The organism is Hafnia sp. (assembly GCF_036648275.1).
In the GTDB taxonomy this organism is placed as follows: domain Bacteria; phylum Pseudomonadota; class Gammaproteobacteria; order Enterobacterales; family Enterobacteriaceae; genus Hafnia; species Hafnia alvei.
Genome location: NZ_JAVXIQ010000006.1, coordinates 1 through 115,343, shown reverse-complemented (window position 1 = coordinate 115,343; position 115,343 = coordinate 1). Strand labels below are relative to the sequence as shown.

The window sequence follows — 115,343 nt, the reverse complement described above, 5'->3', positions numbered from 1 at the left end:
CAATATCGCGCAGGTTAAGAATTTTACCTTTCAAATGAGGAAAGGCCATTGCAAGGCTTAACGAGGATTTTCCTTCAAGCGTAATATCCTCAAGCTTCCCTTCAAGGACAACAATTGTCAGCGTGCCCTGCGACAAGTCCTGCTCGGTTAAAAAAGCACGACTGGTGATATACCCACGTTGAATGTAATCATCAGAGACATTTTTAATCAGCTGATTGATTTGCGATAAATGAAGGCACTTTGCCACAAAGTCAGCGGTTAACTGGCGCTGTCGATAACGAGAAAGATGGTCTGCCCCCTCAAACACGATAGTATTGAGGGTAAAGCAAGGGCCTTGATTGGCGACGCCTGCGGACGGTAATGACGGGCGAACTGTTTGGCTACGTTCTAACGCTTCACGTTGAAGCTGGTTTTGGCGCAGGATATCTTGCTGCTGCAGTTCAATGCTATTACGGTCTGAGGGGCTTAACGGTGCAGCCTGCACCCACGCCGTCAATAGCAGGCATAAAGAGAATAAGGCGCCCTTTGACCTCAAACCCAAGAAAAGGAAAGCGTGTGGAGGCTTTATGCTTTGACGTTGTCCTGATGTCACGGTTCTTCCCTGATATTTGGCTGAGATAGGTGCACATTGCTTAAGTTTTAACGCAGTATAATAATTGACAGAATAACAAGATGAAAAGGAAGGGTATTTCAACACATTAGCGCTGTTTAATAATTGTGAAAATAAATAAAAATCAGTGTGTTAGGGATTATATTATCTTGATTTGGACAGTAAAAGCTTTTTTCCTTACGTTATTGAGTAGCATTTCATCCTATATGGAAAGTAAATAAAATAATAAATATCGCCTTAAGTAAAAAAAATACCCTCAATCATCCATGGGATAATGACCAAAGAGAACGGCATATAGCTTAGTCTTCAATAAGATTTGATGGAGATGAATAAGAGCAATTGGAAGGTGTAGGAAAAAAAAGCCCTACGGAGAGGTAGGGCAAAATAAAATTTATATGAACAGCAAACAAGTTCCAGTTGATTATCTTCCCAACGAATGAATGAGGCAATAGTTCATTATCTCTTTTTATCACAGTATGAAATTTAATATGTATATATTTATCAAGTAATTAATTGCTTTCTTCGTTGGCATTCAATATCACATTATTACTTTTAGGATTAAACGTAGTGTGGTCGATATATTTACGCATTGCCCATGCAAGAGGGAATGAGCGCTACGTTTTTTAATCATGTATATTGCCGAGGTGCTCTTTGAGCTTTCGAATACAGGTACACTGGGCAAACGTTGCTGAGCGCAGAGGGCAACCGCCCAAGAAAGGTGTATTCTTTAATATTTATTCAGCTTAACAGTGATTTTATGCTGCTGATATTCTTAATGGGAAATGATGAAGCTACAGGGTATTCTTTTCGTATTGTTTGGTGCCATTAGCTATGGCTTACCGGCATCACTAGTAAAAATTGCGCGCGCTGAAGGGCTAACAGAAGGCAACATTCTCTTCTTTCAGTTTTTATTGGCATTTGTGTTTCTCGGGATAGTTTATGTCTGTTTGACACGAATAGGAGGGATTAAAGCCGCTCCTATTCGCACTTACGATAAACGACGACTTATTTTTGCTGGAAGTGCATTAGCGCTGACAAACTCGTTTTATTTCGCCTCATTAGCGTATATCCCCGTCGCGATAGCGGCGGTTATGCTGATGCAGTCTGTGTGGATCACATCGGTACTCGATTTCTTATTTAAAAAGGTGCTCCCGACTCGGGGCCAGGTGTTATGCATCATGGTGATCCTAGTGGGGACTGTGCTTGCGACCAATGTCATTGAACGTGTCGGTGATATTTCAGTTATCGGTCTCGCATACAGTTTTATGGCCGGATTTTGTTATGCCATTACTATTATGATGACAAACAGTTTAGCGCCTAACGCTTCCTCAATAGGTCGGGCTTTTTATCTTTCTCTTGGCGCGCTGATTGTTATCTGTGTTATCTGGGGACGGCACCTTAATATCGCTGAACTTTATTTGTCTTTAAAGTGGGGGAGCATCATCGCCGTTTTCTCTATCGTACTCCCGCTATGGTGTTTTACCCAAGGGATGCCTAAAATCACTGCCAGCATGGGGGGCGTATTATCGGCACTTGAGCTACCCGCTTCGATTATTTTTGCCATTATTTTACTCAACGAGAAAGTGAGTGTGCTGCAGATAGTCGGTGTGTTGCTGATTTTAGTCGCGATAGCGAGCGTGAATATCATCACGACAAAACGCTGATGAAAGTCTGTATGTGGCAGATATGCACAAGAAAATATGAGCTGAAAAGAAGATCGCATTTACTCGCCTAAGAGCCAGGCATGACAGAGTGCGTGTGGGCTGTTAGCCCAAAAGGTCGGTGCATGTGCGCTCACATGAACCGACCCGCTACCTCCGCCATTCAATTGCTGAACATCAGGGGGTATCTTCGGTTTAGCAGCCAGTACAAATCTATTTTAATCGTGTCGTCATTGTGTTCTTCCATATTTGGTTGATGTGCGGGTGCATATGGTTAGCCGAAAGTTAATCGTAAAATATTCTCTAGATATTTTGGAGCGTTATAGCGTTTCGAAAGCATTGTCTCTGAGATTCTACAGGAAAGAGGTTTATTAAGGTTCTGGATTCCTGGATTCTATCAAACACTGATGTCAATTCTGCGATCGTCTGCTTCCCGCTCTCAGCGGAAAATAGAATGTCTCTCATTCAGCGGTCTCATAGAAACTGAACGACGCTTTTTTGGTATTCTTTTGTCGCCTTCAACCCGGCCAGTGAGAAACGTTTAAAGTGGCCAGTCAGCGCCTAGGGCTGCATTGCTTCGATCACCCTGACAAGTCCAGGGGTTTTATTCCCTGTGACCATCAACGTCATGCAAGGTGCGACCACGCTTAACATAGCCACCAGCTCGGACGTTTTATTTTTTGCCATATCGTTGGCCAGAGCACTAACCAGCATCTGGGTGATTTGTTCCCCGGATTCACACGATCTTCCGGTGTTCACCAAATGGTGACTATCTCCACTGAAGCATAACCTACCGCCTCTTTTATTGTTTTGGTCCGACGGTATAAGCCACTCTGAATCCAATACTTATCCCACGGTAATCTGCCGGAAAGGGTCTTTGCCATGCTCTAAACTATGCAAGCAAGCCCCCTCATTTCGCAAACTTAGCCGGCGCGGTGAGGATATCCAGGTCTTTCATTTCCGTACTGTAGATATGCTGCCTGCATTCTGAGCAATACCTAAGGCCATAATATTCATGCTGGCAGAGCACACAGAAGTAATCCTTTTTTGAGGGACCTGTAGATGGTGTGTCATCACGTTCCATCAGTGCATTAACTGCCTGCTCAAAATCTGATACTGGTTTCTCTTGGGGAATGGCCTGATACTCGCAAAACTTTAACTTGAGTTCTTCAGCTTCTTCCAGGCTATGTTCAAAGTAACCGCCGCTGTCATGCGTCCAGCGTAGTCGCAAAGGATTGTTGCAGGAGCAGCAATACCAGCGTTCCCGTGAGCGAGGTGTTAAGTCTCTTGTATGAATGACTTTGCCCGCGTGGTTCAGGGCGGTACGCATGATGCGAAATTGCATGTTGTGAATCGTCATAATAATGGTCCTTTGCCGGACGACGCGCAGGCGTAATCCTTCCCGTGGAGGGCAGAGGTGCATGCGGTATCCGGAATTAAATGAAAATGAGTTCAGGGGTATGGGAATAAGACGTGGGTTAAATCAGGCAAATGGTATTAGCGAAATGCCGTAGCGGTGGGCAGGGCCATCCGGTAACAGAACGGACAGGGCGTCACACCGCAGAACTGGCTTCTGCATTTGTCACATATTCAGCGTGGAGGAATTGTCGTGGTGTGCATGGGTCAGCTCCTGGAGTCAGTGATACGTTGAAGGTGCCCAGCGCACACTACTGGCATGCGTTGTACCACAGACCTTTGAGCTGTTGTTTAGTCCGAATATCGTCACGTCAACTAAGATTTATATTCCACTAAAGTCGCAATGTTAACGGGTAGTTCTCCATATATAAATTCTATTATACAGATAGCATAAATAATAACTGCGTTGAGATTTAATATAAATTATTATGAATATTTATATTGTGACCAAACTCACTGACACAGTATGTAAAAGAGATTGTTCTACAGTGTGCTTGTTACCAGTAGTACACTGCAATATGAAAGAGCCTATTAGTAGTCTTTATATTCGGTGAGTTCAGGCATGAGGAAGAGACCTAACACCAAACAATGAGGAATACGTAATGACAGATGATAAAAGTTTAAATCCGAAAGTGGACCATGCTGAAGAAAACGCATATTTCCCCTCTGACTATTCTCTTAACCAGTTTACTAGCCCTGTATCTGATCTAAGCGGCTACAACTATTCTAGTCCTCACACTGGAGAGAGAAAAGTACTTGTTATCGCTGCAGATGAGCGTTACCTGATGACTGATAGTGGTGCTTTATTCTCAACGGGAAATCATCCTGTTGAAACACTTATTCCAATGTATCATATGCACGCTGCCGGTTTCGATTTTGAAATTGCGACAATATCAGGCTATATGGCCAAGTTCGAATACTGGGCGATGCCACATAAAGATGAAGTAATTATGCCATTTTTCAGTCAGTATAGAGGTAAGTTCCAAACCCCTAGGAGACTGTCTGATATTTTAAGTGGCCTTCACGAACACAGTGAATATGCAGCAGTGTTTATTCCTGGAGGTCACGGCGCTTTGATAGGACTACCAGAAAGCAGCGTAGTAGCTGATATTATTCGCTGGTTCATGAACAATGAACGCTTCGTGATATCTCTTTGCCATGGCCCAGCAGCATTCCTTTCACTGCGCAATGGCTATAACCCCCTCAAAGGTTATTCGATTTGTGCATTCCCTGATTCAGCTGATAAGCAAACACCTGACATAGGATATATGCCAGGTCACCTCACATGGTATTTTGGAGAGGCTCTCAAGCAAATGGGGGTAAATATTATTAATGAAGATGTTAAAGGACGCGTTTTTAAGGATCGTAAGGTACTTACAGGGGATAGCCCTTTTGCAGCCAATGCACTTGGCCAATTGGCGGCTAACGAACTTCTTTCTGTTTATGGTTCCTGAATGTTGTTAATGTCAATGCATAATGCGAAAAACATTAGATTTTTTAGATAGTAAAATGCAGTTGATCTGGCAGTGACAGTATTAAAGAAATATGTTTCTGCCAGATCGCATTTAAGGTACTCAGTCTTGTAGAATTTTAATATCCTTGTCCTTGTTTTATAATTAATATTTTTTTCATAATCGAAATGTTATCGAACTTAAATTAACTCCAGTCGATGTTTACTCCCACTATAAATTAGAAAGCTACTATTACTATAATCCATATTTAAGCAAGCCAGCTTTACTTTCTTGTAACATGTGGCCCTCTTAGGTTTTGAGTCATCAGCTTGTACTAAAGCAGAGTTAAGTTACTCAAGTATTGATGAATTCATTTATTGTTATATTACGTCAGTCAGCGTACAGTGAATTTCTTCATTGCCACTTTGATATTGCCGAACTGCTGACACCTCGTAAGAAGAGAGGGGGCGTACAAACTCCTGACCTACTAATTAATTAGTAATATTTCAAAGCATGATTACATATGATTCTTTCTGTTCACCTTTATGCTCAAAAGGACAACGTTTTATGCAAACATGGAAATAAGCTTCTAAAAGATTCTCTTGCAGAGCGTTTTTTGTATTACCAAAAAAGTAACCGTTTCTTCCCATTAGCAAACATTTATCTGCAATAAAATTTGCATGGTTAATGAAATGCGTATTTAGGATGATGGTAACGGTTTTCTCTTTTGATAATTCGTATAATAGATTAATAATGCGAGCTTGATTGTTAAAATCAAGATTAGACTCCGGCTCATCTAATACTACAATATCAGGTTCGCAAACTAATGCTTTGGCGATGTAGCACATCTGTAACTCACCGCCGCTGATATGATTGACATCTTTTTGGGCTAAGTAGGAAATTCCTAGATCCGAAAGTACTTGTTGAGCTTTTTCAATATCCTTAGCTTCCGGGGAAGCAAGCAACTTGCCACAGAGAGGACGACCGAATGAGACAAAATCAAGCACAGTATAAGAAAAATTAATACGTTTAGCCTGGGGGATATATGCAAGCCGAGCTCTTCTACCGTCAATTCCTTCTATATGACAATAACCATTAGTTGGCTGATAAAGGCCAAGAATAGTTTTAAGTAGTGTAGTTTTCCCCACACCATTCGGCCCTAATACACAGAGCACTTCACCTTTGCTTAAAGATAATGTAATGCCTTCAAAAGTATTAACCTTTCCTTTGAAAGCAAATGTCAGGTTATTCAGTTCGATCATATCGATTACTCATAATGAAAAGCACGGCAAACAGAGGGGCACCAATAAGAGCGGTTAAAATACCAATTGGAATTTCTGCGTAAGTCAGAGTCCTAGCGATATTGTCAATCACTAGTAAGAATAAAGCCCCACATAAAGCGGATGCAGGAATCAACTTTCCATGATTATAACCAACCAGCGTTCTTACCAAGTGTGGGATTACTAAGCCAACCCATCCCACGATACCTGCAATCGTTACTGACGCAGCAACCATTGTTGAAGCTGCGATCAATAAAATAGATTTCAGCCACAGAGGATTCATTCCAGCAATTCTAGCCTCGTCATCCCCAAGTGACAATACGTTTATTTTCCAACGTAATCTGTAGATTACGAGGTAGCAAATAGCATATAGGGGTATTAGTCCATAAACTTGACCTTTTACAACAGATGCAAAACTGCCCATCATCCAGAAGACAATCGCGGGTAGCTCGTCTTGCGGGTCTGCCACATATTTGATTATAGAGATAAAAGACATAAAAACTGAAGCTACAATAATACCTGATAAGATTGTTGTTAGCTCCCCATGACTCCTCTTAAGTTGGCAAAGCCCTAGTACGCAAAAAAGGCTAATAATACTAAATAAGAAGGAAGAAAAAGTGCTGAACTGCAATGGAAGACCAAGCAAAATACCTAAGGCTGCGCCAAATGCTGCAGCAGAAGAGGTACCTAGCACATCCGGACTAGCTAATGCATTGCGTAATACTGCTTGATAGGTGCTCCCCGCAACCGATAGACCTGCCCCAACCATCATCACCGCGATTACTCTTGGTAGTCTAAGATTATATATAATGGAAGATCCAGGGCTCAAATAATTAGGAATATTTTGATGTAACAACTGCCTTATCATTTCGACGAAAGACAATGAATAACGGCCGATAAAAAGTGATGCTATTGATATTGATAACAACAAAACAACCAATAAACCCATCACCAAAAGGTATCTTTCTTTTGTCTGCATGGTTACCTTACCAATAATTATTGATAGTTAACTTCAATGGCGGTATCTAATTATTTCTGACTAAGTTCTTCATCAAGAAGTGCATCAGGCACCGCATAGTTAAATAGCTTTTTATAGTATGATCGTGTTACCTCTTTCACTTTAGCATCACTGATATATATAGGATTAATCTTATTAATCATATATATTGGTAAAAGAGGCGTTTCTGCTGATAATCCTCCCCAATTATGTATACCTATGGGCGTAGAAAAAATCATTTTATTTTTAAAAGCTTTTATATTATGCCAATCTTGTCCAGGGCTTTTGTTATTTAAGATATCTTTAGCACTACCAAATACAACAAATATAACATCTGGGTCCCATTTGATAATTTGTTCCATTGATACGTTAATATACCTGCCAGCGTCTCCTTTCACTTTGAGATCACTTGCTACGTTTTTTAGTCCAACCATTTTTAGATATGTATCTCCATAAGTTTTTGGCCCACTAACTTTAAGCTGTTTCCCATCACTTTGCTCGAGGTACAAAGCGCGAATATTTTTCAACTTAATCTTGTCAACATATGGTTTCACCTCAAGAAACGTTGCTTTCCATGCATTAGAAAACTTGTGACTAGGTGGTAAACCAAGTGTTTGATTAAAAGTATCTTCCCAATAAATCTGAGTTTTCATAGGCTTGTATTTCGAGTCACCTCCAGCATCGAGATTAATCGTAGGTACACCTATACGTTCCAAACCATCATCTTGGCTCTTTCCGTAATAAAAAATTAAATCTGGATGTATATTAAGTAAAGATTCTATATTCACAACATAGTCTTTGTTAATAAATGCAGTGGTGATTCTTTTTATATCTGGCTTCATGTCCTGAAGTATTTTCATGTTGGAATGTAAAAATGCCCATGGTCCGACACCTATGACATGCTTGTATGCTTCATTATTAGCCATGATTACACTGAACGGGCAGTTGCCAGTAATAACTATCCGGTTGAATTTTAATGAAGTATTATTCACACTGTTTATTAAATCAGTAGCAGGCTGTTTTTTTTGGATATCATGTGCGTAACTAACCATCGGAATGGTAAGTACAGATGATAAAATAAATAATGAAATTATTTTATTATTAGGCATAGTTTTTCGCTCATTCACTTATACTAAGAATAGGGTTGTTTTTTTATAGGCTATACAAGATCTTTTATTACAATGTCAGAATGCATTATAGTTCGCGACATAGTTATGATAACTGGTGCAGAGAAAATGTAATATACCATTATGTTATCCACAAGGTGTGTAAGGTTTATTTCTATTAAAATCCTTTTGATTATGTACATGGGTACTAGTCATCGTAATTCATACGCTTTTTCAAAATAAGTTAATCTCACATAAATATTTAAGCTGTATTACATCTAAAATTACACTTGTTTGTACAATGGAAATAGTTTTGTAAAAACTAATTTAACGTTGATTTATTATAAAGCTTCCGTAGTTGTGCATTAGAAAACCAGAGTATATTGGGAAATAGTACTACGAGTATCCTATCTTTTAAGATGATTGATTTCATTAATATTTTCATGCGATTTTTTGTAAGATTATTTTTTTCTTATTGGATTTAAAACGGTAGTAACTTACGGTCAGTGATAGTAGCGAAAAAAATGCTCCAGTAAATAAACTAATAACTGTGCCGTAGTTTCCGTAGAAGTTGAAAAATATTGCTACTAAGGCGGAACCAATAATTTGTCCGATTAGTCGTGAGCTACCTAATAAGCCACTGGCTATACAGCTATGTTTGTCAGAAATAGATGTCAAAATAAGATAGTTATTTGGAGACTGAAATAACCCAAATCCGAAGCCACAAATAGCAACTCGCCAGATTATCTGGATATTAGATGGTTCATTCGATAATAATGCCATGAGCATTGTCCCTACTGAGAGCAAAAATAATCCAGATATTGCGACCAGATTGGGATTGATTTTTTTTATAACCTCCCCAGCTACGATAGATGTCAACATAGTTGCCAGAGGCCATGCTGTCAATAGCATGCCGATTTCGACAACACCACGATTTAAGACATTGTGGAAATAAAACGGCAGAGAGACAAATGCTAGTAGTTGTGTACTATATGATAACATTGACATCAATAGGGATAGTGAAAATGTTTTATTATGAAATATTGTCATAGGGATTAATGCGCTATCGCCTTTTATATTTTGATTTACATAAAAGGTTATTGCTAACACCGCAAGTAAAACCACGCCTAAATAAACCTCCGTACGATTATTATTAGTTACCCCCAGCATGAATAATGAGAATGAAATAAATGTCATAAAAACAAGTCCAGCCCCTGCGCTATCAAATCGATTTTCAGTATTTTTAGTTGATTTAAGAGATATCATACAAAGGAGTAAAGAGGTGCATGCAATAGGAACGTTAATGGTAAACAACCAATTCCAACTCGCTATAGAGAGAATTACTGATGCAATAGAGGGGCCTGCTGCAGCTGAAACAGACACCACCATGACATTAATACCTAAACCACGTCCTAGTAATTTGGATGGATAGATAGTTTTTATTAATGCCGCATTGACGCTCAGGATCGCGGCAGCGCCAATACCTTGAATAGCACGAAAGAATGTCAGTGTATTCAAGGTTTGTGAAAGAGCACATCCCAGAGACGAGAACGCAAAAAGAAACACACCAAGAGTGAAGATGCGTTTGTTTCCTACTTTTCTGCCAAGCGCAGCAAAAACCAATAATGAGGAAATTATTGCAAACTGGTAGGCATTAATGACCAGAATGGATGATGACTCGGAAATGCCAAAATCTTTTGCTATATCTGGCAAAGCAACATTAGCAATCGTACTGTCCAACACAGCAATGACTGTGCTCAGTGAAACCGCCAGTATGGCAAGAATGTTTAGCTTTTCATTTTTAATATTTTTGGTCGTCATATTTCCTTCCTAGATCTAATAAATGAACAACAGCATCGCCCTGACTTACAATTCAATTCACATGATGTATAACGTTATAACATAACAATTGAGTTGAGAGTTATTATCATTTGAAAATATCTGTATCAATATATGAGAATCTTATAATTATCTGTTTTATATCAATTTAATCACTGTTTTAGCTAAAGACACCACATAATTTCTAGTAACATTAAATTACATAAAATGCCTCGCCCTTGGCTATATCGATACGTTATAACATCACCAAACACAAGTGGTATGAGGCTTTTATATTGAATAGCAAAACTACTCGGAGAAGACTAATTCTTGCTGGTTGCGCGGCTATTGTATCGAATATTCTTGTTCCTAATTTGGCTCGTGCAAATCAACATAAGCGATTAGCTCGCCCGCGCTCTCAACATCATTCCCATACAAAATATAGGGTAATGCTAGATCCTGGACATGGTGGAATTGATTCCGGTGCAATTGGTCACAAAGGTTCGATGGAAAAACATGTTGTTTTGGATATAGCCATTAAAGTTCAGGCATTATTAAAGAGGCATGGAATTGATGCATTTATGACACGATCAGATGATACTTTTATCCCTCTCTATGATCGTGTCCAAATGGCACACTTTCATCAAGCCGATCTACTTATGTCCATTCATGCAGATGGATTTACAAGTCCCACTGCTCATGGAGCCTCAGTTTTTGCTCTTTCATCTCGTGGAGCTAGTAGTGCAATGGCGAAATACCTTTCCAAAAGTGAGAATGGCTCGGATGACATTGCCGGTAATAAAGTCATTTATAAAGATAAGTACCTTAACGAGACAATCTTCGATTTAGCACAGACTCAAACTATCAAAGAAAGTCTTATGCTAGGGGCGCATATTGTTCATCATATTTCACCCATTCACCACATGCATTCAAATCAGACAGAGCAAGCTGCATTTATCGTGCTAAAGTCCCCCTATATACCATCTATACTTGTTGAAACGTCTTTCATCACTAACCCCGCAGAAGAAAAGTTATTGGGCACGTCGGCCTTTCGTTACAAAATAGCTCTAGCAATTACAAATGGAGTTATTAGCTATTTTAAAAATAAAAATTCATTAATGTAAAAGAATTACTATCATTTAAATAAGTAGTGAGCATATTTCCCAATAAATCTCAAGCTGAAATTAATGTGGTTTCAGTTTTAATGGGCTCTTTAGTATGATTTCACGTTATAAATATCAATGTCTTTTAGCAATAACGCTACTTTTTTCTCAAAGTGCTTATTCGATTAATCTAGTGAACCAAGATGAAAAAAAACTTGATTTTTATGGAACTATAATTGCCAGAAGATTTATAAGTAACAATGTCAAGGACGATGGCGATCGCAGCTATTTATATTTTGGACTAATCGGAAAGAGAGATATTACAAAAGATTGGCAAGCTTATGCCAATTGGGAATATACGGTCAGCATATCGGATTCCACCAGAAATGCAACTCGTCTTGCATACTTAGGGGTTGATAATTTACACTGGGGAAGCCTAGATATTGGCCGAAACTGGGGGTTGCTGTATGATGTTACTTCACTGACTGATCGGTCTCCTTTGTTTCGGGAAATGTCATATAACTATATCGATAATTTCATGCGTGGACGCGCCCTTAATCTTATAACTTGGCGCAAGCGATTAACTGTTTTAAATCATCATCTTAAGATGGAGTTGCAGTATCAGTTTAAAAGTAATAATGAAGACCGTATTTTAAAACAACAGAATGGTAATGGCGTTTCTGCTTCCCTATCTTGGTCCTTTACACCAGAGTTAAGTGCTATATTTTCAGCATCGTCTTCAGCAACGACCTTTAACCAACAAAAAGAATCCAGCTATAAGAAAAAAATAAATACCTACGCGGAAGGAGTTAGTTACAACAGCAGAAGAACTTATCTTGCTGCTGTATTAACCCAGAGTAACAACGCTATTAGCCCGCAGTCTTGCTGCAACAACACAGCATCCTTTAGCTATGAGGTGCTGGCTAAATATATGCTAACTGAAACACTACAACCTAATATTGGATATACTCGTTTGTCTCAAACAGTTTCTGGCAATTCTACGAATCTTCTCGATTATGAGGAAGTTGGCTTTAGCTACCACTTTAATAGGAACTTGCAATTTTTTGCTGATTATAAAATAAATAACGCAAGGAATAATATCACTTGGATTGATCGTTCAAACAAATTAGATATCGGCATAAGCTATCACTGGTAGAAATAGCCTTACTGTGTGAGATGTAGCATGATTTAGCAGGTTAACACGGTTTTGCTAGCAACTCATTAAATGTGAACCGTAAGTTAAAGGCGATAAGCTGTATTCGTATTGTACGATGATCACTAATTCTGCTGTGCTGTGTATTCAAAATATTTAATATAATGCTATTTTAATTATTGCTGTATTATTAGAAAAGACTGCACCATTGATTTTAAGCCCTATACGTTTCATGCACTTAAAAAGCGTCAGCTTAAACTTAAGAAATTGTATATTTATGCTACCCCCAACGCCGCAATGCATCTGGCACGCCCCATCGAAGACATGGGGTGGCGTATTCTGAACTCTATAATTTGTTGTTATCTTGGGCTATCAACAACTGAATCCACTTTATAATATATATGAATAGACCTGAATAAAAAAATATCATAATATTTTGAATTTATTACTGAAAAACATAATGTTTAAGTTGAGATGCAATCGCATGATATGTGGGATTGATACCCACTGGTACTGTAAAGTAGTGATAGGGATTTCACGCTAACTCGCCTTTTCATTAAAATCAGAATAACTACCCATCGCATAAACATTGTTTTAAATATTCAAGATTTTAACTAGATATATTCAATAGTAAATTCTAAAAATTAGTTTAAATTGTTAAGTTTCAGTTAATGAAACATAACACTGAGTATTTTAAGGTAGTACAACTCTGTCTTTTAGTTCATGTATTATTTCCTAATATCGAAAGTTAAATCATTGCTATAGGTACTCACAAAAATAAATGTAATGATACTAAACCTCACCAAGTCTCGATCAAAAAATATATTTTGGTAAAGTTAAGTATAATCAAACAATATCTTACTAAATATGGCTTCATCTTGGGTTAAAAATGTCATAGCTTTATTTATCACGACGTTCAAGAATAGAGGTTTTTTATGACAACTAAATATAACATTTCCCGCAGAAATTTCTTGCTAGGTTCAGGTGCTATTACTGCAGCAACATTAGTTTCCACACCTGAAGCATTAGCACAAAAGATGGATGCAACCACTTTTGAAAGTAAAAATCAACAACTAGGAAACGTACCATCCCATAGATATAACTATCAGTTTAGTAGAAAGATGCCAGATAAAATTCCCGAAGGTTTTAATATCCTCCTCATTACTTCAGATCAGGAACATTACTTTGATCCTTATCCATTCCCCGTTCCAGGACGAGAACGCTTAATGGATTCTGGCACAACCTTCACCAATCATCATATTTGTAGTAGCGTTTGCACCCCCTCACGCTCGGTATTATATACCGGTTTGCATATGCCAGAGACCAAAATGTTCGATAATCCAGGTTTCCCGTGGATGCCTGATAGCCTTGATCCTGAATTAGGTACCATTGGTAATGTTATGAGTGAAGTCGGGTATTACCCAGCGTATAAAGGAAAATGGCATTTAAGTACGTTAATGGAAGATCCTGTAACTAAAAATGCTGATGGCAGTACTGACCTAGGTATGATCCCCAGAGTCAAACTTCATGAAATTATGGAGGGATATGGTTTTAACGATTATACCGGAGTTGGCGATATTATAGGGCATAGTCATGGTGGTTACTTATATGATGAACTCACGGCAGGAGAAGCAATAAACTGGTTGAGAGATAAAGGTAGTGAATTGCAACATAATAATAAACCTTGGTTTCTGGCGGTGAATTTTGTTAACCCTCACGATACCATGTACATAGATACAGATACTGACGTCGATAAAAACCAATGGAAAGGCGCTTTAATACTGAACAGTAATTCTTCAACTCCAAATAAAGCTCCAAAGAATACGATTTATATGGCCTCATGGCCCGAAGTTCCCCTAGCACCCACCAGACATCAGGCGTTTAGTCAGCGTGGCAGGCCCCCAGCGCATCTTGAGTATCAGCTGTGTAATGGCTTGCTAGTCGGAAACATTGCTGATCAGGATAATCGCTGGAGAATTCTCCAAGATTATTACTTTAATTGTATCCGTGATAATGATACTCAGTTGGTCAGGATTTTAGAGGAGTTAGATGCGCTAGATTTAACGAAAAATACTATCATCGTTTATACTGCCGACCATGGTGAGCTATGCGGTGCTCATCAAATGAATGGCAAAGGCACCTGTACATACAAAGAACAGGTCCATGTTCCATTGATAATCAGTCACCCCGCATTCCCTGGTGGTCGAAAGTGTGCTGCACTTACATCTCATTTAGATATTACCCCCACTTTGGCAGGCTTGACAGGAAGTCAAAATAAAGCAAAAAGTTCTACCTTAAAAAACCGCAAAGGATATGACTTTAGCTCATTACTGTTTAATCCGGAATCATCAACTATTGATTCTATAAGAACAGGTATTTTGTATTGCTACGATATGTTGTTGTTTTCTGATGCTACCTATGTTGGCAATATGTTTAAAATCATCAGAGATGAGACGTTAAGTAAAGAAGAAAAGCAAAAGCGTTTTTCTATATTGTCGCCGGACCTCAAGAAAAGAGGTGGCATCCGGATGATGTATGATGGACGTTATAAGTTTACGCGCTATTTTTCATTGCAACAACATCACACCCCCAAAACCCCAGATACACTTTTCAATCTTAATGATATTGAGCTTTATGATCTGAAGTTAGACCCCCTTGAAATGAACAATCTGGCAACTAATCAACAGAATGTCTCGTTAATTATGACCCTGAACGAAAAGCTTAATATTTTATTTTCAAAAGAAATAGCAGGAAAAGATGATGGAAGCTGGATCCCTCTCCTACATGGTATTCGGTGGGACCTCGACCCGGAGAGAGTGCATCGTTTAATTAGAGATTAACTATATAGAGGGTATACTATGTACCGGCAATGTCATGTTATGGCTAAACCCGGTGGTGCAAAATGCAACATTGATTGCAAATATTGCTTCTACCAAGAAAAGCAGTCGTTGTACCCACAGCGTAAGCAACACTGGAAAATGTCTGAGGAGACTCTGGAAGAGTATGTTAAACAGCATATTGCGGCACAGCACTCCCAACCAGTAACTTTCTCCTGGCAAGGAGGTGAGCCTTTGCTCTTAGGTCTTCCCTTTTTTCAACGTGTTATCCAGCTGTGCCAGCGTTATGGCCAAGGGGTAAAAATAACTCACACATTACAAACTAACGGGATTTTACTAAACGAAGAATGGGCAAAGTTTCTCTCGCAACATCGTTTTATGGTAGGGCTGTCGATTGATGGACCAGAACACTTACATGATCGGTATCGTGTCAGCTATTCAGGTAAAGGCAGCCACCAGTTTGTAATGAAAGCGCTGTTGCTGTTACGTCGCTTCCAAATAGATTTCAATACATTGACAGTAGTGGGACGACATAACGTCGCCCACGCCACTGAGGTCTATGACTTTCTGCGACTTAATGGCTCACACTACATGCAATTCATTCCGCTGGTTGAGCGAGTGAGTACAGAACCGGATCCAATGCTCAAGTTAGTGCTCCCTGAAATACAGAAAGCGAATCTTGCCCCCTGGACAGTCCCTTCTAAGCAGTACGGCGAGTTTCTTAGTCAGATATTTGACGTCTGGATTCGTCGTGATATTGGCCATATTTCTGTGCAAATGTTTGATGTTGTCATGGCGGCCTGGTCTAGGCAGCCAGCCATTTTATGCGTTCATGCCGAAACTTGTGGGCATGCTTTTGCTTTAGAGGCGAACGGTGACCTCTATAATTGTGATCACTATGTGTATCCTGAACATCTTCTGGGAAATATCCATCAACGTAGTATCGATGTCATCAATAACAGTGAAGCCGCAATCTCGTTTGGCCTGGCAAAAAAGTTAACCCTCTCCGACGACTGCAAGGCCTGCCATTTTTGCTTTGTCTGCCAAGGGGGATGTCCAAAGCACCGCTTTGCGCGTTCATCATCGGGAGCAGCGGACCATAACTACCTATGCGCGGGTTATCAATATTTTTTCAAGTATATACAGCCAGTAATGAATCTGTGGGCTTCATTACTGGCTCGTAATTGCCCGCCAGCGCCGCTGGTAAAGTATTTGCGTGAGCGGCACCTATTCTCACTTAGTCAAGTGCGGTAATGAACTGCAGTAATAGTTATGAGCGAGACTCTTAGCTGAGGAGGGCTACCATTGGAGTTGTGATGTCTTGCTATCCTGAACATAGAAATTAAACGGACGAGTAGTTTGGTTCAGTCTCGCTCAGTGATAATGATAAATTGAAAATTACTCATCATTTTGCACAATTGTCCTGACTAACAAAAGAGTGATGGGGTCTGTACATGGCTCATTTTTAATATCCTCCATTAACTTTTTATTGAGTTAGTCAAGTATACCATCGGCTTAGTATGACTTTTGTTTATAGGTTTCGCTATGTCAATGATGCGGCTTATCGGGATGCTTTTAATGTGATGCATGGGTATTCAGCACTGTAGTTATGTACACTATTTTTAGATTTAGGCACTGCATTACCGCAAAGTATCGAAAAGCATTACTGTGCTCTAAGGTGGTTTGCGGTAACTTTTTGCCCCATATATGCCTCATCCAAACCACATACACGGGTTGTAATCAAGCTAGCTCATCGACATGTCATTAACGATATATGTCGCTAACCCGAAAATTTCAAATCCTGTTTCTTCATCCGCTAACGTGACATCGTCGTAATTTTCCAGCTTTGCAAGACACAGCATCGGCAGTAATTGGATAGCCATAGTAAAGTTCCTAGCCCAGAAGATAGTGATGAGACGAGATAAGGCTGAGGAACTGATGAAGGCGTTCAAGATAGCGATAGATTATGTTGATGCTGGGATCGAGCATCAGAACTCGGGTTTCTTTGATGACGGCTTTTTGCTGATTAAATAAATACAACTGTATAAATAAACATACTAAACAACGCTTGCTAAATCGGTTAAGCTGTCAGTGCTTGATATTTAATCAAACAATAAAAATACTTATAAACTTTTGTGAAGGGATGACGAATGAAAGTAACTGATTTGTTGATGAGGACAGACCCAACTCGCCGTAAATATGGTGTTGCTGTTTTTGTTGGTGTCATCGCAGGTATCATGTCCGCGTTTGTAAAATGGGGCGCAGAAGTACCGTTACCCCCTAGAACATTTAGTGGCGGTCGTGATGAATTTAACCCGCCATTTCTCTTTCTTAGAGATTACTTAGGCATTGATCCAACAGCTACTGTCTATACCTTCTCTGAACACATTATTAATCCAGTAATGGTTACTCATATCATCTTCTCGTTGATATTCGCTATTGGCTATTGTGTTGTTGCCGAGATATTCCCAAAAGTTAAACTCTGGCAAGGAGCTTTAGCCGGTATTGTTGCTACAATCGCAGTGCACTGGATTAGCTTTCCATTACTTGGATTAACGCCTTCACTCTCGATGCTTCCTGCTGATGAATATATTTCTGAGCTTTTTGGTCATATCGTCTGGTTTTGGGCTATCGAAATGATTAGACGTGACCTCCGCAATAGAATTACGCACCAGCCAGATGCTGAAGTGCCTCTAGATAATCCATTCCGCTAACTGCAATTATGAAAATAACCTCTTAGCTAAAGATTAAATTTTATTCCGACTTAAGGAGAATACCAGTGAACATTGCTTCTGATAGAAAGAGAAATGCTTACGGGTAAGCACTAGTGTTATGGAAAATGGCACAGATAACTTCATGGTAATTAAGGCCATTAATGACGAAAATCTAACTAGAGAAAGTACGGACAGCAAAGTGCGTAATCTGTGTAGGTGATCCCAATGCTTACGCTCCTCAAGATCTCATTTTGCTGGGTCATTGACCATTCGTTAATACCCTTTACTTGAGTGCTCAATATATAGCCTGAGAAATCCATTCTCAGGCTTTTTAATTGATGAATAATTAGTTTCGTATAGTATCCGCGCGTGACAATATCCATCTGAATCACTTAAACGCATTAACGATCCACTAGTATTGTCACTGCGTCGGTCTCTAGCATACGGACCGTCGCAAATTTAAATCAAGAATATCCTACTGAAACTGCTAGATATTTATAGATAGTCTTGATACTGACCCCTAATACATCCACTGTTTGTTGCCGTGTGGCACCATTCGCCAAAATGCGCCTCGCTCGTTCAATCGTCTCGGGCGTCATTATCCGCCGCCGTCCTCTAATCCTGCCCTCCGCTCTTGCCGCTTCAATCCCTGCTATCACAATCAGCTCGCGTTCCATTTCAGCGAGCGCACTCATTATATGAAAGAAAAACCGGCCCATAGCGGTGCCGGTATCAATGCTATCTGTAAGGCTTAAAAACTGAACTTCTCTCTCGCAAAGTTCCGAAATCAACTCAACTAAATTTTTTACACTCCGCCCCAGCCGATACAGTTTCCAAACGACAAGACAATCGCCCGCTTTCAAATGTTTTAAACATTTTTTTAATCCGGGTCTAACTGCCTTTATTCCGCTCATTTCATCTACAAAAATATGCTCGCAATTTGCACTAACTAATGTATTTCGCTGTAATTCGACGTTTTGGTCATTTGTTGACACCCTCATATAGCCGATTTTACTCATTTTCGCCTCTGCGACTTTTTAAATGAGCCATTCTTTCTATGCGCCTTGCTCTATCAAACGTCGGTTTAAAAGAAACCGTTAATAAAGCGACTAGCGCGCTGCAAATTGGCTCATATGGAATAGGCGCTAGCGGTGTAGGAATGACCGATAACGATATTTTGTCGCCAACGAGTGCTGGTACTACATTTTTTGATCAAGATGGTGGTGCGTCGAATAACCATTTCGGTGGGTATCCCCAGACTACCAAGTAATACACCTAGCAAGTATTCACTGATCATCTGCTATGAGTAATCACGCTCGTAACCGGAGAATGACTATTCTGGTTATAGCTGACACGCTCTCCCCCTCTCGCTAGGGGCTTTTTTATACCCAAATTTCAGGCAAAAAAAATCCCGACTTGAGCGGGGGGTGGCATGTTCAAGTCGGGAAAGCTCATATGTCCATATATGACAAGTCTTCTAGGATAGGCGGCAATAATACCAACTAATCTCCCCACCGATTTTGTGCTTTAGTCGGATATTCATAAAGCGTTGATATACCGTATCTAAACGAACTAATTCATCGCAAAGCGTAGGCGTTTTGCAATGAAATCAACAATCAAACAGGAGTATTCACGATGGAATTAGCTATCGCGGGTGGCACCGTCATGGATGCTACCACAACAAATCATCGTCTTCGCATGCAGCATCACAAAGAAAACATTCTTACCTCTGCCAGCTTCCCCCACCAGATGCTGTGACCGAGCAGGAGAAATGCGAGTGATTGCTGAAAATGCCGCTCTCTTCGGTGAAACAGATACAAAAGAGATTATGACTCAACTCGATATGGCGGCCGTTTTCGAATACTTGAACGAACTCGGTTACAACGTTAGCGAAAAACAGGTGGCAGCATGAACCAAACAATAGACCCACTGGATTAGCAGCTAATCCAGTGGATGCGTTCCCCCGAGATGATTCCGGTGATGAGCGACCAGATTACTCAACTAGAAGCCGTGGCGGGTCACCGCACTGGCCAGCAGGAACAACGAATAATACGAGGTGACCATGAGCGCTGTTTATAAGGCAATCTCAGCCGTAGCAAAGAATATGTCAGAAGTCGGGATTTCAAAAGATAAGCGTAACCAGCAGCAAAGTTTTCAGTTCCGAGGAATTGATGATGTTTACAACACACTATTTCCTGCCCTTGCTAAACATGGTCTAGTAATCCTTCCAAGAATCATCGAGCGTACTGTAACCGAGCGCACTACAGCTAAAGGCGGCGTTCTCTTTTGTGTAGTAGTTAAAGCTGAATTCGACTTTGTAGCTATTGTGGATGACTCAACCACACGGTAACCACATATGGCGAAGCTATGGATAGCGGAGACAAAGCAACGAACAAGGCCATGTCTATCGCCTACAAATACGCTGCACTCCAAGCTTTCTGCATACCAACAGAGGAAACAGTTCAAGACCCTGACAGTCAGATTCATCATCCTTCTCCAATGACGTTAGAACAGATTCTAGCTGATTTCACTGCTCAGGCCTCCGACTGCCAGAGTGCGGCAGAGCTACAAGGGATATACAAAACCATATGGAATGCACTTTCATCATCAGCAGAGCATCAAACCAAATGTGTGGATGTTTTTAAACATCGTTTTACAGAGCTAAAAAAGGCGGCGTAGATGGACATAACCCCAGAACAAGCTGAGTTCTTTTGGTGCAAGGTTGATGTTCGTACTATGCGTGAGTGTTGGAACTGGTAAGGTGCAAAAAAACCAACGGGGTCAGGAAACTTAAGAGTTCCAGAGCGCTACTGCTTATCTCATAGGATCGCATGGGAATTGATGAATTGCCCAATACCTTCAGGTTACATGGTATGCCACGCATGTGACAACCCATCCTGCTGTAACCCATCTCGTCTTCAACTTGGAAATGCTAGAGCAAACTTTACCGACATGGTAACCAAGGGAAGGCAATAATTTGTAAAAAACAAAGCTATAGGTGTTCGCAACGTAAACGCAAAGCTTTCGTAGGATCAGGTATGCCGCATTAGGGAGCTTTATAGAAATGGTTCTCAAACTGTAAAGAACCTTGCACTAATCAATAACGTTACACCTGAAAACATTCGAAGCATCATCAACAACAAGACTAGGAAGGTAGCTTAAGGGTTGTGGCAAATCGTGTAATTTTAATTGGGAATTTAAGACAAGACCCTGCCGTTAGATACTTACCGAATGGTGGTGCAGTAGCTAACTTGTCGGTAGGCGTTTCAGAGCAATGGAAAGATAAATCAACTGGAGAAAGGAAGCAAAAGACAGAGTGGTGCCGTGTAGCGCTGTTTGGCAAGCTAGCCGAGGTTGCGGGTGAATATCTGCGTAAAGGCTCTCAGGTCTATATCGAAGGTAAGTTAACAACTCGCAAATGGACTGATCAGGCCGGAGTCGAGAAATACACAACAGAAATTCACGTCAACATCGGCGGCACTATGCAAATGCTCGGCGGTAAGCAGGATTCATCATCCAAGCCAGCACAGAACAGAGCGCCCCAGCAAAGCGGGCAGCAAGCACCGCAGCGCAACGACGAACCTCCAATGAACTTCGATGACGACATTCCTTTTGCTCCCATCGGTTTAATGCACCCTACTCACGCAATCTTCCGCATCTAACTCTCAGCAGGCTATCCCATGAATACACATAAGCGGGCTAATGGCCTGCCTGATAAAACTCGTCTTGAAGAAGAGAAAAAAGCAATCGTGGCTGGAGTTATGGCGCTATTACTAAAACTCCGAGAAGGAGAGCCAAACCCACAATTTAGCGGTAAATCAAGGTTTGAATGGTCTGTCGATTTCCGGGGAAACCGCGGTGCTTCATTCAACCCACCTTTGCCAGCCCACATGCTCCACGACTACTCGAAAGGTGATGAATCTCACGACGAGATGAATACATATCACTATACGGCCGCAGGTGTTTATCGAGGAGACTAATATATTTGTACTTGCATAACAGTTCCAAGTATCTGCAAAACCTAACTGTAGATAAAAAGCAGAACAACTCTAATTTTAAATATGCTAAATTGAGAAAGTTATACTGTTACTTATGGATTGAGGTTATGAATATAAGATTTCTCTTGTTTTTTCTTTTGGCAATTTTAATATCAGGTTGCGATTCAAATGAAGATGACCTGCTAGGGCGGTGGATTAACAAAGACAGTAACTGTGATGTTCTTTGTGGTTTTACAGTTATAGAAAGAGAGAATGCATTCTCTGACAAAATAGTCGAATTTGATCAGGGGCCTTTCTACAAAGGTTCAAATGGCCCATTAGTTTTAGTTGAACGTAACAAATACTTAGTGAAAGGTAACTTAGGCGATTTTCTAATCGTAAAAAAGGGAAAGTATATATATAGCACCAATGGAAATGTTTATGAAAAGGAGGGGAATCTTTTCGGAAAATGGAAAAACACTGATAAAAACTGTGTTGCTTTATGTTCATTTTCAGTATTAAAAGATGAGGGTGCTAATAATATTAGAGTTACCTTTTTAGATAACACCTATTACAATGGATATGACGGGTTATTATTTAAAGAGGGTGAAAATAAACTCATTGTTAAAGGAACGCTGGGAGATTTAACTCTAACTAAAGTCGACTCTGAACTACACTCACTGAGTGGAGCCATTTATAAAAAATCTCATTAATAATTAGTAATTAATTTACTAGTGAATGAACAACTGTGACTTTCATGCTTATTTACTTCTTAAGAATTATAACCTCGCTCCGGCGGGGTTTTTTATTGCCCAAATTTGGAAGGTTTATGAGACATATCATTAAAGGCCATCCTAAACGAACGGAAAGAGCAGCTATGAAAGCTATCCTCGATATCCAACAAGCCAAGTACGGCGACTATTGACCTAAAAGCAGGTACACTATCCGTCCGTCAAAATCTTGCAAAGATTGGGGGAGTTTACTCTTCCAAAAACTGCCGCAGGAGAAACAACCATTAATTTGATAAGGCCGGCGATAGAAATTCTGCGCGACCAGTCAGAGCTAACTAGACTGAGCAAGCAGCACGATATCTCAGTAATTCAGGGAGAGTATGGCAGGAAGATAACTCACAAACGCACGTTTGTATTCATACCGTCAGTATCAGCCACAAATGGCAGATTAGGAGACCATTATTCTGTAGGTTCGATCAGCCAAAGTTGGGGTACTGCGTTAAAGCGCGCCGGACTGAAACATAGTAAAGCGTATCAGTCCCGCCATACGTATGCATGTTGGTCTTTGTCTGCTGGAGCTAACCCAAACTTCATTGCATCAGAAATGGGTCACACTAACGCCCAAATGGTTTATCAAGTTTATGGAGCTTGGATGTAGGAAACGAATAGCGAGCAAGTAGCCATATTGTACCAGAAATTATCTGACTTTGCCCCACCCATGCCCCATAGCGAAGTTAGCAATAGGTAAACTCGTTATAAAACAATAGCATTACCACTCTAAACCTGCATATTCATAATTCAAGGATTATTAGCAGGCTGTATCGGTTTGGACCAAATGGGTATTCATCCGGAACTGAGGGCCACCTGGATTTACCGACACCGTCCTGATGTTAAGCGGTGTCTCATGAATGCGGCAAAGCTCAGCGATTAAAATTAATTCCCAGTGGTACGCTTCCAGGTAATACAGACCGGTATTTGCTGAAGGGAATTCAGCAAAAAAATATTGCGGACGTCGATATTAGATTGGGCAATAATGATGTGATAGGAATTGACTTCTATTACCTGCCAGATACAGAAAACCGTTACGAAGATATTGAATTAATGCTCGCTGCATGCAAAACGTAAAGGAAAACGGAATATTTATGAAATTAATCACACACTGCGCCCTACTAACAGCACTCTGCCTTTGCGCCACTCAGGCTATGGCTTTTCAGAGTACATCGCCAGAGCTGCCATTCTCTGCTAAAAAGCACGCGCGTTCCGAACAACAAATTCAACAATATAGCTACTCTGAGCAGCATAAACCTCTAAACAGAACACCGCTGGGGCGCTGTCACGCGAGCCCTGTACCAGGCTGTAATTATTCCCTGACACCCGAGAAGGAATAGTTACCACCGTTTTTTGGCATTGACTGGCGGTTGTAGCACATTAGCTATTTTACGGTCACTAAGTTGACCGAGGCTGTGCATCGTTTTCTCTCTGGTATATCGGCACCATTATGTTCCGCCAGTAAGTGACAAATTCCCGTATGCTTATCTTCGGTAAAGGCTAACAAAACGCAGCGCTGAACCCACCGCGGACAGCAGACAAATATCGAATGGTAGCCCCACCACAAACATTTTTCTGGTAAAGATCTGCTAGGAGAAGGTAATCGCCGAGCTTCGTTTATGAGTTTAATACCCTGCGTATTTGATGATATCACATTGAAGAAGCCAGGATATTAGCCATCATCTCCATGACTGCCTATAGATAATTCATTACGAATGCTGTCGTTGCCACAGTGCCTCTGGTGGCCTAACCCGCCTCATTTCGCAAACCTCACCGGCACTGTTAGGGTATCCCTAAGCCTCAGCTCCGTGCTGTAAATATGCTGTCCGCACTCCGGGCAACACCGAAGGCCATAATATTCACGCTGGCAGAGCACGCAGAAATAATCCGTTCTTAAGAGAACGGTAGATGGTGCATCATCACGTTCCAGCAGTGCATTCACTGCCTGGTCAAAAGCGGATACCGGTTTATCCTGAGAAATGACCCGATACGCACAATGCGTTAACCTAAGTTCTTCCGCGTCTTCAAGGTCATGCTCAAAGTACCCACCGTTGTCGTGTGTCCAGCACAGTCGAAGAGCACTACGACAGGAGCGGCAGAACCAGGTACCACGGGAGCGAGGTGACAGCTTGCTGGCATGAACAACATGACTCTGATGGTCAAAGGCAGTACGAATAGTTCGAAATTGCATAAAAATATTCCTAATGTGATACCTCGCCCGAGCGACGGCAGAGGTATGAAGTCACGTGACCAGTGGCTGGTGGTCAGCTCTGGTAGATTTCAGTACTGTGGTTACCAGTACTGCAATTCACGCAGTAGCGTTCACCGTGGTAATCGCTGTTGCATGCCGCACAGTGCGAGTCAGTCTTACGTACCAGCGGCTGAGCATCATGAACATAACGTCGTAGCAGACGAATACGTTTCGCTTCGGCACGCTCAAACTGCACGTAAGGGCAATGGTGGCGTCCGTTCTCCGTGAGTTCATCCCATGAGTGTTCAAACCATGGGCGGTTTGTGTCCTACTCTGGATGGAACAGCAGCGGGCTGCCGCAGAGATGGCAGGTATAATGGTCGTAAGGGTAAAGCAGTGCGGTGGTCGCGCCCGTAAGGCGTTGATTGCCATCGAGAGCTAAGAAGGATTTTGCGTACATAGTATTGGTCCTTTGCTGGATGACGCGCAGGCGTATGTCGTCCCGGGGAGGGCAGCAGTGCAGGTCATACGACGGGTTGATTTAAATCAGGTGGGAGATGTGATTGCGTTCGATAGATTATTGACGGGACCTTGCAATGCGTTGCTGCAGCCAGACTTCCACCTCGCTTTCAAGCCAGCGGGAGCTACGACCCAGCTTAATCGGCTTTGGGAATTCACCGAGCTGAATAAGCTTGTAGAACCATTTGTCGGTTAAACCGGTGAGTTGGGAAATAAACGCCATATCGACGAATTTATCATTGAGAAGACTGGTGGGTGTGGTCATCGTTTTTTCTCCTTGAGTATATGGGAGAAGAAGCCGGGTAAATGGATGGTGCAGACTTCTTCAAACGATGACGCACTGGCGTAATTTTTTAACGATGCTCATTTTCTTCTTTGGGTTCGGGGCCTTCCCCTTCTGCTCCGAATCGGTACATCACTTAAGTAGCTAACCGGGAGGTCAAACGCCTCTTTTTGCTCCTGTTTAGCCAGATAGCTCAGGATAAATGCCAGATCTCGATAGCCTTTGCGGTCAGAGTAGTGCAGGCACCTTGCACCATTAACCTGGTGGTAAACCTTCTTCTGGCAATTCTCAAATATCCCCTCACCATCCGTTATGCTTCGCCACTGCTCAGCAATGACCCGCGCAGAACGGTAACAGTTACGCTTACGTTGACCATCCAGATAAAATATCGCATGGAAGTGAAGGCCATGCTGATAAGTGAACTCCATCACCCACGCATAGCCAATAACTGTACCCATTCTCAGCATCCGTTCCGCTAGTCGATACATGTCCATATCCCAGTGATCCCGGTAACGGTCAGCATAACGTCTACTGGTCGTCTTATAAGCAAAGTCCATACGCAGGGGGATAACGTCAGAGTACCGTTCGCGTAGCCGTTCCATGTGTTCTGTCAGGTTAGTGAATAATTCATCATTGATGGTGTAATTCGAATTGGTTCGATACGTCATGTGGGCTCTCTCAAGTGGTTAACATTGGATGAGAGAGAATCTTCAGATTTGAATCACTCAGGTGATCTATAACGGTTCTTGATGGATGATAACCGGGTGATAGTTCATGATGTGAGGGGATGGATTATCTTATGGAACAGGAGAAGGTTGAGCTAACTTCTGCTCAGGTGGTTTAAGTCCACTTCTTTAAGTCATACATTGAAGTCATACACTTCTTTAAGTAACAATAATAATACCTAAATTCATTTCTCCTGCTAGATACGTCTGGATAAATTGTGCCCGTGATCATTCTCTGTGCTTGATATTAATCACATTAGCAACAGGGTCATTGGCATTCTGCTTCCTATTGCTTTTATACTGTCTATAACAAATTGCTAGTATCGAACTCTGCAAGTGAAGGTGAGCGTATTATTGCAGACTGACGTAAAGAATGATTTGTGGTTGGTCTGACATACATCAGCTTGCAGTGACTAGATTGGTAGATTGCTGATGGTGACTTCGCTGAATCAGGCAAAGTACGCATCCAGAAAGATGCCAATGAGCCCTCCAGTACGTATTCCCTTCCTCCATTTTAATTACCTAAAAAACCTATTAACTATCAACAATAAACCTAAGATTTTATCTTAAAAACCACACATTTTCCCTTTAAAAAATGCCAGCTCTAAGCGTAGAATAAATTAGGGCAGGACAATATTTAAGTACGACAATTGTGATAATAATTATCATTTTCTTGTGCGAGGGAAGAATGAAATGTCGGATATGATGAGCGATCTAAGAGCCTTTGAGCTGCGCAAGAAAGATACAGGCCGTAAAGTAAAATTGTTAACTTATGGTGAAATTAGCGATCGGTATACCTTCATTTGTTTTGACGATAATTTAATCCGCAATGACCACCCTCAAACCCTGCTGACACTAAAAGCAGAGAAGCTACGAGCGGATAAAGGGCTTGAAAGAAGCAATATGCCTTTTGATTTCCTGGACTACCTCTATTTGGAACAAAAAAAAGACTACGAAACCTATCATAGAGTTAATTTCCCGCGCAAAGACCGCTGCAGGATTAATATTAATTTAACGTTAAAGCAGGAAGAATGGCTGAAAAAATCAGTGGCTGATAAAGAGGATACGGCTAGCTATCTGTGTGAAAAATACAAAGCGCTGCTGGCTGAGCACAAAAAAATTACGCTGCTACCATTTGCATTCTATCTTCCTGATGACTGGATTAAGAAACATGAAGATCCACGTACCCAAATATTTTCTCATGATGCCCTGAAAACTTCGCTGGAAGAGCTTCAGCGGCGTTTTGATGAGATGACGAAAAAATTAAAACAACAGGCCAAATATGACCCGGCCTGTGCCTACACCCGACTCATTCTTATTGACGAAAATTTCAAACCTTTTTACCTGGTGAATTTTTTCTTCAATGTCGACGATCTAAACGCTCATTTTGCTGAGGATATCTGGTTCGAATGGCTGGCAACTCGTAGCTCCCCTGGCAAAGAAAAAGAAATGGCTGTATTTTATGCATTTGATGATGAGCATAAACCTCACAGAAGCGAGGTAAGAGGATTGATGTTTCATGCCCCGGAAGCCGGGATAACCAGTCTTTATAATGCCCTGGGGGATGACGTCTGGAAAATCCTCCTGACAGCTGATGAATACAACAGCCCTAAACCATTAAAAAATGACCGTAAGAGGCATGAGCAATTTTTCCGCCTTCAGGCTCAGAAATACAACACGATCCCTGGCTCAAGAGCTAAAGTATTCTCAGATAACTTTACTTACTCACCTTCAGGAAAACGTAAAAAAGCAGAAGGCTAAAAGTAAAAAAAACTTAGTTATATATCACTTTACTGAGTCTCTCCCGTTTCACTTCATCAGGCCGTCCACCCCGGATGGCCTTTTTGCTATCTGGAAACCATCATGAAATATCCCTCGGGCTATGCCCTTATTCGCCGCCATCTGCGGCGTTATCCTCATGCCCTACGTGCGTCACTAATTGCTGAGCTCACCCGACTGGTTACCTATGAACCGGTGATTGGCATTATGGGAAAAACCGGTGTTGGCAAATCGTCGCTCTGTAATGCCCTGTTCCGCAGCGAAGTCTGTGCCGTCAATGCCGTGGAAGCCTGCACCCGCCAGCAACAGCAGGTACGCTTTCGCTTCGGTTCTCACTATCTGACCCTTATCGACTTACCCGGTGTCGGCGAAAGTCAGCTGCGAGACGATGAATATCGTGAACTCTACCGGGAACTGATGCCCCAGCTCGATATGGTGCTGTGGGTACTCAAAGCCGATGACCGAGCTTATGCGGTTGAAGAGCAGTTTTATCAGGACGTATTCGCGCAGTTCAGCGGACCTATGCCGCCAGTGTTGTGGGTACTCAATCAGGTGGACAAAACCGAACCTGCAGAGCAATGGAACTGGCCGTGCGCTCAGCCATCGGCACTGCAGGCTGAACGTATTGCACAAAAGGTACAGGCGGTGGTCCGCCAACTCAGCATCCCCGAAACCGATATTCTGCCTGTCTCAGTCCGGGGGCGTTACCGGCTGGCTAAACTGGTGGAGGCGATGATAATGCACCTCCCAGAGCAGGCCCGCAGTCCGCTGGTGCCGCACCTGCAGACCGGGTATCGCACTGAAGCCGTCATCAGCACCGCCCGCAACAGCTTTGGCGATGCCGTGGTGGACGTTATCGATAAGATTATTGACCTGGCTCCGTTGCCGCAGGTGGCTCGCAGTGCACTGCAGGCTGTAACACACACTGTCGTCCGCGCGGCACGCTCCCTGTGGGGATTTTTCTTCAGTTAACCGCCTCTCTGCCGGACAACCAGAATGATTGTATCGATAAGTCATTTTGCTTAACGACGATCGATTTTGTCGATCGAACCGATCTGATTTATTCATTATCCCCTATTGAATGAAGGTTATAGAATCCCTCAGGGATTGCTGTATTTATTCATTTACTTATTTTAAATCAATGCGATGAGTCGCAGGCTTCGTCACATACATAGGGAGGCGTATGCCATTAATACTGCTGTGGGCCGGACTGGCCCTGCTGCTAGGTTTTATTGCCGCCGGTAACGGCCGTTCATTCTGGGGCTGGTTTATTCTCGGGCTGATTATCGACCCGATACTGGCGGGGCTGCTGTACTGGCTTGTTGCTAAGGACCGCTAATGAAAACCCTTCTGCGTCTGTTCGGTAAGTTCACCCGCTGGTACATCATCCTCATCATCTTTATAGCCTGCCCGCCATATCACCACTCTCGGTGATATGGCGGGCTTCTGACAGGAAAATACGATGAAAACAACGCTGTTAATTTCAACACTACTAGTATCAGGACTGATGCCAGCGGTCTCGCTGGCATTTGGCAACCACGACACCTGGGTCAGTGGCTATGCCCAGGGCACGGCGGAATACATCATCCTCGGTAAAGGTAAATCGCAGCTCTATCTTGCCTGCGACAGCAACGGCGACGCCCCGGAGAAGCTTATTTTCACCGACCCCAGCGGGCGGCAGGTCAGCACGGACAATAATCAACGCATCATAGTGAAAATTGACCAGGTAGACACCGCCGACATCAGCGAGACGGCAAGTCATGTGGGCTCCGATAATTTTACCTGGATGTGGGGGAAGTTACGCTCGGGTAAGCGGGTCACCGTCTCCGGCGATGGTGTTAGCCCGACGACATTTACTCTGGCGGGTGCCGCTGAAGCGCTGCCTGACTATGCCAGTTCAGCCTGTATGCCTGAATTTGCCCGCTGAGAGAGCAAAAGGAAAACGTAATGAAAAAGTGCTTTATTGCCTTATTACTTGGCCTCGGTTCGCTGTCTGCGATGGCGTCAGAAGCCCCATTTAAAGTCAGTACCGGCTCCAGCAATGCCGGGGCGGCCTATACCAAAATCTATATCACCTCGCGTGCTGATGCGGTGTTAATCAAAAAAATTACGATTAACCGGGGGAATTGTCAGGATGCAGAAGCGATGCCCTGGAAGCCTGTCAGGCTGGGATTCGGCAATACTGTGGACCGGTTGTTTGTCGGTAAAGGGTATATGTCGGCCTGCAGAGTACTGGAAATTGCCGTAGATACTGACCAGGGCAACTGGATCTTTAATACTCGTCAGTAACATCAGCCTTAATTCTCCATTTATCAACGCCCTGCTCATACGAGCGGGGCGTTTTCTTTTGTCTCATTAGAAAGGAAATTATCATGCGATTAGCCAGCCGTTTTGGTCGGGTCAGTCAGATACGCCGCGACCGCCCGTTAACCCATGAAGAACTGATGCAGGTGGTGCCCAGCGTCTTTGGTGAGCACAAACACACCTCTCGAAGCGACAAGTACACGTTTATCCCGACTATTACCTTATTGGAGAATCTACAGCGTGAAGGGTTTGAGCCCTTCTTTGCCTGCCAATCTCGGGTACGTGACCCAAGCCGTCGTGAGCACACCAAGCATCTGCTGCGCCTGCGTAAATCGGGGCAAATCACAGGCCAACAGGTCCCCGAAATCATCATCCTCAATTCGCACGGTGGCGAGTCTAGTTTTCAGCTTTTGCCAGGGTACTTCCGCAGCGTCTGTACTAACAGTCTCGTCTGCGGGCAGTCGTTGGGTGAAATTAAAGTTCCACACCGGGGCAAAGTGGTGGAGAAGGTCATTGAAGGCGCTTACGAGGTGCTGAGTGTCTTTGACCAAGTGGAGGAGAAACGTGACGCCATGCAGTCGCTGCTGTTACCCCCACCGGCACAACAGGCACTGGCGCATGCCGCACTAACCTACCGTTTTGGTGAGGAACATCAGCCGGTGACCGCATTGCAGATACTGACACCGCGCCGGTATGAAGACCGGAAAGACGACCTGTGGTCGGTTTTTAATCGCTGTCAGGAAAACTTGCTCAAAGGCGGTCTTCCCGGACGCAACGCACAGGGCAAGCGCACCCACACTCGTGCCATTAACGGCATCGACGGCGACGTTAAATTAAATCGGGCTCTCTGGGTGATGGCCGAGAACATGATGGACCTGTTGAGCCAGTAACCTGCCCCCTCCCTCGACATCCGCCCACATTCATGTCTTCCATTCATTTTTTCATCCAACACATTCATGCTTAAAGGAAAAATCCAATGACCCACCGGATGACCCTCAATACCCCTCATTCATTACTGGCTGACAATACTACGCCGGCTCTGACGGCAACCCTCGTCCCGGACGAACAGCGCGGAGGCTTCTGGCCGCAACATTTCGGCAGCATACCGCAGTGGCTCACCCTGGAACCGCGTATTTTTGGCTGGATGGACCGACTTTGCGCTGATTATTCCGGCGGTATCTGGCAGTTCTATACGCTAAGTAACGGCGGGGCATTTATGGCGCCTGAGCCTGATGAGGACCGCGATGAAGCGTGGACATTATTTAACACGATGAACGGCAACAGCGCTGACATAGGAGCTGAGGCAGCAGGAATAGCGGTCTGCTTGCTGGCCTATAGCCACCATGCCTGCACAACGGAGTGCGGGGCGATGACCGAACACAATTACCGACTGCGAGACTACGCGCTCAACCATCCTGAATGTAACGCCATCATGCTCATCATCGATTGAGGTAAGCTGCTATGGAACAACAACTCCCGCTGTTTGCAGCAACCCTGCCGGTAGCCGAACAACGGATAGTCAGAAAAGCATTAACTTTGTTGGAACGGCAGTTACGCGAACCTGGTACGTCATTTACCTCCACCACCGCCGCACGTGACTGGCTACGCCTACACATTGCGGGGCTTGAGCGAGAAGCTTTTGTCGTGCTATTCCCCGATAACCAGAACCGTCTCATTACCCACGAAACCCTCTTTACCGGCACTATCAACCATACCCAAATCCATCCCCGCGAAGTCGTGAAATCCGGCCTAAAACACAATGCGGCGGCCATTATCGTGGCCCACAACCATCCTTCCCATGAAGCAGAACCCAGCCACGCTGACCGCCAGATAACAGCACGGCTCAAGCAGGCACTGGATCTGGTCGAAATACGTCTGCTTGACCATTTAGTTATCGGTGGCATGGCGGTTGTGTCATTCACGGAACGGGGATGGCTGTAGTCAAAGGAGAAAGCGCTCATGAGAATTATCAGTAAACGTCAGGCGATGACGATATACCGCCAGCATCCAGAGTCTCGGTTGTTTCGCTTCTGTACCGGTAAATACAAATGGAGCGGCAGCATCTGCCACTATGCCGGTCAGGATGTCCAAGATATCAGCGGTGTGCTCGCCGTGTTCGCTGAACGCCGTCAGGACCACAACGGCCCGTATGTCGTATTACGCAGCGTCACGCTCAATTAACGTTAATCAGGGCGTCACCCTTGTCGAATAAAACACCGCCAGTAAACCATGATATTTCTGAGCCCTGGTGGGGACTTAGCCCCACCGTCACGCCGTGCTTTGGTGCCCGGCTGGTACAGGAAGGCAACCGCCTGCATTACTTGGCTGACCGCAGCAATATCACCGGGACATTCGGTGATGCGGATTTACGCCACCTCGACCAGGCGTTTCCGATACTGCTGAAGCAGGTGGAGCTCATGCTTACCAGCGGCGAGCTGAATCCGAGACACTAGCATTGCGTCACGCTCTATGCAAAGGGGCTAACCTGCGAAGCTGATACGCTTGGCTCCTGCGGTTACGTTTATATCGCCATTTATCCCACCCAAATCTAACCGACTTTTAGTACTCATTTTTAAGAGAACAACTCATGAATACTTTACCTGCAATCAACCTGCGGGTTGTTCAGTCATACCCAGCGCCCGTGGTTGTCTGGCAATGCTGCTTACCCGACTACTTGAGCAACATTACGGCCTGACGTTAAATGACACACCGTTCAGCGATGAAGCTGTTATTAGGAGACATATTGAAGCTGGCATCACGCTTGTCGATGCCGTTAATTTTCTGGTGGAGAAGTACGAGTTGGTCCGTGTCGACCACAGGGGATTTAGCTGGCAGGAGCAAGCGCCTTACCTTACGATAGTTGATATCATGAGGGCTCGTCGCCATCTTGGTATCATTAACCGTAGATAGTTTAGAGCAATTGCATTCTACCTTTGAGTATGAAAGCATTTTGCTATCATCACGCTATCTGCTGATTTATCAATACGGGGTAAGAGGTTGTATTTCAAGCATCCTCGCTTTGGGGGTATGTGTGGGGGTATAAATTCACTTATAACTTAAAAAATTGTTTTAATTCAATTTAATAGGTTGTTTGTTCTAATCCCTTCGCCCGCTCCAATTTCCCCTGTCTTCTACTTAACACCTATCTCAACTTTTACTCGATAAATCCATTTTTATTAAGATATTGAAAGTGCTTCCTGACTCATGCTGTTTTCCATGTTGCAAGCTGCTGTAAAGCGACAAAACGATTTAATAGCGATCGTGTGCCCTCGGGAACAATAATCACAATTTTCTTTCGTGCGCGAGCAAAGCGTTCATGCCTACTCTGAGGTAGGTAGTGCATAAAAAAGAGGGAGGGCGTTGAAGAGAGGTCCTTGTGCATCGTTCTACCCTAACTCTGTGGGTATGCACGCAAATTCTATACTTATTATTTGAATAGACCACCTGCGTATATCGGCTTTGCAAGGTAATACAACTCTTGTTTACTTTTCGCACCAACCTTGATCATAATATTTCGCTTGTGTGAACTAATTATTTTTACCCCAGTTTTAAGTATTTTTGCGCTTTGAATATTAGTCATTCCATGCATTGTGAAATATAGAATTTTCGACTCCATACTCGTGAGGTAAGTCGCCGATCTAATCGATGTGTTATCGGACAGTCGTGAATGAATTAGACTAGGTAACCGATACTTTATCTTGTCGATAGAATCGTTTTTATCAACCCAAAATACATTCCCATTAATGCATTCGGTAAATAATCTCAAGAGTAAAAATACTTTTTTAGTACAAAGGATAATGCATTTGTCGGCACTTTTTATTGATGACAAATTGACACCATAGGTATCATTAATATCAATATCAATAATCGCTATTTTCTTCTCCTTGAGTTCAGCAGAGGTGAAAATGATGATCTCCTCTAAGGCTAAACGTAGAAAACTATTGTTGGTAATAACATTTTCCATGCAGATTATTCTTAGGTCTTAATGTCTGATTTTGGTTTGTAGTATTTATGCTAACATGACTGACTTTATATTGGTGTTTATAACTATAAAACTAATTTATTTAATAATATTGTCTGCTTGAAACTTAATATATAGGTTTTAATTCTTTGTTTTCCTATCTGTTGGTGGCCTAGGTTATCAATAACCATTCATCTGACTACTACCAGTATGCTTTTTCACATTCACTCTTGCTGCTTCCATTCGAGATTCGACATCTTACATCAAGGTTTGTTTTTGTATAAATTTACATCAATACAAAAATGCGAGATAAAAACCTATAAGTTAAGCTTTTTTGTTTAATTTTACTCTGAGTTTTGCGTGATTTTAAGTATAAATTACCAGCTGAGGTTTTGGCTGCTATTCTTTTGTCAGCTAGGAAATACTGTGTCTTTCTTTGTGAACGGATGCCGGAATGCGGCCAACGCAGACGATGCATCTATCCATTGGGTGACGAAACAGTATTAGCCGCTACGCATTTTAGTACGCCGCCACGGAGGGATGCTGAACCCTAATGACAATCGATTTTCCATGGTATATTGAATAAGCGCCTATGAAGCTCAGTGACGACATTTCTACACGTTCAACCAACTTTCATCATTTCATCACTATAGCTTCGCTGGTAGTGAGTTTGATCTGTTTTGTTATGTTCTACTACAAAATTGATAAAATGAACTCAGACCTAGAAGGCGTTCTCAGTATTTCAATCATGAAGTCTGAATATTTGACTAAAATAAATGACATCATTTATTCACGCGTAGAAAAAGATGAGTCATATCAAAAAAATGTCGCTGGGATTTATAAAACTTATGTCAGTGATATTTTTAACTCAAAAATTTCGGATGCAGTAAAGTTCGAAGAAGAGCATTTTGCAGAGAATATTTATCTCAAAGCGCGCGATCAGGATGCTCGCCAAATTTATCATGATATTGCTATTGATAATAATCGCTTTCCTGAGTTGGCAAAGAACTTATTAGACCAAACCAAAGCAACATATAACCGACAATTGATCATTCTTATTTTGATCCCAACGCTGATGGCGCTGCTACGTTGCATTCAATCAATCTACTATTTTTATTCTCTGCGCAAGCTGCGTGGCAACTACATGATTGACCCACTCACGGGTGTCTATAACCGTCGCTATTTGCCACGTATCCGTGAAACTGAGGGTATTTGCTATATTTTGGCCATTGATGTGGATAACTTTAAAACGGTTAATGATACTTGGGGCCACGCATTTGGTGATACGGTCTTGCAGCAATGTACCTATCGCATGAAAGAGCATCTTCGCGATCACGATATCGTGGTTCGCATGGGCGGCGATGAGTTTTCAATCTTCTTGTTTAAAACCGACGAAGTTGGCGCACAAAGAGCAGCTCAACGTTTGCTGGATACCATTAACGAACAGGCGCTTGAATTGCCTGATGGTGGAACATTTACGCCATCACTCTCTATTGGCATGGCTAAATGTCATGGGAATGTCGAATTGGCGATGAATATTGCGGACCAAAATCTGTATAAGTCGAAGAAGAAAGGAAAAAATACGATTTCGTTCGGAGGAGATAAGTAAAAATGATCCTGAATAAAATTAGACTCTCGCTGAGAACCGCTATTTTTATTGTCTTCTTCATCTTTTCATTAATTATGATTTTGAGTGTCATGTACATTCAATTCTATCGTGAAAATGAGACGTTGAATGTTATGAGTGAGCGCATTATTGATACTCGCGGTGAGGCCGTGAGTAATGCGCTTAATTACTATATTCATATTCCTCAGCAAGCAAACTCTATTGCAACCATTTTCATCAAAACGCTAGACACTGATAACTGGGATCTCACTTTCCAACAGATCGAAGGTTATTTGTATAAAGTGATGACTCAGACTTTCTCCAAAGAATCTCTGCTTAGCTCAATCGCCTTTGGTAGCGTTCAAGGGAATTACATTGGATTTGGACGCGATCTTGAGACGAACTGGACGTTCCAAATTAAAAAGAATCATGAGACTCACAATAAATTGCTGTTCTATAAAGATGGAACCAGTGAGAGTCCAGTGCTCTATAGCGTTGATGATTATAATCTTTTTGACCGACCTTGGTTTAGTGCTGTCAATGCCTCTCGACGTTCAATGTGGAGCAATGCATACCGAGATGTTAATTCTGAATCAGGGGTAAGCATTTCCTTTAGCTCTCCCGTTTCAGATAAACACGGTCATTATATCGGTGTTATTTCAAGCGACTTGCGCTTGAGTCGTCTTAACCGATTCTTAGCCAATCTGACAGCGACAGAACATAGCCTTATCTATCTGGTTAATGATAAAGAACAGATTATTGCCGCTTCAGCGCCAGAGTTGCTTCAGGGGAAAAGGAGCCAAGGCTTAGCCGAGCAAAGTGGAGCCGATCTTCCGAATGTGAAAGACAGTTCAGAGGCTGTGGTTAAAGCCACGGCTCAATATGTTCGCGATAACAATACTAGTATTAATCGGATTGATATCTCCGGTACCCGTTATTTCAGCAAGGTTATTCAGGTGGGCGATTCGCTCAACCTGAAAGGCTGGAAAATGGTGGTGCTGGTTTCAGAGAATGAGCTAACCGGTAAGCTGTCTAAATATCGTGATATGACATTGCTGATCGCTGGAATTGTATTGTTATTAGGCTGTTTTTTATCACACCGTATTCTTTCTGTAGTTGTTAATCCGTTACGTAAAATTGCGGAACAGGCACCTGATATCGCCTTAAGACGCAAAATTGACAGAAACTACAGCTGGTCATTTAAAGAGATAACGACGCTCGATAACGCACTCAATAGAATGGCGGGCGATCTGGATACGGCTTTTGCCCGCCTTGAAAACCAGATTAATATTGATAGTGAAACTGGGTTGCTCACTCGTAAAGGGTTGCTGGCCGAACATAAAACTATATCTTCATCGTTCCGTGGCGTAGTCGGTGTGGTTACGCTCAGTAATCTACAGACGATGATAAACAACCTTGGCAATGGCTATGCCATTAGCTATCTCGAGTCATTTATTAACTTTCTTTATCAATATTTCCCAAGCCACGTCATCGTGGCGCGCGATTCTATTGAGCGTTTAATTATTTGTTGCCCAGGCTCCAGCGAGAAAGATATCAGTGAAAATATTCATCGGTTGATGAATCTTATGCAGGCAGCCGAGAGTGAGTATGTGAATAGCATGCACGTATTCATGGGGTACGTTGGCATCGTTTCCTGTGCCGAAGGTGATCTGCTCGAAACATTGATTATCAGCGCAAATATTGCACAGCAGGCTGCTCTTCATCAAGAAAATGGGAATGCGCGAGTCTATGACGACTCTTTACGTGAGCTCGCACTGAAAAATATTAACATATTGAACCATCTGTATGGCGCCATCCCCAATAATGAACTTTACCTTGTTTATCAGCCGATTATTACGTTAGGTGATCCAGAAGTAAGAGAAGCTGAGTGCTTGATTCGTTGGGAAAATCCCGCATTAGGAATGGTTAGGCCCGATCAGTTTATTCAGGTTGCGGAAGAGTCTGGTTTTATCATTCAACTGGGTAGATGGATTATCGCCGAGGCGTGTCAGGAGCTGGCATCGCGCATTGCAAATAACTTTTGCTCTAGCAACTTCAAGCTACACATTAACGTTTCTATTATTGAACTGGCCCAGCCTGATTTTTGTGAATATATTCTGACAACTATCGAAAAAGCCGGATTGTCGCCACGTAATATCTGTATCGAAATTACCGAGACAAGCATGATTAAGGGCGATGAACTGCTTAAATCGACCTTGGCTGTTTTGCGTACTGCGGGCGTGAGTGTTTCTATTGATGATTTTGGCTCGGGTTTCTCAAGCCTATCTTATCTACACAAGCTTGAGTTTGATGCGTTAAAAATAGACCGTAATTTCGTTATGGATGTGCTGAATAACAAGAAAAATGAATCCATTATTTCCGCTGTGATACTGCTGGCTAAAGGGTTTAATGTGCCGCTTATCGCCGAAGGCGTTGAGACCAAAGAGGTTGCGGATAAGCTGCAAGCTATGGGCTGTGAGAAAGCTCAGGGATATTATTTCTCACGTCCTGTACCGTTTGACCAGTGGCCAGATGCGTTACTTAATCATCATTAGTTTTATGATGGTGTTTTATTATCGTTATTCTTTACCCAATTTTTATTTTAAACAGATATTCATTTTTGAGGTATACAGTGAGCGTAATTAAAAAAGTCATTATCCCTGTGGCTGGATTAGGGACGCGTATGCTCCCAGCAACCAAGGCAATTCCTAAGGAAATGTTACCTTTAGTTGACCGACCATTAATTCAATTAATTGTTGATGAATGTGTTGCTGCGGGAATTAAAGAAATTATTTTAGTTACGCATAGTTCAAAAAATGCAATTGAAAATCATTTTGATAAAAATTTTGAGCTTGAATCGACGTTGGAATCTAAAAATAAACATCAATTGCTTGATGACGTTAGAGCTATTTGTCCTGCTGATGTTTCTATTGTTTCGGTGAGACAAGGCGCAGCACAAGGATTAGGTCATGCGGTACTGTGCGCCCAATCATTAGTGGGGGAGCAGCCATTTGCGGTGTTATTACCGGACGTCATTATGAATAATCTTTATGGTGTGGAAAATAAAAGCAATAATTTAGCCTCGATGATACAGCGCTATGAAAGTACGTCTATTAGCCAAGTGATGGTTTCCCCTGTACCCGAAGAGGATGTTTCTAATTATGGTATTGTTGATTGCCAAGGTGTTGAAGCTAATCCAGGTGAAAGCGTTCTTATTAAACGGGTGGTTGAGAAGCCGGCTAGAGATAGTGCGCCTTCTAACTTATCGATTGTGGGGCGTTATATTCTTCCTCCTGAAATTTGGCCAATATTAGCCAGTACGCCACGCGGTGCTGGTGGGGAAATTCAGTTAACAGATGCAATCAGTACGTTAATGGAATCACAACCAGTTGCCGCTTATGCCATGGTGGGGAGCTACTATGATTGCGGAAATAAACTGGGATATGCCCAAACATTTGTTGAAAGCGCAATGGCTCACCCTGATATTGGCCCACTATTTCATGCGTGGCTAACCAGTAAATTTGCCTAGACCTGAGCTTTTCAGCGGGTGCATCTGCATCCTTTGAATTTTTCAATGTCAGAACTGTGAACCAAAAATCTATAAATGATGTTAATTGTGGATTTTTGTTCTTTGTTTTTCTGATTTTTATGAAAATATTCTATTTTTGACCGATCGCAACTAGTCTATTGCTTGAGCGATTTTCACGCAGAGCCGTCCGGCGCCAGCTGCCATCCTTCGTGATGGTTAGCGATGTGATAAAGCTCATCGTTCTCTGTGTTTATTAATGGCGAGCATCTTCATTTTGCTGTTTTTCTAACATGATTATTTTGAGGTTTATTGATGAAAAGCTTGGATGATATCAAAGGCTTTAAGGAAAAAACGGGGTTAAGTAACTACAAAGTATTATCTGAATATAATGTAGAAAATTTACTGACCCCGTGGGCTATTATTGAAAAATTAAAAAATGAGAGTGAATTTCACTCTTCTATTATTTCAACCGTTGGCCTGTCTGATTTTTCAGATGTAACGGCTAAATCAACGATTAAAGAGAAAGCGAATACAACTAAAATATATTCGACACCGTCTCCAACGGAAAAAGTTTCTATCTCCGCTGGAGAGCATACGGACAACGGGATACCTTCTCAGTTTGATGAGAGCCCGCGCTTTATCTCAGAGAACACTGCTCGTCAGCCTGTTATTTCATCCCAATATATAACCCCTGAATTCGGTGAAGATAAAAAACAGCGTTTTGAAGCGCTTTTTAATTCACACGCTAAGAAAACCTCAAATCATACTGCTCGTTCTGATGAACAGCGTGAATTATCACTTAAAACACTCTTCGATAGGATTGCATCATGCCGATGATTTGTATTTGTTCTCCTCAGGGCGGAAGCGGTCGTTCGAGTTTGGCCGTCAATTTGGCTGGTGCCTATGCTCATCGAGGAAATAAGGTTTTACTGATAGATCTTAATGTGCAGAATTCATTGTTACTGCATTTTAATATCGGCGATGGCGTTGTTCAGGGTTTTGTACCCAATATTGGCAATGAGCCAGACTGGACTCAATATATTCATAAAGTCGGCACGAATTTATATTTATTGCCTTATGGTGATGCAACGTTTCAACAGCATAACCATTTTGAGTTTCTGCTTCATCAAGATCCTGCTTTAGTCGTACGTGGCTTAGAAAAATTAAACCTATTTCCTGGTTTAGTGGTGATCGTGGATATGCCGAGCGGGCCGCATATGGCACTGCGCCAAATACAACCCTTAGTCGATATGCATATTGTTATGCTTCAGCCTGATGGGATATCTCCCGCGCTGTTAAGTAAGCTTGAAGATAATCGTTTTCTAGATATGCCGCTGAATAAAAATGGTAGCCAATACTACGTGCTTAACCAGACCGATTCTCGCTATGAAATGAGCCATGATATTGAAATTTACTTCAAGCAAACCTTAAGCGATAGGCTGCTTGGCAATATTCATCGTGATAGCTCTGTTTCCGCTGCGCTAACCAGTCAAAAAAAGCTGCGGGAATATCGTCCTTCATCGGCGGCGCTGTTCGATATTGATTCGATTGAACAAAAAATCTCTGCACTGCTAGATATCACCGTGGGTGAGAACGGTGCCATGTTGAAATTGACCGGTAATCGCCCATGAAACGCACCCTGATTTCACTATTATCACTGCTGATACTGTTACCTATATCTGTCCTTATCATTTTTACGCCGATGTCTGCGCATAAGCAGTTTATCTTTGGCCTAATGATGATCGGTGTGCTGTTTATTTTAGGGCGTAGCCAGAATAAGAAAATATCCACCACGTTAGTGGTGTTATCTCTACTGATGGCAACTCGATATATCTACTGGCGGGCGACTTCAACCTTGTCGTTTAATTCTTGGATTGAGGCCGTGCTCGGATGGGGGCTTTTTGTCGCTGAGATTTATGCCTGGCTGATTATGGTACTCGGCTACATGCAAACCATTTGGCCTTTAGAGCGTCAAATTGAGCCGTTGCCAGATGATATGTCGGTATGGCCAACGGTAGATGTCTATGTCCCTACCTACAATGAAAGCCTCGATATTGTGCGCGATACGGTGCTGGCTGCCCAATGTATTGATTACCCAGCGGATAAACTCAAAATTTATATTCTCGACGACGGCAAACGCAGCGAATTTGCGGTTTTTGCCGCCGAGGCCAACGTTGGTTACATCACGCGTTCTGATAATGCTCACGCGAAAGCGGGGAATCTGAATAAAGCCATGGCGAAAACCCACGGCGAATTAATCTGCATTTTTGACTGCGATCACGTAGCAACGCGCGGCTTCTTACAAGCGACAGTGGGAAGTTTTCTGCGAGATAAAAAACTGGCTCTGATTCAAACGCCGCACTATTTCTATTCTAAAGATCCGTTTGAACGGAATCTGCCTGCTGCCAACGATGCTCCTAACGAAGGGATGCTGTTTTATGGCCCTGTGCAAAAGGGCAATGACAATTGGAATGCGACGTTTTTCTGTGGTTCTTGTGCAGTTATCCGCCGTGAAGCGCTTGAGGAAATCGGTGGGTTTGCGGTTGAAACCGTGACTGAGGATGCGCATACCGCACTGAAAATGCAGCGTTTGGGCTGGGGGTCGGCCTTCCTTGGATTGCGCTTGTCTGCCGGTTTGGCCACCGAGCGATTAACACTGCATGTTATTCAAAGAACACGCTGGGCACGAGGGATGACGCAAATCCTGCGTTTAGATAACCCGCTGTTTGGTCGTGGGCTTAAATGGCAACAACGGTTGTGCTATCTCAACGCCATTCTGCATTTCCAGTATGGTTTGCCGCGTATCGCTTTCCTCACCGCGCCGTTGGCGTATTTATTGCTAAATCAGAATATTATTGCCTCTTCTGCCAGCATGATTTTCGCCTATTCATTACCTCATTTGGTGATGGCAACCGTGCTGAATTCTCGCTTGAACGGGCGCTATCGCTTCTCCTTCTGGGGCGAAGTGTATGAAACCGTGATGTGTTTCCACTTGGTTATTCCCACGCTGCTTACGCTGATTTCACCACGTCGCGGCAAGTTTAACGTGACGGACAAAGGCGACACGCTGGATCAAGAATACTTTGATAGGCATATCGTGATGCCGCACATCATTACTGCGGTGCTGGTTTTCTGCGGTGTCATTGCCGGTTTGGCGCGGTTTTTCTCCCTCAAGTCGCTGGGTATTGAACCCTATGTGCTGCTGCTGAACGTGGCATGGGCTATCTATAGCTTGTTGATCTTATTGGCATCGATTGCGGTCGCCAACGAATCCAAACAGGTACGCAAAAGCATCCGTATCGATATCAAGATCCCCGCCGTGGTGCATTTTTCCAATGGTGCCAGCATCAGAACTGAAACCCGCGATCTCTCCATGGGCGGCGTTCAGTTGGTGAACCCGTCGCCAGCGTTAAAAGACCACGATGTCGAGGCAGTTGAACTTCTGCTGAATAATTCTGAAGTTTGTATTCCTGCGGTGAAAGTCTTCAGTAATGACCATAGCCTGCGTCTGCAATTTGGTGATGTTGGTTTGCATAAGCGCCGAGAGCTGGTGCGCGTTGTCTTGGCTCGTGCCGATGCGTGGTTGGAAACGCCACATGCGGCTGATCGACTATCGCACTCTATGAAAGGGGTGATCAGCAGCGCTGCTCGCCTGTGGGGCATTTTCTGGCGTGGTCGCCAGCGTAAACGGGCGGAAAAAGAGCTGGCGAAACAGCAGGCGGCGAAGCCACAAATGACAAAACAGGGTAATTCGGAGGTGTCGGCATGATGCTTTCAATGGCCGCTATGCGCCATCAGCAGAATCGCCTGAGATTATTAGCCATTATCAGCAGCTTCTTTGCGCTGAATGCCTTCGCTCAGCCGCTCACGTCTGAACCATCTGCTTCGGAAAATGATTCATTTTCGGCGCTATCCTTGCCTCGTCCTGCGGAAACCGCGCCGGAGAATAAGCCGGAGCCGGAAGCATCACCGGTTACCGCCGACAGCCAGCCTGCTGCATTGGCGACGCCAGATGAGCCGTCGGCTCCAGAAGGCGTAGAAGAGGCAGAAGCAGAGCCATCAGCCGAGGCGGCAAAGGCGTTAGAACAGACCAAAATCCATGGAACGTTATCACTGCGTGATGCGGGCATTATTGATGGATTGAAAATCGATGGGCACCAGACGCAAAGCGGCTTCACGTTCACTTTACCCGGTGACAGAGTTATCACCAGCGCTCACCTGCTGCTGAAAATTAAAGTGTCCAATGAGTTAGTGGATGGGCAGCACTATTTAAATCTGATGCTGAATGGCCAAGATATGGGGCAACTGCCGCTGAGTCAGGCCGTGGATGATATCAACAGCTTTAATCTTGAAATACCGGCTCCGATGCTGGTTTCCGTGAATAACCTCAGCATCACATTGGACAACAGCAAAGCGTTGCAGTGCGAAGTAAAAAGTGATGTTCGTTATCAACTACAGGTGATGCCCGATAGCCAGATCGACTATGAGGGGCTGCGCTTAAATATTGCGCCCACCTTGTCTCGGTTTCCTTGGCCGTTTCTTGACACCTATGAGATGGGCCGCAGCCAAGTTGGGATGGTATTTACTGCGACACCTGACGCTGATGCTCTCACTGCTGCTGCGGTAGTCAGCGGCTATCTTGGCTATCACGCGGATTATAAAGGCGTTGATATTCCGGTGTCGTTAGGACGCTTGCCTGAAAGTAGCGCCATTGTATTTGCGCATGCGGGTGCCACTATCGGTGATTTTACCATTCCAGAACATGCGGGCGCGTCACTGTGGATTACCGATAATCCAAACAATCCCGTGTCTAAACTGTTGGTCGTGAGTGGGCACAATAAAAATGAGTTCTTGAGCGCAGCCTACGCGCTGACTCACAACACGTTGCCGGCAGGGGCTCTGTTGGAAAAGATTGCCCAACATAAAATTCCCGCACGTGTGCCTTATGATGCGCCTCGCTGGGTGAATACCGAGCGTCCGGTAACGCTGAGTAGCCTGATGAAGGACGACAGCAAACTGGTGGTTCGTGGCATAAACCATGAAAACATTCGTGTGGCATTTCGCGCCGCGCCCGATCTTTTCATGTGGGAAGGAAGCACGATTCCCATTTCGATGGGCTATCACTTCCCGTCGAATGAGTGGCTTGATGAAGCGCACTCACTGCTGGGCGTATCTCTCAATGGCCACTTTCTGCGAACGCTACCGGTGAATAAATCGGGGGCAATAGAAACCCTATGGCATACCTTGGGAGGCTATTCGCGTCAGGAGCAAAAAACGCTGCATATCCAGCCGTATCAAATCTATGGCGATAATCAGTTTGAGTTTTGGTTCTCGGTAAAACCGAAGCCTGATGCACCGTGTCAGGTATTAAGTGACAACACGATTAAAAGCTTTATTAGCCCTGATTCGACCATCGATCTTAGCCATACCTGGCATTTTAGCGAATTGCCTAATCTGTCTTATTTCATCGGTGCCAGTTTTCCTTTCTCGCGTCAGGCAGATTTAGCGCAGACCGCTGTTTTGCTCGCCGAACATCCGCAAGAAACTGAAATAAGCACGCTGATGACGCTCATGGCGCGCAGCGGTAACGCGACCGGTGTAACGACGCACGGCATGCAGATTTACCTCGGCGATAAAGTTCTGCATCAAAATCCTCGTTTGCTCAAAGGCAAGGATCTGCTGGTGGTTGCCACCATGAGCCAGCGCCCTCTGTTACAGACATTGTTAGCGAAAAGTCCGTTTGAAACTCAGGAAGGACAGCTTCTATTACGCCCAATAAATTACTGGCAGCAGGCGCTGGCCTTCTTAAAAGGAGATTGGGGGCGCGATGGCAAAAGTGCAAATCGTTATCTTTCATACGCAGGAGAGTGGCGCGGTTTTATTAGCTATCAATCACCGTGGGATAAGGCGCGCAGCGTGGTCATTGCGACCGCAACGCAGGACGAACAGTTAGCGCTGCTTCCAGCCGATTTGCGTAACCCAACCATCAACGCTGGCATTCGCGGCGATATCGCGATTATCGACAAAACCGATGGCGTCCATAGCTGGACCGTTGGCCCTCACTATGTCTCGGGGCAAATGCCGTGGTATCTGCAAATTATCTGGTATGCCAACCAGCACATTGTGGTGTTGGGGCTGATTTGTGCCTTGTTAGCAGGAGCCATGGGGCTACTGGCATACGCCTATCTCAAAAATCAGGCTGAACAACGTCTGAAGAATTTTATTGGACACCGCCGCTAGGGCATCACCCGCGAATGTAATATCTGACGGAATCATTATGAAAAACAATAAAGCCAGATTGCCCTTACAGCGACTGGGATTGACAGGGATATGCTTATTATCCTTGCCTTGGTTAGCTTCGGCGGCCGGTGGAGAGAACAGTGCCGTTCTCAGCCAATTATTTAATCAGGCGCAGTATTGGCATGAGCGCGGGCATCCTGACGATGCTAAAAGCGTGTTGAAAAAAGTCCTCAGCGTCGATCCAAATAACGCTGAAGCATTGTATTTGCTGGCACTTTATTCACTACAACAAGGGAATAAAACTGAATCATCGAAATGGAAGCAACAGCTTCAGCAGGTGAGTCCAGACAGCGGGCGGTTACAGGATCTGGATGGTGAAACTACCGCAATGAAAATTGCGCCTGCCAAGTTAGAAGATGCCAGACGTTTGGCCCGCAGTGGAAATCCTACCGGTGCGGCAGCGGCTTATGAGGCGCTCTTCAAAGAGGGGATGCCGGTATCTTCGCTGGAAAATGAATATTATCAGACATTGGCAGCTATTCCAGAGCGTCGCGAAGAGGCTATTCAGGCGCTGCAACAAAGGTATCAAAATGCACCGAGCGACAGGAAAACCGCGCTGGCATTAGGGCAGATCCTGACCTATCAAGAGTCAAGCCGCCGGGACGGGATAGCTATCCTGAGTTCATTAGGGGCTTCGTCGCCCGAAGCGGATAAAGCTTGGCGTCAGGCGCTGCTGTGGTTACACCCCAAAGCGGCGGATCGTGAGCTGTATGAGGCCTATCAGCAAGGGCATCCTGATGACGCGGAGCTTGCTCAACATTTCTCTAATAATGTTACCGGTAATCAAGTTGCCAGCGGTTTTGACACTGTGAATAAAGGCGATTTAAAAGACGCCAGCACGGAGTTTCAGCGCGTGCTTGATGAAGATCCACATAACAGCAATGCGATCGGAGGATTGGGGATTATCGCTATGCGTCAGGGCAAATTTGCTCAGGCTCTGGATTATCTCAATCGCGCGGCGGCGGAAAAAGGGGCAGATAGCGCCAAATGGCAAGATTTGGCCAATAAGTCCCAGTTTTATCTCAAGTTAGATGCGGCTAAAGATCTGGCTCGCCAGTCAGATTGGAACGGAGCATTGGCGGCCAGCGAACCGCTTTTAAGCAGCAGCGGCGATGAGAAAATGGCGGTGGCGCTTTTTCGCGCCGACATTTTGCGCCGTAAAGGCGATTTAGCGGGAGCCGAGCAGGCATATCGGGTGCTGAGCGCCGGTGCCTCGACGCCTGATATTCAGAAATCGCTCTACTACGTGCTGAAAGCAGAAAATAAATCTGATGAAGCGCTTGAACTGATGAAATCAATGCCGGCTTCATTCCAGCATCAGCTAGCCGAGCAGGGGCCGATAAGCGTAGATCCATTACGCCACGAAGCAACCCGTGCGATGCAGGCAGGGGATACTTTGCAGGCAGAACGTCTACTTCGTCAGGCGATGGCTAAACAGCCAACGAACGTATGGGTTCGCCTCGATCTGGCTCGAGTGCTGAAAAAGCAAGGCGATGCCGCGCAGGCTGAGCAAATCCTCGCGCCAGCGCTTCAGAGCCAAACCAACGACGGGATTTATGTTTTCGCGCTCTATCAGGCTGAAAACCAGCACTGGGATAGCGCGATAAGCCAGATCGACCGGATACCGCGTAATCATTGGAACGCGGATATCAAAGCACTACGTCGACGCGCGGCGTTCAATCAGGATTTGGCTCAGGCCGATTCACGACTGGCTCAGGGCGATAGCGCTGGCGCAGCCGCTTTGCTACTGCCGTTGAGCCAGCTCGATATCAGCTCACCTTCGGATGCAGGGCATCTGGCTGCCAGTCTTTATCAAACTGGACAGACAAAACAGGCCGTTAGCGTAGTTCAACGCAATATGCGGTTAGGGGTAAAAGGCTCGGCGGGTGACTATGCTCAGCAAATTGACGTGCTGAATAAGGCTGGATTAACGCAAGAAGCGGATGCGTGGATGTCAAATCCGCTGGTGTTGTCGCGCAGTTCTGCGACCGATATCGAACGTCTGAAATCAGGAACCACCATCAGGGAGGTCGATCGTTTGCGTGAAGAGGGGCAATATTCTCGCGCATGGGATCTGCTGATCGTGAAACTGCATGACGATCCGAATAACACCGGATTGATGCTGGCGATGGCTCGCGTTTACCAATCGGGCAAAATGTTCAATGAATCTCGCCAGATCTACCAGCATATTTTAGGACGAAATAGCCAAAATAAAGAGGCTCGAATTGGTGCTATCAATCTAGCCTTAGCCGAAGGTGATAACCAGCAGGCCACGCAGTTGCTCAGCCAACTGCCCGACGATAATACGCCAGAACATCTGCTTCTAGCGGCCAGAGTTGCGCGCAGCAACGGAGATTCTCGCACCGCGCTCGCCTTGCTGCGCAAGGCTAAAAGCCAGCTGCAAGGGCTCTCCGACGGTATTCACGGCTCGAACGCTACGATAAACGGTTTGCCAATAGCCGATAATCCATTTGTGGATGAAACTCCCGTTAGTGATGCTTTCAGAGATGACGGTCAACTGCCGTGGCAGCGGCAGGCTCGGACGTCTTCCTCTGCAAATGGGCAAGGAGCGGTGAAGTCCACGCAAACTATTGTGCAGGTCAGCAAACTGCTGGATGAAATGCGTGAAAAGTTGGCCTCTTGGACGGAGTCTGCGGTCAGCCTGCGTAGCCGTGATGGCGAAAGTGGATTAGGTGCATTGACCGAAACTAAAACTTCGCTGGCCTTTTCAACGGTACCGTTCTGGGAGTCTCGGCTTAAATTCTCCGTGACTCCGGTGATGCTCAATGCTGGAAGCTCATCAGGGCAGTCGAATAACCGCTTCGGTACCGGTGCTTTACAGCAGGCTACGGCCGCGTGGAAAGCCACGCAGGAATCACTCAAAGCATCAGGAGAGTCGGTAGACGCTGCGAATGCCGCACGGAAAGCCTTGGCGGATAAGTCTGCGGCCAGAATTAAAGCCTGTCAGGACCCAACATCAGCCTCCTGTGAAATTGCGATGCGTGAAGAAACCGATGCGCAAGATGCCTACAACTTGGCTCAACAACAGATCATTCAGCCTAAGCAATATGGGCCAGATGATTTCACCGCCAACTCCACTGGTTCGCAGCGACGCAGCGGGGCCGAAATAGCGCTGTCGTTGTCGGGCGACAACTATCAGGCGGATATCGGAACGACGCCGCTGGGGCAAGATTCCAACCGTCTATTAGGTGGGCTGCGTTGGTCGCCTACCATTGCGGGCAACACGCAGATGACGATGAATGTTGAACGTCGCGCGGTGACTGATAGCCTGCTGTCTTACGTTGGGGCAAAGGATAAATACAGCGGAAAATCTTGGGGTGCGGTCACGAAGAGCGGTGGCGGCGTAAGCCTAAGCTATGACGATGGACAGGCTGGTGCCTATGGTGGCGCGTCCTATTATCAGTATCAAGGTAACAACGTCGCTGATAATAGTGCGGTCATTGGCAACGCGGGGATTTACTTCCGTCCGCTACATTTAGACGACCGTGAACTCAAAGTCGGCGTTAACGCTGACTATATGAATTTCTCTAAAAACTTAAGTAATTTCAGTTTTGGTCAAGGTGGTTACTTTAGTCCACAGGATTACATCAGTATTTCACTTCCGATTGAATACAGCCGAAATGCAGGGAACTGGGACTATAAATTATCGGGTTCCGTCGGCTATCAATCTTATTCACAGAAGCAAAGTGATTATTTCCCTACGCGCCCAGATTGGCAAAATAATCTCGATTGGCTGGTGGATGAAGGCTATGGCAGAGAATCACATTATGCGGCTAAAAATAGCACTGGCGTAAGTTATAACACCAAGCTGCAAGGTAATTATAAGTTTAGCCCGCAATTATCCGTGGGTGGTCAGGTTGGTTATGACACGGTGGGTGAATATTCGGAAGCAACGGCTCAACTCTACTTTAAATATCTTCTGGACAATTAACACGATGACTAATCTGACCATAAATCCGGCGTTGAGAAAATATCATCGCCAACAGCAGTACGTGGCGGGGTGGCAGGATCTGAGCGCATTGTTTTTCTCCGGCATATTACAAACCGCGGAAAGCGAAGATGGCCGGGCTTTTCTGCATATGATTGGCGCGAATCTTGCGCGCCGATTTCCGCTTGGCGATGTGCAGACGCTGGGTGAGCTTGAAGACGGTGCCAATGCGGTATTGAGTCACTTCGGCTGGGGCATTGTGAATATTGATGCCGATGAACAGGGGATTAATTTACGCCATCAAGCATGGCCCTATGCCACTGAAGCTGACGATCCCGAACTGTGGATGGCCGGTTTTTCTGCTGTGCTTGAAGGATGCTGGACGACGTGGATGCAAACTCAGGGTGCCATGAGCGAATTTGTCACCTTTCTAACGTATGGCGGTGAAAACGCTTTAAATTTCAGGTGCCAATATAAGGATAAAGAATAATGAAGAGAATTAACTGGACGGGAGTCAGTCTATTTTTACTGTGTTTAATGACCTGGCAAACGCAGGCTGAAAGCTTGGGCTGGAGTGAATATAAACAGCATTTTATTTTGCCGGAAGGGCGCGTTGTTGATAATGGCAATAATCAAATTAGTCATTCTGAAGGTCAGGGATATGGAATGATTTTAGCGGATGTTTATGATGATAAAGAAACCTTTGACCAGCTATGGAATTGGACTAAATCTCATTTGCAGCGCCAGGATAACAGCTTATTTTCTTGGCGTTATGATCCGCAAAAGCATCAGGTCAGCGATCGTAATGATGCGACCGATGGTGACGTTCTGATTGGCTGGGCGTTATTACGCGCGGGTCAGCATTGGAATAATCACGATTATTTACTGGCGTCTGAAAACATCCAGCGTTCATTATTACGTTCCGCTATCGTTACGTGGTCTGATAAACACGTTATGCTGCCGGGCGTTGAGGGTTTTAAACACCCAAACTATATCAACCTTAATCCATCGTATTTTATCTTCCCTGCGTGGAACGATTTCTATCACTACTCACACAGCCAGCAATGGAAAACATTAATCGACGATGGATTAGTGCTGTTAGCCGATATGCGTTTTGGCGAACATCGATTACCAACGGATTGGGTAGCAATGCAAAAGGACGGAAAATTATCTCCGGCGGAAGGATGGCCCGCCCGCTTCAGCTACGATGCGGTGCGTATTCCGCTATACCTCAACTGGTACAGCAAGAAGCTGCCGCAAAACACTATATTTACCGACTACTGGGGAGCGCTGCCGGCTGAAAATACGCCTGCATGGGTTGATATAGCTACTCACGCGGTGGCGGAATATCCATTGTCGCCAGGAATGCGTGCTGTGAGATATTTAGCCACCGGAGATATGTGGCAGGTCTCGGAATCATTAGAGCCTAGCGAAGACTACTATTCTGCCAGCCTTAAACTCTTGGCTTTGGCCGCCAGCCGTGAGTGCTGCGCTAAATCAAGCTAAAGAGCGTATGGATAATCCTATAGGGTGGCACTTAAGTTCACCCTATAGATGAAAACATAACTGTGCGGATTTCTAGCTCGGTGCTAAATAAGCCCTTTAAAAAGGTGTCAAACAACGGTTCAACAACATAGTTTCTCCTTATTTAAGTGCTTTCCCACACACTCTTTACAATCCAAATACTTTGCAATTATTCATCATCACTTTATATCTTTGCTGGTGATACTGTCTTATCCGTCAACATAGAGATTTAGAGCATTCGCTCATCGAGGCATATCATGAAAAAATTAATTGGCGTAGCGTTGGTTGCGGCGCTGCTTGCCGGATGTGCGACCAACTCGCCTTGCGTACCGGTCTATGATTCTCAAGGTCGTTTGGTGCATACCGATACGTGCATGAAGGGCACGACTCAGGATAACTGGGAAACGGCTGGCGCCATTGCCGGTGGGGCTGCAGCGGTTGCGGGTTTAACGTTGGGTATTATCGCGTTAACCAAATAACGGTTTTATTACCGGCAATGACATAAAAAAACTCAGCATTTTGCTGAGTTTTTTTATGTAAACACCAACATATTATTCTTTCTTTTCATCTTCATAGCGACGCTTAGCGTCTAATGCTTCTTGGTGTGTTGGGTGCTCGCTAATCAGCGTATTGGGGCGCGGATGGTCTGCCCGTAGCTCATACCAAATTTCCGTTGCGCCCTGCGTACCTTTTCTCACTTCTACAATGTCTGCATGTCTTGGATAGGGTGGTTTACCTGCCATTTGGGCTCCTTATTATCTAGTGAAATTGGCGTACTCGCTGCTTTCAGTATAGACAAAGAGGGCAAGTGGCTAGAGAAAACCGATTATTCTTAGCGTCAGCGCGATGGTTTAGCGAGGCGTTGGCACACCTCGGCAATGTAGCCTTCAAGATGATGAATAAACGCACTTACCAGTACGGATGACGGGCGATGCTTGGGCAGAATTAAGCTCACGGTGAAGGGAACATCAATGCTAAAGGGGCGGATTTCAATCCCTTGCCCAACGAAATCGAGCGCGGTCAACGGATTCACAATAGAGATACCCACGCCTTGGCGAACCATCGCACAAATGGATGCTGCGCTGTGCGTTTCTACCACCATTTGGCGGTTTACCTGTTCGCGGTGAAACAGCGCATCAAGCGTCTGACGGTAGCTATCATTAGGTGAAAGGCTGATGTAGCGCTGGTTCTCAAAGTCCTTTGGTGCCAGACGAGCTTTGCTGAGTAAAGGATGTCCGCTGGGGAGAACGCAAACTTCGTTGAACGTGGCTAGAGTCTGGCGTTCGGTACCGGGCGGCGTGTAGGTATTTTCGGTCAGGCCAAGGTCATAGCGTTGGGCAGACAACCACTCTTCCAATAGCGGCGATTCCTGTGGGATCACGTTCAAACTTACGTCTTGGTGTTTACTCAAAAACGTGCGGCAAACATTAGGTAACAGCGACTGTGAGAATGCTGGCAGGCAGGCGACGGAAAGCTGCGCCTGTTGGAACTGACGAATATGTTTGGCGGCATCGACAATACGCTCGATGCCGTAGTAGGAGCGTTGTACTTCTTCAAACAGTTGAAGCCCTTGTGCGGTGGGTCTTAGGCGACCACGCACCCGATCAAACAACGGCATTTGCAGCAGTTTCTCAAAGCGAGCCAGTTCGCGACTCACCGTGGGCTGTGATGTATTGAGCAGCGCTGCGGCCTCGGTCAAATTCCCCGTGGTCATCACGGCGTGAAAAATTTCGATTTGGCGCAGGGAAATGGCAGGCATAGACAGCGGCGTAGTTAGCGGCATGGTCAGCGGGCTCCAAAGATGAACAGCCCATATCATAAATGAATAGACTGACCCTAAATAGATATTTTATTTAAGCCTTGTGCAGTGGCAATAATCGGAGAACAACATCAAACAACACAAAAAATAGACTGACCGCAAAGAGGATCTCATGCCACGTTCCCTAAATGATCACACTACCGCGCTGAATATCGACAATCTGATGGCGTTACCGCAACGCTTTGGCTGCCCCGTATGGGCTTATGACGGCGATATCATTAAGCAACAGATTGAAAAACTACGTGAATTTGATGTGATCCGCTTTGCGCAGAAGGCCTGTTCGAATATTCATATTTTACGCTTGATGCATGAACAAGGTGTCAAGGTTGATGCGGTTTCATTAGGTGAAATTGAACGTGCGCTGATGGCCGGTTTTCAGCCGGGTGGAAACCCAAGCCAAATCGTCTTTACCGCGGATGTATTAGATGAAGCCACTCTGGCACGTGTTGTTGAACTGAATATTCCTGTGAATGCAGGTTCAGCCGATATGCTGACCCAACTGGGCGAACGCTCGCCAGGCCATCCGGTGTGGCTGCGTGTGAATCCGGGGTTTGGTCACGGTCATAGCCAGAAAACCAATACGGGCGGCGAGAACAGCAAACACGGTATCTGGTTTGAAGAGTTGCCTCAGGCGCTCGCGCTGATCAAACGTTATGATTTGCAGCTGATTGGTTTGCACATGCATATCGGTTCGGGCGTGGATTACCAGCATCTGGCACAGGTTTGTGACACTATGGCGCGCCAAGTGATTGAACTCGGTCACGACATTCAGGCTATTTCGGCGGGTGGCGGTTTATCTATCCCCTATCAGCAGGGCGATGAATCTATCAATGTGTCGAACTACTATGCGCTGTGGAACGACGCTCGTGAACGTATCGCACGCCATCTGGGTCATCCAATACATCTTGAGATTGAGCCAGGGCGCTATTTAGTGGCTGAATCTGGCGTTTTAGTGGCGCAAGTGCGTTCGGTTAAAAATATGGGCAGCCGTCATTTTGTTCTGGTTGATGCCGGTTTTAATGACCTGATGCGCCCAGCTATGTATGGCAGCTATCACCATATTTCTCTTATGCCAGCAGACGGACGAGATGTGAGCGAACAACCGCTGATTGAATCTGTTATTGGTGGCCCTCTTTGTGAGTCCGGCGACGTATTTACGCAAAAGGCGGGTGGGGAAGTGGAAACGCGCGCGCTTCCTGCTGCACAGGTTGGAGACTACTTAGTTTTCCATGACACCGGCGCTTACGGTGCATCGATGTCTTCAAACTATAATAGCCGTCCTCTATTGCCTGAGGTGTTATTTGAAAATAATCAGCCACGTTTAATTCGCCGCCGTCAGACGATTGAAGAGTTATTAGCGTTAGAAATTTTGTAAATTATATTCGTCATTCTTCAAGCAACTTGAATTATGACGGATATAGAAATGTGACGTTTCATGTGCGTTAGCAATTTGTTGACGCACATGTTTAAAGAATAATAGTTATTATTTACTCTGATATCATTAGCATTAATTACCATATTTAACCGTTTAGATCATATCTATCCGACCTTCGCTTCCCGTAGAATAGCGGTTCTAATCATTTCACGCGCATCATCTTCAGCTATGAATACCGTCAAAATACAGTCTTCAACCAGAATGAATCCGGTCTGGCAGGATATGCTGCATCAGGCTACACAAACGCTGCTTGGACAGCGTACTCTCTTTGAGCTGATGCGGGCTCTTCACGGCTTGTCATTTTCCGTTATTCGTTTCGATCGCGTGAATATTTTGCGCCTTGACCCTTTGCATAATCGTATTACTCACTACGGCTATGAACCTGAAAGCAAACAAATGCGTTGCTCCAATGACGTGTTGTTAGCGGAGGGGCCTGGGGGAAAAGTCTGGGCCGATCAGCAGCCTATTTGCTGCCGACGAGATGTATTTGTTCAGCAATTTCCACAGGTGTCTGAACTGGCGCAGTACCGTGATTTAAACGTCTATTATCAACTGCCACTGACTACGCCGCGCCAAAGATTAGGCGGCATTGAATTTATTAAACACGGCGATCAGCAGTTCAGCGAAAGCGAGCTGGCTCTGGCCCAGCCGTTGGCTGAGGTGGTTGCTAGCGTATTAGAAAATATTCTTGAGCGTGAACATGTTCAGCTTGAGGAAGAGAGCCTGCGCCGTGAACGCGATCACTACCGTATTTTGGTCGATGTCACGAACGCCGTGACTTCTAAGCTTGAGCTTGATGGGCTGGCTGCGGAGGTTTCTAAAGAGATCCATCGTTTCTTTGGAATCGACTATATTGGCCTGTCTGTTTTTGATGAGCAGGAAGATCGCTTTAAAGCTTATGTTGCCTGCTATCAAAGCGGAAAGCCGGTGCTGCGTGAGCAAAAATATCTGCCGTTGGAAGGTTCACTTGCCCAGCAGGTAGTACAAAGCGAAGAGATGCTGTTGATGGATTTGCAGGACTCCACGCGCCTCGCTCCGCAGGATCGCCAGCTAGCGCAGATGCTTGCGTTTGGTCATCAAACAATCTGCCAGCTACCGCTTATCTTTGGTAATAAAGTGCTGGGTGTTTTGAAGCTGGCGCAGTGCCAGCCAGCGATATTCAGTGACAATAATCTTAAACTGCTGCGCCAAATCGCGGCACGTATCGCCATCGCGGTAGATAACGCGCTGGCTTACGGTGAAATATCGCGCCTAAAAGATAGTCTGGTGCACGAGAATCGATATTTAACCGAACAAATTCGCCAAGACAGCGACTTTGGTGAAATCGTTGGGCAGAGCGCGGCGATTAAAAGCGTGTTGGAACAGGTTGAAATGGTGGCCTCGAGCGACTGTAGCGTGTTGATCCTTGGCGAAACGGGCACAGGTAAGGAATTGATCGCTCAGGCAATTCATAACCTCAGCACGCGCAATCAAAAGCGCATGGTTAAGATGAACTGCGCGGCGATCCCCAGTGGCCTGATGGAAAGTGATTTATTCGGTCATGAGAAGGGCGCTTATACCGGCGCAACCTCACAGCGAATGGGGCGTTTTGAGCTGGCAAATAAGAGCTCGCTATTTTTGGATGAGGTGGGCGATATTCCGCTAGAACTTCAGCCGAAATTGCTGCGCGTATTACAAGAGCGAGAAATTGAGCGACTCGGCGGGAATAAAATTATTCCGGTAGATGTGCGCCTGATTGCCGCGACCAATCGCGATCTGAAACAGATGGTGCTGGATCGTGAATATCGCAGCGATCTTTATTATCGTCTTAATGTTTTTCCTATCGTGATCCCCCCTCTGCGCGAACGCCCAGAAGATATTCCACTGCTGGTGAAATTCTTTACGCGCAAAATTGCTAAACGTATGAATCGCACCATCGATAGTATTCCAACAGAAACTATCCGCATGCTGTGTGATTTACCGTGGCCGGGTAATATTCGCGAACTTGAGAATATCATTGAGCGCGCCGTTATCTTAACGCGTGGGCCGGTATTAAATTTACAGCTCAATGAGCTGCAATATCACCTGTCACCGCCGTTAGTGCATAAACCCGCACAAGCGACGCCTTCTTCATGGCCAGTGACATACCCTGCGGAAAAAGCATCACATGAGCCTGCACAGGGCGGTGAATCCAGCGAGCGCGAACGTATTCTGTCGGCACTGCGCGAATCTAACGGGATTGTGGCTGGTCCTCGCGGTGCAGCCGCACGGCTTGGGCTAAAACGTACCACGCTGATTTCGCGCATGCAGCGCTTGGGCATTTCTGCTAAGGACTAAAAACTTCACCTCATACGGGCGAAAACTCAGTTTTTTCGCCCGTGTCATAGTGTCGACACAAGTGTCGAAACGTCATCACTCGCCAGAACCATCCCGCCTGTTTATCTTGTCACTTTGAATGATTAATTCCCGTAATTATCTGAATAACATTGGTTATTTAATTATTTTATTTATTGGCACGGATTATGCTTTTGTAGTGATTGAAACGCTCAACGCTGCCGAATGTCGGCCTGATTGAGCGTCAAACAATCAGTGGGGCGATGCCCTAGGTAACACACTCCAACCCACAATGTGGAGCGAGGCAAAGAAGTATGAAGGTCAGCGAATTAACCGAAAAGTCGCTTTATATCCATGACAAAAATGAAAAATTAATGGCGCAATGGGCTCTGTATAAAAGCAGCCTGATCAAAGCCGCGACGTCTTCCAAGCTGAAGATTTTTCATGAGTTCAGCTGCGGTGATGGTGACAGCGTTAACTTCACGGTGTTTGATCACTTTATGGTTGAAGTGAAGCTGGCAGATGAGTTTTACAGCAAAAAAATCCAGTATGGCCTGCGCATGAACGATGAGCAGGGCGAAGATCATTTTGTGGAAATTAGCCATTCAACCATCGATGAGAATGGTCAGATTGATGGCAAGGTTAACAACCGTTCGATGGATGCCGTGTTGGAACACTATCTGGATAAAATCCACGATCTGTATGAAACCTTGTATCAGGCGATGAATACTAACCAACCGGTACGAGAATTACTGGTAGGAAAGTTAGGCGCTCATTGATTAATACCTCTCTCCTTTTACTGAGGAGAGAGTTACCCCACCCCACCCCAACCCTCCCCTTTGCAGGGGAGGGAGCAGTTTAGCTTTTGATATTAATTCAGCGCTCGATTGGCTGGTAGGAAGGTTAACCGCACCCCAACCCTCCCTTTTGCAGGGGAGGGAGCAGTTTAGCTTTCGATATTAATTCAGAGCTCGATCGGCTCCTCCCCCTGAGAAGGGGGAGGCTGGGAGGGGGACAATCACGAATCTCAACAAATTCTTGGCAGCGGCTCACTATGCGGTAAATCTAGCAGACGAGAGGTGCCATACATTCCGGTTAGGCGCACTTGTTTCCCTTCAGTCACCACGCCAATCGTTGCAGCGTCCACACCCAATGGATGCAGATGTAAGCTATCAAGCACCGCTTGTTCAGCTTCTGGCGCAACGGCTATCACCAGTTTTCCTTCGTTAGCAAAATTCAGCGGCTCTAACCCTAAGAGTTCACAAATACCGCGCACCGCGCTTTTTACCGGCAGTAATTGCTCGATGACGTCAATACCGCAGCCGCTCGCATTGGCGAACTCATGCATGATGGCGGTTACGCCACCGCGGGTTGCATCACGCAGTGCTCGCACGCCAGGGATATTACGCAGTGGCGCAATCAGCGGAGCCAGTACCGCGCAATCGCTGGTGAGTTCAGCTTCAAGCCCTAACTGCTCACGCAGATTTAGGATCGTGGCACCGTGATCGCCGAGCGTCCCGCTGACGATCAGTTTGTCACCAGGCTGGATCTCAGACGTTCCCCAGTGAATATCGTTCGGGATCGCGCCAATACCGGCGGTGTTGATAAAGATCTTATCCGCAGCACCGCGCTGAACAACTTTGGTATCGCCAGTCACTATCTGGATATTTGCCGCACGCGCGGTCGCCGCCATGCTACGTACGATCTTCTCCAGATCAACCAGCGGTAACCCTTCTTCAAGAATAAAGCCACAGGAGAGATATTTAGGCTGAGCGCCACTTACCGCCAGATCGTTGGCGGTACCGCATACGGCCAGCTTGCCAATATCACCACCGGGGAAAAATATCGGGTCGATTACGTAGCTATCGGTGGTGAAGGCCAAGCGATCGCCGTGCTGGTTGAAAACACTCAGCGGCAAACGCGCCTGATCTTCACGTTCATCTAAAGCGGGATTGCTAAACAGGGGCAAAAACAGCGTATCAAGCAGTTGCTGCATCGCGCGGCCACCGCTGCCATGCGCCATTGTTATCACATCATCTTTAGACCATTCACTCATTCTTCGTACCTTCTCTTATTCAAGCCCACGACGATATTGATAGAACGCCGCACAGGCTCCTTCAGAAGAAACCATCAGCGCACCAAATGCGTTTTGCGGATTACAGCCAACGCCAAACAGAGGACATTCAGCCGGTTTGCAGCGACCGGTAAGTACATCGCCGCAGCGCGCTCTTGGATCATCGGCAACTTTCTGCTCTTGCGGATGGAAGCGTAATTCAGCATCAAACTGAGCATACGCAGGGCTTAAGCCTACGCCGGAATGGGCGATTTCGCCTAAGCCGCGCCATTCGCTGCTTTCTTTGGTGACGAATACTTCATCCAATACCTTCTGCGCGATAGCGTTGCCGTGATCGGGAACGATGCGGCGATATTGATTCTCTACGCTGCAGCGTTCTTCGGCAATCTGCGCCACCAGCATATCCAGCGCCTGTAAAATATCGAGCGGCTCAAAGCCGGTGATAACCAAAGGCTTGTGGAAATCTTCGCAGATAAACTCATAGGGATGAGCGCCAATGACCATGCTGACATGGCCGGGCGCGAGAAAACCGTCGATGCGTACATCCGGCTGCTGTAATAGGCTGCGCAGCGTAGGCGTGATCGTAATGTGCTGGCAGAAAACCGAGAAGTTTTTCAACCCCAGCGCTTTCGCCTGTTGCAGCGTTACCGCCGTGCTTGGCATCGTGGTTTCAAAACCAAGGCCGAAGAACACCACTTCTTTGTCTGGATTCTGCTGCGCCAGCGCGAGGGAATCCAGCGGCGAATAAACGATGCGAACATCAGCGCCTTTGCGTTTGGCATCCAGCAGAGAACCGTGGCGCCCAGGGACGCGCATTGCATCGCCAAAGGTACAAAAAATCACGTCCGGCTGGCTGGCAATTTCGACACACTCGTCGATGCGGCCCATTGGCAGAACGCAAACGGGGCATCCGGGACCGTGAACAAACTCGATCTTCGGTGGCAGCAGCTGATCTAAGCCAAATTTGAAAATAGCGTGAGTATGTCCGCCACAAACTTCCATCAGTTGAAGGGGAAGTTTGCAGTGTGAAGGTAAGGTTCGAACCCGCTCTGTAATCCGCTGAACCAGCTTTTTAGCCAGTTCAGGATCGCGGAACTCATCAACAAACTGCATATCTCATACCACCTTACTTTTCACTGACCTGAGGAGCGGGTTCGCCGTTACGCAGGAAATAGCCCACGTCCTCTTCAACTTCTTGCATCGCCATTAACGCATCCAGCGTATCTTTGGCTTCGGCTTCATCGAGAATGCTCATGGCAAAACCAACGTGAACAAGCACCCACTGCCCAAGCATCTCTTGAGGTGAGCCTTCGCATACCAGCGCGATATTGACTTCGCGCTTCACGCCACACACGTCAACCATGGCCATTTGATGAATATCATCGCCTACGGCAACGACCTGACCTGGAATTCCTAAGCACATACGTTTGTCTCCAACCATGCAAGCCAAGCATCCATTCCTTCACCGCTGGTGGCAGAAAGTTGGATAACGGTGATCTGTGGATTAACGCGTTTCGCATTGGCAATACAGGCTTCAACGTCAAAATGCAGATACGGCAGCAGATCGATTTTATTAATAATCATCAGCGAAGAGGCGGCGAACATATGCGGATATTTCAGCGGTTTGTCTTCGCCTTCGGTAACGGAAAGCACGGCAACTTTATGACGTTCGCCAAGATCGAAGCTGGCTGGACACACCAGATTACCGACGTTTTCAATAAACAGCAGGCTGCGGTCTGGCAGATTCAGGCGATGCATCGCATCGTGCACCATTTGTGCGTCTAAGTGACAGCCTTTGCCGGTGTTTACCTGAATAGCAGGAACGCCGGTTGCGCGGATACGCTCTGCGTCATTGGTGGTTTGCTGATCGCCTTCAATCACGGCGCAGCTGTATTGATCGGCAATACGCTTGAGGGTTTCCGTCAGCAGCGTTGTTTTGCCTGAACCAGGGCTTGAGACTAAATTCAGTGCGGCAATATGCTGCTGAGTAAAATGCTCGCGGTTGTGCTCGGCCAGATGGTTATTTTTGCCGAGAACGTCCTGCTCAATTTGCAGCATACGGCGTTGGGTCATGCCGGGCGCATGGCTACCCGCCTCGCCTTTGCCGTAGTGCAGATCGTTATCTTGCTGTTCTGGCGTAAATTTTTCGTCGTGTTTATCGAGATGCTTTTCTAGGCGCTTTTCTGTGTGCTTATTTTTGTTCTTATTCTTGTGTTTATGCTTGTGGTCGTGAAGATGCAGTTCAGCATCAGAGGCAAGTACGTAGTTATAATGATGGTGATGTACGTCGCCGGTGTGATGATAATGGTGGTGCACGACTACGGTCTGAGGATGTTCATCCTGCGAGTGCTGATGCTGATGCTGATGTCCATGATGATGACCGTGTTCATGGCTTTGTTCATGCTCATGATGGTGGTGACCATGTTCATGGCTGTGATCATGACCGTGTTCATGACTGTGTTCATGTCCATGGAGGTGATCGTGATGGTGTTCGTGCTCATGATGATGGTCGTGACCGTGATGATCGTCGCCTTCAATGCGCTGTTCGCCAGCCGCGCAACCGCAAGTAGTACACATAAATTCTCTCCCGAAAACTATTCGATTTCGATTTGTTTGATTTGCATGCTGTCGCCGCTGTCCACGCGCAGATTATGGCTCTGGCAATGTGGGCATCCTGCGTCATGCGCTGATACGGTAATGGCCTGACTACAATCCCAGCACCAGGCTTGAGCTGGTTGGGTCGTGATGTGTAACTCACATCCCTCGGCCACGCTGCCACGGCAGACGATTTCAAAGCAAAAATGTACGGCGCTCTCTTCGATACATGAGAGTGCGCCAATCTCCAGCCATACACCGGTTACGCGCTTCACGTTGTTGGCTTGAGCCTGCTGTTCGATGATGTCAAATGCGCTCTGGCATAGGGTTAGTTCATGCATAGTTGTTATCTTATTTTTTATGGCGGGCATATCCTCGGTGAATACACACCGTGGCACCTTGATTACCGTCATTAGATAGCTGATTGATAGCATAGTGATGGCGCAACATTTACGCCTTTGCGATCGCCCTCGCATCCCATCGCTGAGCGGCGGCAATGACCGCCTGCCCTAATGCCAGAGCACCATCTCCAGCCGGTAATGCTTGCGGAAGTAACAGCGTGAATTCAGCCAAATTTTGCTGTAAAAGTTTGCGTAACAAGCGGTTATGTAAGACTCCGCCAGCCATCACGATCGTGCGGCAGTTTTCTGCGTTTGCATGAACCCGCACTAAATCTGAGAGCCCGTTAGCCAATGCATAATGAAATGCATAGGCGCGATCTTCCGGTGCGGCCTGCCAACAGAGCCATTGTTGCCAGAAAACGGCCATATCGAGATTGTTGTGCGCATCCAGCGGCAATGTTACCGGCGGGTGACGTTCCTGAGCCTGCTGTGCTAAGGCTTCTAATCGACAGGCGGCTTCGCCTTCAAAGCTGATCGCTTCAGGGCAAATGCCTAATGCCGCCGCCGCCGCGTCAAATAATCTTCCTGTGGATGACGCCAGTGGGCTATTGAGCCCGCGTTCAATCGCCCGTTGCAAAACTTGCCAAGGGTGAGAAAGAATAAACTTGGCTTCAGGGTAGCTTTGCCAGTTGGGAACAAAACGTAGCAACTGCGCTAGCAGGTTTCGCCACGGCTGACGAGCAGCCAAATCCCCGCCTGCCAATGCAACGGCGGGTAATCCACCCAAGCGTTGCATTTGGCGATAATCCACCCGCAAACACTCACCGCCCCACAGGGTGTTATCTGCGCCAAAGCCAATACCATCGAGCGCCAGCCCAATCAGCGGCGGCGTATCTAAAGGAATACCATGCTCAACCATGCAGGCTGTAAGATGAGCGTGATGATGTTGAATGGGTAAACATTCAACGTTCAGTTCTTGAGCCTGTTGCTGAGCAAACTGGGTGCTGGCATAGGCCGGATGCATGTCACAGGCGATCGCTTCAGAACTGAACTGATAGATTTGGTGCAGCAATTTCCATGTTTGGCCGAACTGCTGCTGCACGCGTTCGTCGCTTAAGTCACCAAGATGCTGGCTGAGCACGGCCCGATTGCCTTTTAACAGGCAAAACGTATTTTTCAGATCTCCGCCGACAGCTGCCACGGCAGGCAACGGCTGGAAACTCTCAGGTAAATCAATCGCGTCCGGTACGTAGCCTCGTGAGCGGCGTAGCATTTCGCTGCCGTGAGGTTGCCAACGAATAACGGAGTCATCAACGCGTTGGATGATATCTCGGTTATGCAGCAGCCAAATATCTGCGATATCGGCCAAATCGTGTAAAGCCTGCGAGTTACTTAATGCGGGAGGCAAGCCATTGGCGTTGCCCGATGTCATCACCAAGGGGCGACCCATTTTTTGCATCAATAAATGATGCACGGGGTTCGACGGCAGCATGACGCCAACTTCATCCAATTGCGGCGCAATGTCATCTAATACCAAGGTAGATTTTTGCAGCAACACAATGGGGGCAGCAGGGCTGCTCAGAAGCTTGAGTAAGTCGTCTGTAACGTTATCTCGGCAATAGGCGCGCACCCAGCTTTCATTGGGTAACATGACGGCTAAAGGCTTGGCTGGTCGGCGCTTACGCTGGCGCAGAAGTTGTACTGCGTGTGGGTTGGACGCATCGCAGGCCAGATGGAATCCGCCGATGCCTTTAATGGCCGCAATGCCGCCGTTAAGCAGTACGTCGATCACTTCCTTCCACGCATGGGCACCCATAAAAGGCTGCCCACCGGCGCTATTACAGCTCCACAGATGGGGGCCGCAGGCGGCACAGGCCGTCGGCTGGGCATGAAAACGCCGGTTAGCGGGGTTTCGGTATTCCTGATCGCAGGTCGGACACAGCGGAAAAATCGCCATCGCGGTGAAAGGGCGATCGTATGGCATACGCTGAATAATGGTAAACCGTGGCCCGCAGTGGGTGCAGTTAATAAACGGATAGCCAAAGCGGCGGTTGGCCGGATCGCTCATCTCGCGCAGACATTCTGGGCAGGTTGCGGCATCGGGCACAATTTGGGTATCCATTTGACCCTGACCGCTTTCAATAATGCAGAACTCATGAGGCAGCTCACCGCCGAGCCATTCTTGTTTGCTGATAGTGTCAATGCGTGCCAGCGGTGGGCATTCCTGACGTAAAAGATGGCAGAAGTGTGCGATGTCTGCGGGTAAACGTAGGGCGATTAATACGCCTTGGGCATCATTACTCACTTCGCCTTGCAGCTTAAGCCGTTGAGCCAGTTGCCAGACGAATGGACGAAAACCAACACCTTGGACTTTGCCTTTTACTCTCAGCAAGATTGCGTTTTGACTCAAGGTGGCTCCTGAAGACTACGTCATATCAAAGATGACTATTTTCCGTATTTAAACGATAAACATCTTTGATGTGGGGCAGCGTGTATGCAAAAAGGGTTAGGAAAGTGAATATTTTCTTTATCACCTCTCCCTCACCTCTCCCATAAAGAGAGAGGTGACAGTAAAAGTGCTAACGATTAGGCATGAACCATCATGCGTTCAGCGTCTTCAACATGATGACGCAGGCGCGATTTCATTTCGTTATAGGTCTGAGAGGCGTAATTCTCCGCCCAATCCTGATCGATAATAGGCTCAACGCGTACCGCACAGTATTTGGTTTCTGGCGTTTTAGAGACGGGGTCCAGATTATCCTGAGTCAGCTCGTTGCACGCACCAATCCACCACTGATACGTCATGTAAACGGCACCTTTATTGATGCGTTCGTTGTAGTTACAGCGCGAGATCACTTTGCCACGGCGGGATTCAACCCACAGGATTTGCTGATCGCAAATTCCCATACGCTGAGCGTCTTCAGGATGCATCTGTACAAAACCCGGTTCATCGGCCAATGTTTGCAGCGCGGCACAGTTACCGGTCATGGAGCGACATGAGTAATGTCCTACTTCACGCACGGTACACAACACCAGAGGGAACTCTTCGTCTGGGATCTCAGCCGGAGCACGCCACGCGGTTGCGAACAGTTGACCTTTTCCTGTTGGGGTATCGAAATGGTTGTCTTTATACAGATAAGGCGTGCCAGGGTGATCGAGCGTTGGGCATGGCCACTGTACGTGTCCCATTTCCCCAATTTTCTCGTAGGTTGCGCCGTAATACAGCGGGCACAGCTCGCGCAGTTCATCCCAGATTTCTTCGTTGCTGTTGTAATGCATCGGATAGCCCATCTCGGTGGCCAGCAGACTGATAATTTCCCAGTCACGTTTAACGTTGCCTTTCGGCTCGATGGCTTTTCCGAAACGTTGGAATCCGCGGTCGGCGCAGGAGAAGATCCCGCCGTGTTCGCCCCAGCTGGTGGCCGGTAAAATAACGTCGGCTTGCTCAGCGGTTTTGGTCATGAAGATGTCTTGCACCACCACAAACTCTAAGGCGTCAAAGCCTTTGCGCACGAGGCCTAAGTCGGCTTCGGTTTGCAGGGGATCTTCGCCCATGATGTAGTAGGCTTTGACTTTGCCTTCAAGAGCTAAGTGCGGCACTTCAGTAATGCGATAGCCGACGTTAGGGTCCATATCGTCGGCATTGATGCCCCATGCTTTGGCAAATTTGGCGCGAATTTCTGGGTTTGTCACTGACTGATAGCCTGGGAATTCGTTAGGCAATACGCCCATATCACAGGCCCCTTGTACGTTGTTTTGACCACGTACAGGGCCAACGCCCACGTCAGGACGGCCTAAATTGCCGGTCAGTAACGCTAAACCGGATAGGCCTTTCACCACGTCAACGGCTTGACCAAACTGAGTGACGCCCATCCCCCACATAATGGTGGCGGAAGGTGCCGCTGCATAGGTGCGCATGGCTTGGCGAATATCTTCAGCGGGAACGCCAACCAGTTTTTCGACGGCTTCAGGGCTGTAGTCGGCAACGATTTTGCGATACTCCTCGAAGCCTTCGGTGAAATTAGCCACGTAGCTTTTGTCGTAAAGATTTTCTTCAATCAGGACGTGGGCAAAGGCATTCACTAGCGCCATATTGGTGCCATTGTTCATTTGCAGATGCTGATCGGCAATGCGTGCCGTTTCTATTTTTCGTGGATCGCAAACGATGATTTTGGCACCTTTTTCTTTGGCCTTAATCACGCGACGCGCCACGATAGGGTGGGAATCTGCGCAGTTATAGCCAAAGACCAGCAGGCATTTGGAGTTTTCGATATCGGTGATGGAGTTGCTCATGGCACCGTTGCCCAGCGTTTGTTGCAAGCCAGCAACCGACGGGCCGTGGCAGACACGCGCACAGCAGTCAACGTTGTTATTACCGGTGACTGCGCGAGCAAACTTCTGCATCACATAGTTGGTTTCATTACCTGTTCCACGTGAGGAGCCGGTATGCATGATCGACTTCGCGCCGTATTTTTGTTTGATTTCTTTTAGGCGCTGCGCGGTATAGCTGATGGCTTCATCCCAAGAGACCACTTCAAATTTTCCGCCTTTCTCTCGGCGGATCATTGGCTCATTTAAGCGCGGCGTTAGCAGTTTTGTATCGTTGAGAAAATCCCAGCCAAAATAGCCCTTCAGACAAAGCTCACCCTGATTGGTGACGCCGTTTGCGCCTTCGGCACGGACTATTTTACCGTTTTCAACACAAAGGTTGATTTTGCATCCTGCGCCGCAGTAGGGGCAGACGGTGACGACTTTACTTTTCACAACGTCGAGATTATTGACAACGATTGAGTTATTCACTGTAGGTGAATTCATAACGAGACCTTACCCCGAACCGGGGATAATGAATGGTTGTTAATCAAGCCTTTTGGTTTTGAAGTCGCTGCAAGTAAACGGCAACTTCAATCAATAGGATTTAAAACTGCATGAGATGAAAGCGTTAAAATGTGAAACCGTTAGAACATGAAATCGATCGTGGTATCGAGCGCTGCACGACGGCGTTTTTCATTGATCATGTCTTGCATAGCATTGCGGTCGATAAGCTTTAATGCATTGGTTGGACAGGTTTCAACGCACGCAGGGCCATTAGCGCGGTTGTGGCACAGGTCGCATTTGTTGGCTTCAGCCTTAGAGGAAACCATCATGGCAGAGGCGCCGTTTTGACGAACGACCGGAGAAGTGATGACTTCCATGGTGCCGTATGGGCAAGCAACTACGCAGGTTTTGCAGCCGATACATTTTTCCTGTGACACATAGATAAAGTCTTTTTGGCGAGTAATGGCACCGTTTGGGCAAACGTTGGCACAAGGGGCATCTTCGCACTGGCGACACAGGATCGCTGTACTGACGTTTTCCCCTTTAATAACGTGAATGCGCGGGGTGAAGTTGTCTTTGGACAGGTTGTGAAGTTCGCTGTCTTCACGGTGAGCCATGACGCAGGCGACTTCACAGGTGCGGCAGCCGATACATTTTTTAGGATCTGCAATGACGAACCGGTTCATCAATTAACTCCTGATTTCTCATTATATTTAGTGAGGCAGAAAGAACCTGCCTATGCTCAGATTGCTTATCGGTACTAGTAAGCACACATCATGCCAACTGTATATCTGTGGGTGTTTTTTTGTTTTAAATTAGCGGGTTGCTTTCTAATCTTATTTTTTAAACTCAAAAAATAGCGCGTTGAATTGCCTGCTCGACAGGGGAATTCGACATAAGTGTCGAATAATTTGCGCGACACGACATCGGCAACATTATCGTTGGAATGGAGATCTCACTCGTTGATCTTGGCGGTGATAATGGACGTGTTGATTTGATAAAAAGGCGGGATTGAGACTTTAGGTTTCTGAACTCATGGACGTTAGCGTTCTTAAAATGAGAATCCAAGATGATAAAAAATCCCCGCATTGCCGAAAACAATACGGGGCATTTATATTTAACGACCTACCTCTAACCTTCCGCGGTTTCTCGCAGACGACGTTTGATATTGTCGTATTCGCGAACGACGTACTGTTCGGCTTCTTCCTGATCCTTGATCGCATCTACCGCGACGGCACAGTATTTGTACTCTGGCGTTTTGGTAATTGGACTCAGGTTTTCAGCAACCAGTTCGTTACAGGCACCGATCCACCATTGATACGTCATATAGACCGCACCTTTGTTTGGACGGTTGCTCACGTTGGCGCGGGTAATGACTTTGCCCTGACGTGAACGCACCCAAACCAGTTCCTGATCGCGAATGCCAAAGCGTGCGGCGTCTTCAGTATTGATTTGGATAAAGCCAGGTTCGTCTGCCAGTGCAGCCAGTGCCTTACAGTTACCGGTCATAGAGCGGCAGCTGTAGTGACCCACTTCACGCACGGTAGCCAATACCATTGGGAATTCGTCGCTGACTTTATCAATCGGCGGACGCCATTCACAGGTATAGAACTGGCCCTTACCGTTAGGGGTATCGAAATTACCGCCTTCATACAGGTAAGACGTTCCTGGGCTTTCGAGCGTTGGGCATGGCCATTGAATGTAGGCCAGATCGGCCATTTTTTCATAGGTCGCGCCGTAGTAGATCGGGCACAGCTCGCGAAGTTCGTCCCAGATTTCCTGCGTATTGTTGTAGTGCATTGGGTAACCCATCGCGGTGGACATCAGGCTAATGATCTCCCAGTCGCGTTTAACGTCACCCACTGGCTCTACGGCTTTGTAGAATCGCTGGAAACCGCGGTCGGCTGCGGTGTAAACACCTTCATGCTCACCCCACGACGTTGCAGGGAATACGACGTCTGCAATGGCGGCGGTTTTGGTCATAAAGATATCCTGAACGATCAGAATATCCAGCTTCTCAAAGGTACGACGGATCGTTGCCAGATCCGGCTCGGTCTGTAATGGATCTTCACCCATGACGTAGTGCGCTTTGATCAAACCATGGTCGATGTTATGCGGCACTTCGCTCAGCGCATGGCCGATATGGGCTGGCAGGGAAGGAACGCCCCACGCCTTGGCAAACTTCTCGCGAGCGGCTTCATCAGTAACATACTGATAGCCCGGATAAGTATTTGGCAGCGCACCCATATCGCAAGCGCCCTGAACGTTATTTTGACCACGAACAGGACCCACACCCACGTGTGCTTTACCTAAGTTGCCGGTCAGCAGCGCCAGGCTGGTAAGAGTACGAACGGTTTCGACACCCTGATAGAACTGGGTAACGCCCATGCCCCACAGAATGGTTGCCGTTGGTGCCTTGGCATACATACGTGCGGTTTCACGGATCATCTGCGCGCTGATACCGGTGGTTTCTTCAACCGATTCTGGCGTATATGGCAAGACCAGATCGCGGAAGGTTTCAAACTCTTCGGTATGCTGTTGGATGAATTCACGGTCGTGAAGATTTTCTTCAATGATGACGTGAGCCAGCGCATTCAGCAGTGCGATGTTAGAACCGTTTTTAAGCGGAACATGAATGTCGGCGATGCGCGCGGTTTCGATGAAACGCGGGTCGCAAACAATAATTTTAGCCCCTTTCGCTTTCGCCTTAATAATACGGCGAGCCACGATAGGGTGGGAGTCTGCGGCGTTATAACCGAAGACAAAAATGCATTGGGTATCTTCAATCTCAACGATTGAGTTACTCATGGCGCCGTTACCGACCGATCGCTGCAGACCTGCAACCGAAGGGCCGTGTCAGACGCGCGCGCAACAGTCGATATTGTTAGTACCGATGGTTGCGCGAGCAAATTTTTGCATCACATAGTTAGTTTCGTTACCAGGACCACGGGAAGAACCGGTGGTCATGATGGCATCTGGGCCGTATTTTTCTTTTACAGCCAGCAGGCGGGAGCTTGCGAATTCAATCGCTTCTTCCCATGAGACGTTTTCTAGCTTCCCACCGCGTTCACGGCGGATCATTGGTGACTTCAAGCGCGGAGTCAGGATTTTAGTATCGTGGATAAAATCCCAGCCGTAATACCCTTTCAGGCACAGCTCGCCTTGGTTCGTCACGCCATTCGCACCCTCAGCGCGAATGATTCTACCGTTATCGACCACCAGATTAATTTTGCAACCTGATGCGCAATAAGGGCAGACCGTGATGACTTTCTTCATCAACATTGCTCCTATTTTATGCGGCCGGAAGGGACACAATCCGGCTCGTATACATACCGCTCAGCAAGCCGAGCGCTATTTAATGTTTATTCATCTTATTTATATGCATGTACTGTGCCAGTTTTATACCCCTTGTGGGTGATGGCTAATGCATTGAACTATAAGGGCTCAGGGGATAGAGACGTGCTGATCGACATCATCAAAGCGGTGACGAGTTCGACAGTTTTGTCGAAGTGAGATCCCCCCTCCCAGCCTCCCCCTTTTCAGGGGGAGGGGCAGATCAAGCGAAGTGTTCAGGGGCGGGGGGACGTTGTGGAAATAAAAATCAGCTCTGGCTACTCACCCCAAACTCATCTTCATAGGCCACCAGCAGTTCAAATCCGCCCTGATCGCCCCAGTTATTCAAGCGCTGATAGACTGTTTCGACGGCGTCTTTCACGGGCTGCATCATCGGGGCGTAAAATGCGACGATAGCGGGCTGGATACCCACAAAGGTGATATCCGGTACATCTTCACGCAGTTGCTCGATCAAATAGCTCAGCGGCAGGTTATGTGTGGTGACGATAAACAGCTCGGCAATATCTTTTTCGTCGATGATGCGGATCTCGCCGGGTTCTAATCCCATTTCGGTGGCATCGACGATGATCAAACGCTCTGGTTTCATCTCGCGGATCGCGTGGGAGTAGCTTTCCGGCGACGTGCCTCCGTCGATGACGGCCCAACCGGCTATCGGATGGTCGGTGACCTTTTCGGCTAACAATGGCCCAGCGCCATCGTCACCCATCATGCTGTTGCCAACGCATAACAATAGATTCTTAACGGGGTGAGCACTATCTTCTAAAAAACTAGCCATCGCGTCTTTTCACCATCAGATAGATTGCGGGTTCATTTTCGATCATCTGCAGCGCAGCGATCAGTGCGTCTGTCCATGTCTGTTCTTGCTCATTCATCTGCGGACGCGCTTTATCTAAAGCGCAGGCCAGCAAATGTGTATGCGTGCTATCGATACAGATTTCGCCGTAGCGCGGAAGTCCTTCCAGTTTGCGGCGTGCCGTACTCTCTTCCGGTAGCTTGGCTACCCACGCCCGATAACCCGTCAGCGGACATTCCAAACAGGTTTTCAGGCAGTCGATCACCCCAAGGTGATGGCCAATCGCGAGGCTGTAATAGATAACTTCTTTCGCTTCCTGCGGGGTTCTGTCCTCATCTTCCTTTTTTTGCACGAACTTACGGCTAAGGGAGTAGAACACAACCATCGGATCTTGTTCGTGATAAGGCTGATTACGGGCGTGGTCAGTCATTAGAAATTACCTCCGCGAGCAGCATCATGGCACACCGCCTGTAGGCGAGAGATGATCTCGGTTAGGCGAGGATCATTTTCGTGCGCTAAAAACTGCGCTACGCGTGCTTCAACGGTGAGATCGTTTTGCTGGGCAAGAAGATCCATAAACTTATCGGCGATCTGGCGGCCATAGCGATAACCCGACATACGGCGTGCTTCACGATCGATCATGACGCGCAGTTGTTGTGGAATAGCCGGATGCAAGATAGCGGCCTGCTCATCTTCAGCTTGCTGGTGGTGTTCGCCTTTCAGTTTTTGATCGAGCAAACCCAGCGCCATGGCAAAGCCATAAATGGTCGCAGCAGGAGTTGGCGGGCAACCTGGGATGTAAACGTCAACCGGAACAATTTTGTCCGTGCCGCCCCAAACGCAGTATAAATCGTGGAAGATCCCACCGCTGCAACCGCAGGCACCGTAGGAGATCACAATTTTTGGATCCGGTGCAGATTCATACGCACGGATCGCTGGAATACGCATTGAACGGGTCACCGCGCCGGTAAACAGCAGAATGTCAGCATGACGTGGAGAAGGAACGACCTTGATCCCAAAGCGTTCGGTATCAAATAACGGCGTTAGCGCAGAGAAGATTTCGATTTCGCAGCCGTTACAGCCGCCGCAGTCCACGCGGTAAACGTAGGCTGAGCGACGAATATCCTTCAGCAGCGTGCTTTTGAGTTTCGCAATCTGCTCATCGACGGTGATAGGTACCGGTAAACCGTTGGCGTCGCGTGGACCGATAATCGGTGAGCCGTTGGCTGGCTGTTGAGTAATGATTTGGCTCATTGTGCCGCCTCCTGTGTCAGGTGACGTCCCAGCGTGATACGCGCTGAGTGGGTAATGTTATTTTTACGTTTACAGTTGGGGCAAGTTTCAAACTGTGAGCGGCGCTCTTCGGCCTGCTCTTCCGTTAAATTGCCTGCCTGAACCAGTAATGCCATGGCGTAGTCGATCTCTTTTTGTGCCGCGTAAGGCGCACCACATTCAACGCAGTTGCAGACTTTGAACTCCGCAGTTTGGAACAGATCGCTTTTGTTCCATACCGCCATTTCAAACTCTTGTGACAGCTTGATCGCCGCGGTTGGGCATACTTCTTCACAGCGCGCGCAGAAAATGCAGCGGCCGAGATGTAATGCCCAAGTGCGCGTACCTTCACGCGCATCGGTTTCCATGGTTAACGCATTGGCTGGACAAGCGGCAGTGCATGCGCCACAGGCGATGCACTGCTCTGGATTGTATTCAGGCTTACCGCGAAAGTTCGGATCAACCTGCATTGGCTTAGCGGGATAAGCCACCGTCGCATTGCGATGCTTAAACGCCGTTTTTAATAATTTCAGCATGGGTATTCTCCTGACCTTACTTCAGCGGTGAGTCTTTGCGTTCCAGACCATAGCGCTCGATTTCTTTGTACGGCACGGTAACGGACTTGCGTTTACGCACGTCGACCAGCGTTACGCGGTCGGTACAGGAGTAGCAAGGGTCAAGGCTGCCGATGATTAATGGTGCATCGGATACCGTGTTGCCTCGCAGCATGTAGCGTAGCGTTGGCCAGTTAGAGTAGGTGGCCGCACGGCAGCGCCAGCGATAGAGTTTCTGGTTATCACCGGTCATCGACCAGTGAATATCATCGCCGCGTGGTGCTTCAGAGAAGCCCAGTGCGAAACGGTTTGGAATATAGGTGAAGCCTTCAACGGCCAGCGGGCCACCCGGCAAATTATCTAAACCGAAGTCGATCATATTCAGCGCGGTGAAGACTTCGTTGACGCGAACTTTGACGCGGGAAATAACGTCGCAGCCGGTTTCCGTGTGAATTTCCATTGGCAGCAGATCGTAACCCGCAAATGGATGATCCACGCGGGTATCACGAGCATGGCCACTTGCGCGGATCATTGGGCCGACGTTGCTGAAATCACGTGCGATTTGTGGATCTAAACGACCCACGCCAACGGTGCGCTGTTCCATATTTGGCGTGCTGAACAGGATATCAACCAGCGTTTTCACTTCGGCACGCATTTCAGCGGCCAGCTTGCGGGTTTGGATCATGTCATCTTTCAGCAGATCGCGACGGATGCCGCCGATCAAATTCAGACCGTAGGTTTTACGTGCGCCGGTGAGGATTTCAGCCATTTTCATGGATTTTTCACGCACGCGGAAGAACTGCATAAAGCCAGAGTCAAAGCCGACGAAGTGGCACGATAAACCGAGGTTCAGCAGATGGCTGTGTAAACGTTCGACTTCCAACAGAATAGAACGTATAGCCTGTGCACGTTCAGGAACCTGAATGCCCATCGCGTTTTCTACTGAAGAGGTATACGCGGTGCTGTGCGCAAAGCCACAGATGCCGCAAACACGGTCAGACAAGAAGGTCACTTCGTTATAACCCATGCGGGTTTCAGCCAGCTTTTCCATGCCGCGATGGACGTAGAAAAGACGATAATCGGCATCTACGATATCTTCACCGTCAACGAACAAGCGGAAATGACCCGGTTCGTCAGAGGTGATGTGCAGCGGCCCGATAGGGACAATTTTGCCACTTTTGCTTTCGTTGATGAACGGATAGGTTTCAACGTCGGTGGTTGGCGCCGGACGCTGACGATAGTCCATTGAGTCTTTGCGCAGCGGATACAGCTCATCTGGCCAATCATCTGGCAGCACCAGACGGCGCTCATCGGGTAATCCAACCGGGATTAAACCGTACATATCACGCACTTCGCGTTCGCCCCAAACGGCAGCCGGTACGCGAGGGGTAACAGACGGGAACTCCAGCGTTCTCTCATCGACCAGCGCTTTTACGGTGATCCAACATTTGGTGCCGGTTTCCATGGAGAGCACGTAGTAAACCGCATAGCTGCCGCACAGTGGACGTTCGTCATTGCCGAACAGAACCGATAACCAACCGCCTTGTTTGTAATACAGAAACTCAACCACTTCCGGCAACATATTGGTTTTAATGGTGATGGTTGCCTGAGTGTCTGTCTGCCAGCTTTCGTCCAGAATCGCTGAAGGGAACTGCTGACGCAGCTCCTGAATGTAATGTTGACCTGTTTTTTGCTGATTCATAAACCGTGATGCCCCGTAAGCTGAGAGGGTGAAATAGTGAGTAGGTGAGTGAAGGTTGTCATAACCGGCCTCACGCAATTAACCATGATAAGAACGCCATTGCCGCCAGACCGAAACCGGCCCAAGTGGTGTAAGACGTTTTCAGGAAGCGCAAACGGGCAACGCTGTTTTCAAACAGGGCGATGAGGGCAATCCCAACCAGCAGTTTGATAAAGGCAACCACGATCGCCAGAACCAAAGCACCCGCGCTGAAAGTGGCCATTTGGCCCCAAGGGACAAAAACGCCGATGAAGAGTTGCAGAACAACTAACTGCTTAAGGCTGATGCCTAATTTCAGCACGGCAAACGCCGAGCCGGAATATTCGGTCAACGGGCCTTCCTGCAATTCTTGTTCGGCTTCGGCCATATCGAAAGGCAGTTTGCCCATTTCGATGAAGGTGGCAAATGCACAGGCCAGAAGGGCTAACACCAGAGCCAGTGAGGAATTCACGTCCCAGTTCAGTACGTGGAAACTCATCACACCCAGATTTGTTGAACCTGCCAGTAGTGCTGCAACCCAAAGGCCTAGCATTAGAATCGGTTCAACTAAAATGCCCAGCATGGATTCACGGCTAGCGCCGATACCGGTGAAGGTGCTTCCGGTGTCTAAGCCTGCAATCGCAAAGAAGAAACGGGCGACGGCAAACAAATACACCACGGTAATCAAATCACCTATTGGCGATAGCGGACTGATAATGGTGACAATCGGCAGGGCAGTCGCGATGGTGAGCATGGTGCCAACCATCACATAAGGCATCATCTGGAAAAACACGCCTGAAGCCGCTGGAGAAATATTTTGTCGTCTAAACAGTTTAAAAATATCGCGGTAATCCTGAAAAATATCAGGGCCGCTGCGGCTGTGTATTTTGGCACGCAGCACGCGGGAAATTCCGCTAAACAACGGAGCCAGCGCCAACAGGGCTAAAGCCTGAATCAACGCCAGCGCAAGGATAGAAAGCGAACTCATGTCATTCTCCTCAGGCGAAAATCGCCACTAGCAGCAGGGCGAGTTCAATCACCGCTAACGCTGGATAAACGCGCATTGCACCGTCACGCAGCAGACCACCGAACAGAGGTGCGGGGTTGCAAACTTTACGTAGGCGATAGATCGGGGCAAACATCACGCGCAAAGGCTGAGCGAAGCCGGTTGCCGTAACCACCATTTCCGCTTCGTGGCCATAACCGCAGGCCCATGCATCGCCGTGGCTACGGCGTGGTAGGCGTGAGTTTTTGTACATACCCACGAGCAGCATTGGCAGAATCGGGAAGGCCAGCATCAAAATGGCGATCATCGGTGTTGAAAGCAGGGTGGTATTGGTGGTGCCGGAAATCATCACCGCGCCCTGTGTCATCTGATGTGGATCGAGCATCAAGCCCAGAGAGCCTGCTGCCATTTGCAGCATATATGGCAGAACCCAAGGTGCGCCGATACCAAATGCCAAACAGCCAATCGCTAACAATACCGGAGAGAAAAGCATGGAAGCGGGCGCGCAGCCCGCATTGGCTGCACCTTCACTGCGTGGTGCGCCGAGGAACGTGACGCCGAAGATTTTCGCTACACACATCACGGCGAGCGCACCGGTGATGGCCAGAACTACCATTATCAGCGGAGCGATAATTCGCATGCTCACCGCGGAAGAGTGGCTCAGAGAGAATAGGGATTGGTAGGTAAACCATTCGCTGACGAAGCCATTAAGCGGGGGAAGTGCCGCCATTGACATCAGGCCAATTAACATCGCAGTCGCGGTTAACGGCATACGACGAGCAACGCCGCCCAGTTTCTCGATATCCTTCGCGCCGGTGCTGCGGATAACCGCTCCGGCACCGAGGAACAGCACGCCTTTAAACAGTGTGTGGTTAACCATATGGAACAGGCCAGCCATCAAACCGAGTACCGCCAGCGTAGGTTTACCCAGCGCTAAACCGAGCACACAGGCGGAAAGACCCAGCAGAATAATGCCGATGTTTTCTACGGTGTGATAAGCCAACAGGCGCTTGATATCGTGCTCCATCAGCGCGTACAAACCACCGATAAAGGCGGTTAGCGCTCCGACGATCATTAATGCGGCGCCCCACCACAGCTGCGGCATACCTAGCCAGTCTATGCTCAGTTTCAGTAAACCAAACAGACCGACTTTCAGCATCACGGAAGAAATCAGCGTGGCTGCATGGCTTGGTGCGCTGGAGTGAACCTGTGGGATCCAACCGTGAAGCGGCACTAAACCAGAAACGATGCCAAAGCCCAGTAAGCCCAGCACAAAGACCCATGAGGCTAAGCCATGGCTCAGGCTTGCCAGATGGAATTCGCTTAACGCCAGCGTGCCGCTATGACGGTAGATAATCCAGAATGCGGCGATGATAAGCACAGTGCCTAAACGCGACATCAGCCAATATAAGCTTGCTGCCTTACGCGCTTTGGCATCCTGCGACTGCCATACTAGCAACGCGGTGAACAGCGTCATCAGCTCCAACAGTGCAACAAAGATAACGGCGTTATCGGTTAGCACTAACAGGCTGATGGCAGCGCTCAACAGGTTCATCAAGCAACCAATCAGGGCGGCTTTCTTCGGGGCATAACCCTTTAGATAGCTAAACGCATAAATGCCGCACAGCAGGCTTACTACCGAAGTCAGCAGCAGCATTAGGCTGTTGAGCGTGCTGAACAGCACCGGCGTGTGATTAAACAGGTTAGCGCTAACGATTTCTGGGGTAAACGCCAGCCCTTGGCAAGCACTCAAGGTTCCGGCAACGCCCGCAACCAATGCACCTAGCGCTGCAACGCGAGCGCCAATCCAGCCTGAACCTGTTGTGCCTAACAGCAACGCCAGAATGGCTGAAATGAGATAAATGCTGAGCGCGAAACTCAATAATTCAACGGTATTCATTGTGCGTCGGACCCCTCTGAGAATGAGCTAAACATCATCAAATCGGCATCCATTGCGTCCATCGCGTTTTGGCGTTTGGCCGCGCTCGCCTGAGACAGTTGGTTATCATCAACTAGCATGATGGCGTGAGTTGGGCAGGCACGAACGCAGGCAGGCCCTTGTTCGCTGAACTGACATAAATCGCATTTCACTGCGATGCTACGAATACCGGGATACCAATCTAAGAATGGGCTGATGCCGCGCTTGTTTGGCGGTGCAGGCAAGGCTTTTGGCGTATTGCTGTTGGCTGGAATGTGCAAAGGCTTGCTGCCGTTCATGGTGATAGCACCGAATGGGCAGGCAATACCGCACAGCTTGCAGCTTACGCACAGGCTTTCATTCAGCTGAATGGCGTCGTCGGTATGGGTAATCGCATTGACCGGGCAAACCTGTGCGCATGGCGCGTCTTCACAGTGATGGCACATGACAGGCACAGAATCGTGATTGTCTTTAACCACCACCAGACGCGGCTCAGTCTGCAGGCCATAAGTCTTATGCTCTTCAGAGCACGCGGCCATACAGGTGTTGCACCCGATACATAATCGGGGATCCGCAATAACAAAGCGGTTCATGTTCAGTCCTCTGGTTCAGACTACAAAAAGTAAAATTCCTCCTTGTTAAGCACAAAACGTGCCAGTAGGTTTTATTTCTTATTTAATCGTTATTTTTCAAATTGATGTGAGGTGTTTTATTGCGGTTTTTGTGTGTCGGAAGTGTGTCGCTATCGACACTTGGAGGAGGGTTCGACATTAGTGTCGAAGGGGTTACCCCACTATTGATTCGATATGTTTGGGTAATAAAACCCCACCCTAACCCTCCCCTTGGCTGGGGAGGGAACTGTCCGGTGATGTTTGTAAGAATCTCGATCGGCTCCTCCCCCTGCGAAGGGGGAGGTTGGGAGGGGGATTTTCCTCTCGATTACTTGCGGTTGATGACCGACTCCCTCACCTTTAATTCCCCCACAAACGGTTCTACCGGCTCAACGATTTCGCCATTGCTCAAGCGCAGCGCTTGCTGGATCGCGGTGGAAATCATTTTATCGATAGGTAAATACACCGTAGAAAGTGATGGCTGCAAATATTCCGCGCTAGGTTCGTCATCAAAACCAAACAGAGAAACATCATCAGGAACGCGTTTTCCCGCCTGATGGAGTGCGCGCAGAGCACCGATGGCCATATCATCATTACAGGCGAAAAGGGCGGTAAAGGATGGGGTCTTTTCTAGAAGCTCGCGGCAGGCGTGGTATCCGCCTGCGATGCTGCTATCGCTAAAGGCAATGAAATCGTCGCGATAGGCAATGTTATTCTGCTCTAAGGCCTCTCGATAGCCCGCTAAGCGCGACTGCCCCGTTGGGGTATTGATGGGGGCGGTGATACAGGCGATATCTTGATGGCCGCGAGCAATTAGATAGTTGACCACTTCGCTGGCTGCTTGCTGTTGTTCGAAGACCACACAACGCTCGCGAGCGTGAGGTAGATCGCGGTTAATCACCATCAGCGCAGGGTGCTGATTGATTAACTGCATAAGCGCAGGTTCTTCCATAAAACGCGTATAGAGAATGATGGCATCGCAGCGGCGATCAATCAGCAGCCGAACGGCTTCAAGTTCACCTTCAGGCGTATCATGACCATCAGTAACAATCATGTGCTTACCGCTGGCTTCAATAAGTTGGGCCGCTTGGCGCAACAATCGGCCAAAATAGGGGCCATCAAAGTTAGAGATGACTAAACCAATCGTATTGGAGGTCTGATTCGCCAATGCTTGCGCCAGTAGATTGGGGCGATAGCCCAACTCTTCGACCGCTTTAAATACCGCAATACGGGTGCTCTCTTTAACCTGACCGGTATTATTTAATACTCGGGAAACAGTGGCCTTCGAGACGCCAGCCTGTCGCGATACATCCAGCATGGTAATCATGAATACGTTCTCTGCATTATCCGCAAAACCTTGAGTCTATCATACCGAACGCGGTGTAGAGACCGAGTGACGACATACTAACGTTGGGCTAAACATATTCGTGGTTTCTGGCAGCGGCGATGATGTTGATAATGCCAGCGCCAGTTCTGCTGCCTGCGTCGCCATGGCGACCACGGGATAACGGATCGTGGTTAAACGTGGGCGTAGATAGCGTGATATCAGCACGTCATCAAAACCTATCAGCGAAATTTGTCCTGGCACGTCGATGCTGTTATCGCTTAGCACGGATAGCGCGCCAGCCGCCATAGGATCGTTATAGCAGGTCACAGCGGTTACAGCCTTGCCATGACCAAGCAGCTCAGTCATCGCCTGTTCGCCACCGATTTCATCCGGTGAACCGTAGGCAATCAACCTGTCGTCAACGGGAATATGATGTTCGTGTAACGCATCTAAATATCCTTGCAGACGATCGTGCGCATCGGAGATAGGGTGGTTTGAGCAGATGCAGGCGATATTTTTGTGCCCTTGCTGAATCAAGTGACGCGTAGCGAGCCAAGCACCGTAGCGGTCATCCAGAGCCACACAGCGCGTTTCGAATCCCTGTAATGTACGGTTGATCAACACCATTCCCGGAATTTGCTTCATGAGATGCGCAAGTTCTTCATCTGGGATCATCTTGGCGTGAACCACCAGCGCCGCACAGCGATGGCGGATCAGTTGCTCAATGGCCTGACGCTCTTTATCGGCGTTGTGGTAACCGTTACCAATTAATAAAAAGTTACCGGTGGCATAGGCGACCTGTTCAACCGCTTTGACCATAGCGCCAAAAAAGGGGTCAGAAACGTCAGATACGATTAAGCCAATCGTTTCAGTCGATTGCTGAGCCAGCGCGCGGGCATTGGCATTGGGGTGATACTGCAACTGTTCCATGGCAGACATCACGGCATTGCGTGAGCTGTCGCTGGCTTTAGGTGAATTATTGATAACGCGAGAAACCGTGGCTACGGAAACACCCGCGAGTTTGGCAACATCCTTTATGGTAGCCATGGGATTGTCCAAAAATACAGTGAGGGGAAGCGGTTACACGCCAGTGTTGCGGAAAACCCCCGCCGCCGCAAGTCCTGCGCGATATCGGTTTCCAGTGATATGTCTCAGAACGGCAGAAATAACACCGCTAGTTACATTTTGCCCACGAATGTTGCGATTCACAGCTGGTAGCGAATGGAGCGACGTTTTAACCTAAATATCCCAGAGGTATTGATTGGTGCGATTTCAGTACATTTGTGACTGAAGCCAATGTTTACACCGACCTACGCGGATGCGTAGGTTTTTTTTTGCTTCCCCTGCGTATTTGAAGCTGCTGCTGCGTTGGCTGCTTTGCACATTTTCCCCACGGTTTTCCATGCATTGGCCTGAGGTGTTTCGGGTTTGAAAGGTAATTTACATATCGTTGCATTTTGAATGGTTATCTTGCGATAAATGCATAGTGATGCAGCCGAATGTCTTCTACATTAGCCGTCCCAGAGGTATTGATTGGTGGGTTTTTCAGTGCATTTGCTACTGAGCCAATAAATTACACCGACCTACGCAGATGCGTAGGTTTTTTTTTGCCTCAACCCTGTCGTCACTGCTCATCGTGCGTTACATACTCTTAAAATATGATTATTTCTTATCTGTTTCCTGAAAAAATATCAGGGCTTTAGTATGCTCAACGAAAATATACGTGATACATATTGCGTATAACCTTTGAACATAGGGAGATGTCATGATTTTCCGTTTTTTCCGCGCTTTGTTCCGCTTAATATTCCGCATAAAAATTACCGGTCTTGAGCACTCTTTCAAGCATGAAAAATTGCTCATAACGCCCAACCATGTCTCATTTTTAGACGGCGTTTTGATGGCGCTTTATTTGCCCATTAGGCCTGTATTTGCCGTTTATAGCTCGATTGCCGATAGCCGCTATATGCGTTTTATCAGCAAGTATGTGGATATTGTGGCGCTCGATCCTACTAAGCCGATGGCGATTAAACATCTGATCCGTTTGGTTGAGCAGGGACGTCCGGTGGTGATTTTCCCTGAAGGGCGTATCACCGTGACCGGCTCGATGATGAAGATTTATGATGGTGCCGCGTTTGTGGCGGCGCGTTCAGGTGCGGCAATAATTCCCGTTCGAATTGAAGGCGCAGAGTTTACGCCGTTTGGTCGCCTACGCGGGCTGTTCAAAACCCGCTGGTTCCCTCAGATCAGTATTCATATTTTGCCGCCAACGCATTTAGTCATGCCCGAAGCACCGCGTGCACGCGACCGTCGTTTGTTAGCCGGTGAACGCTTACACGACATCATGATGAAGGCGCGGATGGATTCTCAGCCGGGGCACACGTTATATCAGGGGCTGCTGGCGGCGATGACGCGCTACGGCGCTTCCAAACCGATTATCGAAGACATCTCTTTTAAAGAAGATAGCTACCGTACGCTATTGAAAAAATCGCTGGGCGTGAGCCGTATTCTCGAACGATTCACCACGGAAGGTGAGCATGTGGGTATGCTGTTGCCGAACGCAACGATTACCGCCGCCGCCATTATTGGTGCCACCATGCGTAATCGCGTTCCCGCATTGCTGAACTACACCGCGGGCGTTAACGGCGTGAAGAATGCCATGTTGGCTGCCAACATCAAAACCATCGTGACGTCGCGCCAGTTTTTAGAAAAAGGCAAGCTGACGCATTTGCCCGAGCAGGTGACCGAGGCTAACTGGGTCTATCTGGAAGATCTGAAAGATACCGTAACGCGCGATGATAAAATTTGGATTATCAAACATTTGCTGCGCCCTGAACGCGCGATGCTACCGCAAAAGCCGGATGATGCCGCGCTGATCCTGTTTACCTCAGGCTCTGAAGGTTATCCGAAAGGCGTCGTGCATTCTCACGCTAGCCTGATGGCTAACGTTGAGCAAATTCGGACTGTGGCTGATTTCACACCCGCAGACCGTTTTATGTCGGCCTTACCGCTGTTCCATGCCTTTGGTTTGACCGTTGGTTTGTTCACGCCGTTGATGACCGGCAGCCGCGTTTTCCTCTATCCAAGTCCTCTGCATTATCGCGTAGTGCCGGAGCTGGTCTACGATCGTAACTGTACCGTGCTGTTTGGCACCTCGACGTTCTTGGGGAACTACGCGCGTTTTGCTCATCCTTATGATTTTGCTCGCTTGCGTTACGTGGTGGCTGGCGCTGAGAAGCTATCGCCACATACGGCGCAGGTTTGGCAGGACAAATTTGGCATTCGTATTCTGGAAGGCTATGGCGTGACCGAATGTGCGCCGGTGGTGGCGATTAACGTGCCGATGTCGACAAAGGTCGGCAGCGTTGGCCGAATTTTGCCATCGATGGAAGCGCGTTTAATGACGATTACCGGCATTGAGCAGGGCGGGCGTTTACAGCTGCGCGGGCCAAATATTATGAAAGGCTATCTGCGGGTTGAGAATCCAGGCGTGCTGGAAGTTCCGCAGGCGGAAAATGCTGACGGCGTGATGGAAGCGGGTTGGTATGACACCGGCGATGTGGTTACGTTAGACGATAGAGGCTATTGCGTTATCCGTGGGCGCGTTAAGCGTTTCGCGAAGTTAGCCGGTGAAATGGTGTCGCTGGAAAGCGTGGAGCAGTTGGCCTTAAAAGTGTCTCCCGATCATGAACATGCGGCGTCGTCGCGTAGTGACAGCAGCAAAGGCGAAGCGCTGGTGTTGTTTACGACCGATGCTGAATTAAGCCGTGACCGCTTGTTAAAACAGGCGCGTGAAAGCGGTGTGCCAGAGCTTGCCGTGCCACGCGATATTCGTTTCCTTAAACCATTGCCGGTATTAGGGAGCGGGAAAATTGATTTCGTTACCCTACGCCAAATGGCCGAAAACAAAGAGACAGCAACCGGAGAAACAGCATGAGTGATGCAGTAAGTCCGACAGCGCCGCTGTTAAACCGCAGCATGAAGGCGGTGATTCTGGCGCAGTTTTTCTCTGCGTTTGGTGATAATGCGCTGTTGTTTGCCACGCTTGCGGTAATCAAACAACAGCTCTATCCCGACTGGAGTCAGCCTGTTTTACAGATGGCGTTTGTGGCGACGTATATCATTCTTGCCCCGTTCGTGGGGCAGTTTGCCGACAGCTTCTCCAAGGGCCGAGTCATGATGGTCGCCAATGCGCTGAAACTGCTGGGGGCGCTGGTTATCTGTTTTGGCTTTAATCCGTTCTTGGGATATACCCTCGTGGGCATTGGCGCAGCGGCTTACTCTCCGGCTAAATACGGCATTCTTGGCGAGATCACCAGTGGCGATCAGTTGGTAAAAGCGAACGGGTTGATGGAGGCCTCCACGATCGCGGCGATCCTCATTGGATCGGTGGCGGGCGGTATGATGGCGGATCTCAATGTGACCGCAGCATTGGCGCTATGTGTATTGGTTTATGGCGCAGCGGTGGCGGCTAACTGGTTTATACCGAAGCTGAATGCGGCGCATCCTGCTCAGTCGTGGAATCCTGCCCGTATGGTGTCGATCTTCGGCAATGCGTGCAGAGTGCTGTGGAATAATCAGGAAGCACGTTTTTCGCTGATTGGCACCAGCTTATTCTGGGGAGCAGGCGTTACGCTGCGTTTTCTGCTCGTGCTGTGGGTTCCCGTCGTGCTGAATATCACGGATAACACTACGCCAACCTTGCTGAATGCAATGGTTGCGGTCGGGATTGTGATTGGCGCGGCGGCGGCGGCGAAACTTGTGACGCTAACTACGGTGAAACGCTGTCTGCCTGCGGGCGTTTTGATTGGCGTTGTGGTGGCATGGTTTGCGATGCAAAGTAGCCCATCGGTTTCTTATGCGTTGCTAGTGCTGGTGGGGATTTGCGGCGGCTTCTTTGTGGTGCCGCTAAATGCGTTACTGCAAGAACGTGGAAGGCACAGCGTAGGCGCGGGCAATGCTATCGCGGTACAGAATCTGGGTGAAAACACCGCCATGCTGCTGATGCTGGGATTGTATTCGCTGGTGGTGAAAATCGGTGTTCCAGTGGTGGGTATCGGTGTGGGCTTCGGCGTGGTCTTTGCCCTTGCTATTGCAGGCGTCTGGGGATGGGACGTGGTGCGTAGAAAACGCCGAATTTAAACGGTGTTATGTGCCCTCCTTGTAAAGGGAGGGCTGTTTTAGCACTTACGGTGCAGGATAAGTAAACCGGCTATGAATTTCATCAATAGCCTTCAACACATCTTCGTTTAGCACCAAATTTCTGCTTTCAATATTACTCTTCAACTGTTCCAGCGTGGTTGCGCCCAGCAAAGTGCTGGACACAAATGGCTGCTGACGCACAAACGCCAATGCCATCTGCGCGGGATCTAACCCATGTTTTTTCGCCAGTCCGACGTATTCAGCGACGGCACCTTCGGTTTGCTTGCTGGTGTAGCGAGTGAAACGGCTAAACAGGGTGTTACGCGCTGTGGCGGGTTTTGCCCCGTTGAGATATTTACCGCTTAAGGTGCCGAAGCCTAAACAAGAATAGGCCAGCAGCTCAACGCCTTCATATTGGCTGATTTCCGCTAATCCCACTTCAAAGCTGCGATTGAGCAAACTGTAGGGATTTTGGATAGAAACGATACGCGGTAGATCGTGTTTTTCTGCCAGCTGTAGGTAACGCATGACGCCCCAAGGTGTTTCGTTAGAAACTCCGATGTAGCGAATTTTACCTGCACGAACTTGTTCAGAAAGTGCTTCTAAGGTTTCTAAGATCGTGACAGCGGGCTTCTGTTCGGTATAGCGGTAGCCAAGTTGACCAAAACAGTTGGTTGGCCGCTGTGGCCAATGCAGTTGGTAAAGATCGACATAGTCGGTATTGAGCCGCTTTAAGCTGGCATCCAGCGCGGCGCGAATGTTTTTACGGTCGAGGGCTTGCTCAGGACGAATACCGCTGTCGTTGTTGCGCACAGGGCCGGTGATTTTCGTCGCCAGCACAATTTTTTCACGGTTGCCGCGTTTGGCTAGCCAACTGCCAATATAGGACTCGGTCAGACCCTGAGTTTCTGGGCGAGGAGGCACCGGATACATTTCTGCGGTATCAATCAGGTTAATTCCGCTGGCAATCGCCAGATCGAGTTGTGCGTGGGCATCAGCTTCGCTGTTTTGTTCCCCGAACGTCATGGTTCCTAAACCCAGTTCGCTAACTTCCAGCGAGCTGTGTGGAATGCGGTGATATTGCATAGCTGAGCATCCTTCATGTATGGAACGTGTTCTTAGAGGATGGAACGTCATCCTCATTTTATTTCTGCTACCACTTTAGCAAGATTATGCGGGCCTATACCCTTCATACTTGAAGCAACTCCAACTCCAATTATTTTGGGTATATATTTCCCCCAATATTTCGAGATTACGCCACATTGTCATATTTCTAGAACAACTCCGTCACAAAACCTTCACTAAGCCTTCTTATACTGCCTGCATCTTGAAGCGCGACGCGTATATGCAGAGTATTTATTTACAAGGAGATAGTGAAGTGGCCTCTAATAAAATTTTTTCGTTGTCTATGTTAAGCCTAATGATGTTGATGCCACCGGTGCAGGCGGCTAATCCGCCTGTCGCTGATTTAACGGCGCGAGCAGCCCAAGGAGATATCACTCAGTTTGGTGGTGCACGACGCATGACGCAGGATCAAACTACCGCACTCATTGCTTCTTTAAGTAATAAAACGGCCAAAAACGTCATTTTGCTGATTGGCGACGGCATGGGGGATTCTGAGATTACCTCTGCGCGTAACTATGCCGAAGGTGCTGGTGGCCAATTTAAAGGGATTGATGCATTGCCGCTGACGGGGCAATACACGCATTACTCTTTAGATAAGAAGAGCCATAAACCCGACTATGTCACCGATTCTGCGGCTTCTGCAACGGCGTGGAGCACAGGGGTGAAAACCTACAATGGGGCTCTGGGCGTAGACGTGAACGGTAAGTCTCATCGTACCCTATTAGAGATGGCGAAAGCGGCGGGAAAAGCCACGGGTAACGTCTCAACGGCAGAATTGCAGGACGCCACGCCTGCGGCGCAGGCATCTCATGTAACCTCACGGAAATGCTATGGCCCAAGCAAAACGCTGGAACTGTGTCCAGGGAATGCGTTGGAAAATGGCGGTGAAGGCTCTATTACCGAGCAGCTTTTAAAAACCCGTGCCGACGTGACGTTGGGCGGGGGCGCTAAAACCTTCTCTGAAACGGCAAATTCAGGCGATTGGAAAGATAAAACGCTGATGCAGCAGGCTGAAGGGCTCGGTTATCAGGTGGTCACGAATCTGGATGAGTTAAACAAACTGAGTATCGCTGACCAGCAAAAACCGGTTCTGGGGCTTTTTTCTGATGGCAACATGCCGGTACGCTGGCAGGGGCCAAAAGCGATCTATCATGGGAACCTAGATGGCGCTCCGGTGACCTGTAGCGTTAATCCTGAGCGTAGTCCTTCCACGCCGACGCTGGCGCAGATGACTGAAAAAGCGATTTCGTTGCTAGATAAAAATCCAAAAGGTTTCTTCTTGCAGGTAGAAGGAGCGTCGATCGATAAACAAGATCATGCCGCCAACCCCTGTGGGCAATTCGGTGAAACCGTTGACTTAGATGAAGCGGTACAAAAAGCATTAGAATTTGCGCGTAAAGATGGCAATACCTTGGTGATTGTGACCGCAGACCATGCCCATTCAAGCCAGATTATTGCACCTGACAGTAAAGCACCGGGGCTGACTCAGGCGTTAACGACTAAAGATGGCGCGGTGATGGCGATTAGCTACGGTAATTCTGAAGGTGACTCACAGGAGCATACGGGAACTCAGTTACGTGTCGCGGCCTATGGACCACATGCGGGTAACGTGGTTGGCTTGACCGATCAAACCGATCTGTTCTTCACCATGCGTAACGCGATGGGGATTAAGTAGCTGTTTATACCCATCATACTTCAAGCTGTATCTTTGTTGGCTGCGCTCACTCACCCGAATCACTTACTTGAGTAAGCTCATCGGGATTCGCTGACTTGCCGCTTCGATGCAACGCGAATTATTTTTGGTATATCCTTATTATATAAAGATAAGTACCAGAAATTGGATGGAAGTTCATCTCTATTTTACTGTGAGGAGGTTGGTGCTTCTTGGCACGCCTCCTAAAAAATAGATGGCGTTTAGATAAAGTAACTCTGCGGTAATACCTTATTGCATGTTATGTTTTGGCTATAAGTATTTTCATAGGCAGTATGTATTGCGCGTTATCTTATGAAAGAAAATAGTCCAGCAGATAAACAATCCCTTGTTGAAAGTGAAGTTGGAGAGCATCTCCGTTTCTATCGACTTTGCGGGATAATGGCTGCAGCAAGTGTTGTATTTATTACCTTACTAACGGTATTGGTGTATCCGGAAAGCATGCATGAAAATGCCTATCGTATTGCTTGTCTGGTTTATGGCCCTGCAACACTTCTTTTACTTCTCGGTATGTTTAAATATCCAACGGTATGCAGTTGGATATTATTCGCCGCTTTTCACGCCATGCTGTTGTATTTATTTATTGATGGCACGACGTTTAATCTCGTTATATCGACATTGTTTTCGTTATTCTTTTTATTGGGTGTTGTCGCGAATACCCAATTCTATCGTGGTATTGAACGACCGCTGTGGCTGGCGCAGCGCAGATGCAAACCAGTTGGGTTACTGTGTTTTATTGCGTTACTGGCGGCTTTACTGAGCAGCGGGTATGCGTTTCGTTGGATTGAAAAGAAAAATGAAGATCCGCTGCAGTGGATTGAATATCGTCGTGAAATGCTGAAGCGCTATGTGGATACGACTCCGCCAGCTGATACTTCAGACAGCATGTTTAAGCTGCGTCGGGTCAGACTGGAAGGGAAAACGCTGGTGTTTGTTTTCCGTGTTATTCCTCCATCGGATGAGCCGATTGAAAGCACTTTAGCCAAACATGCCAAAGATGATTTTATTGCACACTGCAAAGAGAAAGGAATTCGCCATTACAATATGAAAATCATGTACGTATATCATGTTGACCAGCTCGAACATATCTTTGTAATGGATAAGAAAGACTGTGCTCGATTAAGCTAATAAAAAAGGAGAACGAGAGTTCTCCTTTTTTATTTGTGTATGAATAATCTGATGTTAATCGCTGCTTTTTTCTTTTTTGCTACGCAGCAAATTCAGCGCTTCAACCGTCATCGAGAAGAACATCGCAAAGTAGATGTAGCCTTTTGGTACATGTATGCCGAAGCTTTCTAGAATCAGGGTAAAGCCAACCAGTATTAGGAAGGATAGTGCCAGCATTTTTACCGATGGGTGGCGGGCGACAAATTCGCCGATTGGTCGAGCGGCAAACATCATCACGCCTACTGCAATCACCACGGCCGCCATCATAATAAAGAGATGATCTGAAAGGCCGACGGCGGTAATTACCGAATCCAAGCTGAAGATAATATCCAGCAGCATGATTTGCACGATGGCACCTAAAAACGAATGGACGTTGGTGGTCATGTCTTCGCCACCGCCCTCAATGGTTTCGTGGATCTCTTTTATCGCTTTATAAATCAGGAACAAACCACCCAGCAGCAAAATGAGATCGCGCGTGGAAACGGCATGGCCGAATGCGCTAAAGAGTGGGTGCGTTAAGCGAACAACCCACGCAATGGAAGCTAACAAGCATAAACGCATCCCCATGGCCGCCAGCAGGCCGATGCGGCGGGCTTTGTTTTGCTGTGCTTTAGGAAGTTTGGCGACAACCAGAGATAAGAAAATAATGTTATCAATGCCAAGGACGATTTCTAGAATAGTCAGCGTGCCGAGCGCTAACCAGGCATTGGGATCCACAATCCATTCAAACATGACTCAGTACTACCTAAATAAACGATAAACGAAGATTATACGCTTTCTTGACCGTTCAGGGATCCTATGAACGTAGTGAAATGCTTAAGCGAGTTTGGCGTTATAGCAGAAAGTGGCGTGCGAGCAGGGCTGCGGTGAAGTTTTTCTTGAGGTAAAAACCTCGAGGGAGCGTGAGTATGGGTTCCCCATGTTCACCAGTGGCTTCGGTCAACGCACGGCTGTTGGCCGCTTTAGGTCTGATTTGTAGCACTTCGCCGTGGCGGGCGGTAATGCGCTCCACTTTACCCAACACAATCATATCCATCAGTTCTTCCCAATCGCGCTTAAGCTGTTCGTTTTCCTCTTCGTTGGGTGTCCACAACAACGGGCTGCCCACTCGGCGCTGTTCCAGTGGAATTTGCCGTTCGCCTTCAACTGGGACCCACAGAACGCGCTGTAGTTTGTGACGAACATGGCTTGATTCCCATGTTACGCCGCTGTTTCCCGTTAAGGGCGCTACGCAAACGAAGGTGGTTTCTAGTGGTTTTCCGCGACTGTCGATGGGGATGGTCTTGAGCTCAACGCCTATCTCGGGAAAGTCTTGCTCTGGTTTACTACCCGCGCTAGCACCGAGATACAGCTCTAACAGCATGCCAACCCAGCCCTTATCTCGCTTCAAATCGCGCGGAATAGCGATGTTCGCTCTAGCCGCGAGTTCGCCTAATGTATAACCGGCCAGCGACTGGGCGCGATTTAACAGTTGTTGCACATTTTCAGGCGTGGTGGTGGGGAGTTGAGGTGTCGTCATCGTTGAAATTTCACTAATTTTAACTGAATCCACGATTTGATTAAAAAATGAACTGCGTGCTGTGAGTAAAATTTGGTGCCGAGTTATTTGCACCGAGCCGGAAATAATACCATGATTCCTAAAAGAAATTATCGAAATTTTCTTTTATACGGCATTTTAAAAAATTTGTTGTGCAAGACTAGACACCGACAATGAACAGGATCTTACACCTATTTATCCACAGATTTTTGGGATAACCCATTTATTTACCGATCACTGGTTTGATTTACAGGCTTGACGTAGGGGGTTTTTTGGGAAATTGCCGCCTCAGTGTGCAAGTTTGGCGAATAAGCTGTGGATAAAATCGCCATTGGACGATCTTTGAACAAGCTAAGATCCAAACCGTGCATAGGTCACATTTTTGCTTATTAGTGATATGATTGTTTCTACCTATTTAACTGATATATAAGATTAATGTCAGGATATGTAAAACGGGTTGTTTTGAGTTATCCAAAGGTTTACACCCTTTCCCCTGAAGTTCTACACAAATATATCCACAGAAAAAGTGAATAAAAACGGTGTTGGGGAGCAAACAATGTTTATAACTATGGATGAATCTGTGAGTTATCCCAATGTTATCCGTTTTTTACCCGATTTAATGCGGTGGTTTACCACCACAGGGGAGTGTGAAACAATCAGCCTATCTTGCGAATTTGCTATTGAGGTAGTCCAGTGATCGATGATGATGGCTACCGCCCGAACGTGGGTATCGTAATCTGTAATCGGCAGGGGCAAGTACTTTGGGCCCGTCGCTTTGGTCAGAACTCTTGGCAGTTTCCTCAAGGGGGAATTAATCCTGGAGAAACCGCCGAACAGGCGATGTACCGCGAACTGTTTGAGGAAGTGGGGCTGGGGCGAAAGGACGTTAAAATTCTTGCATCAACCCGTAACTGGTTACGCTATAAATTACCTAAACGTTTGGTGCGTTGGGACACAAAGCCGGTTTGTATCGGCCAGAAGCAGCGTTGGTTCTTATTGCAACTGATGTGCAATGAGTCAGAAATCAACATGCAGAGAAGTAGTACGCCTGAATTTGACGGCTGGCGCTGGGTCAGTTTTTGGTATCCAGTGCGTCAGGTTGTCTCATTTAAACGCGATGTATATCGTCGGGTGATGAAAGAATTCTCACCTGTGGTCATGCCATTGCAGGAAGTGACCCCGCCAACGGCGCGGACCTCTCCTGCTTATCGCCGTAAAAGAGGTTAAGTGGCTTTAATCATGCTCACGCGTTTGCGGGAAATCGTTGAGAAGGTGGCTGCGGCCACTAGTCTGACTGATGCATTGGAAGTGCTGGTTGATGAGACGTGTCAGGCAATGGATACGGAAGTCTGTTCGATCTATTTAGCTGATAACGATCGTCAATGCTATTACCTGATGGCGACACGTGGTTTGAAAAAGCCACGTGGACGTGTGGTGACGCTCGCTTTTGACGAAGGCATCGTTGGGTTAGTGGGACGTTTAGCCGAGCCAATTAACTTGGCTGACGCACCAAGCCACCCCAGCTTTAAATATGTCCCCAAGGTAAAAGAGGAGCGCTACCGCGCTTTTCTCGGCGTGCCGATGATTTATCGCCGCCAGCTGCTCGGCGTTCTGGCTGTACAACAGCGTGAATCCCGCCAATTTAATGAAACCGAAGAGTCGTTTTTGGTAACGTTGGCGACTCAGTTGGCCGGGATCCTTTCTCAGACTCAGCTTAACGGTTTGTTTGGCAAGCTACGACAGAGCAGGATCCGTGCGATCGCAGCCTCTCCCGGAATTGCCGTGGGTGAAGGCTGGATGGATGTCAGCCAACCATCGCTTGAACATGTCTATCAAGCTTCAACCTTAGACAGCGCCAGTGAACGCGAACGTTTGACGCAGGCCTTGGAAGAGGCAGCGGCAGAGTTTCGTCGTTTCAGTAAACGTTTTACGGCTAACTCGCAGAAAGACAGCGCGGCCATCTTCGATCTCTATTCGCATTTGATCAATGACGCGCGGCTTAAACGCGAGCTCATGAGTGAGATCGACGCAGGATCCGTCGCTGAATGGGCGGTCAAACAGGTGATTGAGCGTTTCGCCGAACAGTTTGCCAGCTTGCAAGATCCTTATATGCGCGAGCGCGCCAGTGATTTGCGTGCGCTTGGGCAACGTTTGCTTTTCCATCTCGATGATAACGCGACCGGTATTAACCAATGGCCAGACCGTTTTATTCTGGTTGCCGATGAGCTCACTGCGACGCTTTTGGCTGAAGTTCCGCAGGAGCGGATGCTTGGTGTCGTGGTGCGTGACGGTGCGGCAAACTCACATGCCGCCATTCTGGTACGCGCCATGGGCGTGCCGACGGTGATGGGGGCTGACATTCAGCCTGCGTTATTGCATGAGCGTCAGCTGATCGTTGACGGCTATCGCGGCGAGGTGTTGGTAGCGCCGGATCCGGTGTTGGTGCATGAATATCAGCGCTTAGTGAGTGAAGAGATCGCGCTCAGTAAAATGGCGGAAGACGATGCCGAAAAACCTGCTCAGCTAAAAAGCGGTGAACGCGTGCAGGTTATGCTCAACGCCGGTTTGAGCGCGGAGCATGAACAACGTCAGGATAGCCGCGTTGATGGGGTTGGCTTATACCGCACAGAAATACCGTTCATGTTGCAAAGCGGTTTCCCATCGGAAGAAGAGCAGGTTGCACAATACCAAGGAATGCTGCAGATCAATCCCAATAAGCCCGTAACGCTGCGTACGCTGGACATTGGTGCGGATAAACAACTGCCCTATATGCCGATCAGTGAAGAGAACCCAAGCCTTGGATGGCGCGGGATTCGGATCACGCTCGATCAGCCTGAGATCTTCTTGGTTCAGGTCCGTGCGATGCTGCGTGCTAACGCGGCCAGCGGCAATTTAAACATTTTGCTGCCGATGGTCACCAGTCTGAGCGAAGTGGATGAGGCGAAACGTCTCATCGAACGAGCAGGCCGCGAAGTAGAAGAGATGATTGGCTATGCGCTGCCGAAACCACGTATCGGCGTCATGCTGGAAGTTCCGTCGTTGATTTTCTTGCTGCCGTTCTTAGCCGAGCGCGTAGATTTTATCTCCGTAGGCACCAACGATTTAACCCAGTATTTGTTGGCGGTTGACCGTAATAATACGCGGGTGGCGTCGCTGTATGACAGTCTTCATCCGGCGATGTTGCGCGTACTCAACCAAGTGGTTAATGAGTGCGATCGTCTGAATTTACCAATTAGCGTATGCGGTGAAATGGCGGGCGATCCAATGGGGGCGCTGTTATTGATCGGTATGGGCTATCGAAATCTCAGCATGAATGGCCACAGCGTTCCTCGAATAAAATATCTGCTGCGAACGATTGAGCTGGAAGATGCGCGCTTTTTAGTTCAGCGAGTGCTGGAAAATCAAATGTCGACTGAAGTTCGCCATCTCACCGCTGCTTTTATGGAAAGACGTGGTCTGGGTGGCTTAATTCGCGGTGGCTTGTAATTATTTTGTTTTATTTTCCAACTATTGCTTATGAATAATCCTAAACTATTCACGGTGATGAGTTCTTCTTATACGGATCTGATAAAGAGAAATCTGTATAACGCAGTAATTTTCCCTTGAGTGTGGAGTCTCACTAAAAGTTGTGGGATGATTGTGCGGTTTTTCAGGGGGCGTGAATGGGTAAACTAACGCTATTATTATTGATACTGTTGGGCTGGCTGCAATATTCATTGTGGATCGGCAAGAATGGTATCCATGATTATGTGCGCGTAAAAGAAGATGTTGCGAGTCAGCAGGCTAATAATGGCAAGCTGAAGTCTCGTAACGATCAACTCTTTGCAGAAATCGACGATCTAAATGGCGGGCAAGAAGCCATTGAGGAACGCGCACGCAACGAACTTGGTATGATAAAGCCTGGCGAAACGTTTTATCGTCTGGTTCCAGAACAGGCAAAGCATAATGGTGGGGCAACTCAGTCTTCTCCAACGCCTTCGTTCTCATCGTCTACGGCACGAAACTAGCCTCGAACATCGCTTTTCGTTCACTCACCATGTCCGTTAGTTTAGTTATGTCATTGGACCTAACGTCATATCCATGATCTTCATTACAATAATCTTGATAAGAACAAACTGATAAGCATGAGTGATCCCGACGTGTCTACACTCCTCCCCATTGTCGCCGTTGTGCCGGCGGCTGGCGTTGGCAGCCGAATGCGTTCGGCCTTCCCCAAGCAGTATTTGACCATTGCGGGCAAAACGATCCTTGAGCATTCGATCGCGGCGTTGTTATGTCATGCCGAGGTCGAGCGGGTGATTGTTTCTATCAGCCCTGACGATGGCTATTTTAGCGATTTGCCGCTAGCAAACGATCTCCGTATTCAGGTTGTCTTCGGCGGCGCTCAGCGCGCAGATTCGGTTTTTGCCGGTTTGAAAGCGGCGACGGATGCTTCATGGGTATTGGTACATGACGCCGCTCGTCCGTGTTTACACCAAGACGATCTCAGCCAGCTATTGGCATTACGCCATACCTCTAAAGTCGGTGGTATTCTTGCCGCACCGGTACGTGACACCATGAAGCGCGCAGAAGCGGGCGATCGTTTTGCAATTGCGCATACGGTCGATCGTGAGGCGCTATGGCATGCGCTGACCCCTCAGTTTTTCCCACGCGAATTGCTTATGATGTGTCTGGAGCGCGCACTCAATGAAGGCGCTAACGTGACAGATGAGGCATCAGCGTTGGAATATTGTGGTTATCATCCGCTGTTGGTGTCTGGCCGTTCTGATAATATCAAAGTGACAAGGCCAGAGGATTTTGCTTTGGCTGAGTTTTATTTATCCCAGCGTACTTAATCGTTTAGTACGTGGGCTTTTTGCACTTGCGATAACTCTACGATGTTTTATTTCATTACCACACTGCCTCCAAAGGAGAATGCTTGATGAGAATTGGCCACGGTTTTGATGTTCATAAATTTGGTGGCGAAGGCCCTCTGATCATTGGCGGCGTGCGTATCCCTTACGAATTTGGTTTGCTGGCGCATTCAGACGGCGACGTTGCTTTGCATGCGGCTACTGACGCGCTGCTTGGCGCCGCTGCGCTGGGTGACATTGGTAAACTTTTCCCCGATACCGATCCTGCGTTTAAAGATGCCGATAGCCGTGAGCTTCTGCGTGAGGCTTATCGCCGAATTCGTGCTAAAGGATACCGTTTGGGCAATCTCGATATTACGATTATTGCTCAGGCTCCAAAGATGGCGCCGCATATCCCGCAGATGCGCGTGAATTTGGCGGAAGATTTGGAGTGCCATATGGATGACGTCAACGTTAAAGCGACGACCACAGAGAAATTGGGCTTTACCGGTCGCGGTGAAGGCATTGCCTGTGAAGCTGTTGCACTGTTGATTAAGGAGTAACGCGTGGATTTTGATGCACTTCATTATTTGCACGGGCGCCCACGAGGAACAGGGGTTTTAAAAGCGTTCCCAGAAGACTTCTTTGTTTCGGAAGATTTGGGGTTTGAGCCCGACGGCGAAGGTGAGCATCTGCTGGTGCGCATTCGTAAGGAAGGTTGTAACACGCAGTTTGTTGCGGACAATTTGGCTCGCTTTGCCAAAATTCCACAGCGTTCAGTGAGCTACGCTGGCCTAAAAGACCGTCATGCTGTTACCGAGCAGTGGTTCTGCCTGCATCTGCCGGGTAAAGAATCACCGGATTTGAGCCAGTTCATCTTGGAAGGCTGCCAAGTGGTGCGTAGTGCGCGCCATTTACGTAAGTTGCGCATTGGCACGCTGAAAGGCAATACGTTTCGCTTGGTGCTGCGCCATATTACCGATCGCGACGACGTCGAGCAGCGTTTGCAGGCCATTGCATCGGAAGGCGCGCCAAACTATTTTGGCGCTCAGCGCTTTGGCCGCGGTGGTAACAATCTGGTTCAGGCCGCAAAATGGTCGCGTAATGAAATTCAGGTTAGAGAGCGACCTAAGCGTAGCTTTTATCTATCTGCAGCCCGTAGTGCGATGTTCAACCAGATCGCTAATAAGCGTTTGGAACAGGGCTCTCAGCGTCAGGTGATGCTGGGCGATGCCATGCAGTTAACGGGCCGTGGTAGTTGGTTTGTGGCGAATGCCGAAGAGCTTGATAGCCTACAGCAGCGAACAGACAGCGGTGAGCTACAAATTACGGCGGCGTTGCCGGGCGATAACGATCTGGGGACACGTGATTTAGCCGCAGAGTTTGAGCAGCAGGCGATTGCCGAATATGGCGATCTGCTGGCGCTGGTTAAGCGTGAACGCGTGGAATCTGCGCGTCGAGCTATGCTGGTCAAACCGCAGGAGATGAGCTGGTCTTGGTGGGATGATGCTACGGTAGAAGTCGAGTTTGCGCTTCCAGCAGGCAGCTTTGCTACCAGTATCGTGCGTGAGTTGTTTAATCAGGAAAACCCTAATGCGGATCTTGCTGAGTAACGATGACGGCGTGATGGCTCCGGGCCTGCAAACGTTGGCGGCAGCGCTGCGTGAGTTTGCTCAGGTGCAGGTCGTTGCCCCCAATCGTAATCGCAGCGCTTCTTCAAATTCATTAACGCTTGAATCACCGCTACGTATTGATACTTTGGCGAACGGCGATATTAGCGTGATCGACGGTACGCCGACCGACTGCGTTTATCTGGGCGTGAATGCCTTAATGCGGCCTCATCCAGAAATTGTCGTATCGGGTATTAATGCCGGTCCTAATTTGGGCGACGATGTGATTTACTCGGGAACCGTGGCCGCGGCAATGGAAGGGCGACACTTAGGTTTTCCTGCGCTGGCGGTTTCACTTGATGGTTTCCAGCATTATGATACGGCGGCTCAGGTGACATGTCGCCTGCTAAAGGCATTGGCTGCGCACCCTTTACGCACGGGGCGCATTCTTAATGTGAACGTGCCTGATTTGCCTTTGTCACAGATTAAAGGCATTAAAGTGACGCGCTGTGGTAGTCGGCATCCGGCTGATAAGGTGATTCATCAGCATGATCCACGTGGCCGCGATCTGTACTGGATTGGGCCTCCGGGCGCGAAACATGATGCGGGACCTGATACTGATTTTGCCGCCGTTGAGCAAGGTTACGTATCTATTACGCCGTTACAGGTGGACTTAACGGCGTATCACGCGCAGGATTTGCTTTCTTCGTGGCTTGAACAGACTAAGGTCGGTGAGGAATGGTAGATAGACGTGTGCTGACCTTATTGCAGCAGTTGATGCAGCAAGGGATCGGTGATGAGCGGGTACTGAAAGCCATGGCTGAAGTTCCGCGTGAAAAATTCATTGATGAGGCCATGTCTCACAAGGCCTACGACAATACGGCCTTACCGATAGGCTTAGGCCAAACTATCTCTCAACCCTATATGGTTGCGCGTATGACGGAGTTGCTCCGCGTTGGGCCAGAGTCTAAGGTGCTAGAAATTGGCACCGGTTCTGGCTACCAAACTGCGGTACTGGCACATCTCGTACAACACGTATTCTCGGTTGAGCGGATTAAAAGCCTTCAGTGGCAGGCTAAGAGACGACTTAAGCAGCTGGATTTACACAATGTGTCAACCCGCCACGGTGACGGTTGGCAAGGGTGGGCATCGCGCGGCCCGTTCGACGCAATTATTGTAACCGCGGCACCGCCTGAAATCCCTGAGGCATTGCTGTCGCAGTTAGCCGATGGTGGACGCTTGGTTCTGCCAGTCGGTGAGTTTGATAAAACTCAGCAGCTACGCTGTGTTCAGCGGCGTGGAAATGATTTCTCCGTTGAATCAATTGAACCCGTGAGATTTGTGCCACTCGTTCAGGGCGAGTTAGCCTGATTTTTTCAGCCATGTCCCCTATTTTTTACCGCTGGGCATCGGCTATGTTTTTGTGCATCAAGGCGAATAATCGAGAGCATATCTGCTATGTTAAATCTACATAACGATTTTTCTTATTGATTCGCATTTGACCCGCACTCTGTTTTTAGTGTCCAATTCATTACTTATTGCCGTATATGATTGGAAACTAAATGCAGCAGGTGAGGCTTTTGATCGTGACCTCGCCTGATTTTTTGTCTTGTTTTGTATTTCTTCGCTAACCCAATGGTTGGGCTAGCGGGTTCAGAGCGCGTAAAGTTCTGGTTACTTGAGGCTGCGGCTATCGGTAATTCAGACGGATAAGAGACTGAATATGTTGGATATCGCTGATTTTGCTGTCATGGGGGAAGCATGAGCATGGGAAGCCCGATGATGAAGTGGCGCCGAGTAGCGGCGTGTACTTTGATTACTTTATGGTTGGCTGGTTGTTCGTCAGATAATAGTTCTGCACCGATAAGTTCGGTTAATGGCGGCGGCAATGGCCGTATGCTGTCAAATGGTGGAAATACCAGCATGGCCCAGTCCGGTGACGGCGGACGCATTGTATACAATCGTAGCTATCAGAATATTCCGAAGGGAAGCTATAACGGCGGCACTTATACCGTAAAACGCGGCGATACACTTTTTTATATCGCTTGGATCTCAGGAAATGACTTCCGCGATCTTGCAGAGAAAAACAACATTCCTGCGCCGTACAGCCTCAATGTTGGCCAAACAATCAAATTAGACGCCAACAGCAACAGCGGTGGAATGCTTGCTGCTAATGATGGAACCAGCGGAGTCCCTACGCAACCATCAAGTGGTCAAATTAAGAGCACAGGTGTTGATTCTCAATCAACCACAGCGTATTCTGATAATTCGGGTAAACAGAATGTTGGCAAAATGTTGCCTGCATCGACAGCGACGGCAACGACGACTGCCGCAGCAACCGTTCCGAACTCGTCAGCCAGTAGTGTAAGCAGCAGTGCTCCAGTTGGAACCTGGCGTTGGCCTACTGACGGTAAAATTATCGATAACTTCTCTTCTGCCGAAGGTGGAAATAAAGGCGTTGATATTGCGGGTTCACGCGGCCAGTCGGTGGTCGCCACGGCTGATGGTCGTGTGGTATACGCCGGCAACGCGCTGCGTGGTTACGGAAATCTGATCATCATTAAACATAATGATGACTACCTGAGCGCCTATGCCCATAACGACACGATGCTGGTCCGGGAACAACAAGAGGTTAAGGCGGGTCAAAAAATTGCAACCATGGGGAGCACCGGAACCAGCTCAGTAAGATTGCACTTTGAAATTCGTTACAAGGGGAAATCCGTAAACCCGCTGCGCTACTTGCCGCAGCGATAGTCGGGGCAGAATCGCTGTATTCTGCCCGCAATATCACGGGTAGGGTACAGCTATGAGCCAGAATACGCTGAAAGTTAACGAGTTAAATGAAGAAGTAGACTTCGATGAGAACGGGGAAGAAGCGTTTGACGAGAAGGTGCTCGTTGAAGAACCCACCGAGGTTGATTCATCCGATGAACTGATGGCACAAGCCGTTTCACAACGTGTACTTGATGCTACTCAGCTTTACTTGGGCGAAATCGGTTACTCTCCGCTGCTAACCGCAGAAGAAGAAGTCTTTTTTGCACGACGAGCGTTACGCGGAGACGAAGCGTCTCGTCGTAGAATGATCGAAAGTAACCTGCGTCTGGTGGTTAAAATCGCCCGTCGCTATAGCAATCGCGGCCTTGCGCTGTTAGATCTGATCGAAGAAGGCAATTTAGGTTTAATCCGTGCCGTCGAGAAGTTCGATCCAGAACGTGGCTTCCGTTTCTCTACCTATGCAACATGGTGGATCCGCCAAACGATTGAGCGGGCTATCATGAATCAGACGCGTACGATCCGTTTGCCGATTCATATTGTCAAAGAGTTGAACGTTTATTTGCGAACCGCACGTGAGCTTTCACACAAACTGGATCATGAACCGAGCGCGGAAGAGATTGCTGAGCAGTTAGATCGTCCGGTCACTGATGTTAGCCGTATGCTGCGCTTAAACGAGCGTATTACTTCAGTGGATACTCCGCTGGGGGGCGATTCAGAGAAGGCCTTACTGGATATTCTCACCGATGAGAATGAAAGTGGCCCGGAAGATACCACGCAAAGCGATGACATGAAGCAGAGTATTGTTAAGTGGCTGTTTGAGCTTAACGCGAAACAACGTGAAGTTTTGGCGCGTCGTTTTGGTCTGCTGGGTTATGAAGCTGCTACCTTGGAAGATGTGGGGCGCGAAATCGGTTTAACCCGTGAGCGTGTGCGTCAAATCCAAGTTGAAGGCTTGCGCCGTCTACGTGAAATCCTGCAAGGACAGGGATTGAGCATTGAGGCTCTATTCCGCGAATAAGACTTTCGATAATGCATAAAATAAAAAGGTGAAGCTTTGCGGCTTCACCTTTTTTTATGCTTCAAGTTTAGAGTTTAAACCATGCCTTTTAGGCGATAGAGCCAATCCAATGCCTGACGCGGCGTGAGTGTATCGGGATCGAGCGTTTCCAGAGCCTCTACGGCAGGAGAGGCTTCAGGTTCAGCCAGAAGCTGAAGCTGTGATCCGTCAATTTGGCTATTGCCGGTTTGCGCCGACAAGGTTTCCAGCTCTTTGAGTTTTTGTCTTGCACGCTTAATGACATCACGAGGAACGCCCGCCAGTGCGGCAACGGCAAGGCCATAGCTTTTGCTGGCCGCGCCATCTTGCACGCTGTGCATAAAGGCAATGGTATCGCCATGCTCAAGTGCATCGAGATGGACGTTGTACACGCCTTCCAGTTTTTCTGGCAGCGTGGTTAATTCGAAGTAATGCGTGGCGAATAACGTCATGGCTTTGATGCGGCTGGCCAGATTCTCGGCACAGGCCCACGCCAGCGATAAGCCGTCATAGGTTGATGTCCCGCGACCAATCTCATCCATCAGTACCAAACTGTTTTCCGTGGCGTTATGCAAGATATTGGCGGTTTCGGTCATCTCAACCATGAAAGTTGAACGGCCCGATGCCAAATCATCGGCTGCGCCCACGCGGGTAAATATGCGGTCGACAGGCCCAATCACGGCTTTCTCAGCAGGCACAAAGCTACCAATGTGCGCCATAAGCACAATGAGCGCGGCTTGACGCATATAGGTGCTTTTACCGCCCATATTCGGGCCGGTGATCACTAACATGCGGCGTTGTGGGGAAAGTGACAGCGGGTTAGCAATGAAAGGTTCTTTGAGTACTTGCTCAACAACGGGATGGCGTCCGCCAACGATTTTAATACCGGGCTTATCGCTGAGCTCTGGACGGACATAGTTTAGCGTTTCAGCGCGTTCGGCCAAATTGCTCAACACATCCAGTTCGGCAAGTGCGGTGGCACTTTGCTGTAGATCGGCCAGATGAGGCAACAGCATGTCGAAAAGTTCTTCATAGAGACGCTTTTCTAGCGCCAATGCTTTGCCTTTTGATGTCAGAACTTTGTCTTCATACTCTTTTAATTCAGGAATGATATAGCGTTCTGCATTTTTTAAGGTCTGGCGACGTACATAGTGAATCGGCACTAAATGGCTTTGGCCACGGCTGACCTGAATGTAATAGCCATGCACGCCGTTGAAACCGACTTTCAAGGTGTCTAAACCGAGCTTCTCGCGTTCACGAATTTCTAAACGATCGAGATAGTCGGTAGCGCCATCGGCCAGCGCGCGCCATTCGTCTAACTCGTCATTGTAGCCTGGCGCAATGACCCCGCCATCGCGAACTAGAACAGGAGGCGTTTCTACGACCGCTCTTTCCAGCAATTCTTTCAGCTCATCAAACTGACCGGCATTTTTCGCCAGCGTCGCAATGTGAGGCGTTGCATGGTCGCCGATGAGCGCCTGAATTTCAGGTAGTTGCTGGAACGCATAGCGCATGCGCGCAAGATCACGTGGACGAGCGGTACGTAGAGCTAAACGGGCAAGAATTCGCTCAAGATCGCCGACCTGACGCAGTAGCGGTTGAAGATCTTCAACCAGAGGCTGAAGGGCTTCGATAGCCTGTTGACGATTATTGAGCGCTTTGTGATCGCGGCTCGGCATATGCACCCAGCGTTTGAGCATACGGCTGCCCATTGGCGTAACGGTACAATCCAAAATAGCGGCCAGCGTATTTTCAACGCCACCCGATAGGTTCTGTGTGAGTTCTAAATTTCGGCGGGTAGCGGCATCCATAATAATGCCGTCTTGCTGGCGCTCGATGGTAATACCACGAATGTGAGGCAGCGTGGTTCGTTGCGTATCTTTCACATATTGCAGCAAACAGCCAGCCGCACGCAGCGCCTGTGTTGATTGCTCCACGCCGAAGCCATTGAGATCGCGGGTGCCAAACTGGAGGTTTAGCTGTTGCCGAGCGGTGTCTAACTCAAACTCCCAAAGCGGACGACGGCGCAGCCCTCTGCGGTTTTCAATCAACGGCATAGAGCCGAAATCTTCGGGATAAAGCAGCTCTGCCGGATTAGTACGCTGGAGTTCTGCGGCCATGGTTTCGAGATCGGCTGGTTCGGCAACGCGAAAACGGCCAGAGCTAATATCGAGAGTCGCAAAGCCAAAGCCGCGCGCGTCCTGCCAGATTGCGGCTAGTAGGTTATCCTGACGTTCTTTAAGCAGCGCTTCATCGCTGATGGTACCCGGCGTGACGATACGAACCACTTTGCGTTCGACAGGCCCTTTGGTGGTTGCCGGATCGCCAATTTGTTCACAAATAGCGACGGATTCACCGAGCTGTACCAGCTTTGCGAGATAGTTTTCAACGGCATGATGCGGAATGCCGGCCATGGGAATCGGCTCTCCGGCAGAGGCTCCGCGCTTGGTTAGCGAAATATCCATGAGCTGAGAGGCACGTTTGGCATCATCATAAAATAGCTCGTAGAAGTCACCCATACGATAGAACAGCAGGATATCAGGATGCTGTGCTTTCAGTTTTAAGTACTGCTGCATCATTGGGGTGTGGGAGTCTAGGTTTGTCATGTCGCTCATAGAATTTCTATATCTAATATATTGAATTTTGAGATTGTCGTGATTTTTTAGATTCTGTTTAAGCATCACGAAATCGTTTGGAGAAGCGGTCATCCGGAACGATTTTTTAGGGCACTATACTAACGTAGGGATCTGCAAACTGACATAGTTAATATCTGGAAGTGCTTCGCAAGTTTGATATGCAATATGTATGCGGGTTTACAGATAAAAAAAGCCCACCATAAAGGTGGGCTGTGTATTTAACAAAGGACTTAGAAACAAAGCTTAGAAGCTATATTTAATCCCTAACATCCCAGACGTATCGTTATAACCGGCATCGCCGATTTGCTGGGCTATATTTATCCAGCCGCTGGTGCGTTGACTGAATTGCCCTTCAATACCGACTTTGACCTCACCAATGTTGCGTGCACCGTCTTGGGACAGTTTGACATTATTCATCTCTACGCCGAATCGCTGGGTATTATGGATCCAGTTAACCTCAGCGAAGGGTTCGAAGGTACGATCTTTGTTGTCATCCTGCGTTGCATTACCCTGCATATAGGCCCGAACACCAAGTCGGGTTTGCAGATTGTTGTTGCCCGTGCTGTCTACTCGGGTGCCGTTTCTTTCAATGTGACGATCCGCCTTGACCCCCATCCACGTTAGCTGTGCTTTAGGCTGAATAAACACTTTGCGGCGTTCGCTTTCACGCACTTTAAAGGTATATCCACTTTCCACAGATCCGGTGAAACCGTTAGAGTCATAGGATTCGGACGGTAAATCATCACCGTTTACCGAGTTTTTAAACCAGTTATACAACAGCCAGCTATCAACATAGAGTCCTGTCTTATCTGCATCGTTGTTATACCAAGTACCGTAAGCGCCGACAGAATAGCCATCAATGCTTGAACGTGAGTCATGACGCGATTTATTTGAGTGGGTGTGGCTTTTCGCATTGGCGTAACCAGCCATCAGGCCAAGGTGCCAACGATCCAAACCATCCGTACTCCACTGCGCGATATCACCGCCTAATTGCATAACGTAGCGGTTGGTGCTGGTTTTCAATTGCCCACTGCTGTCTTTAAAGTTATTACGCCCACCGATCTGGCGTAGCCACATACTGGTCACTTTTTCTTCACCGGTTAATACGTCGGTATATTGGGTTTCCCCTAAGCGATCGTGCAATCGGGTCGTGAATAAAGTATTTCCTGCTGCATGGTTAGCAATGTAGCTACCTGCTTCAGGGCGTACGACCAGATCTTTCGGCTTGTTGGGTACTACCGGTGGTTCAGGTTCTTTAGGGTCAACAACTGGAGGCTCGGGCTCTTCAGGTGGTTCAACGACCGGAGGCTCAGGCTCTTCAGGTGGTTCAACGACCGGAGGCTCAGGCTCTTCAGGCGGTTCAACAACTGGAGGCTCGGGCTCTTCTGGTGGCTCAACGACCGGAGGCTCGGGCTCTTCTGGTGGCTCAACGACCGGAGGCTCGGGCTCTTCTGGTGGTTCAACAACCGGAGGCTCGGGCTCTTCAGGTGGTTCAACGACCGGAGGCTCGGGCTCTTCAGGCGGTTCAACGACTGGAGGCTCGGGCTCTTCAGGCGGTTCAACGACCGGAGGCTCGGGCTCTTCAGGCGGTTCAACAGGCGGAAGTTTAGAAATCAAATACCAGTCATTTAGCGCTGACTGCGCTGGATCATAAGCAGTTGGCGGCATGTAAGATGAATCACCACGCTGCAAATAATAGTCATACAGGCCTGCGACAATACGTCCTTGCTGAACGAATTGGCCGCTAGAATCACCTTGAACTTCAATGAGTTTTATCCCGTTGGTGGTCAGTGCACCTATGCCGCCCGCGTTATTCACTGCAACATAAGTGGAGCCAGTGGTATCACCAGTAACAACGAGTTTGTCGGTCGGGGAGTTATCATCGCCCAACTGGGTATTCATAACCAATAGGCCGCCATCGCCGTGGTAGTTGCCCGTGACGGTTAAGGTTTTGAATGTTGGATCTGTATCGCTGTGGGCAAAGTTGATTTGGCTGCCTGTATTTAGCGTGAGCGCACTCACCGAGGAGTCGCCGTCCATATTCCATGAGGCATTGGTCAGCGCTACCCGGCTTTCGCCCAGGCTGCTTTGATAGGCTGCACCGTTCCAAACTGAACCGTCGGTTAGGTTCAAATCGATAAGGCTACCTGTGCCTTCTGCGTTGATGTCACCGTCAATATTATATTGACCGCCGGTGGAGCCATCGATGGTGCCTCCAGCTGCATAGAGTGCGTAGCTACCGTCTGTTTGACGACCTGCGGTGGCCACATTGAGCCCGCCCTCTAAAGTGACGAGGCCAGCTGTCGTGCTGTAAATTCCGTGAGTTGCATTGGCGCTATTCACCTGAATAGACGAGCCATCGCCCAGCGTCACCTCTGGTGATGTATATCGAGCGTTGTATAAACGTGCATATACACCGTGTGCGCCATCACCGTTTGTAATGATAGACGACGCACCTCCTACCGCGGCTTTACCTGAATACGCATAGATACCATAGGCCGCATTGCCTGAGGTTATAATATTGGTCTGGCCTAACGCTACGTTGCCATCGTAATAGCTGTAAATACCGTAGGCATCAGTATTGCTTGTTGTAATTGTATTATTGCTGCCACCTGTCACTTCGCCCTTATTAAAACTATAAATGCCAGATGCTTTACTCCCTATAGTGGTAATGGTCATGCCGCCATCAACCAGAATTTTTGCTGAGCTGGTAGCATAAAGTGCGTGAGCCGAGGTTCCTTCGGTACTGAGTAGGGCATTTTTACCTAATTCTATTTGGCTGGATGACGTCGCATAAGCAGAGTAAGCGCTGCTGCCGTAGGTGCTAAGTTGAGCATCATTGCCGATTTTAATGCTGGAGCCTGATTGAGCGGTACGGATAGCGTTGGAACTATCGCCATGGCTGATGATTGTTGCACCATCGCCAACGGTCACGTTGTTTGCGGCAAGCGTTCCGTCTCTAAAGGCTGATACGGATATTCCGTGCCCAGATCGACCCCATGTTTCAATATGCGCATTTTTGCCCACATAAACATTAGCTGAACCAAGCCCGCCAGTGCCGTTTGTAAAACTATAGGATGTATAGCCAGTGTTAATAGCGTCGCCGGACGACCCTTTGGCATATATTTTGGCGTTATCGCCAATAATGACGAACATAGGGTTATCTGGCGTGCTCGCATTACCGTGAGTACGGATGGTGTCGTAGTCGGTACCATCAGAAGTTGCCGTGAAATTATCGCCAAAAATAACCCCGATGCTGGCACCTGTCTGAGTATTATTGTTGATCATGACCGTGTGTTTGAAGGCTTCGCCTCCGGGGCCATTTAGCGTCACGTCATCGCCATAGACTCTCACGGGTTCATTAGCCCAGACATAGACGTAGTTAGGACTGCCGGCGACGGCATTATATTCTGTGTTTGCTGCGTTGGGGATTTTTGCCCGAATGTCGTCTGGTAACGATGAGACCGGCAGCGAATAGGCTGGAATAGAAAAAGCAATCAGCGCAGCTGAAATACAGCTAGCAAGCATTGATATTTTTAACGGGCGTACTTGCTTCATAATTATTCTCCCTTCTTCTTCCATTCAGGAATGCCTCTAACCAGAGAAAACATCCATGTAAGTAGAATCATCAATAACCCTTAGTTCTATGCCTTCATCCTAACTCAATAAAAATTAATTGGAATTTTAAACTGTCAATATGCGTTATTACAGTTTTTTATTCTTGTTATTTATTTTTATTAATCTTTATTAAGTTTTAAGTTTTGTTTTGTTGTGGGGGTTAATTGACGGGAACTTGATGTGATAAGCCTTTTAATGTGAATTTAGCTTTTTAAGTGGTGACGGTCGCAGGAATAAAAATGCCCGAAGTAATTACGGGCATTGGAAAAGTTAAAGATAACTTAATTTAGCTAAAGTGTTCTTTCATTAGTGATGCTTTCACATATTTCTATTTTGTTTTCACGCAAAATTTTGCATTTAACAACAAAGATTCTCGATATGTCAGAAATATAGCTGCTTACCCTATTGCTTCGATTGACCAAAATATAGTCGTCAGGTTTGCAACTAACATCTTTTGCCTTTAGGAATTCCAGTATGTTATTGCGAGCATCCTCTGTGATAGGGCTATAGAGGGAGTTATCCGCAATAAACGTTTTACACTCACCGACTTTACCAATGTAAATTTCTTTACTTATGGATAGATAGTAAATGGATAACGTCGCAATAAGAATTACAACGACTAGCGCAATGCTTACCAATAACAGCCATTTTTTGCGCCTGCCGCTGATTTTTTTTTGTTCACTGAACGTTTCTATTGGTTGAACTGGAGGACTATGCGTTCTCTCAGTAATTGGCGGTTCTTGCTGAGAATTATTTTCATCTTGCTCATACTTCTCTGCTTCAATTTGTATTTCGCTACGCAGCATAAAACCCATTTTAGGCGCGGTTGTGATGAACTCTTCATCTAGCCCCATGCTTTTGATTAAACGACGTAACTTGCTAACACATTGATTTAAATTACTATCACTGGATATTAAACCATAATTATCCCATACCTTCTGAAATAGTAGATTTCTACTAACGACTTCACCTTGGTGAGTAAGTAGCAGTAATAATAATCGCTTAGTGATATTGGATATAAGAATGGGCTCAATATCCGGTTGTTTCACAAAAGATAAAGCGCTGGTGGCTGGCGTAAATAAAATTAGGTCATTAATTTTATAACTTATGTCATCTAACATATTCACCTCGTTAACACCGACTAATGGCATCCCCCGATTGCCAGTGAACAGCTTCATAGTGGTGGTAATTAGTGTGTAAAAAATCGTACCGCGCATGAGCACAGCAGGAAATTGGCTATATTCTTATGAATAAATTGATTTTACTGGCGTAGCCAACCGTTAAGTAAATAATTAGATGTTTTCATAGTGGCTATAAGTCCTCCGTTCCATGGATGAGCGTAGGTCATTTATAGCTTATATCTATTATCAATGGAAATAATATATAACTGAAGGATTTAATGGTATAGCATTTCGTAAATAAGCGTTAAATCAGTTTATTGTTCTGTACTGTTTTGAAAAATAAGATTTTTCTCAATGTTAATTATATTTTATGAGGTCTTATGTTCAGGCGTGAGAGGGTATAAAAAACATTAATTATGGTGGTCTCTGTTTTACGTCTGTTTAGCATCGCTGGATGAGATTCCAGTTTTCACCCCCTAGACAACGCGCTAACATATCGGTCACTTTTTCTTGCATTGCGATGGATATTCGATGCGTTATCTAGCTGCGCTCCTGCCTATTGTTGTCTTGCTATCTGCTTGTAGCAGCAAGCCAAAACACTCTAACGACGTGACTGAAACTACGCCACAAACGGCCAAGGGCGGTTTTTTACTGGATCCTTCCCACTCGGGCCAAGTGCAGATGGGGGATTTTGCCTACGATCCTGCGATGAACCGTTTTGTAGACAAAATGGTCAGCGAGCATGGTTTTGATCGTCAGCAGTTGCACGATGTGTTGGCGCAGACCAAACGTTTGGACTACGTGCTTAAATTGATGGATAGACAAGCGCCAACCACGCGCCCGCCTGCGGGGCCTAACGGTGCTTGGCTGCGCTATCGCGGCAAGTTTATTACTCCTGATAACGTACAAAATGGGGTTGTGTTCTGGAATCAATATCAGAATGCCTTGCAGCGTGCTCAGCAGGTGTACGGTGTGCCACCAGAAATTATAGTGGGCATTATTGGCGTTGAAACCCGCTGGGGACGCGTCATGGGGAAAACCCGCATTATTGACGCCTTGGCAACGCTGTCGTTCGCCTATCCGCGCCGTGCTGAATATTTCTCTGGTGAGTTAGAAACCTTTTTATTAATGGCGCGTGAAGAGGGCGACGATCCGTTGAACCTGAAGGGGTCATTTGCAGGGGCGATGGGGTATGGTCAATTTATGCCGTCCTCATTTAAGAGCTATGCGGTTGATTTCAACGGCGACGGTCATATCAACTTGTGGGACCCTGAAGATGCCATCGGCAGCGTGGCTAATTACTTTAAGGCGCACGGTTGGCAATCAGGTAAAAAAGTGGCGGTACCGGCCAATGGGCAAGCGCCAACGCTTGAAAATGGCTTTAAAACTAACTACTCCATTACTGCACTGGCAGAAGCTGGTCTAAGCCCTCAAAGTTCGCTAGATGGATACCAACAGGCGAGCCTGTTGCGTCTTGATATGGGCACTGGCTACCAATATTGGTACGGTCTGCCGAATTTCTACACGATTACCCGCTACAACCATAGTACCCACTATGCGATGGCGGTGTGGCAGCTAGGTGAAGCCGTTGGTCAGGCTGCTCGCCAAGGCAGCGTGTTCCAGAATAACTAGCTTTCATCTTATCGCCTCCCTGCAATAGGGAGGCGTTGCTATATAGATGCAGTCGTCATCCTCTCTCCCTCGATTTATCTAATAAACGCCTATTTTTCTAAATCTCGCCAAGAGATCTACCAGCACCACCACAACGTTGCAGCCCAACGTTGATCATTGTGATGAGCATTTTTTATTATCTTGGAATCCATTTCGCATTTCTGATTTTCGACGGCGACATATCAGAGCACATCATCTAAAAGAAAGTGCTAACATCAAAAGCCGATTCTCACCGTACATAGGAAGAATACATGACGGATGATGTGTTACTTGAATTGAGCGCGACGTTGGGAGCACGCCTAAAGGAAAAAGGCGCCACGTTAACCTGTGCGGAGTCTTGCACGGGGGGATTAATCGCCAAGGTGATTACTGATATCAGTGGGAGCTCCGCTTATTTTGAGCGTGGTTATGTGACATACAGTAATCAGGCCAAGCATGAAATGCTGGGGGTTACTCTAGAATCGTTGCGATTATATGGCGCCGTCAGTGAAGCCGTTGTGAATGAAATGGCACAGGGCGCACTCAGAGCTGCAAGTGCAGATTTTGCGGTTTCAGTTAGCGGCATTGCGGGGCCAGACGGCGGTTCGGCAGCAAAACCTGCTGGTACCGTGTGGTTTGGTTTTGCGGCTAAAGACGGACGTACATATTCTATTCGCCAATATTTCCCCGGTGGGCGTCTTCAGGTACGCCAACTGGCGGCAGAATTTGCTCTGTGTGTTCTAATTGAAAAATTTCTCTGAACATACTTGATACTGTATGACTATACAGTATAATCAACACCAATTTCAGGTTCGCTATGCATGGAGTAACAGATGGACGAGAACAAACAAAGGGCTCTAGCCGCTGCGTTAGGCCAGATTGAAAAGCAGTTCGGTAAAGGTTCCATTATGCGTCTTGGTGATACCCAGACGTTGGATATTGATTCTGTATCTACAGGTTCTCTGAGTCTGGACGTTGCTCTGGGCATTGGCGGTTTGCCGATGGGCCGTGTGGTTGAAATCTTCGGGCCAGAATCTTCCGGTAAAACCACGCTGACGCTCTCGGTTATTGCTAGTGCACAGGCTGCGGGCAAAACTTGTGCGTTCATCGATGCTGAGCATGCGCTGGACCCAATCTACGCCGGTAAGTTAGGTGTGCAGGTTGATGATTTGCTGATCTCTCAGCCAGATACCGGCGAACAGGCATTAGAAATTTGTGATGCTCTGGTGCGTTCAGGTGCGGTTGACGTTATCGTTGTGGACTCCGTTGCTGCACTGACGCCTAAAGCAGAAATTGAAGGCGAGATGGGCGATTCCCACGTCGGCTTGCAAGCGCGTTTGATGTCTCAGGCGCTGCGTAAACTGACCGCTAATATCAAGAACGCGAACTGCTTGGTTATCTTTATCAACCAGATCCGTATGAAAATCGGCGTCATGTTTGGTAACCCAGAAACCACCACTGGTGGTAATGCGCTGAAGTTCTACTCTTCTGTTCGTTTAGATATCCGCCGTATCGGCGCGATTAAAGATGGCGATGAAGTTGTTGGTAACGAAACACGCGTGAAAGTGGTTAAAAACAAAGTTGCACCTCCATTCCGTCAGGCTGAATTCCAGATCCTTTATGGCGCGGGTATTTCTAAAGAAAGCGAACTGATCGATCTGGGTGTTAAGCATAAGCTGGTTGATAAATCCGGTGCTTGGTATGCCTATAACGGCGACAAGATTGGGCAGGGTAAATCAAACTCCATGAAATACTTGCAGGAAAACCCTGCTATTCGTGCTGAGCTAGATACCAAACTGCGTGAAATGTTGTTGAGTCACGCAGCCGCAGAGAACGCAAACCATAAGCCTTCAGCTGATGAAGAGCTGTTGGAAGACGACGCGTAATCACGCGCCGTGCTGGAGAATATACCCGCAATGCGGGTATAGAGTACCGCCTCGAGGAACGACTGAGTGACTGAAACACTGAATCGGGCGATGCGGTTACTTGCTCAACGCGATCACAGCGAAACTGAATTGCGCCGCAAACTTGCGGCGCAAGACGTTTCTGAAGAGGACGTTGAACAAGCCATCGCTTATTGCCATGAGCATAAATGGCTAGACGATCGTCGGTTTGCTGAGCGATATCTCGTGATGCGCAGCCAAAAGGGCTATGGCGTACAGCGAATTCAGCAAGAATTAGGTATGAAAGGCATTGCTCGCGATCTGATCCATGACGCTTTTGCGTCGTCAGATATTGATTGGAGTGCATTAGCAAAACAAACTGCGCATCGTAAGTTTGGTCAAACTCTCCCCCAAGAATGGAAAGAAAAAGCGAAGGTGCAGCGATTTTTATTGTACCGAGGCTTCTTTCAGGAAGAAATTTACGCTGTTTTCTCCAATTTGTCGGATTGAATGCACGCGGGATTTTACTTCGCAGTGAAGAAAATTTATCTTATTCCCACTTTATGTTTGTGTGCGACCGACTTGCAGTCAATTGCGAGAGGGTCTGTTCACTACAGTTCTTTTAGCCTGACTCCGGGACAATTATGAGCAAGAGTACCGCTGAGATCCGTCAAGCGTTTCTCGATTTCTACCATAGCAAAGGACACCAGATCGTAGAGAGTAGTTCTCTGGTTCCGAATAACGACCCTACGTTGTTATTCACCAATGCGGGTATGAACCAATTCAAGGATGTTTTCCTCGGCATCGATAAACGCAACTACAGCCGTGCAACAACGTCTCAACGTTGTGTGCGTGCAGGTGGTAAACATAACGATTTAGAAAACGTCGGTTATACCGCACGTCACCATACATTTTTCGAAATGCTGGGTAACTTCAGCTTCGGTGACTATTTCAAGCATGACGCTATCCAGTTTGCATGGGAGCTGTTGACCGGTGAAAACTGGTTCAACCTGCCAAAAGAAAAACTGTGGGTGACCGTGTACGAAACTGACGATGAAGCCTTCAATATTTGGGCTGACGAAGTTGGCGTGCCACGCGAACGTATTATTCGCATTGGCGACAACAAGGGTGCTCCTTTTGCCTCAGATAACTTCTGGCAAATGGGGGATACCGGTCCTTGTGGTCCATGTACCGAGATTTTCTACGATCACGGTGACCACATCTGGGGTGGCCCTCCGGGAAGCGCTGAAGAAGATGGCGATCGCTATATTGAGATCTGGAACATCGTCTTCATGCAGTTCAACCGTCAGTCTGATGGCACCATGCTGCCGTTGCCAAAACCATCTGTTGATACCGGTATGGGATTGGAGCGTATTGCGGCCGTTCTGCAACACGTTAATTCCAACTATGACATCGACCTGTTCCGCACACTGATTGCCGAAACGGCAAAAGTGACCGGTGCAACCGATCTGTCTAGCAAGTCACTGCGTGTTATTGCCGACCACATTCGTTCTTGTGCGTTCTTGGTTTCTGACGGCGTACTGCCTTCTAACGAAGGCCGTGGCTATGTTCTGCGTCGTATTATCCGTCGTGCTGTGCGCCACGGAAATATGGTGGGTGCAAAAGAGACCTTCTTCTATAAGCTGGTTGCCCCACTGATTGATGTGATGGGCTCCGCCGCTGATGAGCTGAAACGCCAACAGTCGATGGTTGAACAGGTTCTGAAAACTGAAGAAGAGCAGTTTGCTCGCACGCTAGAACGCGGTTTGGCGTTGTTGGATGATGAGCTATCAAAACTGACCGGCGATACGCTGGATGGTGATACGGCTTTCCGTCTGTACGATACCTACGGTTTCCCACTGGATCTGACCGCTGACGTTTGCCGTGAGCGTAATTTGAAAGTTGACGAGATTGGTTTTGAACGTGCAATGGAAGAGCAGCGTCGTCGTGCGCGTGAATCTAGCGGCTTCGGTGCAGACTATAACAGCATGATCCGTGTTGATGGCGCTTCCAAGTTCTCTGGTTATGATCATAACCAGCAGCGTTCAAGCGTGACGGCATTGTTCCGTGACGGTCAGGCGGTTGACGTTCTGAACGCCGGCGAAGAAGGTGTGGTTATTCTAAACGAAACCCCATTCTATGCTGAATCCGGCGGTCAGGTTGGCGATAAAGGCGAACTGACAGCGCAAGGCGTGAGCTTTGTTGTAACCGATACTCAGAAGTATGGCCAAGCGATTGGACATCAGGGGAAAGTTGCACAGGGTTCATTGAAGGTGGGTGACAGCGTTGAGGCGACGATTGATAAAGCTCGTCGTAGCCGTATTCGTTTGAACCACTCTGCAACGCACTTACTGCATGCTGCTTTGCGTCAGGTGCTGGGCGATCATGTTTCCCAGAAAGGCTCATTGGTGAGCGATCGTAACCTACGTTTCGATTTCTCTCATTTTGAAGCTATGAAACCTGAACAGATTCGTCAGGTTGAAGATATCGTCAACGCTCAGGTTCGCCGCAATCTGCCAATCGAGACCAATATTATGGATCTCGATGAAGCAAAAGCGAAAGGCGCGATGGCATTGTTTGGTGAGAAATACGATGAAAGCGTTCGTGTATTAAGCATGGGTGATTTCTCCACCGAGCTGTGTGGCGGTACGCATGCGCGTCAGACTGGGGATATCGGTTTGTTCCGTATCACTTCTGAAGCGGGCACCGCGGCTGGCGTACGTCGTATCGAAGCCGTAACAGGCGAAGGTGCGATTGCGGTTATGCATCAGGACGCTGACGCTTTACGTGAAGCTGCATCGTTAGTGAAGAGTGATGCTCATAGCGTTGCGGATAAAATCCGTGCCGTTATGGATAAAACTCGCCAGTTGGAGAAAGAGCTGCAACAGCTTAAAGATCAGCAGGCTGCTCAGGAGAGTGCATCACTTTCCAGCAAAGCCGTTGATGTGAAAGGCGTTAAGCTTCTGGTAAGTCATCTGGATAACGTCGAAGCCAAAATGCTGCGCACGATGGTTGATGAGCTGAAGAATCAGCTTGGTTCTGGCGTTGTGGTTCTGGCAACTACCGCTGAAGGTAAAGTCAGCTTAGTCGCTGGTGTAACCAAAGACCTCACTGCCAAAGTGAAAGCGGGCGAACTGATTGGTATGGTCGCTCAGCAGGTTGGAGGTAAAGGCGGTGGACGCCCTGACATGGCGATGGCGGGCGGTAGCGATGCTGCTGCATTACCTCAGGCGCTTGCAGGCGTTGAAGCTTGGGTTGCCGATAAGCTGTAATTTAAGATAGTTCAAAAAACAAACGCCATATCTTATTGTCAGGTATGGCGTTTTTTGTTTTTTAGTCAACGTACTTGTTATAAAAATTACTACGGTGTATACCTTTTGGACTAAACTTGTACATACAGTGTGGACCAGCCTAATCTGCTTACACATTATGAACTTGTTATAGGTACAATAGATGACGGATAATGGCGGGGAAGCTGAGAGACCCGACTCTAATTAATCTTTCAAGGAGCAAAGAATGCTAATTTTGACTCGTCGAGTGGGTGAAACCCTCATGATTGGTGATGAGGTAACGGTCACTGTATTAGGTGTTAAAGGAAACCAAGTTCGCATCGGTGTAAATGCTCCGAAAGAGGTTTCTGTCCATCGTGAAGAGATTTACCAACGTATTCAGGCCGAAAAGTCTCAACAGACGACTTACTAATCCTAGTGTAGCGCCTCGCATTATTGCGGGGCGCTAACGCTAAACGGGTCACTCGGACTCTAAACTACCTTCGCTATACCCTCATTTTTTGACTTTCTTTCGTTTTATCTCTTTTCTGGCTGCTTCTTTCCGTTTTTTCTGCTTATCCATTTTTAGATTTTAGCTACGCTATATGCCGATTTCGTGATTATTAAATCAACAGCTTGCCTTAAAATCGCGCTTTTTGTCTGTGTTTTACACAAACGAATCAGAGTCTCGAAAAAATGTTTGACTTATAAACCC

The 115,343-nt window shown here is 47.2% G+C and carries 97 protein-coding genes and 5 pseudogenes (1 of these 102 running past the window's edge); 62 read left to right on the top strand and 40 right to left on the bottom strand.

Annotation, left to right across the window (positions count from 1 at the left end; genetic code table 11):
- Nucleotides 1–541: the start of a ShlB/FhaC/HecB family hemolysin secretion/activation protein gene (locus tag RSC70_RS07985; RefSeq protein WP_442904273.1), read on the bottom strand. The gene continues 1,127 nt to the left of window position 1, outside the view; only the first 541 of its 1,668 coding nucleotides appear in the window; the start codon lies at nt 539–541; its stop codon lies beyond the left edge, outside the window.
- An 854-nt stretch (nt 542–1,395) separates the two neighbouring features.
- On the opposite strand from RSC70_RS07985, the gene RSC70_RS07980 reads away from it, so the two are divergent.
- Nucleotides 1,396–2,274 carry an EamA family transporter gene (locus RSC70_RS07980; protein ID WP_332542192.1) on the top strand — a complete coding sequence of 293 codons (879 nt, stop codon included), beginning with the start codon at nt 1,396–1,398 and terminating at the stop codon, nt 2,272–2,274.
- A gap of 907 nt (nt 2,275–3,181) precedes the next feature.
- Here RSC70_RS07980 and RSC70_RS07975 read toward each other — a convergent pair.
- Entirely contained in the window at nt 3,182–3,631 is a 450-nt protein-coding gene (locus RSC70_RS07975) for a putative zinc ribbon protein (protein WP_332542191.1), read from the bottom strand.
- A 658-nt stretch (nt 3,632–4,289) separates the two neighbouring features.
- Here RSC70_RS07975 and hchA point away from each other — a divergent pair.
- The gene (gene hchA, locus RSC70_RS07970) at nt 4,290–5,141 is read left to right on the top strand and encodes a glyoxalase III HchA (protein WP_332542190.1); all 852 of its coding nucleotides are present in this window, start codon (nt 4,290–4,292) and stop codon (nt 5,139–5,141) included.
- A gap of 503 nt (nt 5,142–5,644) precedes the next feature.
- On the opposite strand, the gene RSC70_RS07965 is transcribed toward hchA, so the two are convergent.
- From RSC70_RS07965 to RSC70_RS07950, 4 genes are all read right to left on the bottom strand, one after another.
- Entirely contained in the window at nt 5,645–6,400 is a 756-nt protein-coding gene (locus RSC70_RS07965) for an ABC transporter ATP-binding protein (protein ID WP_332542189.1), read from the bottom strand.
- Nucleotides 6,384–7,397, bottom strand: coding sequence for a FecCD family ABC transporter permease (locus tag RSC70_RS07960; RefSeq protein ID WP_332542188.1), 1,014 nt, complete (start codon nt 7,395–7,397; stop codon nt 6,384–6,386). Before RSC70_RS07960 ends, RSC70_RS07965 begins: the two co-directional genes overlap by 17 nt.
- Nucleotides 7,398–7,447: 50 nt before the next feature.
- Complete coding sequence (locus RSC70_RS07955) at nt 7,448–8,524, bottom strand: ABC transporter substrate-binding protein (protein ID WP_332542187.1); 1,077 nt, start codon at nt 8,522–8,524, stop codon at nt 7,448–7,450.
- A 438-nt stretch (nt 8,525–8,962) separates the two neighbouring features.
- Nucleotides 8,963–10,342: an MFS transporter gene (locus tag RSC70_RS07950; protein WP_332542186.1), complete on the bottom strand. Its 1,380-nt coding sequence runs from the start codon at nt 10,340–10,342 to the stop codon at nt 8,963–8,965.
- Between the two features lie 293 nt (nt 10,343–10,635).
- Between RSC70_RS07950 and amiA the strand changes: the two genes are divergently transcribed.
- The 4 genes from amiA (at nt 10,636) to RSC70_RS07930 (ending at nt 16,686) form a co-directional block, all read left to right on the top strand.
- Entirely contained in the window at nt 10,636–11,463 is an 828-nt protein-coding gene (amiA, locus tag RSC70_RS07945) for an N-acetylmuramoyl-L-alanine amidase AmiA (RefSeq protein WP_442904267.1), read from the top strand.
- Between the two features lie 94 nt (nt 11,464–11,557).
- Nucleotides 11,558–12,598, top strand: a complete 1,041-nt coding sequence (locus RSC70_RS07940) for a porin (protein ID WP_332542185.1) — start codon at nt 11,558–11,560, stop codon at nt 12,596–12,598.
- A 932-nt stretch (nt 12,599–13,530) separates the two neighbouring features.
- A complete protein-coding gene (locus RSC70_RS07935) occupies nt 13,531–15,435 on the top strand; it encodes a sulfatase-like hydrolase/transferase (RefSeq protein WP_332542184.1) in 1,905 nt (634 codons plus the stop codon).
- A gap of 18 nt (nt 15,436–15,453) precedes the next feature.
- Nucleotides 15,454–16,686, top strand: a complete 1,233-nt coding sequence (locus tag RSC70_RS07930) for an anaerobic sulfatase maturase (protein WP_332542183.1) — start codon at nt 15,454–15,456, stop codon at nt 16,684–16,686.
- Between the two features lie 491 nt (nt 16,687–17,177).
- On the opposite strand, the gene RSC70_RS07925 is transcribed toward RSC70_RS07930, so the two are convergent.
- The gene (locus RSC70_RS07925) at nt 17,178–17,315 is read right to left on the bottom strand and encodes a hypothetical protein (protein WP_332542182.1); all 138 of its coding nucleotides are present in this window, start codon (nt 17,313–17,315) and stop codon (nt 17,178–17,180) included.
- Between the two features lie 28 nt (nt 17,316–17,343).
- Here RSC70_RS07925 and RSC70_RS07920 point away from each other — a divergent pair, with 28 nt between their 5' ends.
- On the top strand, nt 17,344–17,466 hold the full coding sequence (locus RSC70_RS07920) for a hypothetical protein (RefSeq protein ID WP_332542181.1): 123 nt from the start codon (nt 17,344–17,346) through the stop codon (nt 17,464–17,466).
- Nucleotides 17,467–17,582: 116 nt separating this feature from the next.
- Nucleotides 17,583–18,146 (top strand): YagU family protein, encoded by a 564-nt coding sequence (locus RSC70_RS07915; RefSeq protein WP_332542180.1) that lies wholly within the window; start codon nt 17,583–17,585, stop codon nt 18,144–18,146.
- Between the two features lie 464 nt (nt 18,147–18,610).
- Here RSC70_RS07915 and RSC70_RS07910 read toward each other — a convergent pair whose 3' ends face one another.
- A complete protein-coding gene (locus RSC70_RS07910; RefSeq protein WP_332542179.1) occupies nt 18,611–19,165 on the bottom strand; it encodes a recombinase family protein in 555 nt (184 codons plus the stop codon).
- A 38-nt stretch (nt 19,166–19,203) separates the two neighbouring features.
- Between RSC70_RS07910 and RSC70_RS07905 the strand changes: the two genes are divergently transcribed.
- The 9 genes and pseudogenes from RSC70_RS07905 to RSC70_RS07870 form a co-directional block, all read left to right on the top strand.
- Nucleotides 19,204–19,416 carry a hypothetical protein gene (locus tag RSC70_RS07905; protein WP_332542178.1) on the top strand — a complete coding sequence of 71 codons (213 nt, stop codon included), beginning with the start codon at nt 19,204–19,206 and terminating at the stop codon, nt 19,414–19,416.
- 365 nt (nt 19,417–19,781) lie between these two features.
- A complete protein-coding gene (locus RSC70_RS07900; protein ID WP_332542177.1) occupies nt 19,782–19,904 on the top strand; it encodes a hypothetical protein in 123 nt (40 codons plus the stop codon).
- A 19-nt stretch (nt 19,905–19,923) separates the two neighbouring features.
- Complete coding sequence (locus RSC70_RS07895; protein WP_332542176.1) at nt 19,924–20,058, top strand: hypothetical protein; 135 nt, start codon at nt 19,924–19,926, stop codon at nt 20,056–20,058.
- 150 nt (nt 20,059–20,208) lie between these two features.
- Nucleotides 20,209–20,825 (top strand): annotated as a pseudogene (locus tag RSC70_RS07890) (ERF family protein).
- Between the two features lie 147 nt (nt 20,826–20,972).
- Entirely contained in the window at nt 20,973–21,122 is a 150-nt protein-coding gene (locus tag RSC70_RS21030; protein ID WP_442904272.1) for an HNH endonuclease signature motif containing protein, read from the top strand.
- A 191-nt stretch (nt 21,123–21,313) separates the two neighbouring features.
- Nucleotides 21,314–21,808 (top strand): single-stranded DNA-binding protein, encoded by a 495-nt coding sequence (gene ssb, locus RSC70_RS07885; protein WP_332542175.1) that lies wholly within the window; start codon nt 21,314–21,316, stop codon nt 21,806–21,808.
- Between the two features lie 18 nt (nt 21,809–21,826).
- On the top strand, nt 21,827–22,126 hold the full coding sequence (locus RSC70_RS07880) for a hypothetical protein (protein WP_332542174.1): 300 nt from the start codon (nt 21,827–21,829) through the stop codon (nt 22,124–22,126).
- A 125-nt stretch (nt 22,127–22,251) separates the two neighbouring features.
- Nucleotides 22,252–22,836 (top strand): hypothetical protein, encoded by a 585-nt coding sequence (locus tag RSC70_RS07875; protein ID WP_332542173.1) that lies wholly within the window; start codon nt 22,252–22,254, stop codon nt 22,834–22,836.
- A gap of 207 nt (nt 22,837–23,043) precedes the next feature.
- Nucleotides 23,044–23,602: pseudogene (locus RSC70_RS07870) on the top strand (tyrosine-type recombinase/integrase); the annotation flags it as partial.
- 1,056 nt (nt 23,603–24,658) lie between these two features.
- Here RSC70_RS07870 and RSC70_RS07865 read toward each other — a convergent pair.
- The 4 genes and pseudogenes from RSC70_RS07865 to RSC70_RS07850 form a co-directional block, all read right to left on the bottom strand.
- Complete coding sequence (locus tag RSC70_RS07865; protein WP_332542172.1) at nt 24,659–25,093, bottom strand: putative zinc ribbon protein; 435 nt, start codon at nt 25,091–25,093, stop codon at nt 24,659–24,661.
- 73 nt (nt 25,094–25,166) lie between these two features.
- Nucleotides 25,167–25,553 (bottom strand): annotated as a pseudogene (locus RSC70_RS07860) (putative zinc ribbon protein).
- 117 nt (nt 25,554–25,670) lie between these two features.
- On the bottom strand, nt 25,671–25,877 hold the full coding sequence (locus RSC70_RS07855; RefSeq protein WP_332542171.1) for a helix-turn-helix transcriptional regulator: 207 nt from the start codon (nt 25,875–25,877) through the stop codon (nt 25,671–25,673).
- Nucleotides 25,878–25,975: 98 nt separating this feature from the next.
- Nucleotides 25,976–26,563: a hypothetical protein gene (locus tag RSC70_RS07850; RefSeq protein WP_332542170.1), complete on the bottom strand. Its 588-nt coding sequence runs from the start codon at nt 26,561–26,563 to the stop codon at nt 25,976–25,978.
- Nucleotides 26,564–27,313: 750 nt separating this feature from the next.
- Here RSC70_RS07850 and RSC70_RS07845 point away from each other — a divergent pair.
- From RSC70_RS07845 to RSC70_RS07795, 11 genes and pseudogenes are all read left to right on the top strand, one after another.
- A complete protein-coding gene (locus RSC70_RS07845) occupies nt 27,314–28,381 on the top strand; it encodes a hypothetical protein (protein ID WP_332542169.1) in 1,068 nt (355 codons plus the stop codon).
- Between the two features lie 102 nt (nt 28,382–28,483).
- Entirely contained in the window at nt 28,484–29,371 is an 888-nt protein-coding gene (locus RSC70_RS07840) for a GTPase family protein (protein WP_332542168.1), read from the top strand.
- A 211-nt stretch (nt 29,372–29,582) separates the two neighbouring features.
- Nucleotides 29,583–29,738, top strand: coding sequence for a hypothetical protein (locus RSC70_RS07835; RefSeq protein WP_332542167.1), 156 nt, complete (start codon nt 29,583–29,585; stop codon nt 29,736–29,738).
- Nucleotides 29,739–29,861: 123 nt separating this feature from the next.
- Nucleotides 29,862–30,326: a hypothetical protein gene (locus RSC70_RS07830; protein ID WP_332542166.1), complete on the top strand. Its 465-nt coding sequence runs from the start codon at nt 29,862–29,864 to the stop codon at nt 30,324–30,326.
- A gap of 20 nt (nt 30,327–30,346) precedes the next feature.
- Entirely contained in the window at nt 30,347–30,688 is a 342-nt protein-coding gene (locus tag RSC70_RS07825) for a hypothetical protein (protein ID WP_332542165.1), read from the top strand.
- Between the two features lie 83 nt (nt 30,689–30,771).
- The gene (locus tag RSC70_RS07820; RefSeq protein WP_332542164.1) at nt 30,772–31,593 is read left to right on the top strand and encodes a DUF932 domain-containing protein; all 822 of its coding nucleotides are present in this window, start codon (nt 30,772–30,774) and stop codon (nt 31,591–31,593) included.
- Nucleotides 31,594–31,691: 98 nt separating this feature from the next.
- Complete coding sequence (locus RSC70_RS07815; protein ID WP_332542216.1) at nt 31,692–32,153, top strand: antirestriction protein; 462 nt, start codon at nt 31,692–31,694, stop codon at nt 32,151–32,153.
- A gap of 11 nt (nt 32,154–32,164) precedes the next feature.
- Complete coding sequence (gene radC / locus RSC70_RS07810; protein WP_332542163.1) at nt 32,165–32,644, top strand: RadC family protein; 480 nt, start codon at nt 32,165–32,167, stop codon at nt 32,642–32,644.
- A gap of 18 nt (nt 32,645–32,662) precedes the next feature.
- A complete protein-coding gene (locus tag RSC70_RS07805) occupies nt 32,663–32,884 on the top strand; it encodes a DUF987 domain-containing protein (RefSeq protein ID WP_332542162.1) in 222 nt (73 codons plus the stop codon).
- Nucleotides 32,885–32,904: 20 nt separating this feature from the next.
- Nucleotides 32,905–33,255: pseudogene (locus RSC70_RS07800) on the top strand (type IV toxin-antitoxin system YeeU family antitoxin).
- A gap of 35 nt (nt 33,256–33,290) precedes the next feature.
- Nucleotides 33,291–33,613, top strand: a pseudogene (locus RSC70_RS07795) (TA system toxin CbtA family protein).
- Between the two features lie 517 nt (nt 33,614–34,130).
- Here RSC70_RS07795 and RSC70_RS07790 read toward each other — a convergent pair.
- On the bottom strand, nt 34,131–34,667 hold the full coding sequence (locus RSC70_RS07790; protein WP_332542161.1) for a helix-turn-helix transcriptional regulator: 537 nt from the start codon (nt 34,665–34,667) through the stop codon (nt 34,131–34,133).
- 589 nt (nt 34,668–35,256) lie between these two features.
- Between RSC70_RS07790 and RSC70_RS07785 the strand changes: the two genes are divergently transcribed.
- The 11 genes from RSC70_RS07785 to RSC70_RS07735 all read left to right on the top strand — a co-directional run bounded on the left by RSC70_RS07785 (nt 35,257) and on the right by RSC70_RS07735 (nt 52,051).
- Complete coding sequence (locus RSC70_RS07785; RefSeq protein WP_025801605.1) at nt 35,257–36,273, top strand: GGDEF domain-containing protein; 1,017 nt, start codon at nt 35,257–35,259, stop codon at nt 36,271–36,273.
- A gap of 131 nt (nt 36,274–36,404) precedes the next feature.
- Complete coding sequence (locus tag RSC70_RS07780) at nt 36,405–38,825, top strand: sensor domain-containing phosphodiesterase (RefSeq protein ID WP_186277496.1); 2,421 nt, start codon at nt 36,405–36,407, stop codon at nt 38,823–38,825.
- A 65-nt stretch (nt 38,826–38,890) separates the two neighbouring features.
- Nucleotides 38,891–39,799 (top strand): UTP--glucose-1-phosphate uridylyltransferase GalU, encoded by a 909-nt coding sequence (gene galU / locus RSC70_RS07775; RefSeq protein ID WP_442904263.1) that lies wholly within the window; start codon nt 38,891–38,893, stop codon nt 39,797–39,799.
- A gap of 312 nt (nt 39,800–40,111) precedes the next feature.
- On the top strand, nt 40,112–40,636 hold the full coding sequence (locus RSC70_RS07770; protein ID WP_332542159.1) for a hypothetical protein: 525 nt from the start codon (nt 40,112–40,114) through the stop codon (nt 40,634–40,636).
- Nucleotides 40,627–41,430, top strand: a complete 804-nt coding sequence (locus RSC70_RS07765; RefSeq protein WP_332542158.1) for a cellulose synthase operon protein YhjQ/BcsQ — start codon at nt 40,627–40,629, stop codon at nt 41,428–41,430. The genes RSC70_RS07770 and RSC70_RS07765 overlap by 10 nt, the downstream gene beginning before the upstream one ends.
- Nucleotides 41,427–43,568, top strand: coding sequence for a UDP-forming cellulose synthase catalytic subunit (gene bcsA / locus RSC70_RS07760; RefSeq protein WP_332542157.1), 2,142 nt, complete (start codon nt 41,427–41,429; stop codon nt 43,566–43,568). Before RSC70_RS07765 ends, bcsA begins: the two co-directional genes overlap by 4 nt.
- A complete protein-coding gene (gene bcsB, locus RSC70_RS07755; protein WP_332542156.1) occupies nt 43,565–46,039 on the top strand; it encodes a cellulose biosynthesis cyclic di-GMP-binding regulatory protein BcsB in 2,475 nt (824 codons plus the stop codon). The genes bcsA and bcsB overlap by 4 nt, the downstream gene beginning before the upstream one ends.
- Before the next feature lie 37 nt (nt 46,040–46,076).
- On the top strand, nt 46,077–50,051 hold the full coding sequence (locus RSC70_RS07750; protein ID WP_332542155.1) for a cellulose biosynthesis protein BcsC: 3,975 nt from the start codon (nt 46,077–46,079) through the stop codon (nt 50,049–50,051).
- A 4-nt stretch (nt 50,052–50,055) separates the two neighbouring features.
- Nucleotides 50,056–50,538, top strand: coding sequence for a cellulose biosynthesis protein BcsD (gene bcsD / locus RSC70_RS07745; RefSeq protein ID WP_332542154.1), 483 nt, complete (start codon nt 50,056–50,058; stop codon nt 50,536–50,538).
- Nucleotides 50,538–51,554 (top strand): glycosyl hydrolase family 8, encoded by a 1,017-nt coding sequence (locus RSC70_RS07740; protein ID WP_332542153.1) that lies wholly within the window; start codon nt 50,538–50,540, stop codon nt 51,552–51,554. Before bcsD ends, RSC70_RS07740 begins: the two co-directional genes overlap by 1 nt.
- A 275-nt stretch (nt 51,555–51,829) precedes the next feature.
- A complete protein-coding gene (locus RSC70_RS07735) occupies nt 51,830–52,051 on the top strand; it encodes a membrane protein (protein ID WP_025801597.1) in 222 nt (73 codons plus the stop codon).
- 72 nt (nt 52,052–52,123) lie between these two features.
- Here RSC70_RS07735 and RSC70_RS07730 read toward each other — a convergent pair whose 3' ends face one another.
- Both RSC70_RS07730 and RSC70_RS07725 read right to left on the bottom strand, forming a co-directional pair.
- On the bottom strand, nt 52,124–52,315 hold the full coding sequence (locus RSC70_RS07730; RefSeq protein ID WP_025801596.1) for a YaiA family protein: 192 nt from the start codon (nt 52,313–52,315) through the stop codon (nt 52,124–52,126).
- A gap of 95 nt (nt 52,316–52,410) precedes the next feature.
- On the bottom strand, nt 52,411–53,331 hold the full coding sequence (locus RSC70_RS07725) for a LysR family transcriptional regulator (RefSeq protein WP_332542215.1): 921 nt from the start codon (nt 53,329–53,331) through the stop codon (nt 52,411–52,413).
- 172 nt (nt 53,332–53,503) lie between these two features.
- Between RSC70_RS07725 and lysA the strand changes: the two genes are divergently transcribed.
- The 3 genes from lysA to hycA all read left to right on the top strand — a co-directional run bounded on the left by lysA (nt 53,504) and on the right by hycA (nt 57,918).
- A complete protein-coding gene (gene lysA / locus RSC70_RS07720) occupies nt 53,504–54,766 on the top strand; it encodes a diaminopimelate decarboxylase (protein ID WP_040046726.1) in 1,263 nt (420 codons plus the stop codon).
- Nucleotides 54,767–54,994: 228 nt separating this feature from the next.
- The gene (gene flhA, locus RSC70_RS07715) at nt 54,995–57,142 is read left to right on the top strand and encodes a formate hydrogenlyase transcriptional activator FlhA (protein WP_282814459.1); all 2,148 of its coding nucleotides are present in this window, start codon (nt 54,995–54,997) and stop codon (nt 57,140–57,142) included.
- A gap of 311 nt (nt 57,143–57,453) precedes the next feature.
- Nucleotides 57,454–57,918: a formate hydrogenlyase regulator HycA gene (gene hycA, locus RSC70_RS07710; protein WP_040046728.1), complete on the top strand. Its 465-nt coding sequence runs from the start codon at nt 57,454–57,456 to the stop codon at nt 57,916–57,918.
- A gap of 248 nt (nt 57,919–58,166) precedes the next feature.
- Here the strand turns inward: hycA and hypE are convergent, their stop codons facing one another.
- The 19 genes from hypE to galR form a co-directional block, all read right to left on the bottom strand.
- Nucleotides 58,167–59,195, bottom strand: a complete 1,029-nt coding sequence (gene hypE, locus RSC70_RS07705) for a hydrogenase expression/formation protein HypE (protein WP_025801591.1) — start codon at nt 59,193–59,195, stop codon at nt 58,167–58,169.
- Nucleotides 59,196–59,210: 15 nt separating this feature from the next.
- Nucleotides 59,211–60,326: a hydrogenase formation protein HypD gene (hypD, locus tag RSC70_RS07700; protein WP_332542152.1), complete on the bottom strand. Its 1,116-nt coding sequence runs from the start codon at nt 60,324–60,326 to the stop codon at nt 59,211–59,213.
- 13 nt (nt 60,327–60,339) lie between these two features.
- Nucleotides 60,340–60,636 carry a hydrogenase maturation factor HybG gene (gene hybG, locus RSC70_RS07695; RefSeq protein ID WP_025801589.1) on the bottom strand — a complete coding sequence of 99 codons (297 nt, stop codon included), beginning with the start codon at nt 60,634–60,636 and terminating at the stop codon, nt 60,340–60,342.
- A complete protein-coding gene (gene hypB, locus RSC70_RS07690) occupies nt 60,627–61,790 on the bottom strand; it encodes a hydrogenase nickel incorporation protein HypB (RefSeq protein WP_332542151.1) in 1,164 nt (387 codons plus the stop codon). Before hypB ends, hybG begins: the two co-directional genes overlap by 10 nt.
- 17 nt (nt 61,791–61,807) lie before the next feature.
- Nucleotides 61,808–62,149 (bottom strand): hydrogenase maturation nickel metallochaperone HypA, encoded by a 342-nt coding sequence (hypA, locus tag RSC70_RS07685; RefSeq protein ID WP_040046731.1) that lies wholly within the window; start codon nt 62,147–62,149, stop codon nt 61,808–61,810.
- 109 nt (nt 62,150–62,258) lie between these two features.
- A complete protein-coding gene (hypF, locus tag RSC70_RS07680) occupies nt 62,259–64,559 on the bottom strand; it encodes a carbamoyltransferase HypF (protein ID WP_332542150.1) in 2,301 nt (766 codons plus the stop codon).
- A gap of 176 nt (nt 64,560–64,735) precedes the next feature.
- Nucleotides 64,736–66,964 (bottom strand): formate dehydrogenase subunit alpha, encoded by a 2,229-nt coding sequence (fdhF, locus tag RSC70_RS07675; RefSeq protein ID WP_332542149.1) that lies wholly within the window; start codon nt 66,962–66,964, stop codon nt 64,736–64,738.
- A 140-nt stretch (nt 66,965–67,104) separates the two neighbouring features.
- A complete protein-coding gene (gene hydN, locus RSC70_RS07670; protein WP_234618831.1) occupies nt 67,105–67,650 on the bottom strand; it encodes an electron transport protein HydN in 546 nt (181 codons plus the stop codon).
- Nucleotides 67,651–68,095: 445 nt separating this feature from the next.
- The gene (fdhF, locus tag RSC70_RS07665) at nt 68,096–70,240 is read right to left on the bottom strand and encodes a formate dehydrogenase subunit alpha (RefSeq protein WP_081250252.1); all 2,145 of its coding nucleotides are present in this window, start codon (nt 70,238–70,240) and stop codon (nt 68,096–68,098) included.
- A 325-nt stretch (nt 70,241–70,565) separates the two neighbouring features.
- The gene (hycI, locus tag RSC70_RS07660; protein ID WP_332542148.1) at nt 70,566–71,093 is read right to left on the bottom strand and encodes a hydrogenase maturation peptidase HycI; all 528 of its coding nucleotides are present in this window, start codon (nt 71,091–71,093) and stop codon (nt 70,566–70,568) included.
- Entirely contained in the window at nt 71,086–71,541 is a 456-nt protein-coding gene (locus RSC70_RS07655) for a formate hydrogenlyase maturation HycH family protein (protein WP_025801580.1), read from the bottom strand. The genes hycI and RSC70_RS07655 overlap by 8 nt, the downstream gene beginning before the upstream one ends.
- The gene (locus tag RSC70_RS07650) at nt 71,541–72,365 is read right to left on the bottom strand and encodes an NADH-quinone oxidoreductase subunit B family protein (RefSeq protein ID WP_025801579.1); all 825 of its coding nucleotides are present in this window, start codon (nt 72,363–72,365) and stop codon (nt 71,541–71,543) included. The genes RSC70_RS07655 and RSC70_RS07650 overlap by 1 nt, the downstream gene beginning before the upstream one ends.
- Nucleotides 72,362–72,919 (bottom strand): formate hydrogenlyase complex iron-sulfur subunit, encoded by a 558-nt coding sequence (locus RSC70_RS07645; protein WP_025801578.1) that lies wholly within the window; start codon nt 72,917–72,919, stop codon nt 72,362–72,364. Before RSC70_RS07645 ends, RSC70_RS07650 begins: the two co-directional genes overlap by 4 nt.
- 16 nt (nt 72,920–72,935) lie before the next feature.
- Nucleotides 72,936–74,639 carry a hydrogenase large subunit gene (locus tag RSC70_RS07640; RefSeq protein ID WP_025801577.1) on the bottom strand — a complete coding sequence of 568 codons (1,704 nt, stop codon included), beginning with the start codon at nt 74,637–74,639 and terminating at the stop codon, nt 72,936–72,938.
- Nucleotides 74,640–74,709: 70 nt separating this feature from the next.
- Entirely contained in the window at nt 74,710–75,645 is a 936-nt protein-coding gene (locus RSC70_RS07635) for a respiratory chain complex I subunit 1 family protein (protein ID WP_115103640.1), read from the bottom strand.
- A gap of 10 nt (nt 75,646–75,655) precedes the next feature.
- Nucleotides 75,656–77,563, bottom strand: a complete 1,908-nt coding sequence (locus RSC70_RS07630) for a proton-conducting transporter transmembrane domain-containing protein (RefSeq protein ID WP_332542147.1) — start codon at nt 77,561–77,563, stop codon at nt 75,656–75,658.
- Nucleotides 77,560–78,174: a 4Fe-4S dicluster domain-containing protein gene (locus tag RSC70_RS07625; RefSeq protein WP_025801574.1), complete on the bottom strand. Its 615-nt coding sequence runs from the start codon at nt 78,172–78,174 to the stop codon at nt 77,560–77,562. The genes RSC70_RS07630 and RSC70_RS07625 overlap by 4 nt, the downstream gene beginning before the upstream one ends.
- A gap of 346 nt (nt 78,175–78,520) precedes the next feature.
- Entirely contained in the window at nt 78,521–79,519 is a 999-nt protein-coding gene (locus RSC70_RS07620; protein WP_332542146.1) for a LacI family DNA-binding transcriptional regulator, read from the bottom strand.
- 39 nt (nt 79,520–79,558) lie between these two features.
- Nucleotides 79,559–80,566, bottom strand: coding sequence for an HTH-type transcriptional regulator GalR (galR, locus tag RSC70_RS07615; RefSeq protein WP_040045195.1), 1,008 nt, complete (start codon nt 80,564–80,566; stop codon nt 79,559–79,561).
- 718 nt (nt 80,567–81,284) lie between these two features.
- Here galR and aas point away from each other — a divergent pair.
- Together aas and lplT are read left to right on the top strand one after the other, a co-directional pair.
- Nucleotides 81,285–83,453: a bifunctional acyl-ACP--phospholipid O-acyltransferase/long-chain-fatty-acid--ACP ligase gene (gene aas, locus RSC70_RS07610; protein WP_332542145.1), complete on the top strand. Its 2,169-nt coding sequence runs from the start codon at nt 81,285–81,287 to the stop codon at nt 83,451–83,453.
- Nucleotides 83,450–84,658, top strand: coding sequence for a lysophospholipid transporter LplT (gene lplT, locus RSC70_RS07605; RefSeq protein WP_040045193.1), 1,209 nt, complete (start codon nt 83,450–83,452; stop codon nt 84,656–84,658). The genes aas and lplT overlap by 4 nt, the downstream gene beginning before the upstream one ends.
- 45 nt (nt 84,659–84,703) lie before the next feature.
- On the opposite strand, the gene RSC70_RS07600 is transcribed toward lplT, so the two are convergent.
- Nucleotides 84,704–85,744, bottom strand: coding sequence for an NADP(H)-dependent aldo-keto reductase (locus RSC70_RS07600; protein ID WP_332542144.1), 1,041 nt, complete (start codon nt 85,742–85,744; stop codon nt 84,704–84,706).
- A 322-nt stretch (nt 85,745–86,066) separates the two neighbouring features.
- On the opposite strand from RSC70_RS07600, the gene phoA reads away from it, so the two are divergent.
- Together phoA and RSC70_RS07590 are read left to right on the top strand one after the other, a co-directional pair.
- A complete protein-coding gene (phoA, locus tag RSC70_RS07595; protein WP_332542214.1) occupies nt 86,067–87,458 on the top strand; it encodes an alkaline phosphatase in 1,392 nt (463 codons plus the stop codon).
- Between the two features lie 330 nt (nt 87,459–87,788).
- The gene (locus RSC70_RS07590) at nt 87,789–88,622 is read left to right on the top strand and encodes a polysaccharide biosynthesis protein (RefSeq protein WP_172722697.1); all 834 of its coding nucleotides are present in this window, start codon (nt 87,789–87,791) and stop codon (nt 88,620–88,622) included.
- Nucleotides 88,623–88,676: 54 nt separating this feature from the next.
- On the opposite strand, the gene RSC70_RS07585 is transcribed toward RSC70_RS07590, so the two are convergent.
- Both RSC70_RS07585 and mutH read right to left on the bottom strand, forming a co-directional pair.
- Nucleotides 88,677–89,393: a TerC family protein gene (locus RSC70_RS07585; RefSeq protein ID WP_063585821.1), complete on the bottom strand. Its 717-nt coding sequence runs from the start codon at nt 89,391–89,393 to the stop codon at nt 88,677–88,679.
- A 100-nt stretch (nt 89,394–89,493) separates the two neighbouring features.
- Nucleotides 89,494–90,180, bottom strand: coding sequence for a DNA mismatch repair endonuclease MutH (gene mutH, locus RSC70_RS07580; protein WP_040045198.1), 687 nt, complete (start codon nt 90,178–90,180; stop codon nt 89,494–89,496).
- A 711-nt stretch (nt 90,181–90,891) separates the two neighbouring features.
- Here mutH and rppH point away from each other — a divergent pair.
- The 10 genes from rppH (at nt 90,892) to rpoS (ending at nt 100,433) form a co-directional block, all read left to right on the top strand.
- Nucleotides 90,892–91,425: an RNA pyrophosphohydrolase gene (gene rppH, locus RSC70_RS07575; protein WP_004091644.1), complete on the top strand. Its 534-nt coding sequence runs from the start codon at nt 90,892–90,894 to the stop codon at nt 91,423–91,425.
- 12 nt (nt 91,426–91,437) lie between these two features.
- Nucleotides 91,438–93,684: a phosphoenolpyruvate--protein phosphotransferase gene (gene ptsP / locus RSC70_RS07570; RefSeq protein WP_282807527.1), complete on the top strand. Its 2,247-nt coding sequence runs from the start codon at nt 91,438–91,440 to the stop codon at nt 93,682–93,684.
- Between the two features lie 176 nt (nt 93,685–93,860).
- Nucleotides 93,861–94,205, top strand: coding sequence for a cell division protein FtsB (ftsB, locus tag RSC70_RS07565; protein ID WP_025801562.1), 345 nt, complete (start codon nt 93,861–93,863; stop codon nt 94,203–94,205).
- A 117-nt stretch (nt 94,206–94,322) separates the two neighbouring features.
- Nucleotides 94,323–95,033: a 2-C-methyl-D-erythritol 4-phosphate cytidylyltransferase gene (ispD, locus tag RSC70_RS07560; protein WP_332542143.1), complete on the top strand. Its 711-nt coding sequence runs from the start codon at nt 94,323–94,325 to the stop codon at nt 95,031–95,033.
- Nucleotides 95,034–95,119: 86 nt separating this feature from the next.
- A complete protein-coding gene (ispF, locus tag RSC70_RS07555; RefSeq protein ID WP_332542142.1) occupies nt 95,120–95,593 on the top strand; it encodes a 2-C-methyl-D-erythritol 2,4-cyclodiphosphate synthase in 474 nt (157 codons plus the stop codon).
- Between the two features lie 3 nt (nt 95,594–95,596).
- Nucleotides 95,597–96,643, top strand: coding sequence for a tRNA pseudouridine(13) synthase TruD (gene truD, locus RSC70_RS07550; RefSeq protein ID WP_025801559.1), 1,047 nt, complete (start codon nt 95,597–95,599; stop codon nt 96,641–96,643).
- The gene (surE, locus tag RSC70_RS07545) at nt 96,624–97,385 is read left to right on the top strand and encodes a 5'/3'-nucleotidase SurE (RefSeq protein ID WP_025801558.1); all 762 of its coding nucleotides are present in this window, start codon (nt 96,624–96,626) and stop codon (nt 97,383–97,385) included. The genes truD and surE overlap by 20 nt, the downstream gene beginning before the upstream one ends.
- Nucleotides 97,379–98,011, top strand: coding sequence for a protein-L-isoaspartate(D-aspartate) O-methyltransferase (locus RSC70_RS07540; RefSeq protein ID WP_040045187.1), 633 nt, complete (start codon nt 97,379–97,381; stop codon nt 98,009–98,011). Before surE ends, RSC70_RS07540 begins: the two co-directional genes overlap by 7 nt.
- A 408-nt stretch (nt 98,012–98,419) precedes the next feature.
- The gene (gene nlpD, locus RSC70_RS07535; RefSeq protein ID WP_332542213.1) at nt 98,420–99,394 is read left to right on the top strand and encodes a murein hydrolase activator NlpD; all 975 of its coding nucleotides are present in this window, start codon (nt 98,420–98,422) and stop codon (nt 99,392–99,394) included.
- 52 nt (nt 99,395–99,446) lie between these two features.
- Entirely contained in the window at nt 99,447–100,433 is a 987-nt protein-coding gene (rpoS, locus tag RSC70_RS07530) for an RNA polymerase sigma factor RpoS (RefSeq protein WP_025801555.1), read from the top strand.
- 74 nt (nt 100,434–100,507) lie between these two features.
- On the opposite strand, the gene mutS is transcribed toward rpoS, so the two are convergent.
- The 3 genes from mutS to RSC70_RS07515 all read right to left on the bottom strand — a co-directional run bounded on the left by mutS (nt 100,508) and on the right by RSC70_RS07515 (nt 107,826).
- Nucleotides 100,508–103,066: a DNA mismatch repair protein MutS gene (mutS, locus tag RSC70_RS07525; RefSeq protein ID WP_130970321.1), complete on the bottom strand. Its 2,559-nt coding sequence runs from the start codon at nt 103,064–103,066 to the stop codon at nt 100,508–100,510.
- A gap of 264 nt (nt 103,067–103,330) precedes the next feature.
- The gene (locus RSC70_RS07520; protein ID WP_332542141.1) at nt 103,331–106,645 is read right to left on the bottom strand and encodes an autotransporter outer membrane beta-barrel domain-containing protein; all 3,315 of its coding nucleotides are present in this window, start codon (nt 106,643–106,645) and stop codon (nt 103,331–103,333) included.
- A 350-nt stretch (nt 106,646–106,995) separates the two neighbouring features.
- Nucleotides 106,996–107,826, bottom strand: a complete 831-nt coding sequence (locus RSC70_RS07515; protein ID WP_193764761.1) for a winged helix-turn-helix domain-containing protein — start codon at nt 107,824–107,826, stop codon at nt 106,996–106,998.
- A 531-nt stretch (nt 107,827–108,357) separates the two neighbouring features.
- On the opposite strand from RSC70_RS07515, the gene mltB reads away from it, so the two are divergent.
- The 6 genes from mltB (at nt 108,358) to csrA (ending at nt 115,061) form a co-directional block, all read left to right on the top strand.
- Nucleotides 108,358–109,458 carry a lytic murein transglycosylase B gene (mltB, locus tag RSC70_RS07510; protein WP_040047299.1) on the top strand — a complete coding sequence of 367 codons (1,101 nt, stop codon included), beginning with the start codon at nt 108,358–108,360 and terminating at the stop codon, nt 109,456–109,458.
- A gap of 290 nt (nt 109,459–109,748) precedes the next feature.
- The gene (gene pncC / locus RSC70_RS07505; RefSeq protein WP_043491073.1) at nt 109,749–110,237 is read left to right on the top strand and encodes a nicotinamide-nucleotide amidase; all 489 of its coding nucleotides are present in this window, start codon (nt 109,749–109,751) and stop codon (nt 110,235–110,237) included.
- Between the two features lie 72 nt (nt 110,238–110,309).
- Nucleotides 110,310–111,362, top strand: coding sequence for a recombinase RecA (recA, locus tag RSC70_RS07500; RefSeq protein WP_025801550.1), 1,053 nt, complete (start codon nt 110,310–110,312; stop codon nt 111,360–111,362).
- A gap of 66 nt (nt 111,363–111,428) precedes the next feature.
- Nucleotides 111,429–111,869: a recombination regulator RecX gene (gene recX, locus RSC70_RS07495; RefSeq protein WP_304188524.1), complete on the top strand. Its 441-nt coding sequence runs from the start codon at nt 111,429–111,431 to the stop codon at nt 111,867–111,869.
- Nucleotides 111,870–112,003: 134 nt separating this feature from the next.
- Nucleotides 112,004–114,631, top strand: coding sequence for an alanine--tRNA ligase (gene alaS / locus RSC70_RS07490; RefSeq protein WP_332542140.1), 2,628 nt, complete (start codon nt 112,004–112,006; stop codon nt 114,629–114,631).
- Nucleotides 114,632–114,875: 244 nt separating this feature from the next.
- Complete coding sequence (gene csrA, locus RSC70_RS07485) at nt 114,876–115,061, top strand: carbon storage regulator CsrA (RefSeq protein ID WP_004091602.1); 186 nt, start codon at nt 114,876–114,878, stop codon at nt 115,059–115,061.
- Nucleotides 115,062–115,343: the final 282 nt, after the last annotated feature.

What these genes read in the sequence shown, in the direction of transcription:
- RSC70_RS07845 (WP_332542169.1), top strand. Translation starts at nt 27,314, where the DNA reads ATGTCGGATATGATGAGCGATCTAAGAGCCTTTGAGCTGCGCAAGAAA.
- hypB (WP_332542151.1), bottom strand. Translation starts at nt 61,790, where the DNA reads ATGTGTACTACTTGCGGTTGCGCGGCTGGCGAACAGCGCATTGAAGGC.
- mltB (WP_040047299.1), top strand. Translation starts at nt 108,358, where the DNA reads ATGCGTTATCTAGCTGCGCTCCTGCCTATTGTTGTCTTGCTATCTGCT.
- aas (WP_332542145.1), top strand. Translation starts at nt 81,285, where the DNA reads ATGATTTTCCGTTTTTTCCGCGCTTTGTTCCGCTTAATATTCCGCATA.
- hycI (WP_332542148.1), bottom strand. Translation starts at nt 71,093, where the DNA reads ATGGCTAGTTTTTTAGAAGATAGTGCTCACCCCGTTAAGAATCTATTG.
- galR (WP_040045195.1), bottom strand. Translation starts at nt 80,566, where the DNA reads ATGGCTACCATAAAGGATGTTGCCAAACTCGCGGGTGTTTCCGTAGCC.
- RSC70_RS07905 (WP_332542178.1), top strand. Translation starts at nt 19,204, where the DNA reads ATGCGCCTTGCTCTATCAAACGTCGGTTTAAAAGAAACCGTTAATAAA.
- ftsB (WP_025801562.1), top strand. Translation starts at nt 93,861, where the DNA reads ATGGGTAAACTAACGCTATTATTATTGATACTGTTGGGCTGGCTGCAA.
- RSC70_RS07935 (WP_332542184.1), top strand. Translation starts at nt 13,531, where the DNA reads ATGACAACTAAATATAACATTTCCCGCAGAAATTTCTTGCTAGGTTCA.
- ptsP (WP_282807527.1), top strand. Translation starts at nt 91,438, where the DNA reads ATGCTCACGCGTTTGCGGGAAATCGTTGAGAAGGTGGCTGCGGCCACT.
- RSC70_RS07600 (WP_332542144.1), bottom strand. Translation starts at nt 85,744, where the DNA reads ATGCAATATCACCGCATTCCACACAGCTCGCTGGAAGTTAGCGAACTG.
- mutH (WP_040045198.1), bottom strand. Translation starts at nt 90,180, where the DNA reads ATGACGACACCTCAACTCCCCACCACCACGCCTGAAAATGTGCAACAA.
- mutS (WP_130970321.1), bottom strand. Translation starts at nt 103,066, where the DNA reads ATGAGCGACATGACAAACCTAGACTCCCACACCCCAATGATGCAGCAG.
- RSC70_RS07865 (WP_332542172.1), bottom strand. Translation starts at nt 25,093, where the DNA reads ATGCAATTTCGAACTATTCGTACTGCCTTTGACCATCAGAGTCATGTT.
- RSC70_RS07625 (WP_025801574.1), bottom strand. Translation starts at nt 78,174, where the DNA reads ATGAACCGCTTTGTTATTGCGGATCCCCGATTATGTATCGGGTGCAAC.
- pncC (WP_043491073.1), top strand. Translation starts at nt 109,749, where the DNA reads ATGACGGATGATGTGTTACTTGAATTGAGCGCGACGTTGGGAGCACGC.
- RSC70_RS07640 (WP_025801577.1), bottom strand. Translation starts at nt 74,639, where the DNA reads ATGAATCAGCAAAAAACAGGTCAACATTACATTCAGGAGCTGCGTCAG.
- RSC70_RS07855 (WP_332542171.1), bottom strand. Translation starts at nt 25,877, where the DNA reads ATGACCACACCCACCAGTCTTCTCAATGATAAATTCGTCGATATGGCG.
- RSC70_RS07740 (WP_332542153.1), top strand. Translation starts at nt 50,538, where the DNA reads ATGAAGAGAATTAACTGGACGGGAGTCAGTCTATTTTTACTGTGTTTA.
- RSC70_RS07635 (WP_115103640.1), bottom strand. Translation starts at nt 75,645, where the DNA reads ATGAGTTCGCTTTCTATCCTTGCGCTGGCGTTGATTCAGGCTTTAGCC.
- hchA (WP_332542190.1), top strand. Translation starts at nt 4,290, where the DNA reads ATGACAGATGATAAAAGTTTAAATCCGAAAGTGGACCATGCTGAAGAA.
- RSC70_RS07920 (WP_332542181.1), top strand. Translation starts at nt 17,344, where the DNA reads ATGAGACGAGATAAGGCTGAGGAACTGATGAAGGCGTTCAAGATAGCG.
- ispD (WP_332542143.1), top strand. Translation starts at nt 94,323, where the DNA reads ATGAGTGATCCCGACGTGTCTACACTCCTCCCCATTGTCGCCGTTGTG.
- RSC70_RS07965 (WP_332542189.1), bottom strand. Translation starts at nt 6,400, where the DNA reads ATGATCGAACTGAATAACCTGACATTTGCTTTCAAAGGAAAGGTTAAT.
- RSC70_RS07780 (WP_186277496.1), top strand. Translation starts at nt 36,405, where the DNA reads ATGAGTGAGCGCATTATTGATACTCGCGGTGAGGCCGTGAGTAATGCG.
- radC (WP_332542163.1), top strand. Translation starts at nt 32,165, where the DNA reads ATGGAACAACAACTCCCGCTGTTTGCAGCAACCCTGCCGGTAGCCGAA.
- RSC70_RS07750 (WP_332542155.1), top strand. Translation starts at nt 46,077, where the DNA reads ATGAAAAACAATAAAGCCAGATTGCCCTTACAGCGACTGGGATTGACA.
- RSC70_RS07915 (WP_332542180.1), top strand. Translation starts at nt 17,583, where the DNA reads ATGAAAGTAACTGATTTGTTGATGAGGACAGACCCAACTCGCCGTAAA.
- csrA (WP_004091602.1), top strand. Translation starts at nt 114,876, where the DNA reads ATGCTAATTTTGACTCGTCGAGTGGGTGAAACCCTCATGATTGGTGAT.
- RSC70_RS07515 (WP_193764761.1), bottom strand. Translation starts at nt 107,826, where the DNA reads ATGTTAGATGACATAAGTTATAAAATTAATGACCTAATTTTATTTACG.
- RSC70_RS07925 (WP_332542182.1), bottom strand. Translation starts at nt 17,315, where the DNA reads ATGGCTATCCAATTACTGCCGATGCTGTGTCTTGCAAAGCTGGAAAAT.
- RSC70_RS07955 (WP_332542187.1), bottom strand. Translation starts at nt 8,524, where the DNA reads ATGCCTAATAATAAAATAATTTCATTATTTATTTTATCATCTGTACTT.
- RSC70_RS07770 (WP_332542159.1), top strand. Translation starts at nt 40,112, where the DNA reads ATGAAAAGCTTGGATGATATCAAAGGCTTTAAGGAAAAAACGGGGTTA.
- RSC70_RS07940 (WP_332542185.1), top strand. Translation starts at nt 11,558, where the DNA reads ATGATTTCACGTTATAAATATCAATGTCTTTTAGCAATAACGCTACTT.
- lysA (WP_040046726.1), top strand. Translation starts at nt 53,504, where the DNA reads ATGCCACGTTCCCTAAATGATCACACTACCGCGCTGAATATCGACAAT.
- hybG (WP_025801589.1), bottom strand. Translation starts at nt 60,636, where the DNA reads ATGTGCTTAGGAATTCCAGGTCAGGTCGTTGCCGTAGGCGATGATATT.
- fdhF (WP_332542149.1), bottom strand. Translation starts at nt 66,964, where the DNA reads ATGAATTCACCTACAGTGAATAACTCAATCGTTGTCAATAATCTCGAC.
- RSC70_RS07910 (WP_332542179.1), bottom strand. Translation starts at nt 19,165, where the DNA reads ATGAGTAAAATCGGCTATATGAGGGTGTCAACAAATGACCAAAACGTC.
- lplT (WP_040045193.1), top strand. Translation starts at nt 83,450, where the DNA reads ATGAGTGATGCAGTAAGTCCGACAGCGCCGCTGTTAAACCGCAGCATG.
- hypA (WP_040046731.1), bottom strand. Translation starts at nt 62,149, where the DNA reads ATGCATGAACTAACCCTATGCCAGAGCGCATTTGACATCATCGAACAG.
- RSC70_RS07980 (WP_332542192.1), top strand. Translation starts at nt 1,396, where the DNA reads ATGAAGCTACAGGGTATTCTTTTCGTATTGTTTGGTGCCATTAGCTAT.
- hycA (WP_040046728.1), top strand. Translation starts at nt 57,454, where the DNA reads ATGAAGGTCAGCGAATTAACCGAAAAGTCGCTTTATATCCATGACAAA.
- rpoS (WP_025801555.1), top strand. Translation starts at nt 99,447, where the DNA reads ATGAGCCAGAATACGCTGAAAGTTAACGAGTTAAATGAAGAAGTAGAC.
- hydN (WP_234618831.1), bottom strand. Translation starts at nt 67,650, where the DNA reads ATGAACCGGTTCGTCATTGCAGATCCTAAAAAATGTATCGGCTGCCGC.
- bcsB (WP_332542156.1), top strand. Translation starts at nt 43,565, where the DNA reads ATGATGCTTTCAATGGCCGCTATGCGCCATCAGCAGAATCGCCTGAGA.
- RSC70_RS07950 (WP_332542186.1), bottom strand. Translation starts at nt 10,342, where the DNA reads ATGACGACCAAAAATATTAAAAATGAAAAGCTAAACATTCTTGCCATA.
- RSC70_RS07880 (WP_332542174.1), top strand. Translation starts at nt 21,827, where the DNA reads ATGAATACACATAAGCGGGCTAATGGCCTGCCTGATAAAACTCGTCTT.
- RSC70_RS07840 (WP_332542168.1), top strand. Translation starts at nt 28,484, where the DNA reads ATGAAATATCCCTCGGGCTATGCCCTTATTCGCCGCCATCTGCGGCGT.
- flhA (WP_282814459.1), top strand. Translation starts at nt 54,995, where the DNA reads ATGAATACCGTCAAAATACAGTCTTCAACCAGAATGAATCCGGTCTGG.
- RSC70_RS07825 (WP_332542165.1), top strand. Translation starts at nt 30,347, where the DNA reads ATGAAAAAGTGCTTTATTGCCTTATTACTTGGCCTCGGTTCGCTGTCT.
- RSC70_RS07975 (WP_332542191.1), bottom strand. Translation starts at nt 3,631, where the DNA reads ATGACGATTCACAACATGCAATTTCGCATCATGCGTACCGCCCTGAAC.
- alaS (WP_332542140.1), top strand. Translation starts at nt 112,004, where the DNA reads ATGAGCAAGAGTACCGCTGAGATCCGTCAAGCGTTTCTCGATTTCTAC.
- RSC70_RS07900 (WP_332542177.1), top strand. Translation starts at nt 19,782, where the DNA reads ATGGAATTAGCTATCGCGGGTGGCACCGTCATGGATGCTACCACAACA.
- RSC70_RS07930 (WP_332542183.1), top strand. Translation starts at nt 15,454, where the DNA reads ATGTACCGGCAATGTCATGTTATGGCTAAACCCGGTGGTGCAAAATGC.
- RSC70_RS07650 (WP_025801579.1), bottom strand. Translation starts at nt 72,365, where the DNA reads ATGAGCCAAATCATTACTCAACAGCCAGCCAACGGCTCACCGATTATC.
- ispF (WP_332542142.1), top strand. Translation starts at nt 95,120, where the DNA reads ATGAGAATTGGCCACGGTTTTGATGTTCATAAATTTGGTGGCGAAGGC.
- recA (WP_025801550.1), top strand. Translation starts at nt 110,310, where the DNA reads ATGGACGAGAACAAACAAAGGGCTCTAGCCGCTGCGTTAGGCCAGATT.
- RSC70_RS07830 (WP_332542166.1), top strand. Translation starts at nt 29,862, where the DNA reads ATGAAAACAACGCTGTTAATTTCAACACTACTAGTATCAGGACTGATG.
- RSC70_RS07790 (WP_332542161.1), bottom strand. Translation starts at nt 34,667, where the DNA reads ATGGAAAATGTTATTACCAACAATAGTTTTCTACGTTTAGCCTTAGAG.
- RSC70_RS07835 (WP_332542167.1), top strand. Translation starts at nt 29,583, where the DNA reads ATGCCATTAATACTGCTGTGGGCCGGACTGGCCCTGCTGCTAGGTTTT.
- RSC70_RS07730 (WP_025801596.1), bottom strand. Translation starts at nt 52,315, where the DNA reads ATGGCAGGTAAACCACCCTATCCAAGACATGCAGACATTGTAGAAGTG.
- surE (WP_025801558.1), top strand. Translation starts at nt 96,624, where the DNA reads ATGCGGATCTTGCTGAGTAACGATGACGGCGTGATGGCTCCGGGCCTG.
- RSC70_RS07960 (WP_332542188.1), bottom strand. Translation starts at nt 7,397, where the DNA reads ATGCAGACAAAAGAAAGATACCTTTTGGTGATGGGTTTATTGGTTGTT.
- RSC70_RS07590 (WP_172722697.1), top strand. Translation starts at nt 87,789, where the DNA reads ATGAAAGAAAATAGTCCAGCAGATAAACAATCCCTTGTTGAAAGTGAA.
- RSC70_RS07645 (WP_025801578.1), bottom strand. Translation starts at nt 72,919, where the DNA reads ATGCTGAAATTATTAAAAACGGCGTTTAAGCATCGCAATGCGACGGTG.
- RSC70_RS07655 (WP_025801580.1), bottom strand. Translation starts at nt 71,541, where the DNA reads ATGACTGACCACGCCCGTAATCAGCCTTATCACGAACAAGATCCGATG.
- bcsD (WP_332542154.1), top strand. Translation starts at nt 50,056, where the DNA reads ATGACTAATCTGACCATAAATCCGGCGTTGAGAAAATATCATCGCCAA.
- RSC70_RS07805 (WP_332542162.1), top strand. Translation starts at nt 32,663, where the DNA reads ATGAGAATTATCAGTAAACGTCAGGCGATGACGATATACCGCCAGCAT.
- RSC70_RS07815 (WP_332542216.1), top strand. Translation starts at nt 31,692, where the DNA reads ATGACCCTCAATACCCCTCATTCATTACTGGCTGACAATACTACGCCG.
- RSC70_RS07725 (WP_332542215.1), bottom strand. Translation starts at nt 53,331, where the DNA reads ATGCCTGCCATTTCCCTGCGCCAAATCGAAATTTTTCACGCCGTGATG.
- hypE (WP_025801591.1), bottom strand. Translation starts at nt 59,195, where the DNA reads ATGAGTGAATGGTCTAAAGATGATGTGATAACAATGGCGCATGGCAGC.
- RSC70_RS07820 (WP_332542164.1), top strand. Translation starts at nt 30,772, where the DNA reads ATGCGATTAGCCAGCCGTTTTGGTCGGGTCAGTCAGATACGCCGCGAC.
- hypD (WP_332542152.1), bottom strand. Translation starts at nt 60,326, where the DNA reads ATGCAGTTTGTTGATGAGTTCCGCGATCCTGAACTGGCTAAAAAGCTG.
- nlpD (WP_332542213.1), top strand. Translation starts at nt 98,420, where the DNA reads ATGATGAAGTGGCGCCGAGTAGCGGCGTGTACTTTGATTACTTTATGG.
- RSC70_RS07785 (WP_025801605.1), top strand. Translation starts at nt 35,257, where the DNA reads ATGAAGCTCAGTGACGACATTTCTACACGTTCAACCAACTTTCATCAT.
- RSC70_RS07765 (WP_332542158.1), top strand. Translation starts at nt 40,627, where the DNA reads ATGCCGATGATTTGTATTTGTTCTCCTCAGGGCGGAAGCGGTCGTTCG.
- RSC70_RS07620 (WP_332542146.1), bottom strand. Translation starts at nt 79,519, where the DNA reads ATGATTACCATGCTGGATGTATCGCGACAGGCTGGCGTCTCGAAGGCC.
- RSC70_RS07520 (WP_332542141.1), bottom strand. Translation starts at nt 106,645, where the DNA reads ATGAAGCAAGTACGCCCGTTAAAAATATCAATGCTTGCTAGCTGTATT.
- bcsA (WP_332542157.1), top strand. Translation starts at nt 41,427, where the DNA reads ATGAAACGCACCCTGATTTCACTATTATCACTGCTGATACTGTTACCT.
- RSC70_RS07540 (WP_040045187.1), top strand. Translation starts at nt 97,379, where the DNA reads ATGGTAGATAGACGTGTGCTGACCTTATTGCAGCAGTTGATGCAGCAA.
- RSC70_RS07630 (WP_332542147.1), bottom strand. Translation starts at nt 77,563, where the DNA reads ATGAATACCGTTGAATTATTGAGTTTCGCGCTCAGCATTTATCTCATT.
- RSC70_RS07735 (WP_025801597.1), top strand. Translation starts at nt 51,830, where the DNA reads ATGAAAAAATTAATTGGCGTAGCGTTGGTTGCGGCGCTGCTTGCCGGA.
- RSC70_RS07850 (WP_332542170.1), bottom strand. Translation starts at nt 26,563, where the DNA reads ATGACGTATCGAACCAATTCGAATTACACCATCAATGATGAATTATTC.
- RSC70_RS07585 (WP_063585821.1), bottom strand. Translation starts at nt 89,393, where the DNA reads ATGTTTGAATGGATTGTGGATCCCAATGCCTGGTTAGCGCTCGGCACG.
- phoA (WP_332542214.1), top strand. Translation starts at nt 86,067, where the DNA reads ATGTTAAGCCTAATGATGTTGATGCCACCGGTGCAGGCGGCTAATCCG.
- RSC70_RS07875 (WP_332542173.1), top strand. Translation starts at nt 22,252, where the DNA reads ATGAATATAAGATTTCTCTTGTTTTTTCTTTTGGCAATTTTAATATCA.